Annotated in this window: 110 protein-coding genes, 1 tRNA gene and 1 pseudogene (2 of these 112 running past the window's edge); 49 read left to right on the forward strand and 63 right to left on the reverse strand. The window is 67.1% G+C overall.

Translation table 11 applies throughout. The annotated features are described in order from the left end of the window. Positions 1–617 carry the 5' portion of a tyrosine--tRNA ligase gene (gene tyrS, locus BKE09_RS09395; protein WP_075675561.1) on the reverse strand. The gene continues 595 nt to the left of window position 1, outside the view, so only the first 617 of its 1212 coding nucleotides appear in the window; its start codon is at positions 615–617; its stop codon lies beyond the left edge, outside the window. A 167-nt stretch (positions 618–784) separates the two neighbouring features. Here tyrS and BKE09_RS09400 point away from each other — a divergent pair, with 167 nt between their 5' ends. Both BKE09_RS09400 and BKE09_RS09405 read left to right on the forward strand, forming a co-directional pair. After that, positions 785–2257, forward strand: coding sequence for a peptidoglycan DD-metalloendopeptidase family protein (locus BKE09_RS09400; RefSeq protein WP_075675562.1), 1473 nt, complete (start codon positions 785–787; stop codon positions 2255–2257). Positions 2258–2322: 65 nt separating this feature from the next. Then, positions 2323–3450 (forward strand): anhydro-N-acetylmuramic acid kinase, encoded by a 1128-nt coding sequence (locus BKE09_RS09405; RefSeq protein WP_083663111.1) that lies wholly within the window; start codon positions 2323–2325, stop codon positions 3448–3450. A gap of 117 nt (positions 3451–3567) precedes the next feature. Here BKE09_RS09405 and BKE09_RS09410 read toward each other — a convergent pair whose 3' ends face one another. From BKE09_RS09410 to BKE09_RS09420, 3 genes are all read right to left on the reverse strand, one after another. Next, on the reverse strand, positions 3568–3798 hold the full coding sequence (locus tag BKE09_RS09410) for a hypothetical protein (protein ID WP_005420465.1): 231 nt from the start codon (positions 3796–3798) through the stop codon (positions 3568–3570). Between the two features lie 78 nt (positions 3799–3876). Further along, on the reverse strand, positions 3877–5181 hold the full coding sequence (locus tag BKE09_RS09415) for an MFS transporter (RefSeq protein ID WP_014035708.1): 1305 nt from the start codon (positions 5179–5181) through the stop codon (positions 3877–3879). Further along, positions 5178–5978: an exodeoxyribonuclease III gene (locus BKE09_RS09420; RefSeq protein WP_014035707.1), complete on the reverse strand. Its 801-nt coding sequence runs from the start codon at positions 5976–5978 to the stop codon at positions 5178–5180. The genes BKE09_RS09415 and BKE09_RS09420 overlap by 4 nt, the downstream gene beginning before the upstream one ends. 162 nt (positions 5979–6140) lie before the next feature. On the opposite strand from BKE09_RS09420, the gene pyrE reads away from it, so the two are divergent. From pyrE to BKE09_RS09460, 8 genes are all read left to right on the forward strand, one after another. After that, positions 6141–6800: an orotate phosphoribosyltransferase gene (pyrE, locus tag BKE09_RS09425; protein ID WP_010486876.1), complete on the forward strand. Its 660-nt coding sequence runs from the start codon at positions 6141–6143 to the stop codon at positions 6798–6800. An 18-nt stretch (positions 6801–6818) separates the two neighbouring features. Next, positions 6819–7484: a hypothetical protein gene (locus BKE09_RS09430; RefSeq protein WP_014035706.1), complete on the forward strand. Its 666-nt coding sequence runs from the start codon at positions 6819–6821 to the stop codon at positions 7482–7484. A 174-nt stretch (positions 7485–7658) separates the two neighbouring features. Then, positions 7659–7751 (forward strand): potassium-transporting ATPase subunit F, encoded by a 93-nt coding sequence (locus BKE09_RS09435; RefSeq protein WP_005407770.1) that lies wholly within the window; start codon positions 7659–7661, stop codon positions 7749–7751. Between the two features lie 12 nt (positions 7752–7763). Further along, the gene (kdpA, locus tag BKE09_RS09440; RefSeq protein WP_075675564.1) at positions 7764–9473 is read left to right on the forward strand and encodes a potassium-transporting ATPase subunit KdpA; all 1710 of its coding nucleotides are present in this window, start codon (positions 7764–7766) and stop codon (positions 9471–9473) included. Positions 9474–9483: 10 nt separating this feature from the next. Then, positions 9484–11541, forward strand: a complete 2058-nt coding sequence (kdpB, locus tag BKE09_RS09445) for a potassium-transporting ATPase subunit KdpB (protein WP_075675565.1) — start codon at positions 9484–9486, stop codon at positions 11539–11541. Next, positions 11538–12188, forward strand: coding sequence for a potassium-transporting ATPase subunit KdpC (gene kdpC / locus BKE09_RS09450; protein ID WP_075675566.1), 651 nt, complete (start codon positions 11538–11540; stop codon positions 12186–12188). Before kdpB ends, kdpC begins: the two co-directional genes overlap by 4 nt. Before the next feature lie 51 nt (positions 12189–12239). Continuing rightward, the gene (locus tag BKE09_RS09455; protein WP_075675567.1) at positions 12240–14900 is read left to right on the forward strand and encodes a sensor histidine kinase KdpD; all 2661 of its coding nucleotides are present in this window, start codon (positions 12240–12242) and stop codon (positions 14898–14900) included. Further along, positions 14881–15594: a response regulator transcription factor gene (locus BKE09_RS09460; protein ID WP_075675568.1), complete on the forward strand. Its 714-nt coding sequence runs from the start codon at positions 14881–14883 to the stop codon at positions 15592–15594. The genes BKE09_RS09455 and BKE09_RS09460 overlap by 20 nt, the downstream gene beginning before the upstream one ends. A gap of 95 nt (positions 15595–15689) precedes the next feature. Here BKE09_RS09460 and BKE09_RS09465 read toward each other — a convergent pair whose 3' ends face one another. The 3 genes from BKE09_RS09465 to coaBC are packed head-to-tail and all read right to left on the reverse strand — an operon-like array spanning position 15690 to position 19810. After that, a complete protein-coding gene (locus BKE09_RS09465) occupies positions 15690–18038 on the reverse strand; it encodes a phosphomannomutase/phosphoglucomutase (RefSeq protein ID WP_075675569.1) in 2349 nt (782 codons plus the stop codon). A 12-nt stretch (positions 18039–18050) separates the two neighbouring features. Next, complete coding sequence (dut, locus tag BKE09_RS09470; protein ID WP_014035700.1) at positions 18051–18524, reverse strand: dUTP diphosphatase; 474 nt, start codon at positions 18522–18524, stop codon at positions 18051–18053. Continuing rightward, positions 18521–19810 carry a bifunctional phosphopantothenoylcysteine decarboxylase/phosphopantothenate--cysteine ligase CoaBC gene (gene coaBC, locus BKE09_RS09475; RefSeq protein WP_014645667.1) on the reverse strand — a complete coding sequence of 430 codons (1290 nt, stop codon included), beginning with the start codon at positions 19808–19810 and terminating at the stop codon, positions 18521–18523. Before coaBC ends, dut begins: the two co-directional genes overlap by 4 nt. Before the next feature lie 199 nt (positions 19811–20009). On the opposite strand from coaBC, the gene BKE09_RS09480 reads away from it, so the two are divergent. The 4 genes from BKE09_RS09480 to BKE09_RS09495 all read left to right on the forward strand — a co-directional run bounded on the left by BKE09_RS09480 (position 20010) and on the right by BKE09_RS09495 (position 24134). Beyond that, positions 20010–20636, forward strand: coding sequence for a response regulator transcription factor (locus BKE09_RS09480; RefSeq protein WP_049443446.1), 627 nt, complete (start codon positions 20010–20012; stop codon positions 20634–20636). Between the two features lie 70 nt (positions 20637–20706). Further along, on the forward strand, positions 20707–21411 hold the full coding sequence (gene radC / locus BKE09_RS09485) for a DNA repair protein RadC (RefSeq protein WP_014035697.1): 705 nt from the start codon (positions 20707–20709) through the stop codon (positions 21409–21411). Between the two features lie 113 nt (positions 21412–21524). Further along, positions 21525–23213 carry an arginine--tRNA ligase gene (gene argS / locus BKE09_RS09490; protein ID WP_014035696.1) on the forward strand — a complete coding sequence of 563 codons (1689 nt, stop codon included), beginning with the start codon at positions 21525–21527 and terminating at the stop codon, positions 23211–23213. Between the two features lie 21 nt (positions 23214–23234). Continuing rightward, complete coding sequence (locus tag BKE09_RS09495; RefSeq protein WP_075675570.1) at positions 23235–24134, forward strand: SPOR domain-containing protein; 900 nt, start codon at positions 23235–23237, stop codon at positions 24132–24134. A gap of 118 nt (positions 24135–24252) precedes the next feature. Here BKE09_RS09495 and BKE09_RS09500 read toward each other — a convergent pair whose 3' ends face one another. Further along, on the reverse strand, positions 24253–25005 hold the full coding sequence (locus BKE09_RS09500) for an SDR family NAD(P)-dependent oxidoreductase (RefSeq protein ID WP_075675571.1): 753 nt from the start codon (positions 25003–25005) through the stop codon (positions 24253–24255). A gap of 148 nt (positions 25006–25153) precedes the next feature. Between BKE09_RS09500 and BKE09_RS09505 the strand changes: the two genes are divergently transcribed. Next, positions 25154–25621, forward strand: coding sequence for a DUF1456 family protein (locus tag BKE09_RS09505; RefSeq protein WP_014645662.1), 468 nt, complete (start codon positions 25154–25156; stop codon positions 25619–25621). Here BKE09_RS09505 and BKE09_RS09510 read toward each other — a convergent pair. Further along, on the reverse strand, positions 25590–26477 hold the full coding sequence (locus BKE09_RS09510) for a LysR family transcriptional regulator (RefSeq protein WP_075675572.1): 888 nt from the start codon (positions 26475–26477) through the stop codon (positions 25590–25592). The genes BKE09_RS09505 and BKE09_RS09510 overlap by 32 nt on opposite strands. 144 nt (positions 26478–26621) lie before the next feature. Between BKE09_RS09510 and BKE09_RS09515 the strand changes: the two genes are divergently transcribed. Then, the gene (locus tag BKE09_RS09515) at positions 26622–27770 is read left to right on the forward strand and encodes an MFS transporter (RefSeq protein ID WP_343124478.1); all 1149 of its coding nucleotides are present in this window, start codon (positions 26622–26624) and stop codon (positions 27768–27770) included. On the opposite strand, the gene BKE09_RS09520 is transcribed toward BKE09_RS09515, so the two are convergent. Then, entirely contained in the window at positions 27767–28465 is a 699-nt protein-coding gene (locus BKE09_RS09520) for a TorF family putative porin (protein WP_075676669.1), read from the reverse strand. The genes BKE09_RS09515 and BKE09_RS09520 overlap by 4 nt on opposite strands. A 178-nt stretch (positions 28466–28643) precedes the next feature. On the opposite strand from BKE09_RS09520, the gene BKE09_RS09525 reads away from it, so the two are divergent. Beyond that, positions 28644–29033 carry a DUF6165 family protein gene (locus BKE09_RS09525; RefSeq protein ID WP_010486915.1) on the forward strand — a complete coding sequence of 130 codons (390 nt, stop codon included), beginning with the start codon at positions 28644–28646 and terminating at the stop codon, positions 29031–29033. 6 nt (positions 29034–29039) lie between these two features. Here the strand turns inward: BKE09_RS09525 and BKE09_RS09530 are convergent, their stop codons facing one another. Both BKE09_RS09530 and BKE09_RS09535 read right to left on the reverse strand, forming a co-directional pair. Next, positions 29040–29717, reverse strand: coding sequence for a response regulator transcription factor (locus BKE09_RS09530; RefSeq protein WP_075675574.1), 678 nt, complete (start codon positions 29715–29717; stop codon positions 29040–29042). Between the two features lie 198 nt (positions 29718–29915). Further along, entirely contained in the window at positions 29916–30488 is a 573-nt protein-coding gene (locus BKE09_RS09535) for an Ax21 family protein (RefSeq protein ID WP_075675575.1), read from the reverse strand. Between the two features lie 270 nt (positions 30489–30758). On the opposite strand from BKE09_RS09535, the gene BKE09_RS09540 reads away from it, so the two are divergent. Both BKE09_RS09540 and BKE09_RS09545 read left to right on the forward strand, forming a co-directional pair. Next, positions 30759–33101, forward strand: a complete 2343-nt coding sequence (locus tag BKE09_RS09540) for a DPP IV N-terminal domain-containing protein (protein ID WP_170871736.1) — start codon at positions 30759–30761, stop codon at positions 33099–33101. A 91-nt stretch (positions 33102–33192) separates the two neighbouring features. Further along, on the forward strand, positions 33193–33552 hold the full coding sequence (locus BKE09_RS09545) for a DUF1428 domain-containing protein (RefSeq protein ID WP_049455507.1): 360 nt from the start codon (positions 33193–33195) through the stop codon (positions 33550–33552). A 15-nt stretch (positions 33553–33567) separates the two neighbouring features. Here BKE09_RS09545 and BKE09_RS09550 read toward each other — a convergent pair whose 3' ends face one another. Both BKE09_RS09550 and BKE09_RS09555 read right to left on the reverse strand, forming a co-directional pair. Next, positions 33568–34257 carry a hypothetical protein gene (locus tag BKE09_RS09550; RefSeq protein ID WP_075675577.1) on the reverse strand — a complete coding sequence of 230 codons (690 nt, stop codon included), beginning with the start codon at positions 34255–34257 and terminating at the stop codon, positions 33568–33570. Between the two features lie 95 nt (positions 34258–34352). Then, positions 34353–35231, reverse strand: a complete 879-nt coding sequence (locus BKE09_RS09555; RefSeq protein WP_075675578.1) for a histone — start codon at positions 35229–35231, stop codon at positions 34353–34355. Positions 35232–35722: 491 nt separating this feature from the next. On the opposite strand from BKE09_RS09555, the gene BKE09_RS09560 reads away from it, so the two are divergent. The 9 genes from BKE09_RS09560 to BKE09_RS09600 all read left to right on the forward strand — a co-directional run bounded on the left by BKE09_RS09560 (position 35723) and on the right by BKE09_RS09600 (position 43626). Then, positions 35723–37156 (forward strand): Do family serine endopeptidase, encoded by a 1434-nt coding sequence (locus BKE09_RS09560; protein ID WP_014035682.1) that lies wholly within the window; start codon positions 35723–35725, stop codon positions 37154–37156. A 101-nt stretch (positions 37157–37257) separates the two neighbouring features. After that, entirely contained in the window at positions 37258–37623 is a 366-nt protein-coding gene (locus BKE09_RS09565; RefSeq protein WP_004153835.1) for a hypothetical protein, read from the forward strand. 8 nt (positions 37624–37631) lie between these two features. Continuing rightward, positions 37632–38102 (forward strand): phage holin family protein, encoded by a 471-nt coding sequence (locus tag BKE09_RS09570; RefSeq protein WP_004153834.1) that lies wholly within the window; start codon positions 37632–37634, stop codon positions 38100–38102. Further along, complete coding sequence (locus BKE09_RS09575; protein WP_075675579.1) at positions 38099–38554, forward strand: protein sip-5; 456 nt, start codon at positions 38099–38101, stop codon at positions 38552–38554. The genes BKE09_RS09570 and BKE09_RS09575 overlap by 4 nt, the downstream gene beginning before the upstream one ends. Before the next feature lie 67 nt (positions 38555–38621). Next, on the forward strand, positions 38622–39731 hold the full coding sequence (locus BKE09_RS09580) for an AI-2E family transporter (RefSeq protein ID WP_075675580.1): 1110 nt from the start codon (positions 38622–38624) through the stop codon (positions 39729–39731). A 31-nt stretch (positions 39732–39762) separates the two neighbouring features. Further along, positions 39763–40482 (forward strand): HAD-IA family hydrolase, encoded by a 720-nt coding sequence (locus BKE09_RS09585; RefSeq protein WP_075675581.1) that lies wholly within the window; start codon positions 39763–39765, stop codon positions 40480–40482. A 3-nt stretch (positions 40483–40485) separates the two neighbouring features. Continuing rightward, entirely contained in the window at positions 40486–41853 is a 1368-nt protein-coding gene (locus tag BKE09_RS09590; protein ID WP_075675582.1) for a M17 family metallopeptidase, read from the forward strand. 136 nt (positions 41854–41989) lie between these two features. Next, positions 41990–43093: a catalase family peroxidase gene (locus tag BKE09_RS09595; protein ID WP_075675583.1), complete on the forward strand. Its 1104-nt coding sequence runs from the start codon at positions 41990–41992 to the stop codon at positions 43091–43093. After that, positions 43090–43626, forward strand: a complete 537-nt coding sequence (locus tag BKE09_RS09600; RefSeq protein WP_075675584.1) for a cytochrome b — start codon at positions 43090–43092, stop codon at positions 43624–43626. Before BKE09_RS09595 ends, BKE09_RS09600 begins: the two co-directional genes overlap by 4 nt. Before the next feature lie 559 nt (positions 43627–44185). Here BKE09_RS09600 and BKE09_RS09605 read toward each other — a convergent pair. The 4 genes from BKE09_RS09605 to BKE09_RS09620 are packed head-to-tail and all read right to left on the reverse strand — an operon-like array spanning position 44186 to position 47675. Continuing rightward, the gene (locus tag BKE09_RS09605) at positions 44186–44788 is read right to left on the reverse strand and encodes a response regulator transcription factor (RefSeq protein ID WP_075675585.1); all 603 of its coding nucleotides are present in this window, start codon (positions 44786–44788) and stop codon (positions 44186–44188) included. Continuing rightward, entirely contained in the window at positions 44785–45999 is a 1215-nt protein-coding gene (locus BKE09_RS09610; protein WP_075675586.1) for a sensor histidine kinase, read from the reverse strand. Before BKE09_RS09610 ends, BKE09_RS09605 begins: the two co-directional genes overlap by 4 nt. A gap of 6 nt (positions 46000–46005) precedes the next feature. Beyond that, positions 46006–46782: an ABC transporter permease gene (locus BKE09_RS09615; RefSeq protein ID WP_075675587.1), complete on the reverse strand. Its 777-nt coding sequence runs from the start codon at positions 46780–46782 to the stop codon at positions 46006–46008. Further along, positions 46779–47675, reverse strand: coding sequence for an ABC transporter ATP-binding protein (locus BKE09_RS09620; protein ID WP_075675588.1), 897 nt, complete (start codon positions 47673–47675; stop codon positions 46779–46781). Before BKE09_RS09620 ends, BKE09_RS09615 begins: the two co-directional genes overlap by 4 nt. A gap of 202 nt (positions 47676–47877) precedes the next feature. Here BKE09_RS09620 and BKE09_RS09625 point away from each other — a divergent pair, with 202 nt between their 5' ends. The 5 genes from BKE09_RS09625 to BKE09_RS09645 all read left to right on the forward strand — a co-directional run bounded on the left by BKE09_RS09625 (position 47878) and on the right by BKE09_RS09645 (position 55662). Further along, entirely contained in the window at positions 47878–49125 is a 1248-nt protein-coding gene (locus BKE09_RS09625) for an efflux RND transporter periplasmic adaptor subunit (RefSeq protein ID WP_075675589.1), read from the forward strand. A gap of 102 nt (positions 49126–49227) precedes the next feature. Further along, the gene (locus BKE09_RS09630; protein WP_004137569.1) at positions 49228–49917 is read left to right on the forward strand and encodes an ABC transporter ATP-binding protein; all 690 of its coding nucleotides are present in this window, start codon (positions 49228–49230) and stop codon (positions 49915–49917) included. A 14-nt stretch (positions 49918–49931) separates the two neighbouring features. Further along, positions 49932–51089, forward strand: a complete 1158-nt coding sequence (locus BKE09_RS09635; protein WP_014035671.1) for an ABC transporter permease — start codon at positions 49932–49934, stop codon at positions 51087–51089. Positions 51090–51102: 13 nt separating this feature from the next. Then, positions 51103–52425, forward strand: a complete 1323-nt coding sequence (locus BKE09_RS09640) for an ABC transporter permease (protein WP_075675590.1) — start codon at positions 51103–51105, stop codon at positions 52423–52425. A 411-nt stretch (positions 52426–52836) separates the two neighbouring features. After that, positions 52837–55662, forward strand: coding sequence for a TonB-dependent receptor (locus BKE09_RS09645; RefSeq protein ID WP_075675591.1), 2826 nt, complete (start codon positions 52837–52839; stop codon positions 55660–55662). A 158-nt stretch (positions 55663–55820) separates the two neighbouring features. Here the strand turns inward: BKE09_RS09645 and rarD are convergent, their stop codons facing one another. Both rarD and yedA read right to left on the reverse strand, forming a co-directional pair. Continuing rightward, on the reverse strand, positions 55821–56720 hold the full coding sequence (rarD, locus tag BKE09_RS09650) for an EamA family transporter RarD (protein WP_014035667.1): 900 nt from the start codon (positions 56718–56720) through the stop codon (positions 55821–55823). Continuing rightward, the gene (gene yedA, locus BKE09_RS09655; RefSeq protein WP_014035666.1) at positions 56717–57622 is read right to left on the reverse strand and encodes a drug/metabolite exporter YedA; all 906 of its coding nucleotides are present in this window, start codon (positions 57620–57622) and stop codon (positions 56717–56719) included. Before yedA ends, rarD begins: the two co-directional genes overlap by 4 nt. 223 nt (positions 57623–57845) lie before the next feature. Between yedA and BKE09_RS09660 the strand changes: the two genes are divergently transcribed. Both BKE09_RS09660 and BKE09_RS09665 read left to right on the forward strand, forming a co-directional pair. Continuing rightward, positions 57846–59180: an MFS transporter gene (locus BKE09_RS09660; protein ID WP_043035190.1), complete on the forward strand. Its 1335-nt coding sequence runs from the start codon at positions 57846–57848 to the stop codon at positions 59178–59180. 67 nt (positions 59181–59247) lie between these two features. After that, complete coding sequence (locus tag BKE09_RS09665) at positions 59248–59541, forward strand: hypothetical protein (RefSeq protein WP_075676671.1); 294 nt, start codon at positions 59248–59250, stop codon at positions 59539–59541. Positions 59542–59659: 118 nt separating this feature from the next. Here the strand turns inward: BKE09_RS09665 and BKE09_RS09670 are convergent. The 4 genes and pseudogenes from BKE09_RS09670 to BKE09_RS09685 form a co-directional block, all read right to left on the reverse strand. Then, positions 59660–61310 (reverse strand): annotated as a pseudogene (locus BKE09_RS09670) (M28 family metallopeptidase). A 105-nt stretch (positions 61311–61415) separates the two neighbouring features. Further along, complete coding sequence (locus BKE09_RS09675; RefSeq protein WP_075675592.1) at positions 61416–62348, reverse strand: MBL fold metallo-hydrolase; 933 nt, start codon at positions 62346–62348, stop codon at positions 61416–61418. A gap of 204 nt (positions 62349–62552) precedes the next feature. Then, a complete protein-coding gene (locus BKE09_RS09680) occupies positions 62553–62849 on the reverse strand; it encodes a hypothetical protein (RefSeq protein WP_032956243.1) in 297 nt (98 codons plus the stop codon). A gap of 204 nt (positions 62850–63053) precedes the next feature. Beyond that, positions 63054–64349 (reverse strand): tryptophan--tRNA ligase, encoded by a 1296-nt coding sequence (locus BKE09_RS09685; protein ID WP_075675593.1) that lies wholly within the window; start codon positions 64347–64349, stop codon positions 63054–63056. A 108-nt stretch (positions 64350–64457) separates the two neighbouring features. Between BKE09_RS09685 and BKE09_RS09690 the strand changes: the two genes are divergently transcribed. Then, on the forward strand, positions 64458–65252 hold the full coding sequence (locus tag BKE09_RS09690) for a hypothetical protein (RefSeq protein ID WP_075675594.1): 795 nt from the start codon (positions 64458–64460) through the stop codon (positions 65250–65252). A gap of 73 nt (positions 65253–65325) precedes the next feature. Here the strand turns inward: BKE09_RS09690 and BKE09_RS09695 are convergent, their stop codons facing one another. After that, on the reverse strand, positions 65326–65547 hold the full coding sequence (locus BKE09_RS09695; RefSeq protein WP_004153772.1) for a CsbD family protein: 222 nt from the start codon (positions 65545–65547) through the stop codon (positions 65326–65328). Between BKE09_RS09695 and BKE09_RS09700 the strand changes: the two genes are divergently transcribed. Beyond that, positions 65534–66304 carry a hypothetical protein gene (locus BKE09_RS09700; RefSeq protein ID WP_139319635.1) on the forward strand — a complete coding sequence of 257 codons (771 nt, stop codon included), beginning with the start codon at positions 65534–65536 and terminating at the stop codon, positions 66302–66304. The genes BKE09_RS09695 and BKE09_RS09700 overlap by 14 nt on opposite strands. A gap of 77 nt (positions 66305–66381) precedes the next feature. Here the strand turns inward: BKE09_RS09700 and BKE09_RS09705 are convergent, their stop codons facing one another. Then, the gene (locus tag BKE09_RS09705; protein WP_014035659.1) at positions 66382–66519 is read right to left on the reverse strand and encodes an entericidin A/B family lipoprotein; all 138 of its coding nucleotides are present in this window, start codon (positions 66517–66519) and stop codon (positions 66382–66384) included. A gap of 162 nt (positions 66520–66681) precedes the next feature. Continuing rightward, complete coding sequence (gene rocF / locus BKE09_RS09710) at positions 66682–67602, reverse strand: arginase (RefSeq protein ID WP_049431469.1); 921 nt, start codon at positions 67600–67602, stop codon at positions 66682–66684. A 272-nt stretch (positions 67603–67874) separates the two neighbouring features. Between rocF and BKE09_RS09715 the strand changes: the two genes are divergently transcribed. Continuing rightward, positions 67875–68324, forward strand: a complete 450-nt coding sequence (locus BKE09_RS09715; RefSeq protein ID WP_075675596.1) for a hypothetical protein — start codon at positions 67875–67877, stop codon at positions 68322–68324. A 74-nt stretch (positions 68325–68398) separates the two neighbouring features. Here the strand turns inward: BKE09_RS09715 and BKE09_RS09720 are convergent, their stop codons facing one another. After that, the gene (locus BKE09_RS09720) at positions 68399–69169 is read right to left on the reverse strand and encodes a DUF3011 domain-containing protein (RefSeq protein ID WP_075675597.1); all 771 of its coding nucleotides are present in this window, start codon (positions 69167–69169) and stop codon (positions 68399–68401) included. Between the two features lie 596 nt (positions 69170–69765). Here BKE09_RS09720 and BKE09_RS09725 point away from each other — a divergent pair. Next, positions 69766–70173: a hypothetical protein gene (locus BKE09_RS09725; protein ID WP_075675598.1), complete on the forward strand. Its 408-nt coding sequence runs from the start codon at positions 69766–69768 to the stop codon at positions 70171–70173. 80 nt (positions 70174–70253) lie between these two features. Then, positions 70254–70577 (forward strand): hypothetical protein, encoded by a 324-nt coding sequence (locus BKE09_RS09730; RefSeq protein ID WP_075675599.1) that lies wholly within the window; start codon positions 70254–70256, stop codon positions 70575–70577. Between the two features lie 57 nt (positions 70578–70634). On the opposite strand, the gene BKE09_RS09735 is transcribed toward BKE09_RS09730, so the two are convergent. Next, positions 70635–70937: an addiction module antidote protein gene (locus tag BKE09_RS09735; protein WP_049431463.1), complete on the reverse strand. Its 303-nt coding sequence runs from the start codon at positions 70935–70937 to the stop codon at positions 70635–70637. Between the two features lie 58 nt (positions 70938–70995). Beyond that, positions 70996–71283 (reverse strand): type II toxin-antitoxin system RelE/ParE family toxin, encoded by a 288-nt coding sequence (locus BKE09_RS09740; protein WP_075675600.1) that lies wholly within the window; start codon positions 71281–71283, stop codon positions 70996–70998. Positions 71284–71516: 233 nt separating this feature from the next. Here BKE09_RS09740 and BKE09_RS09745 point away from each other — a divergent pair, with 233 nt between their 5' ends. Together BKE09_RS09745 and BKE09_RS09750 are read left to right on the forward strand one after the other, a co-directional pair. Next, complete coding sequence (locus BKE09_RS09745; RefSeq protein WP_139319636.1) at positions 71517–72116, forward strand: hypothetical protein; 600 nt, start codon at positions 71517–71519, stop codon at positions 72114–72116. 27 nt (positions 72117–72143) lie between these two features. After that, the gene (locus BKE09_RS09750) at positions 72144–73268 is read left to right on the forward strand and encodes an XVIPCD domain-containing protein (protein ID WP_083663077.1); all 1125 of its coding nucleotides are present in this window, start codon (positions 72144–72146) and stop codon (positions 73266–73268) included. A gap of 84 nt (positions 73269–73352) precedes the next feature. Here the strand turns inward: BKE09_RS09750 and BKE09_RS09755 are convergent. The 4 genes from BKE09_RS09755 to birA all read right to left on the reverse strand — a co-directional run bounded on the left by BKE09_RS09755 (position 73353) and on the right by birA (position 76029). Then, positions 73353–73428, reverse strand: a tRNA-Thr gene (locus BKE09_RS09755). Between the two features lie 40 nt (positions 73429–73468). Then, the gene (locus BKE09_RS09760) at positions 73469–74323 is read right to left on the reverse strand and encodes an SPOR domain-containing protein (protein WP_075675602.1); all 855 of its coding nucleotides are present in this window, start codon (positions 74321–74323) and stop codon (positions 73469–73471) included. A 9-nt stretch (positions 74324–74332) separates the two neighbouring features. Beyond that, the gene (locus BKE09_RS09765) at positions 74333–75064 is read right to left on the reverse strand and encodes a type III pantothenate kinase (RefSeq protein ID WP_075675603.1); all 732 of its coding nucleotides are present in this window, start codon (positions 75062–75064) and stop codon (positions 74333–74335) included. Further along, positions 75061–76029, reverse strand: a complete 969-nt coding sequence (gene birA / locus BKE09_RS09770; protein ID WP_075676675.1) for a bifunctional biotin--[acetyl-CoA-carboxylase] ligase/biotin operon repressor BirA — start codon at positions 76027–76029, stop codon at positions 75061–75063. Before birA ends, BKE09_RS09765 begins: the two co-directional genes overlap by 4 nt. A 144-nt stretch (positions 76030–76173) precedes the next feature. Here birA and BKE09_RS09775 point away from each other — a divergent pair, with 144 nt between their 5' ends. Further along, positions 76174–76458 carry a hypothetical protein gene (locus BKE09_RS09775; RefSeq protein WP_014035646.1) on the forward strand — a complete coding sequence of 95 codons (285 nt, stop codon included), beginning with the start codon at positions 76174–76176 and terminating at the stop codon, positions 76456–76458. Beyond that, complete coding sequence (locus BKE09_RS09780; RefSeq protein ID WP_170871737.1) at positions 76425–77216, forward strand: M90 family metallopeptidase; 792 nt, start codon at positions 76425–76427, stop codon at positions 77214–77216. Before BKE09_RS09775 ends, BKE09_RS09780 begins: the two co-directional genes overlap by 34 nt. Before the next feature lie 127 nt (positions 77217–77343). On the opposite strand, the gene BKE09_RS09785 is transcribed toward BKE09_RS09780, so the two are convergent. The 23 genes from BKE09_RS09785 to BKE09_RS09895 all read right to left on the reverse strand — a co-directional run bounded on the left by BKE09_RS09785 (position 77344) and on the right by BKE09_RS09895 (position 99288). Continuing rightward, complete coding sequence (locus BKE09_RS09785; protein WP_075675605.1) at positions 77344–78768, reverse strand: sensor histidine kinase; 1425 nt, start codon at positions 78766–78768, stop codon at positions 77344–77346. 22 nt (positions 78769–78790) lie between these two features. Continuing rightward, complete coding sequence (locus tag BKE09_RS09790) at positions 78791–79474, reverse strand: response regulator transcription factor (RefSeq protein WP_004136763.1); 684 nt, start codon at positions 79472–79474, stop codon at positions 78791–78793. Between the two features lie 73 nt (positions 79475–79547). Next, positions 79548–79922: a hypothetical protein gene (locus BKE09_RS09795; protein ID WP_014035643.1), complete on the reverse strand. Its 375-nt coding sequence runs from the start codon at positions 79920–79922 to the stop codon at positions 79548–79550. Between the two features lie 213 nt (positions 79923–80135). Beyond that, complete coding sequence (gene dusA / locus BKE09_RS09800) at positions 80136–81167, reverse strand: tRNA dihydrouridine(20/20a) synthase DusA (RefSeq protein WP_075675606.1); 1032 nt, start codon at positions 81165–81167, stop codon at positions 80136–80138. Positions 81168–81256: 89 nt separating this feature from the next. Continuing rightward, the gene (locus tag BKE09_RS09805) at positions 81257–83662 is read right to left on the reverse strand and encodes a peptidoglycan-binding protein (protein ID WP_075675607.1); all 2406 of its coding nucleotides are present in this window, start codon (positions 83660–83662) and stop codon (positions 81257–81259) included. Between the two features lie 25 nt (positions 83663–83687). After that, positions 83688–84290, reverse strand: a complete 603-nt coding sequence (locus tag BKE09_RS09810; RefSeq protein WP_240502893.1) for a lysozyme inhibitor LprI family protein — start codon at positions 84288–84290, stop codon at positions 83688–83690. Positions 84291–84631: 341 nt separating this feature from the next. After that, positions 84632–85507 carry a lysozyme inhibitor LprI family protein gene (locus BKE09_RS09815; protein WP_075675609.1) on the reverse strand — a complete coding sequence of 292 codons (876 nt, stop codon included), beginning with the start codon at positions 85505–85507 and terminating at the stop codon, positions 84632–84634. A 156-nt stretch (positions 85508–85663) separates the two neighbouring features. After that, positions 85664–87118: a SulP family inorganic anion transporter gene (locus BKE09_RS09820; protein ID WP_075675610.1), complete on the reverse strand. Its 1455-nt coding sequence runs from the start codon at positions 87116–87118 to the stop codon at positions 85664–85666. A gap of 208 nt (positions 87119–87326) precedes the next feature. After that, the gene (locus tag BKE09_RS09825; RefSeq protein ID WP_075675611.1) at positions 87327–88037 is read right to left on the reverse strand and encodes a hypothetical protein; all 711 of its coding nucleotides are present in this window, start codon (positions 88035–88037) and stop codon (positions 87327–87329) included. Beyond that, entirely contained in the window at positions 88037–88354 is a 318-nt protein-coding gene (locus tag BKE09_RS09830; RefSeq protein WP_075675612.1) for a hypothetical protein, read from the reverse strand. Before BKE09_RS09830 ends, BKE09_RS09825 begins: the two co-directional genes overlap by 1 nt. Next, positions 88354–91842, reverse strand: a complete 3489-nt coding sequence (locus BKE09_RS09835) for a host specificity protein J (protein WP_075675613.1) — start codon at positions 91840–91842, stop codon at positions 88354–88356. The genes BKE09_RS09830 and BKE09_RS09835 overlap by 1 nt, the downstream gene beginning before the upstream one ends. After that, positions 91839–92432, reverse strand: coding sequence for a tail assembly protein (locus BKE09_RS09840; RefSeq protein ID WP_075675614.1), 594 nt, complete (start codon positions 92430–92432; stop codon positions 91839–91841). The genes BKE09_RS09835 and BKE09_RS09840 overlap by 4 nt, the downstream gene beginning before the upstream one ends. After that, on the reverse strand, positions 92425–93165 hold the full coding sequence (locus tag BKE09_RS09845; RefSeq protein ID WP_075675615.1) for a C40 family peptidase: 741 nt from the start codon (positions 93163–93165) through the stop codon (positions 92425–92427). The genes BKE09_RS09840 and BKE09_RS09845 overlap by 8 nt, the downstream gene beginning before the upstream one ends. A gap of 60 nt (positions 93166–93225) precedes the next feature. Beyond that, the gene (locus BKE09_RS09850; protein ID WP_075675616.1) at positions 93226–93921 is read right to left on the reverse strand and encodes a phage minor tail protein L; all 696 of its coding nucleotides are present in this window, start codon (positions 93919–93921) and stop codon (positions 93226–93228) included. Further along, the gene (locus BKE09_RS09855; protein WP_075675617.1) at positions 93918–95135 is read right to left on the reverse strand and encodes a hypothetical protein; all 1218 of its coding nucleotides are present in this window, start codon (positions 95133–95135) and stop codon (positions 93918–93920) included. The genes BKE09_RS09850 and BKE09_RS09855 overlap by 4 nt, the downstream gene beginning before the upstream one ends. An 11-nt stretch (positions 95136–95146) precedes the next feature. Further along, a complete protein-coding gene (locus BKE09_RS09860; RefSeq protein WP_014035630.1) occupies positions 95147–95476 on the reverse strand; it encodes a phage tail protein in 330 nt (109 codons plus the stop codon). After that, the gene (locus BKE09_RS09865) at positions 95473–96621 is read right to left on the reverse strand and encodes a phage tail tape measure protein (protein WP_075675618.1); all 1149 of its coding nucleotides are present in this window, start codon (positions 96619–96621) and stop codon (positions 95473–95475) included. Before BKE09_RS09865 ends, BKE09_RS09860 begins: the two co-directional genes overlap by 4 nt. Positions 96622–96699: 78 nt before the next feature. Further along, a complete protein-coding gene (locus BKE09_RS09870; RefSeq protein WP_075676677.1) occupies positions 96700–96957 on the reverse strand; it encodes a DUF1799 domain-containing protein in 258 nt (85 codons plus the stop codon). Positions 96958–97007: 50 nt separating this feature from the next. Then, complete coding sequence (locus tag BKE09_RS09875; protein ID WP_014035627.1) at positions 97008–97316, reverse strand: phage tail assembly chaperone; 309 nt, start codon at positions 97314–97316, stop codon at positions 97008–97010. After that, positions 97316–97975, reverse strand: coding sequence for a phage tail protein (locus tag BKE09_RS09880; RefSeq protein ID WP_075675619.1), 660 nt, complete (start codon positions 97973–97975; stop codon positions 97316–97318). The genes BKE09_RS09875 and BKE09_RS09880 overlap by 1 nt, the downstream gene beginning before the upstream one ends. A 73-nt stretch (positions 97976–98048) precedes the next feature. Then, complete coding sequence (locus BKE09_RS09885; RefSeq protein WP_075675620.1) at positions 98049–98405, reverse strand: DUF3168 domain-containing protein; 357 nt, start codon at positions 98403–98405, stop codon at positions 98049–98051. Positions 98406–98428: 23 nt separating this feature from the next. Continuing rightward, entirely contained in the window at positions 98429–98779 is a 351-nt protein-coding gene (locus BKE09_RS09890; protein ID WP_075675621.1) for a head-tail adaptor protein, read from the reverse strand. Next, a complete protein-coding gene (locus BKE09_RS09895; RefSeq protein ID WP_075675622.1) occupies positions 98776–99288 on the reverse strand; it encodes a head-tail connector protein in 513 nt (170 codons plus the stop codon). The genes BKE09_RS09890 and BKE09_RS09895 overlap by 4 nt, the downstream gene beginning before the upstream one ends. A gap of 376 nt (positions 99289–99664) precedes the next feature. On the opposite strand from BKE09_RS09895, the gene BKE09_RS09900 reads away from it, so the two are divergent. Further along, complete coding sequence (locus BKE09_RS09900; protein WP_075675623.1) at positions 99665–100621, forward strand: cation transporter; 957 nt, start codon at positions 99665–99667, stop codon at positions 100619–100621. Positions 100622–100732: 111 nt separating this feature from the next. Beyond that, complete coding sequence (locus BKE09_RS09905; RefSeq protein ID WP_049399846.1) at positions 100733–101158, forward strand: organic hydroperoxide resistance protein; 426 nt, start codon at positions 100733–100735, stop codon at positions 101156–101158. Between the two features lie 116 nt (positions 101159–101274). On the opposite strand, the gene mmsB is transcribed toward BKE09_RS09905, so the two are convergent. From mmsB to BKE09_RS09930, 5 genes are read right to left on the reverse strand one after another with little or no spacing between them, the layout of a single operon-like run. Continuing rightward, on the reverse strand, positions 101275–102165 hold the full coding sequence (gene mmsB, locus BKE09_RS09910; protein WP_075675624.1) for a 3-hydroxyisobutyrate dehydrogenase: 891 nt from the start codon (positions 102163–102165) through the stop codon (positions 101275–101277). After that, a complete protein-coding gene (locus BKE09_RS09915) occupies positions 102162–103337 on the reverse strand; it encodes an enoyl-CoA hydratase/isomerase family protein (RefSeq protein ID WP_075675625.1) in 1176 nt (391 codons plus the stop codon). Before BKE09_RS09915 ends, mmsB begins: the two co-directional genes overlap by 4 nt. Then, positions 103334–104131, reverse strand: coding sequence for an enoyl-CoA hydratase (locus BKE09_RS09920; RefSeq protein WP_005407685.1), 798 nt, complete (start codon positions 104129–104131; stop codon positions 103334–103336). Before BKE09_RS09920 ends, BKE09_RS09915 begins: the two co-directional genes overlap by 4 nt. Beyond that, a complete protein-coding gene (locus tag BKE09_RS09925) occupies positions 104128–105294 on the reverse strand; it encodes an acyl-CoA dehydrogenase family protein (protein ID WP_075675626.1) in 1167 nt (388 codons plus the stop codon). Before BKE09_RS09925 ends, BKE09_RS09920 begins: the two co-directional genes overlap by 4 nt. Before the next feature lie 14 nt (positions 105295–105308). Next, positions 105309–106814 (reverse strand): CoA-acylating methylmalonate-semialdehyde dehydrogenase, encoded by a 1506-nt coding sequence (locus BKE09_RS09930; RefSeq protein ID WP_075675627.1) that lies wholly within the window; start codon positions 106812–106814, stop codon positions 105309–105311. Positions 106815–106929: 115 nt separating this feature from the next. Here BKE09_RS09930 and BKE09_RS09935 point away from each other — a divergent pair, with 115 nt between their 5' ends. Both BKE09_RS09935 and BKE09_RS09940 read left to right on the forward strand, forming a co-directional pair. Continuing rightward, entirely contained in the window at positions 106930–108297 is a 1368-nt protein-coding gene (locus BKE09_RS09935) for a short-chain fatty acyl-CoA regulator family protein (protein WP_032128200.1), read from the forward strand. 381 nt (positions 108298–108678) lie between these two features. Then, the gene (locus BKE09_RS09940; protein WP_075675628.1) at positions 108679–109632 is read left to right on the forward strand and encodes a DUF1028 domain-containing protein; all 954 of its coding nucleotides are present in this window, start codon (positions 108679–108681) and stop codon (positions 109630–109632) included. A gap of 97 nt (positions 109633–109729) precedes the next feature. On the opposite strand, the gene BKE09_RS09945 is transcribed toward BKE09_RS09940, so the two are convergent. Beyond that, positions 109730–111622: a patatin-like phospholipase family protein gene (locus tag BKE09_RS09945; protein ID WP_075675629.1), complete on the reverse strand. Its 1893-nt coding sequence runs from the start codon at positions 111620–111622 to the stop codon at positions 109730–109732. A 188-nt stretch (positions 111623–111810) separates the two neighbouring features. Between BKE09_RS09945 and BKE09_RS09950 the strand changes: the two genes are divergently transcribed. Further along, positions 111811–112613: the 5' portion of a bifunctional nicotinamide-nucleotide adenylyltransferase/Nudix hydroxylase gene (locus BKE09_RS09950; RefSeq protein ID WP_086016255.1), read on the forward strand. Its footprint extends 253 nt past the window's final position; 803 of the gene's 1056 nt are visible here — the first part of the coding sequence; the start codon lies at positions 111811–111813; its stop codon lies off the right edge, out of view.

The following is a 112613-nucleotide window of genomic DNA, read 5'->3' on the forward strand; positions in this document are numbered from 1 at the left end:
CCGTGGTGCTCCTGCAGGCCACGGCCCATCAGCAGGTTGAACTTCTGGTCGGTACCGCCAAGCTCGACGTCGGCCTCCAGGGCCACCGAGTCGTAGCCCTGCACAAGCGGGTACAGGAACTCGTGGATGGCGATGGACTGCTGGGCGGCATAGCGCTTGGCGAAGTCGTCGCGCTCGAGCATGCGCGCCACGGTGTGCTGGCCAGCCAGGCGGATCATGTCGGCCGCGCCCATCTTGCCGAACCACTCCGAGTTGAAGCGGACTTCGGTACGGCTGCGGTCCAGCACCTTGAACACCTGTTCCTCATAGGTACGGGCGTTGGCCAGCACGTCGTCGCGGCTGAGCGGCTTGCGGGTCAGGCTCTTGCCGGAGGGGTCGCCGATCATGCCGGTGAAGTCGCCGATCAGGAAAATGACCTGGTGACCGAGGTCCTGGAACTGGCGCATCTTGTTCAGCAGCACCGTATGGCCCAGGTGCAGATCGGGCGCGGTGGGGTCGAAGCCGGCCTTGATCCGCAACGGGCGGCCTTCCTGCAGGCGCGCACGCAGATCCTCGAGCTTGAGGATCTCGTCGGCACCACGGCCGATCAGGGCAAGGGCTTCTTCAATCGAGGACACGTGACTACTCCCGGCAACGCCGATTCTTGTGTGGGGTGTTAAAGCAAAGTTAACCCGATTGGCTTCACAAAAGCCAATGGGCACAAGGGTTTGACGCGGTTTTCTCAGGTGTCTATGGTAACCGGCGATCAGGCCCGCGCTCCCGGGCCGCCAGGAAAAAACCGCCGATGCACAATTCCGAACAAGGGCGCGCACGCAAGCAGCGCTTCCAGGAACGCCTCCACGTCCTGCACGACAACGCCCTGCATCGGAAGCTCAGGCAACACCTTCCCGCCGCCTTCAATGAGCGCTGGACGCGCCGCCATTGGATGCACGCCAGCCTGTTCGCGACCATCGGCGCCCTGGTGGCGACGATCGTCCCCGGCTTCTCGCACACCATCGATGCGCCCTACGCCGACAGCCACACCAGCCTGGCGCTGCCGTTGCCGCCGCTGACCATGGCCCGCCAGCAGCAGGTGCCTGGCGACAGCTGGCAGGTGCTGCGCGTGCAGCGTGGCCAGACCCTGAGCGACCTGTTCGACAAGGCCGGCATTCCGGCCACCACCCTGCACCGGGTACTGGACCATCCCGGTGCGCGCGAAGCACTGACCAAGCTGCGCCCCGGTGCCGAGATCGCCTTCGACATGCCGCTGTCCGGCGACCTGCGCAGCATCCGCTTCGACCGGGATGCCGACAACCGGGTGGAACTGAGCCTGGCCGGCGACGACATCAAGGAAAAGGTGACCAAGCGCGAGACCTCCACGCGCACCGTGGTCACCAGCGGCGAGATCACCAGTTCGCTGTATGCCGCGGCCCGACGGGCCGGGCTGTCGCCGTCGGCGATCGCGACGATGACCGACGACATCTTCAAGTACGACATCGACTTCTCCAAGGACCTGCAGCCGGGCGACCGCTTCAGCGTGGTGATGGATGAAACCTGGCGCGAAGGCGAGAAGGTGGACACCAGCAAGATCCTGGCGGCGACCTTCACCACCGGCGGCAAGACCTACTCCGGCTTCCGCTTCGATCGCAACGGCAAGTCCGAGTACTACGACATCAACGGCCGCTCGCTGAAGAAGAGCTTCATCCGCATGCCGATCCCGTTCGCGCGGCTGAGCTCGACCTTCGGCGCGCGCAAGCACCCGGTGCTGGGCAAGATGCGCATGCACAAGGGCGTGGACTACGCCGCGCGCACCGGTACCCCGATCATGGCCGCCGGCGACGCCCGCGTGCAGTTCGCCGGCGTGCAGAACGGCTACGGCAATGTGGTGATCCTCGACCATGGCCGCGGCCACACCACCCTGTACGGCCACATGTCGCGTTTTGCGAACATCAGGACCGGCCAGCGCGTGGCCCAGGGCACGGTGATCGGCTATGTCGGCTCGACCGGCCTGGCGACCGGCCCGCACCTGCACTACGAATTCCGCGTCAACGGCGAGCACCGCAACCCGCTGACCGTGACCATGCCGCCGCCGGAACCGCTGAAGGGTGCCGAGCTGGTCGCCTTCCGCGCGCAGACCGCGCCGGCCATGGCGCGCATCCAGGGCATGGAGAAGCTGATCTACGCCGATGCCAGCCCGGCACCGACCAGCCGCGACGAGGCCGCCCCCGAGGTGGCCAGCGCCAAGGACAAGCAGGCGACCGGCCGCAAGCGCGGCTGAGCCCCTGCGTTGACGAGGAAGGACACGGCAGCCCAAGCTTGCCGCGTCCTTTTTTTATGCCTGCCATGAACACGACTGCCGACGCTGACGCCCCCCTGTACCTTGGCCTGATGTCGGGCACCAGCGCCGACGGCATCGACGCCGCGCTGGTGCAGTTCCCCGCCGGCGGTGGCTGCCGCTTCGTGCACGGCCTGACCGCCCGCTGGGAGCCGGTGCTGCGCGCGCGGCTGGTGGCGCTGGGCGAAGGTGGCCCGCTGGAGTCGCTGGAGGAACTGGGCGAGCTGGACGCGCGGATCGCGATCAACTTTGCCGGGGCCGCCAACCAGCTGCTGGCCGAGGCCGGCGTGGATCGCAGCCAGGTGCGCGCGATCGGCTCGCATGGCCAGACCGTGCGCCACCGCCCGCTGGCCGAGCCGGCGTTCACCGTGCAGCTGGGCGACGGCAACCGCATTGCCGAACTGACCGGGATCACCACGGTGTCCGACTTCCGCCGCCGCGACGTGGCGGCCGGGGGCCACGGTGCGCCGCTGATGCCAGCCTTCCACCTGGGCATGCTGGGCACCGCCGATGAAGACCGCGCGGTGCTCAACCTGGGCGGCATCGCCAACCTGACCCTGATCCCGCGCGAAGGCGCGGTGCGTGGCTTCGATACCGGCCCGGCCAATGCGCTGATGGATGCCTGGTGCCAGCGCCACACCGGCCGCACCTTCGATGCCGATGGCGCGTATGCCGCCAGTGGCGCGGTGGACGAGGGGCTGTTGGCGGGCTGGCGTTCGGACCCGTGGTTCGCGTTGCCGCCGCCGAAGAGCACCGGGCGCGAGCAGTTCCACCTGGCCTGGGCCGAGGCACACATGGGGGAAGGCGAGTACGCCGCTGCCGATGTGCAGGCCACCCTGCTGGAGCTGACCGTGGCGACTGTGGCCGATGCGCTGCTGGCGCAGCAGCCGCAGACCCGGCGCCTGCTGGTCTGTGGCGGCGGGGTACGCAACCGGCAGCTGATGAAGCGGCTGGCGGCGCGGCTGCCGGAGGTGCAGGTGGAGTCCAGCGCGGTGCATGGGCTGGACCCGGAGTACGTGGAGGCGATGGGCTTCGCCTGGCTGGCGCAGCGGACGATGGACGGGCTGGCGGGCAACCTGCCGAGCGTGACCGGGGCGGCGGGCCCGCGGATCCTGGGTGCGATCCACCTGGCGTGAGCAGAGGCAGTCGAGCATGGCTCGACTCTACAAAAGCACGTGGTAGCGCCGAGCCACGCTCGGCGTCGCGCGGGCCGGCCGAAGAGCAGTCGAGCATGGCTCGACGCTACAAGGGTGCTAATCGAAGCCCTGCCCTGCGGGCAGGGCCTGCAGGGCGGCGATGGCGTCGGAGAGCGCGTCCACTTCGGGATCACCGAAGCCGGAGCGGACCTCCAGTTCACTGCTGAACAGGCCCTGCTCCAGCAAGGCGGCGCAGGTCTGTTCGTGGGTCCAGCCGCGGGCGACCGCGACACGTCGGATACGTTCCAGCAGCAGCGGGTCCAGGTCCCGCAGCACAACGTCGGCCATGCTCACTTCCCCGTTCGCAAGGCACCGCCCCCTCGGCGCGTCGGGGGCGATGATCCCGCAGTCCGGGCGGGCAGGCAATCAGGCGACCGGCGGCGGCCCGCGGTCGGCGATCCGCGGCCACAGCCAGGCCAGCAGCAGCAGGGTCGGCACCACGGTGACCGAGCTGAGGATGAAGAACGTGCTGTAGGACGTGGCTTCGACGATGTAACCGGAGACACCGCCGACGAACTTGCCCGGCAGGTTGGCCAGCGACACCAGCAGCGCGTACTGGGTGGCGGTGAAGTTGCGGTCGGTCAGCGACGACATGAAGGCGACCAGCACGGTGCCGGCAAAGCCCTGGAACAGGTTGTCGGCGCTGAGCGCGGCATAGAACGCCCACAGCTTGCCCGGGTTGTGCGCCATCAGCAGGAAGGCCAGGTTGGACAGCGCCACGCCCAGTGCGGCCACCAGCAGCATGCGGCGGAAGCCGAATGCGGCCACCGCGATGCCGCCCAGGAACGCACCACCGATCCCCATCCACACGCCGAACAGCTTGGAGACGGTGGCGATGTCGGCCTTGTCGAACCCCGAATCGAGATAGAACGGCCCGGCCATCACACCGATCACCTGATCGGGGAACTTGAACAGGCCGACGAAGGCCAGCAGCACCAGTGCCAGCGCCACGCCATTGCGGCTGAAGAAGCTGGAGATGGGTTGGATGAAGGCTTCGGCGATATCAATGCGGCGCTGCACGGCGGTGGCCGGGCGCTCCGGCTCGGCGCACAGCAGGGTGGTGACGATCGGCAGCAGCATCAGCGCGGCCATCGCCAGGTAGGCGACGATCCAGCCTTCGAACTGCGCCAGGTAGAGCGCGCCGGCACCGGCCAGGATCAGGCCGATCCGGTAGCCCAGCGTATAGGTGGCCGCCAGCGCCGCCTGGGCGGCCTGCGGTGCGATCTCGATGCGATAGGCATCGACGGCGGAGTCCTGGGTGGCGCCGGCGAACGACGCCACCAGCACCCACATCACCAGCGGCCAGACACCCTGTTCGGGCCGCACGAAGGCCAGCGCAACCAGGCCGACCAGCACCAGCGCCTGTGACACCAGCAGCCACGAACGGCGGCGACCGAGCCCGCCCAGCAGCGGGAAGGCATAGCGGTCCAGCAGTGGTGCCCACAGGAACTTGAGCAGGTAGAAGAAGCTGGCCAGGCTGATCAGGCCGATGCTGCCCAGGTCCAGGCCGACGTCGCGCAGGCGCGTGGACAGCGTCTGCGAAGCGATCAGCAGGAACGGCAGGCCGCTGCCGAAGCCAAGCATGGCCATGGTCAGCGCCGACGGGGTACCGAAGGCGCGCTTGATTCCTGCCCAGCCCTTGTAGCTGACCGGCGTGGCGGCCTCGGTCACAGGTCGTAGTCCACGATGAACGGGGCGTGGTCGGAGAAGCGCTCGTCGCGATAGATCGAGCAGCTGCGCAGTCGGTCACGCAGGCCCGGGGTGATGAACTGGTAGTCGATGCGCCAACCGACATTGTTGGCACGGGCCGCGCCACGGTTGCTCCACCAGGTGTAGTCCTCGCCGGTGGGGTTGAGCAGGCGGTAAGCGTCAGCCCAGCCACGGCCGGCGGCGACATCGGTGGCCTGGCCGTGGTCGGCGCACAGGGCGTTGAGCCAGTCGCGCTCTTCCGGCAGGCAGCCGGAGTTCTTCTGGTTGGACTTCCAGTTCTTGATGTCCAGCGCCGAACGCACGATGTTCCAGTCGCCGCACAGCACGTAGTCGCGGCCGCTGCGCGCCCATTCCTCGAGGATCGGCCGCAGCCATTCCATCACTTCGAACTTGAAGCCCTGGCGCAGGTCGCCCGAGCTGCCCGACGGGATATAGAAGGAGACCACGCTGAGATTGCCGTAGCGCGCCTCGATGTAGCGGCCTTCGTCGTCGAACGGGGCCCAGCCCAGCGAGGTGATCACCTGGTCCGGCTCGCGCTTGCTGTAGATTGCCACGCCGCTGTAACCCTTCTTGGTGATGGCGTCGCGGTAGAAGCAGTGGTGGCCGTCCGGACGGAACATCGGGTCGGTCAGCTGATCTTCCTGGGCCTTGGTTTCCTGGATGCACAGGACGTCGGCGTCCTGGGCCCGGAACCAGTCGAGGAAGCCCTTGGTCGCGGCGGAACGGATGCCATTGGCGTTGAAACTGATGATGCGCATGCGGGGGACCTGCGGCGGGAAACCGGGCAAGCATACCGGTTGCCCGCAGGGCTGCGCAGTCCGCCAGGCCGGGCCCGGACGGCTTTCACATGGCGCTGGACGAGCGCGAAACGCCCAGCTGGATTAGGATTTGTGCTCCAAATGAAGATGAATCGAGTTTTGATGAGCGACCACCGCCACCGTTTCCTGCAGCTGGCCCTGACCGCCGACGCCCTGCGCTTCGGCCAGTTCACCCTCAAGTCCGGCCGGCTGAGCCCCTATTTCTTCAACGCCGGTCGTTTCGACTCCGGTTCGCTGCTGTCGCAGCTCGGCGCCTGCTACGCCGATGCCATCGATGCCACCGGGATCAAGTACGACGTGGTGTTCGGCCCGGCCTACAAGGGCATTCCGCTGGCCACCGCGATGGCCTGCGAGCTGGCCCAGCGCGGCCGCGACCTGCCGCTGTCGTTCAACCGCAAGGAAGCCAAGGACCATGGCGAAGGCGGCCAGCTGATCGGCGCCGACATGAATGGCAAGCGCGTGCTGATCGTCGATGACGTGATCACCGCCGGTACCGCGATCCGCGAAGCGCTGGGCATCATCCGCGCTGCCGGTGGCACCCCGGCCGGCATCGTGGTGGCACTGGACCGCCAGGAGATCGCCTCGGAAACCGACCGCCGCTCTGCGGCACAGTCGGTGGCCGAAGAGGCCGGCATTCCGGTGATCGCCGTGGCATCGCTGGCCGATCTGCTTGATTTCGCCTCCGGCAACCCGGAACTTGTCGGTTACCGGCAGCCGCTGGAAGCCTACCGGGCCCAGTACGGCGTCCGTTCGATCCGCTGACCGACCAGGGGAAAGGTCATGTCCCGAGTGCCTGCTGTTCTCTTTGCCGGCCTGCTGCTGGCCGTGCCGTTCACCGTGCCGGCGCAGTCGCGCGACGGCGGCAAGGTGGAAAAGAAGCTGTACTGCTGGAACGAGGGCAAGGAGCGGATCTGCAGTGATTCGCTGCCGGCCGATGCGGTCAATCACGCCCGCGAGGAGTTCAACGCGAAGAGCGGCCTGCGCAATGCGCAGGTCCAGCGCGCGTTGACCGACGAGGAGCGCGCCGCAGCCAGCACCGTGGCGCAGCAGCAGCAGCTGGACCTGATGGCCGAGCAGACCCGCCAGCGTACCGAGCAGGCGATGCTGTCCACCTATGGCAGCGAGGACGACCTGCGCCGGGTGTTCGCCGAACGCCAGGAAGTGCTGGACAACAACCTGAAGACCGCCGAGTACAACGTCACCAGCCTGCGCGAATCGCTGGTGGCGCTGCTGTCGGCGGCCGGTGACCGGGAGCTGGCCGGTGGCAAGGTGGCCGACAAGCAGGCCGAGGCGATCCGCCAGCGGCACGTGCAGCTGCAGGCGCAACAGCGCCTGCAGGCCGGGTTCCTGCAGCAGCAGCAGGCGCTGAAGGCCGAGATCGACAGCACCCTGCAGCGCTATCGCGAGCTGAAGGGCGTGGCGCAGGCGGCGGTCCCGGCGGGCTGATCACGTTCCCGCCGCCGGGCATGGCCCGGCGCTACCCGGGGCCTGGTTACGGGTTGGCCCACGGAATTTATGCACTCTTTACGCGTCGGCCCGGTCCGGCGCGTAGTGCGTTTATGGGGGGCAGGACGACGATGGCGGCCTGAGGTGGAGGGGTTCCACCAGGACGCTATTGCAATGTCCCCCTGGCTGTCGTTGTTGTGTGGCGTGCTGGTGCTGGTCGCCGCCGCCTATCTTCTTTATGTCGTGCTGCGGCCCGAGTCGTTCTGAGCGGAGCCGGCCATGACTGAGATGCTTGTGATTCTTGCCGCCAGCCTGCTGCTGGCGTGGCCGCTGGGCCTTTACCTGGCCCGCGTGATGCGTGGCACGCCGATGAAGGTCGACGTGCTGTTCCACTGGATCGAGAAGCCGCTGTACAGGGTGTTCGGCGTCGATCCGTCGCGCTCGATGTCCTGGCGCGGCTACGTGCTGGCCTTCGTACTGAGCAACGTGGTGGTCGCGGTACTGACCCAGGCGGTGTTCATGACCCAGGCCTGGTTGCCGCTGAACCCGGACCAGATCCCGAACATGCGCTGGGACACCGCGCTGCACACGATGATCTCGTTCCTGACCAACACCAACCAGCAGCACTATTCGGGCCAGGCACAGCTGTCCTACCTCTCGCAGATGACCGGCATCACCGGCCTGCAGGTGGTGACGCCGATGATGGGCCTGGCGCTGGCGGTGGCGACGCTGCGCGCGTTGTTCTCGCGTGCGCCGCAGGCCGCGGCGGCCACCGGTAGCGGCGATGACCGCCAGGTGGCGGTGGGCAACTACTACGTGGACGTGGTGCGCCTGTGCGTGCGCTTCCTGCTGCCGCTGTGCCTGGTATGGACCCTGCTGCTGACCAGCCAGGGCGTGCCGTCGACGATGGCCGGTGGCCCTCAGGCCACGCCGATCGACGCCAGCGCCGGCATGGCCGAACAGAAGCTGCCGCTGGGCCCGGTGGCGGCGATGGTCGCGGCCAAGCAGCTGGGTGCCAACGGTGGCGGCTGGTACGGCCCGAACAGCAGCTTCCCGCTGGAGAACCCGACCCCGCTTTCGAACGCGCTGGAAATCGTTGGCATCCTGCTGGTGCCGATGGCGGTGATCTTCATGATCGGCGCGTTCACCGGCCGGCGTCGCTTCGGCGCCCTGGTGTTCAGCTGCATGCTGGGCATGTCGCTGCTGTCCACCGGCGCGATGATGTGGAGCGAAGGACATAGCGCCAGCGCCGCCACCCCGCTGCTGATGGAAGGCAAGGAAGTGCGCTTCGGCGCCGACGGCACGGCGCTGTGGGCGGCGGTGACCACCCAGGTCTCCAACGGTTCGGTGAACGGCATGCACGATTCGCTGGCGCCGCTGAGCGGTGGCATCGCGATGGTCAACATGCTGGTCAGCGCGATCTGGGGCGGCATCGGCTGTGGCCTGCAGCAGTTCATCGTGTACCTGCTGCTAGGTGTGTTCCTGGCCGGGTTGATGACCGGGCGCACGCCGGAACTGTTCGGCCGCAAGCTGGAGACGCCACAGGTGCGCCTGCTGGCCCTGCTGGTGCTGCTGCAGCCGATCACCCTGCTGGTGTTCACCGCGATCACCCTGGCCGTACCCGGCCTGGCAGGGACCTCCAACCCCGGCTTCCATGGCATCAGCCAGGTGTTCTACGAGTACGTCTCGGCCTACGCCAACAACGGTTCGGGCTTCGAAGGGCTGGGCGACGCCACGCTGTGGTGGAACCTGAGCTGCTCGCTGGTACTGCTGCTGGGCCGCTTCCCGCTGTTGATCATTCCGCTGGTGGTGGCCGCACAGCTGGCTGCCAAGCGCCAGGCCCCGGAGTCTGCCGGCAGCCTGCAGATCGAAACCCCGACCTTCGCCCTGACCCTGGTCTCGGTGATCGTCATCCTGACCGTGCTGCAGTTCATGCCGGCGCTGGTACTCGGCCCGATCGCCGACCACCTGAGCCTGGGACTGCACTAAGGACACCCTGATGAGTACCCAAGCAAGTTCAACCCGTAGTACCCATGCAGCGCGCCCTGCCCTGCTCGATGGCGCCGGCCTGCGCCGTGCGCTGGTCGAAGCGGTGCGCAAGCTGTCGCCGATGCATCTGGTGCGCAGCCCGGTGATGGCGGTGGTGATGGCCGGCACGATCGTCGCCGCGATCGTCACCCTGACCGGCAATGCGCCGCTGGGCTTCGGCCTGGCGGTGACCGCGATCCTGCTGGTGACCGTGCTGTTCGGCAACTTCGCCGAAGCCGTGGCCGAAGCGCGTGGCCGTGGCCAGGCCGCCTCGCTGCGCCGTGCCCGCCAGGACCTGGTGGCACGCCGGCTGGCGGCGCCGCAGCCAGGCGCGGCAGAAGCCCAGGTGCCGGCCGCCGAGCTGCGCCCGGGCGACCATGTGATCATCAGTGCCGGTGAGCTGGTGCCGGCCGATGGCGAGATCGTGCAGGGCCTGGCCACCATCAACGAAGCGGCGGTGACCGGCGAATCGGCACCGGTGCTGCGCGAGGCCGGTACCGACCGTTCCGGTGTGATCGGTGGCACCAAGGTGCTGTCCGACCAGATCATCGTGCGGGTGACCGCCGAGCCGGGCCACAGCTTCCTGGACCGGATGATCGCGCTGGTGGAAGGTGCCAACCGCCAGAAGACCCCCAACGAGATCGCGCTGACCCTGCTGCTGGCGGCGATGACGCTGACCTTCCTGGTGGTGGTGGCCACGTTGCCGGCCATTGGCGCCGCGGTCGGTGTCAAGGTCGATCCGCTGCTGCTGATCGCGCTGCTGGTGTGCCTGATCCCGACCACCATCGGCGGCCTGCTGCCGGCGATTGGTATTGCCGGCATGAACCGTGCGCTGGCTGCCAACGTGCTGGCCAAGTCGGGCAAGGCGGTGGAAGTGGCCGGCGACGTCGACGTGCTGCTGCTGGACAAGACCGGCACCATCACCTACGGCGACCGCCAGGCCAGCCACTTCCATCCGCTGGCCGGCATCGACGCCAGCCAGCTGCGCGAGGCGGCACTGCTGTCCTCGCTGGCCGACCCGACCCCGGAAGGCAAGTCGATCGTGCGCCTGGCGCGCGAACAGGGCTGCGCCACCGCCGAACCGGACCATGCCGACTACCTGGCCTTCAGTGCACAGACCCGCATGTCCGGCGTGGATCTGGAACATGGGCGGCAGATCCGCAAGGGCGCCGCCGATGCGATCCGCGCCCACGTGCAGGCGTTGGGCGGCAGTGTGCCGGCTGAACTGGCCGGGCGCGTCGAGCAGGTCGCGCGCAATGGTGCCACCCCGCTGGTGGTGGCCGAGGGCCGCCATGTGCTGGGCGTGATCGAGCTGTCGGACGTGGTCAAGCACGGCATGCGCGAGAAGTTCGCGCAGCTGAGGGCGATGGGTATCCGCACGGTGATGATCACCGGCGACAACCCGCTGACCGCCGCCGCCATCGCTGCCGAGGCCGGTGTCGATGATTACATCGCCGAGGCCCGCCCCGAAGACAAGCTGGCGCGCATCCGCCAGGAGCAGGCGGGTGGCCGCCTGGTGGCGATGGTCGGCGACGGCACCAACGACGCCCCGGCGCTGGCGCAGGCCGACATCGGCCTGGCGATGAACTCCGGCACGCAGGCGGCGAAAGAGGCCGGCAACATGGTCGACCTCGATTCGGACCCGGCCAAGCTGCTGGCAGTGGTGGAAGTGGGCAAGCAGCAGCTGATCACCCGCGGCGCGCTGACCACCTTCTCGCTGGCCAACGACGTCTCCAAGTACTTCGCGATCCTGCCGGCGCTGTTCGCCGCTGCCGTTCCGACCATGGCCGCACTGAACGTGATGCAGCTGTCGAGCCCGCGCAACGCAGTGCTGGCGGCGCTGATCTTCAACGCCCTGGTGATTCCCGCCCTGATCCCGCTCGCCCTGCGTGGCGTGCGCTTCCGCCCGGCCACCGCCACCGCGCTGCTGCGCCGGAACATGCTGGTGTACGGCCTCGGCGGCGTGCTGCTGCCATTCGCGGCGATCAAGGCGATTGACCTCCTTCTTGTCCTGGTATTCGGCGCATGAACCGTTCTGTGTCCACCTCATCTTCCCTTCCGCGCGACGCCAAGGCCGAGGCCCGCGTGACCAGACTGCAGGATGGCGCCAGCTGGCGCCCGGCCATCGGCCTGGGCCTGGCCACCCTGCTGCTGGCCGGCGCGGTCTACGCCGGCATCGCCACGGGCTTTGCCGGCCTGGCCTACCCGACCCAGGCCGAAGGCAGCCTGCTGCGCGATGGCAGTGGCCAGGTGCGCGGCGCGGCATGGCTGTCGCAGCCGTTCACCGGTGACGGCTACTTCCAGGCACGTCCGTCGGCGGCCAACTACGACCCGATGGCCGCGGCCGGTTCCAACATGGCGCGCAGCAACCCGGCGCTGGCCGAACGTGTTGCCGCCAGCACGGCTGCGGTGGCCGCGCGCGAAGGTGTCGCCCCGGCGCAGGTACCGGCGGACCTGGTCACCCAGTCCGCCGGCGGCCTGGATCCGCAGCTGTCGCCGGCGGCGGCGCAGCTGCAGGTGGCACGCGTGGCACGTGCACGCGGCCTGCCGGTGGAGCGCGTGCAGGCCCTGGTGCAGGCGCATACCGAAGGGCGCCAGTGGGGCCTGTTCGGCCAGCCGCGGGTGAACGTGGTGACGCTGAACTTCGCGCTGGACCATGCGGCCAAGGCGCCGTGATGCCGGCCTGCATCGGCTGCGCGCACAATGGCGGCCATGACAGCGGCCCCCATGACTGATGCACGAACCCGCCAGGCCGACGCCCTGGTCGAAGGCCTGCAACGCGAAGCCGGCGGCAAGCTGACTGTATTCCTTGGCGCGGCGCCGGGCGTGGGCAAGACCTACACCATGCTGACCCGCGCGCAGGAACAGCTGCGCCGCGGCGTTGACCTGGTGGTCGGGCTGGTGGAAACCCATGGCCGTGCCGATACCCAGGCGCTGCTGGAGGGCCTGCCGCAGCTGCCGCTGAAGGAAGTGGCCTACCACGGCCACACCCTGCAGGAAATGGACCTGGATGCCGTGCTGGCACGGCATCCGGCGCTGGTGCTGGTGGACGAACTGGCCCATCGCAATGCGCCCGGCAGCCGCCATGAGCGGCGCTGGCAGGATGTGATGGAGCTGCTGGACGCCGGCATCGACGTCTGGACCACGGTCAACATCCAGCATCTGGAAAGCCTCAACGACGTGGTGATGCGGATCACCGGCGTGCGCGTCAGCGAGACCGTGCCGGACGGTGTGCTCGACCGCCTGCATGACATCGTGCTGGTTGATCTGCCGCCGCGCGAACTGATCGCGCGCCTGCAGCAGGGCAAGGTCTATGTGCCGGAACAGGCCGCACAGGCCCTGCAGGCGTTCTTCTCGCCGGCCAACCTGACCGCGCTGCGCGAACTGGCGATGCAGGAAGCCGCCGACCGCGTCGACAGCAGCCTGCGCGAGACCCGCGCCGCGCGTGGCGAAGGCAATCTGCCGCTGCGTCGCGGCGTGCTGGTGGCCATCGATGGGGGTGGCCAGAGCGAATACCTGGTGCGCGTGGCGCGTCGCATCGCCGAACGCCGCGACGCACCGTGGACGGTAGTAACCGTGCAGGGCCGTCGCCAGGATGACGCGACCCGACGCGAAATCGATGCGGCCTTCGCGCTGGCACGGCGCCTGGGTGGCGACGCGGAACTGCTGCACGGATCGAGCATCGCCGATGCCCTGCTCGACCATGCCGCACATAACGGCGTGTCGACCCTGGTACTGGGCCGCACCCGCGAGCGACCGCTGGCACGGATGTTCAACCGCACCCTGACCCAGCAGCTGATCCAGCGCGGCGCGCATTACGAGATCACCATCATCAGCACGCCGCAGGCACGTGCGCGCTCGCGCCGCGAGGGCCTGCTGCCGCCGGTGCGCGGCATCAGCTACGAACCGGCGCAGGCACTGATCGCTACCGCGCTGGCCTGTGCGGTGGCCTGGCTGGCCGAACGCTGGGTGGGCATGGCCGACCTGTCGATGGTGTTCATCGTCGCGGTGGTGCTGGTGGCTGCGCGCACGCGCGCCAGCGTGGCGGTGATGGCGGCGATCCTGTGTTTCCTCGCCTACAACTTCCTATTCATCGCACCCCGCTTCACCTTCGCCATCGGTGCACGCCAGGGCGTGATCACCGTGTTCCTGTTCCTGGCCGCTGCACTGGTGGCCGGGCGCCTGGCCTCGCGCCTGCGCATGCAGGTGATCGCGCTGCGTGCGGCCAACCGCCATGCGCGTGCGCGCCAGCAGCTCGGCCGTCAGCTGGCCAGTGCCGCTGGCAACGGCGAGGTGGCACAGGCGGGTCGACATGCGCTGGAACAGGCCATGGACGTGCCGGCGTGGCTGCGGATCGGCGCGGATACCGCAACCGGTGGCCGCAGCCAGCCGGGCGACACCGACCTGGCCGCCGCCGATTGGGCGCTGCGCCATGGCCAGCCCAGTGGCCGCTTCACCGATACCCTGGCCGGTGCGCAGTGGTGGTTCCTGCCACTGCTGGATGGCGAAGACCGCGCGATCGGCGTGGCCGGCCTGTACCTGCCCGGCGCACAGGCGCGCCTGCTGCCCGAACAGCGGCAGCTGGCCGAAGCAATGGTCGACGACATCGCCCAGGCCGCGCTGCGCACGCGGCTGGTGGCCGAACTGGAGCAGGCGCACGTCAGCAACGAGACCGAGCGACTGCGCTCGGCGCTGCTCTCCTCGGTGTCGCACGACCTGCGCTCGCCACTGGCGGCGATGATCGGTTCGGCCGACAGCCTGGCCAGCTACGGTGCGGCGATGGACACGGCTGATCGCCGCGCCCTGCTGGACACCATCCTGGTGGAAGGCGAACGACTGGACCGCTACATCCAGAACCTGCTGGACATGACCCGGCTCGGCCATGAAGGGCTGAAGATCAACCGTGACTGGATCGGCGTGGATGAGCTGATCGGCTCGGCCGCGCGGCGCCTGCAGCGCTACCAGCCCAAGGTGCGGCTGGAACTGGACATTCCGTCCACGCTGGCGCCGATCTGGGTACACCCGGCACTGGTCGAACAGGCCGTGTTCAACGTGATGGAGAACGCGGCCAAGTTCTCGCCGCCTGACGCCGCCGTGCAGGTACAGGCACGCGAGCTGGACGGCCAGCTGCGCATCGACGTGATCGATGCCGGCCCCGGCATTCCCGACGACGAGCGTGCGCGCATCTTCGACATGTTCTACAGCGTCGAACGCGGAGACCGTGGCCGCCACGGCACCGGCCTGGGCCTGACCATCTGCCAGGGCATGATCGGCGCACATGGCGGCAGCGTGCAGGCGCTGCCCGGACGCGACGGTCGCGGTACCCTGATCCGCATCACCCTGCCCCTGCTCAAGCCAGCCTCCCACGATGAGCCCGACCCCGATTGATGCCAGCGTACCGGCCGCACGCGTGCTGGTGATCGATGATGAAACCCAGATCCGCCGGTTCCTGGACATCAGCCTGCGCGCGCAGGGCTACCAGGTGCGGCAGGCGGCGACCGGCCAGGAAGGCCTGCAACTGGCCGCCAGCGAGGACATGGATCTGGTGATCCTGGATATCGGCCTGCCGGACATGGAAGGCCACGAGGTGCTGGAACAGCTGCGGCAGTGGAGCCAGGTGCCGGTGATCATGCTGACCGTGCGCGCCGGCGAATCCGAGAAGGTGCGCGCACTGGATACCGGTGCCAACGACTACGTGACCAAGCCGTTCGGCACGCAGGAACTGATGGCGCGCGTGCGGGCGCTGCTGCGCACACGCAGCGTGCCCAGTGATGGCACGCCACCGGTGTTCGACGATGGCCACCTGCATGTGGACCTGGTGCGTCGCGAAGTCGCTCTCGAGGGTGAACCGGTGGCGTTGACCCGCAAGGAATACGCGCTGCTGTCGCTGCTGCTGCGCAATGCCGGGCGGGTGGTGACCCAGCCGCAGATCCTGCAGGAGATCTGGGGCCCCACCCACCAGCACGACACCCACTACCTGCGCATCCTGGTCGGCAAGCTGCGGCACAAGCTGGGTGATTCAGCGCTGGATTCGCGCTACCTGTTCACCGAACCGGGCGTGGGACTGCGGTTCAAGGGGTAGTGCCGGCCGCTGGCCGGCAACCTCATGAACCCCAGATCCATCCTGTGGTTGCCGGCCAGCGGCCGGCACTACCCGATCGATCCAATCCCGATCAATCAGAACCCCAGCGGGGTGTCGCCCAGCACCGGCTGCAGCTGGCTGCGGAACAGTGCCTTGATGCGCTCCAGTGCGGCCTCGTCGTTGCCTTCGAACCGCAGCACCAGCACCGGCGTGGTGTTGGAGGCGCGTACCAGGCCCCAGCCATCGGCGAAGTCCACGCGCAGGCCATCGATGGTCGACAGGCGGCCCCCCACATACGGGTTGTCCGGCGACTGCGCCGCCGCCACCAGCATCGCCACCAGCGCATGCGGCGTCCCGTCGGCCACCGGCACCTTCAGCTCCGGCGTGGCGACCATCTCCGGCAGTTCGCCCAGCACTTCGTCCGGGGTTTCCTCGCGCTGGGCCAGGATCTCCAGCAGGCGCGCCGCGGCGTACAGGCCATCGTCGAAACCGAACCAGCGTTCCTTGAAGAAGAAGTGGCCGCTCATCTCTCCGGCCAGCTCGGCATCGGTCTCGCGCATCTTCGCCTTCATCAGCGAATGCCCGGTCTTCCACATCAGCGGGCTGCCACCGTTGCGCAGCACGTGGTCGGACAGCTTGCCGGTGCACTTCACGTCGTAGATCACCATCGCGCCCGGATTGCGCATCAGCACATCGGCAGCGAACAGCATCAGCAGGCGGTCGGCATAGATGATCCTGCCTTCGCCGGTGACCACGCCCAGCCGGTCGCCGTCGCCATCGAAGGCCACGCCGAGGTCGGCGCCGAAGCGCTTGACCGTCTGCACCAGGTCTTCCAGGTTGGCCGGCTCGCTCGGGTCGGGATGATGGTTGGGGAAGGTGCCGTCGACGTCGCAGTACAGCGGAATGACGTCGGCGCCGATCGCCTCCAGCAGCTGCGGTGCCAGTGCGCCGGCCACGCCATTGCCGGCATCGGCCACGACCTTCAGCGGACGGTCCAGCTGCACGTCATCGGCGATGCGCTGGATGTAGTCGGCGCTGACATCGCGCTGCTGGTAGTCACCCGGCTCGGCGGCCTGCACCAGGCGGCCCTCGACGATGCGCTGGTAGAGATCGGTGATGGCATCGCCGGACAGCGTCTCGCCGCCAATGACCACCTTGAAGCCGTTGTATTCCGGCGGATTGTGGCTGCCGGTGACCGCCACGCAGGTACCGGTACGCAGGTGGAAGGCGGCGTAGTACACCAGTGGGGTCGGCGCCAGGCCGATGTCGATCACCGCGCAGCCGGCACGGCGCAGGCCTTCAGCCAGCCCGGCCGTCAGCTCGGGCCCGGACAGGCGGCCATCGCGCCCGATCACGACCTCGCGCAGCCCCTGCTCCAACGCCACGGTGCCGATGGCCTGGCCGATCAGCGCCGCGGTCTTCGGTGTCAGTTCGCTGCCCACCACGCCGCGGATGTCGTAGGCGCGGAAGATACCGGCAGCCAGTTCTTCTGCCGGCACCGGGGGCGGTGGCGGCGGCGTGGCATCGCCACTGCTGGCTACGGCGGCCACCGGTGGCGGCGCCTGCTGCAGGCTCTCGCTCAGGGTCGGGCCATGGTCGGCCTCGGACGCGGCGGCGCGGCGCGGCAACGGCAGCGACTTCGGCAGGCGGCCGCGACCGACCACCAGCAACACGGCAATGAACGCCAGCAGCAACGCAACAATGGCGCTGGCCAGTGCGCCCAGGCCGAGCGGACCGGCTTCGACATTCGGCACCGACGCGACCAGCCGCAGCGGCGTGCCTGCAACCGGGCGCGCCAGGGCTTCCGCACTTTCGGCCAGGCCCGCGTCGCCCTGGGTGACCAGATCGAACCCACCCTGGCGCAGGCCAAGGAAGCCGGCGGACGGCGCACGCACCTGGTCCAGCGGCGAGGTCAGCCGCAGCAGCGGCTGGCGGACATAGATGACGGCCGGCCCCAGGCTGCCAAGCTGCACCGGCGCGGCCAGGCCCAGGCGGTTGCCGCCGCCGTCGCGGACCACGCGCAGGCTTGGCCGGGCCTCGGCCAGCGCGGCTTCCAGCAGCGCCAGGCGGGAATACCCGAAGGTGGCCGGATCGGCATAGGCGTTGGCCAGATCGGCCGCCAGCACCTCGACCTGCTCGACCCCGGTCCAGCTCTCGCGCACGGCCAGCGCCGCCGCAGCGGCATCGCCGGCCTGCAGCGCCTGCTGCACGCGATCGTTCTTCAACTGCTGCTGCAGCTGCTGCAGCTGGCCTGCAGCGGCCTGCTGCAGGCCCTGCACGGCCTGGTCACGCGCCTCTTCCAGCGCCTGCCCGTTGGCCTCCTGCCGCCATTGCTGCACCGCGCTCCATCCGAACCAGCCGGCCAGCAGGATCAGCAGCACCCCCAGTAGTGGTGCACTGCGACCCAACGACCGTCCCCGCTGTCCTTCCCCGATGCCGCTCATCGATGTCCCCTGTCAACGCACCCCGGTATGGCCGAATCCACCCGCGCCCCGCACGCTGTCGGTGAAAGTATCCACCACCTGCAGGCTCACGCGGGCGATCGGAACCACCACCAGCTGGGCGATACGATCGCCCGGCTCGATGGTGAAGGCTTCGCGGCCACGGTTCCAGACGCTGATCAGCAGCGGCCCCTGGTAGTCGGCATCGATCAGGCCGGTGCCGTTGCCCAGCACGATGCCATGCCGATGGCCCAGCCCGGAGCGCGGCAGGATCACTGCGCACAGGTTCGGGTCGGCAATGTGGATGGCCAGGCCGCTGGGCACCAGCGCGGTGTCGCCCGGCTGCAGGGTCAGCGCGGTATCCAGCGCCGCGCGCAGGTCCATGCCAGCGCTGGCCTCGGTGGCGTACGCCGGCAGCGGCCAGCTGTCGCCGAAGCGCGGATCGAGCAGCTTGACCTGCAGCGGGTGGGAAGTGGATGCCTGGGTCATGCCTGGAGTCTCCGCGCGATCAGCGCCAGCAGTTGTTCGGCCAGCTCGCGCTTGGAGGTGGCCGGGAATACCTGTTCACCGTCCTGCCAGAAGGCAGTGGCGGCATTGTTGTCGCTCTCGAAACCGCCGCCACTGATGCCGACCTGGTTGGCGATCACCAGGTCCAGGCGCTTGTCGACCAGCTTGCCGCGTGCGTACTTCTCCACGTCGTGGGTCTCGGCGGCGAAGCCGACCACCAGCTTCAGCGACTGCGTCTGTGCGGCGACTTCGGCAAGGATGTCCGGGGTACGCACCAGCTCGATCACCAGCGACTGGCTGTCGGCGGTCTTCTTCAGCTTCTGCGCGGCGACCTGGCGCGGCGTGTAGTCGGACACCGCTGCGGCACCGATATAGATGTCGGCAGGCAGCGATTTCAGCACGGCATCGCGCATCTGCGCGGCCGAGCGCACGTCGATGCGCTGCACGCCCGGCGGCGTCGGCAGCTGTACCGGGCCGCTGACCAGCACCACCTGCGCACCCAGCGCGGCGGCGGCGGCGGCCAGGGCGAAGCCCATCTTGCCGCTGCTGCGGTTGCCGACGTAGCGCACCGGATCGATGTCTTCGTAGGTCGGGCCGGCACTGATCAGCAGGCGCAGCCCCTGCAGGGCACGGGTTTCCGGCGCGGCAACCGTCGCAGCGGCGCCGCCATTGGCGGCCAGCGCGGCCACGATGTCGCCGGGCTCGGCCAGACGACCCGGACCCGACTCGCCTTCGGCCAGCGGGCCGTCGACCGGGCCGATCACCTGCGCGCCACGCTGGCGCAGCAGGGCGATGTTGGCCTGGGTGGCCGGATGCAGCCACATGCGGTGGTTCATCGCCGGGCAGATCGTCAGCGGTGCGGTGCTGGCCAGGCACAGCGTGCTGACCAGGTCATCGGCATGGCCCTGGGCCAGCCGGGCCAGCAGATCGGCCGTTCCCGGCGCGACCACGATGCGGTCGGCCCAGCGGGCCAGCTCGATGTGGCCCATGGCCTGTTCGGCGGCGCTGTCCCACAGCGTGGTGCGGGTCGGCTGCCCGGACAGGGCCTGGAAGCTGAGGGGGGTGACGAACTGCTGGGCGCCGGCGGTCATCGCCACCTGCACCTGGGCGCCCGCGTCGCGCAGGCGTCGCACCAGTTCCAGGGCCTTGTAGGCCGCGATCCCGCCTCCGACGCACAACAGCAGTTTCTGGCCTTCCAGCGCGCGGCCGGGCGCGGGGGAAGCGTTGGGGGAGTCAGCCACCTGGAATTCCTGTGCAAACGAGGGCATTAGCTTACCCGATGGTCGGTAATGTCCCGGTGCACAGCGCACATAGCGGGCGGCTATCAGCAGATGGGACTTGCACCACAGCGCTTCCGGGGTTCAAGCCACTGCGATTCGGAACTTTCCTATACCTGTAGGCCGGCCACGTTTGCAGAATCGTCAGTGGCCACCGCAGGTGCGCCGCTTCGCTTTTCGAGGATCCCGCGTGCACCCGCGCATCATCATCGCCGACGACCATCCCGTCGTCCTGCACGGCATCCGCATCGTGCTGCAGACCCACCTGATGGAGGTCGTCGGCAGCGCGCGCGACGGCGCCCAGCTGCTGCAGCTGGTCGAGCACCACGGCTGCGACGCGGTGCTGACCGACCTCTCCATGCCGGGCACCGGCCCGGATGGCCCGGAACTGATCGCTGAGCTGCGCGCACGCCACCCGGGCATGCCCGTGGTGGTGCTTACCGGCGCCCGCCATCCCGGCCTGCTCGATGGCCTGCTGCGCGAGGGTGTCAGCGGCCTGGTCGACAAGTGCGCCGATTTCGGCGAGCTGCCACAGGCCTTGAACGCGGCCATGGCAGGGCAGGTGTTCGTCTCGCAGCAGCTGCGCCACCACCTGCAGGCGCGCGACCTGATGTTCGCGCGCGAACCGGCGGCGCTGTCGGCACGCGAACAGGAAGTGCTGGACCTGCTGGCCGCGGGCCTGAAGGTGAACGCCATCGCCGTGCACTGCGGCCGCAGCCCGAAGACGATCAGCCGGCAGAAGGCCGAGGCCAAGCGCAAGCTGGGGCTGCAGAACAACCAGGAGCTGTTCGCCTATCTGCAGTCGCGACGCGACTGAGGCAACAACCTACCCCGGCGCGCGCCCTGCCCTGATGGGACGCATCAACGGCGCTGGCGATGATGCAGGCATGCCCATCCATGACTGGCCCGAACAGGAACGTCCCCGCGAGAAGCTGATCGCACGCGGCCCCGCCACGCTGTCCGACGCAGAGCTGCTGGCGCTGTTCCTCGGCTCCGGCTTCGGTGGCCGCGACGCGGTGCAGACCGCGCGCGACCTGCTGCAGGCGCATGGTCCCCTGCGCGTGCTGCTGGACCGCCCGGCCCGCGAGCTGGCCCGGTTGCCGGGGCTGGGCCCGGCGCGCAGCTGTGCACTGGCCGCCGGGCTGGAGCTGGCCCATCGCTATCTGGCCGCCGAACTGCAGCAGGGCGAGGCAGTCGGCAACAACCCGGCCGCGGTCGGCCGCTACCTGCAGCACCGCCTGCGCGGCCAGGCCCGCGAGATCTTCATGGCGCTGTTCCTGGACAACCGCCACCGCCTGATCGCCTGCGAGGAGCTGTTCCAGGGCACCATCAATGCCGCCCCGGTCTATCCCCGCGAGGTGGTGCGGCGAGCCCTGCTGCACAATGCGGCAGCGGTGATCCTCAGCCACAATCACCCTTCCGGCGACCCCGAGCCCTCCGGCGCCGACACCCGCATCACCGATGAACTGCAGCAGGCGCTGGCGCTGGTGGACGTGCGCCTGCTGGACCACTTCGTGGTCGGCGAGGGCCGTCCCGTTTCGTTTGCTGAACGGGGCCTGCTGTCCCCGCCCCAGCCGCGCCTGTTCGGCTGAACGGCCCTGGCCAGGGGCGGGCGGGCGCCCCCGCAGGCATGTTCTGGTCAGCGTGGGCGCGGGTATCTGCGCTAAAATGGGCGATTCCGCCGCTCATTCTCACAGCAGGCCTCGTGAAAAATCTCCTCCGCGCCCTGATCAGCCAAGGCATCGAAGCCTTGCGCGCCAATGGCACCCTGCCCGCCGACTCCCTGCCGCCGGACTTCGTGGTCGAGCGCCCGAAGACCCGTGACCACGGCGACTTCGCCACCAACGCCGCGATGCTGCTGGCCAAGGCCGCGCGCAGCAATCCGCGCGCACTGGCACAGGCGCTGGTCGAGGCGCTGCCGCGCAGCGAGGACGTCAGCAAGGTCGAGATCGCCGGCCCCGGCTTCATCAACTTCCATCTGGCCCCGGCCGCGTACCAGCGCGAAACCGCCTCGGTCATCAAGGAAGCCCACGACTACGGCCGCAACCTGTCCGGCAATGGCCGCACGGTGGGCGTGGAATACGTGTCGGCCAACCCGACCGGCCCGCTGCATGTCGGCCATGGCCGCGCGGCGGCGATCGGCGACTGCGTGGCCCGCGTGCTCGATGCCAACGGCTGGAACGCCAAGCGCGAGTTCTACTACAACGACGCCGGCGTGCAGATCGAGAACCTGGCGCTGTCCACCCAGGCGCGGATCAAGGGCATCGCACCCGACCAGGACGGCTGGCCGGAAGGCGGCTACCGCGGTGAATACATCGCCGATGTCGCCCGCGCCTACATGGCCGGCGCCAGCGTCGATCTTGAAGGCAGCATCGTGGTCGGCGCCAAGGACCCGGACGACATGCAGGCGATCCGCCGTTTCGCGGTGGCTTACCTGCGCAACGAGCAGAACCTGGACCTGGCTGCGTTCGGTGTCGACTTCGACATCTACTTCCTGGAAAGCTCGCTGTACGCCGACGGCAAGGTCGCCGAAGCGGTGGCCAAGCTGCAGGCCTCCGGCCACACCTACGAGGAAGGCGGCGCGCTGTGGCTGCGCAGCACCGACTTCGGTGACGACAAGGACCGCGTGATGCGCAAGTCCGACGGCACCTTCACCTACTTCGTGCCGGACGTGGCCTACCACCTGTCCAAGTGGCAGCGCGGCTACGAGCGCGCGATCACAGAACTGGGCGCCGATCACCATGGCTCGCTGGCGCGCGTGCGCGCCGGCCTGCAGGCGATGGAAGTGGGCATCCCGCAGGGCTGGCCGGAATACGTGCTGCACCAGATGGTCACGGTCATGCGCGGTGGCGAGGAAGTGAAGCTGTCCAAGCGTGCCGGCAGTTACTTCACCCTGCGCGACCTGATCGAGGAAGCCGGCCGCGATGCGACCCGCTGGTTCCTGATCGCACGCAAGCCCGATTCGCAGCTGACCTTCGACATCGACCTGGCCCGCCAGCAGAGCAACGACAACCCGGTGTTCTACGTGCAGTATGCGCACGCCCGTGTCTGCAGCCTGCTGCGCCAGGCGCAGGAAAAGGGCCTGGTGTACGAGCAGGGCAATGGCCTGGCCAATCTGGGCCGCCTGGCCGACGATGCCTCGCTGGTGTTGATGAACGAGATCTCGCGGTATCCGGAAGTGGTGGAAGCGGCCGGCGTGGCGCTGGAGCCGCACCTGGTGGCGCAGTACCTGCGTGAATTGGCGCATGCCTTCCACACGTGGTATCACGGGACGCCGGTGCTGGTGGACGACGCTACCGATCGCAACGCCAAGCTGACCCTGGCCTGCGCGGCGCGCCAGGTGCTGGCCAACGGCCTCGAACTCCTGGGCGTGAGCGCCCCGGAAAAAATGTAAGCATCAGGAGACGCAGTACACATGGCAGCACGACGCGGCAAAACCCAGGCACGACGCAACAGCAGCAGCCAGGGCACACCCGGATGGGTGTGGCTGGTGGCCGGTGTGGCGATCGCCGCTGTGGTGTTCCTGGCGGCGCCGAACCTGTTCAAGGGCGAAGGCGACGGCTTCCTGCGCGCCGGTCCGCAGCCGAACCCGAACGCGCAGCCGGCCCCGGTTGCTGATGCCGACAGCGATGTCGGCAGCCAGCCAGCCGCGCAGCCGGCCACGCCGAAGCCGGCCGAACCGGAGAAGCCCGCCGCGACGCAGTACGACTTCTACACCCTGCTGCCGGGCAAGGAAGTGGAAATGTCCGACGCCGAACTGGCCGCCAGCGCGCGCGCCGAGGACCAGCGCCGGGCCAAGGCCGAAGCGTCGCGCGCGCAGGCCGCGCTGGAAGGCAAGCCGGTGCCGCCGGCGAGCACGGCCACGCCGGCACCGACCGCAACGGCCAGCGTCGCCAGCACCGCACCGGTGACCGCAACCAACCGTCCGCTGCCGGCACCGCTGAGCGAACGCCCGGCTGCGGCAACCCCGCCGGCCAGCACCGCACCGGCGTCGACCAGCACGGCCGCCGCCACCCCGGCGCCGCGCGCGGAAACCGCGCCCACCGCGCCGGCGACCACGGCCGCACCGGCGCCCGCCGACAACGCCCGCTACATCCTGCAGGCAGGAGCCTTCGGTGCGTCCGGCGACGCCGAAGCCACCAAGGCCAAGCTGGCCATGATGGGCCTGGCGGCACGCGTGGAGTCGGCGCAGATCAACGGCAAGACCGTGTACCGCGTGCGCATGGGGCCGTACGGCAGCGCCGGCGAACTGTCTGAAGCGAAGCAGAAGCTGGACGGCACCGGCCTGCAGGCGATGGCGATCAAGGCGCAGTGAGTCTGTCGATGTGAATGAAAAAGCCGGGCATTGCCCGGCTTTTTTGTTTCTGTAGAGTCGAGCCATGCTCGACTGCCGTTCAAAGCAGTCGAGCATGGCTCGACTCTACAGACGGCCATCAGCCCTCTCGGGCGACCTGGAAACCGGCGAACGACTGGCTGACCGGCATCAGCTCCAGGCGATTGATGTTCAGGTGCGGCGGCAGCGTGGCCACCCAGAAGATCTGTTCGGCGATGTCTTCAGCGGTCATCGGGTTGGCGCCGGTATAGAGCTTGTCCGATGCAGCCTGGTCGCCATGGGTACGCACCACGGTGAACTCGGTTTCGGCCATGCCCGGCTCGATCGTGGTCACGCGCACACCGGTGCCGTGCAGATCCGAGCGCAGGCCCAGCGAGAACTGGCTGACGAAAGCCTTGGTGCCACCGTAGGCGTTGCCGCCCGGGTACGGATAGACGCCGGCCACCGACGAAATGTTGATGATCGCGCCCTTGCGCTCCACCAGCTGCGGCAACAGGCGATGGGTCAGGGTCACCAGCGCGGTGATGTTGGTGTCGATCATCGTGGTCCAGTCCGACAACCTGGCGCTCTGCGCCGGCGCGGTGCCCTGCGCCAGGCCAGCGTTGTTGACCAGCAGATCGATCTCGCCGAAGGCCGGCGGCAGCGCCAGCAGGGCCGCCTCCATCGCCACCGGATCGCGGATGTCGAAGGCGGCGGCGTGCACCACGTCCTTGCCGTAGCGCTCGACCAGCGGCTGCAGGCGTTCGCCGCGGCGGCCGGTAGCAATCACCTTCCAGCCGGCCTGGGCGAAGCGGTGAACGGCGGCGGCGCCGAAGCCGGACGTGGCGCCGGTAATCAGGACAGTGCGGGTCATCAGGCAACTCCAGGGGGAAAACCAGACCCCCATTCTGGCACCGTCCGGCAGCACCCGTGTTGCCGGATCGGCCAGATCCGGGGTCAGATCCCTTTGCGGAGCAAAGGGATCTGACCCCACCTGTCGGGGTGACCGGTACAATTGCGCCATGATCAACAATGATGTCCTGCGCAGCGTGCGCTACTCCCTGGACCTGGGTGACCAGCACGTGGTCACCCTGTGCCAGATGGCCGACCCGGCCTTCGCCGTGGATACCGAGCAGGTGAAAGCCTGGCTGCGTCGCGAGGACGAAGCCGGTTTCGAGGCGATGAACGACAGCGCGCTGGCCCACTTCCTCGACGGCCTGATCGTGCACCTGCGCGGTCGCGACGAGAGCCAGCCGCAGCGTGCGGTGGAAACCCGCATCGACAACAACCTGGTGCTGAAGAAGCTGCGCGTGGCCTTCCAGCTGCGCGACGTCGATCTGATGGAGATCTTTGCCAGCGCAGGTTTCAACGTGTCCAAGTCTGAAGTCGGTGCGTTGTTCCGCCAGCCCGGCCACACCAATTACCGGCGTTGCCTGGACCAGATGCTGCGCAATTTCCTCAAGGGCCTGAGCCTGCGCCTGCGCGGCTGAGCACGGCCGCGACGAACGCCCGCGCCGCCGGTGTCGGCAGCCGCTGCCAGACCAGGTGCACGCGCCGGGTCGGGGTCGGCTGCAGTGGAATCTGCACCACGCCCCGGAAACCTTCGGCGATCAACGCCGGCACGATGCCGACCGCCAACCCATGGCGGACGAAGCGCTCGACCAGTTCCATCAGGTTGACCTCGAAACGCACCGTGTGCGGCAGCCCCGCGGCGGCGAAGGCATCATCGGTCTGCCGGCGCGCACCGGTACCACGCGGGAAGTCGACCAGCGCTTCAGCCTGCAGCGCGGTCAAGGGCAACCGTTCGCACCCGGCCAGCGGGTGCGATGGCGCCAGCACCGCCACCAGATCCTCCTCCTGCAGCATGCGGTGACAGACACCGTCCAGCGCTGCCGACGGCGCCAGACCGACCAGCGCCACGTCCAGCGCACGTGACTGCACCTGCGCGATCAGGTCCTCGCTCTTGTCCACCCGCAACTGGAACTCCACCTGCGGGTGCGCCTGCTGGAAGGCCGCCAGCATCGCCACCACATCAATGTCGGTCAGCGAGGAGATCTGCCCGATGGCCAGCAACCCGCGCACCTCGCCACTGACGGCAGCCACGTCGGCGCGCAGATGGCGCAGGCTGGCCAGCACCTGGCGTGCGTGCACCAGCAACGCCTCGCCGGCGGCGGTGGCCCGCACCTGGCGCGGCAGGCGCTCGAACAGCGTTGTGCCCAGTTCCTGTTCAAGATGGGCGATCTGGTGGCTGAGCGCGGACTGCACCACGTGGCAGCGCTCGGCGGCACGGGTGAAATTGCCCTCTTCGGCCAGCGCCACGGCGAATTCGAGCTGCTTGAGATTCACGCAACCATCTCATTTTCAGATGACAGGGATGATGATGATTCATTTCCATCATGATCGCAGCAGGCGGACACTGTGCACCCCCGCTTCCTGGAACACCGCGTGAGCCCGTCCCTCCCCCCTCTGCACCGCTGGCAGGTGCTGCTGATGTCGGTCGCCACCGGCGTGGCCGTGGCCAGCAACTACTATGCGCAACCGCTGCTGCACACCATCGCCGATGCCTTCGGCGTGCCGTTCGGCCAGGTCGGCATGGTGGTCACCGCCGCGCAGCTGAGCTATGCCGCCGGGCTGATCCTGCTGGTGCCTCTGGGTGACCTGTTCGAACGCCGCCGCCTGATCGTGGTGATGAGCCTGCTGTCGGCCGGCGGCCTGGTGATCAGTGCGTGCGCGCCGTCGCTGGCCTGGTTGCTGGTGGGCACCGCGATCACCGGCCTGTTTTCGGTGGTGGCACAGGTACTGGTGCCATTCGCCGCCACGCTGGCCGCGCCGGAACATCGCGGCCGTGTGGTCGGCACATTGATGAGTGGCCTGCTGCTGGGCATCCTGCTGGCGCGTACCGTAGCCGGCCTGCTTTCCAGCCTGGGTGACTGGCGCCTGGTGTATGCGATCGCTGCCGGCACCCTGGTGCTGACCGCACTGGCATTGCAGCGCGGCCTGCCGCGATTCCACCACAGTGCCGGCCTCGGCTACTTCGCATTGCTGCGCTCGATCGGCGTGCTGTTCGTGCAGGAGCCGGTGCTGCGCCAGCGCACCCTGCTGGGTGCCTGCAGCTTCGCCATGTTCGCGATCTTCTGGACCCCGCTCGCGTTCCTGCTGGCGCAGCCACCCTACGCCTACAGCGATGCCACCATCGGCCTGTTCGGGCTGGTCGGTGCCGCCGGCACGCTGGCTGCGGGCCTGGCCGGGCGCATGTCCGACCGTGGCCAGACCGGTCGTGCCACCGCCATCGCGCTGGTGCTGTTGCTGCTGTCGTGGCTGCCGCTGGGGCTGTCGGCCCACTCGCTGCTGGCGCTGCTGGTGGGCGTGGTGGTGCTGGACCTGGCCGCACAGCTGCTGCACGTCAGCAACCAGAACCTGATCTACGCGCTGCAGCCTGCGGCACGCAACCGCCTCAATGCCGGCTACATGACCGGCTACTTCATCGGCGGCTCGCTGGGCTCGCTGCTGTCGGCACAGGTCTACCAGCGCTACGGTTGGACCGGCGTCTGCGTGGCCGGTGCCACGGTGGCCGTGCTGGCCCTGCTGCTGTGGCTGCCTGGCGCGCTGCGTGCGCGCCAAGCGGTGTCGTCGAACTAGAAGCTGCCCTGCAGCGCCAGCTCCCACCGTCCACCGGCATTGCCGGGGAACAGGCGCTTGGCCGCGTTGTCGGTGTCATGCACGGTGGCGCGCAGCTCCCATGCCGGAGTCAGCGTGGCAATGGCACTGAGCTGGCCATGCAGGTAGTCCGGGCCCTGTGCGGTGGCCAGCCAGTACTGGCCCACCGCTGCTTCCAGGCGGAAGCGCTCGTGCAGCGGCACGCGCACGCCCAGCTGGGCGTAGGTGCCACGATGACCGCCGGCCAGTGCGTCGCTGGAATGGGCGACCTGCAGCCAGGCGCGCTGCTTCCAGGTCAACGTGGTGTTGAGCTCGGTCCAGTCCAGCGCGCGGCCGGTACCCGGGTACACGTAACGGGTCAGGTTGGCATCCAGTGTCCAGTCGGGTGCCAGCGCGCCGGACCAGCCCGCCACCAGGTCGAACTCGCTGCGTGCGCCGTTGTCCGGCTTGAACGAGACGTTGGATCCCCACACGCTGGCGTACCAGCCCGACGGAATCGAGATCTTCGCGCCGGCCTGCACCGCCGGGTCGCCATCGCTCTGCGAGCTGCCGCGCCACACGTAGTCGCTGGTCAATGCAGCACTGCCACTGACCTGCACCTGTGCCTGCGCGCTGCCTATGCCAAGCAGCCCCGCCAGTGCGGCCACCACCGCCGCCATCATCCCCTTGCTGTTCACTGCACTGTGTTCCTCGTCGAAGGCGGTCACGCCGCCGGGACGGCAGTGTCGGGCGCGTGCCCGTAACGGATCGAGGGCGCTGCCCGGCCCGCAGCGCAAATTCGGCGTAAATCCCGAGGATGGAGGCCACACGCCAGCGGCGCGGTATCATGGCGCCTTGTTTCCAGGAACCAACCGCGTGGACGCCATCCTGACCCCGGTATCGATCGGCGAGCTGATCGACAAGATCACCATTCTCCAGATCAAGGCCGAGCGCATCGACGATGCCGCCAAGCTGGCCAACGTGCGCACCGAGCTGGACGGCCTGCTGCCCCTGTTGCAGCAGCAGCTGCAGGCACAGCCGGCGCTGGCCGCGCTGCAGCAGCAGCTGAAGGCGATCAACGAGCGCATGTGGGACATCCAGGACCAGCTGCGCGACAAGGAAGCGGCCCAGGTGTTCGACGATGCCTTCATCCAGCTGGCACGCGGTGTCTATGGCACCAATGGCGAGCGCGTGCAGGTGAAGAACGAGATCAACCGCGTGGCTGGTTCGGCACTGGTGGAAGAGAAGCAGTACCAGGGCGAGTAACGCCGCTCATCCGCATTCCAGCAGGTGGCGGAAGCGGAACAGGTCACCGTCTCCGCGGATGCCAAGCTTGCGGTAGGCCGAGGTTTTCTGCGAGCTGATCGTGCTGGCCGAGCGGCCTGATCGCAGAGCCATTTCACTGGTACTGACGCCCTTCAGCACCAGCCCGAGCACTTCACGTTCACGCTGGCTCAATGGCGCCAGCACGGGTGCCGGCGTCCGGCGTGTCCAGGGCATATTCAGTTCTGCACGCAGCTCCGGTGGCACGAAGCGGCCGCCGCGGGCAACCACGTCGATTGCACGCAGCAGCAGGTCCGGCGGCGTCGACTTGGACAGGAAGCCACGCGCGCCAGCTCGCATCGCGGTGGTCACCGTGCTGGCATTGCAGTGCGCCGAGAGCACCAGCACCGGCAGCACCGGCCAGCGCTGTGACAGCACACGCAGCAAGGCCAATCCATCGCCCAGATCGCCCATCGGCAACGCGTCGATCAGCAGCAGGTCGACGCACGTCGGGCTGCGCTGCAGCAGCTGCAGCAGGTGCGCCTCGCTGGACAGGCTCACCCGTACCTGCACGCCCGCGTGCTGGCGCAGCAGCACTTCCACGCCCAACCGCAGTACCGGGTGCGGATCCAGCAGCGCCAGGCGTCGTGGCCGATCAGGCAGCAGAGGCGGGAGGGTTGGTGGCATCGCGGCATGTCCAGGCAACATGGGACACCCAACGTAGGTCGGTGCCCGCAGCGACGGAATCCAATTCCTTGCAATGCTCGGCCCGTGCGCGCCACCAGTCAGATGGCATTCGGTTTTGCACCCTTGCAAACGCAACAGGCCCGGCAAGAGCCGGGCCTGTCGAAGCTTTTCCAGCGCGTAATCGCGCCGAGGCAGCAATTACCAGCTGAAGCGCGGGCCGACGGTGTATTCCTTGTCGCCATGGCGGTTCATCTTCAGCTCGCCATTCAGGCCCCAGTTCTGGTTCAGCTTGACCTGCCCACCCAGGCGGCCGTACCACTGGCCATCCGGATTGACGCCGTGCTTCTTGGCGTAGTCTTCGTAGCCGACCAGGCCGTAGACTTCGGCGTGGGCACCGAAGGCGGTGCGGATACCGGCTTCAGCGCTGTAGCCGTTGAAGTCCAGACCGTGCTTCTGGTCGAGCTTCTGGTAGGCAACGCGGGCAACGAAGTCGGTGCTCGGGGCGATTTCAACGTTGTAGCCGGCACCGATCTTCCACTGGTCCAGCTTGACGTTGGTGTGGTCGAATTCCTGACGGCTGTACTCACCGAAAGCGTGGAAGTTCGGCAGGAAGCCGTACGAACCCTTCACACCCCAACCGTCGGACTTGAACGCGTCGTTGTCGGTCTTGGCGTAGTTGGCTTCGGCGTAGTTGTAGGACAGGTTCTCAGCAGCCGAGGCGGTGAACGGCAGGGCAGCGGCCAGGGCCAGAGCAATCAGCGAATTCTTCATGGGGGTACACCTTTACTTTCTTATGGTGTGCAGCAGCGCCAGGGCGCCATCGCATCGGGAATGTAAATTCTCCGTTATTCGCCACAACGCTCCCTGAAAACAGCGGTCTTCGCATTGCTGAATTTTTTGCCTTGATTCAGGCTGCGTCTGGCATACGCGCGCGGCGCGCGTGCATTCGAATTCCGCTGACCCTTGCAACAGGAGGTTGCCTTGCACGTGCCTGCCCCGCTGCGGTTCCGGTTCTGCGCTGCCGTCCTCGCCTTCATCGGCATGTCTTCCACTGTATCGGCGCAGCCGCTGCAGCCTTCCGACTACCAGCGCGCCGAGCGCGTGCACGACAGTCACCTGCGCGGTGCGCTGCGCAATGCCTCGCTCCTGCCGAACTGGCTGGCCGATGGCCGCTTCTGGTACGAACGCGAAGACGACCAGGGTCGGCGCGAGGGCGTGCTGGTCGATCCGGCGCAGGCCACCCGGCAGATCCTGTTCGATTCCACCGCGCTGGACAGCGCTGCGGGGCCCCTGGGGGTGAACGGGCAACAGTTGCGGTTGGTCAATGTGCAGGTGCTGGCCGATGGCCTGCGCCTGCGCTTCAGCGGGGAAGCCGGCATCGACTGCCAGTGGCCACGTTGGCAGTGCACGCAGGCTCAGGATGCCGCGCCCCCTGCCGATGCACTGCCTGCACCCGACGGCAAGGCGTGGCTGCAGGTACGCGACCACAATCTATGGCTGCAGCAACGCCGACAGGCACCGCGGGCGCTGACCACCGGCGGTGTCGCTGGTCATGGCTATGGCGTACTGCCGGACTTCACCCTGCGCGGTATTCCACGCCGTCAGGGCCGGATGCCGGTGCGCCCGTTCGCCGTCGGCTGGTCGCCCGATGGGCGCTATGTTGCCGGCGTCCGCTACGACGAACGTGCACTGCAGGACTACCCCTATCTGGAAAGCGCCCCGGCCAGCGGCGCGCGGCCCCGCGTGCACACGGTGAAACTGGGATTGCTGGGCGATGCACAGCAGGTGCGTGACAGCCTGTATATCGTCGATGTACGCAGCGGCCGGCAACGGGACATCACCCTGCCCGAGGGCTGGAACACCCTCAGCGAAGCCGGCGTGCTGGGATGGGATGGCCACCGGCTGTATGCCGCGATCGCGCACTTCGGCGTGCCACGACGATTGCGCCTGGTGGAGATCGATGCCGGCAGCGGTGCGCTGCGCACCGTGCTGGAAGAAGCCGGCGACGCGCGCCTGCAGCTCAGCCTGTATTCCTACAACCGTGCCTCGGTTGCAATCCTGCCTGGCCAGGACACGGCCGTGTGGTTCTCGCAGCGTGATGGCTGGGGCCATCTGTACCGGGTACGCCTGTCCGACGGCAAGGTGATGCGCCAGCTGACCCGTGGCCGTTGGGCGGTACGTGACCTGGTTGGCGTGGACAGCGCAGGCGATTGGGCGTACTTCAGTGCCGGTGGTGTCGAGGGCGGCGATCCCTACGTGCGAGGCCTGTACCGGGTATCGCTGCAGGGTGGAGCGGTGCAGCGCCTGGCCGCCGATGGCAACGACCACCTGGCCGATGCGGGCACCGGCATGCTGTTCGGTGGACGCGCACCGCAGGCGCTGTCGCCCGACGGCAGCTACCTGGTGGATACGGTGTCCAGCCTCGCTCAGCCGCCACGTACGGTGCTGCGTGCCAGCGACGATGGCCGCGAAGTGATGGTGCTGGAGGCCGCGGATACGCAGGCGGTCATTGCTGCTGGCTGGCGGCCGCCGCGGCGCGAACGCCTGCTGGCCGCCGACGGGCGCACGCCGATCTTCGCCACCGTCTACCTGCCTCGCGACTATCACGATGACGGCAGCTTCCCGGTGATCGACGCGATGTACGGCGGTGCGTTCATCAGCAATGCGCCGGTGACCTATGCCGAAGCGGTTTCGGCGCAGAACCCGGTATCCCGCGCCAGCCTGGCCGAACTGGGCTTCGTGGTGGTCAGCATCGATGCGCGCGGCACCGGCGGCCGCGACAAGGCGTTCCATGACAGCAGCTTCCTGCACGCTGCCGATGTGCAGCTGGATGACCACGTCGCTGCACTGCGCCAGCTGGGTGAACGCTACCGGGGCATCGATCTGCAGCGGGTGGGCATCTACGGGCATTCGTTCGGCGGCTACAGTGCGGCGCGCGCCCTGCTGCGCTACCCGGCGTTCTACAAGGTGGGCGTGGCTTCGGCCGGCAGCCACAACTTCCAGGGCATGTACGGTGGCGCGCTGCACGGCATGGACCGGCTGTTCGGGGGCGTGCTGCCGGCCACGGCCATGGCCGATGGCGTGCCGGTGCCCTTTGCCGGGCTCGACAATGCCGCGCTGGCCGGCAACCTGCGCGGGCATCTGCTGCTGGTCTACGGCGAACTGGACGAGAACGCACCACCGGCACTGACCCTGAAGCTGGCAGCGGCCCTGAACACGGCCCAGCGCCGCTACGACCTGCTGTACCTGGCCCGGCAGGACCACGAGCTGTTCCGCAACGACGCCACCTACACGCACCGCATGTGGGACTACTTCGTGCGTCACCTGGCCGGCCGGGAGCCACCGGAGACGGTGCTGGCGCCGCTGCCCGGTGGCCCGGGCTGAACAGGCGTGCGCGGGATGTCGATCCACGACGCCCGGGTTCGTCGGGTACTTGAAGGCCGTGCATGCGGCACGGTCCATCCGGAGGCAGGCAATGAGCTACATCGATGGTTTCGTCCTGGCGGTACCCACCGCCAACAAGGAGAAGTTCCTCGCCCACGCACGCACTGGGGATCCCGTTTTCATCGAGTACGGCGCGCTGCGCGTGGTCGAGTGCTGGGGCGATGACGTGCCGCACGGCAAGACCACCGATTTCTTCGGCGCGGTGAAAGCCACGCCGGATGAGACGGTGGTGTTTTCCTGGATCGAATGGCCGGACAAGCCGACCCGCGACGCCGGCATGAAGAAGATGATGGAGGACCCGCGGTTTGATCCAGCGAAGAATCCGATGCCGTTCGACGGCGCGCGGATGATCTACGGCGGCTTCGTGCCGCTCTACGAGCTGACGCGCTGAACCCGGCGGACGCGCTCAGCGCGCGTCCGTGTCATCGCTGGCAGACGCATGGCCGGCGCCCAGTGCGGCGCCGGCCCCCAGGCCCATGCCGCCCATGCCGGCACCCATTCCGCCGCCACCGCCGCCTCCACCACTACGGGCGCCCTTGGCATCGCCGTCGTTGCGGCCCTTGCCGCCACCGCTGGCACCGGGCCGGGTCGGCCCCTGCGGAGGAATCTGCAGGTCGGCCGGAATCGGGGCGAGATCCAGCGCTTCGCGCACGAAATCGCGCAGCGAGACCACCAGGTCGTGGGTGTGTACCGGTCGCCCCTGTGCCAGTTCGTTGGCCGCGCGCGCGGCCAGCCGTACCTGTTCGTCGGTGCCCAGCAGCAGGATGTCCGACAGCGCAGCCTCGACCGCATCACGGATGCGCCGCGCACGGTCCGAGCGCGGCTCGGCGATGCCTTCGGCATCTTCGCGCTGGCGCAGGTCACGGCGATGGCTGGGATCCACGCCCAGTTCGCCAGTGAACGAACCGCCCAGCGTCTTGTAGGCGGCCATCAGCGTGCGCAGCCGTTCATTGATCTGCCGGTTCTCGCGCTCGCGGCGCTGCTGCAGGGTCTGCATCACCAGCAGGCGGATGCCCACGCCCAGCAGGGTGATCAGAACCAGGCCGGCCAACGTGGACAGCACACCCTGCCAGGAACTGAAGTCGATACCGCGCATGCCGGGGCTCCTGCAGGAAGAACCTGCATCTTGCCCCAGAAACGCGAAAGGCCCCACCACCCGGTGGGGTGGCAGGGCCTTCGGTCACGGCGCGATTACTTGCGCTTGGCGACCTTGCGCACGGCCTTCTTGGCCGGAGCCTTCTTGGCGGCGACCTTCTTCAGCGGCGCAGCCTTCTTGGCGACCGTCTTGCGGGTGGCGGCAACTTTCTTGCCCACCGCCTTCTTGGCGACGGCGGCCTTCTTGCCGACAACCTTCTTGGCAGCGGCGGTCTTCTTGCCGACGGCCTTCTTGGCAACAGCAGCCTTCTTGCCGACCACCTTCTTGGCGGCCGCAGTCTTCTTGGTGGCGATCTTCTTGGTGGCGGCAACCTTCTTGCCGACAACCTTCTTCGCAGCCACGGCCTTCTTGCCAGCGACGGTCTTCTTGGCCACGGCCTTCTTGGCGGTAGCGACCTTCTTGCCGACCACCTTCTTGGCGGCCGCAGTCTTCTTGGCAACGGTCTTCTTCGCGACGGCGGCCTTCTTGGTGGCGGCCTTCTTCACGGTGGCGACCTTCTTGCCGGCAGCCTTGGTGGCGGCCTTGGTGGTCTTCTTGGCGGCAGCGGCCTTCTTGGTCACAGCCTTGCCGGCAGCGGCCTTCTTCTTGGCCACTTCCTTCTTCAGGGCAGCGGCTTCGGCCTTGGCGTTCTTCTTGGCCGCTTCCAGCTTCTTCTTGGCGTTGGCAACGGTCTTGCCGACCGACTTGGCGGCCTTCTCGGCCTTCTTGGCAACGGTCTTCTCGACCTTGGCCACAGCCTTCTTGGCCTTGGCAACGCGGGTACCGGCAGCCTTGGTGGCGCGCTTGACGGTCTTCTTGACCGACTTCACGGCGTCTTCGGCGGCGTGGGCGATGGTCTCGCCAACGTTGGTGGCGGCTTCTTTGACGTTCTCGACGGCGTCGGTCACGACCGACACACCATTACCGTTGCTCATGTTGCCCTCCTGGGGGCCTTAAGTATCAAAACGGGGCGATGCTATACCGACATTGACGATCGTGGAACGGGGCACGCGCAAGCAATCGCATCTGATGCGACGGCCATGGTGTAGCCCACCACTGCCGCAGGAGCGGCGGGTTCACAGGAAACCCCTTTTTTTAAGGACTACGCCACATCCACCGCGTGGTCGAAGATGGCCGTTGCGTGCCGTTGCATGGATGCGGCATCCGATGCGTGTTGTGGCGCATTGCGGCGCCCGGTTGCGCGGAACTGCGCAAGTATCGGTCTGTGTCCGCGCGCCCAGCGATCGTCTTCGGTGATGCAGGCGTCGCCTGTGCGGGTGTCGCCACAGCCTTGCTGCCAGCCTCCGCACCCGCCTTCTTCGGCCTGCGGTTTTCATGGCGCATTTATCCAGATCGCGACACACTCATTCAGCTTGTTTTACCGTAGGGCCGAACCGCCCCCACCCACGCCAGCGAACCGACTCCCATGCGACCGCTTCCCACCCTGCTCACGCTCGCAATCGCCGCCGCCTTCGGTGGCTTCGTTGCCACCGGCATCAATGCCCACCTGGACAACCGTGCCGACGCAGCACCGCTGCCAGCGGTGCTGCCGACCACGGCCGCGTTGCCGGCCGCGGTGGCCGGGCAGGCGGTGCCGTCGCTGGCGCCGATGCTGGAAAAGGCGATGCCAGCAGTGGTCAGCGTCAACACCAAGCAGGTGGTGCGCGTACGCAATCCCTTCTTCAACGACCCGTTCTTCCGCCGCCTGTTCCCGGACATTCCGCAGGAACGCATCAACGAATCGCTCGGCTCGGGCGTGATCATCGACGCCAAGGAAGGCCTGGTGCTGACCAACCACCATGTCATCGAGAACGCCGATGACGTGCAGGTGACACTGGCCGATGGGCGCACGGTGAAGGCCGAGTTCCTCGGTTCGGACCGTGATACCGACATCGCGCTGATCCGCATCCCGGCGCAGAACCTGACCGACATCAAGCTCGGCAACAGCGACCAGCTGCGGGTGGGCGACTTCGTGGTGGCCATCGGCAACCCGTTCGGCTTCAGCCAGACGGTCACCTCGGGCATCGTCTCGGCGGTGGGCCGCAGCGGCATCCGTGGCCTGGGCTACCAGAACTTCATCCAGACCGATGCATCGATCAACCCGGGCAACTCCGGTGGTGCGCTGGTCGACCTGCAGGGCCAGCTGGTCGGCATCAATACCGCCAGCTTCAACCCGCAGGGCAGCATGGCCGGCAACATCGGCCTGGGCCTGGCGATTCCGTCCAACCTGGCGCGCAGCGTGGTCGACCAGCTGGTCAAGCACGGCGTGGTGGTGCGCGGCACGCTGGGCGTGGAGAGCCAGAACCTGACCGCGCAGATCGCGCAGGGGCTGGGCCTGGGCGAAACGCGCGGTGCCCTGATCACCCGCGTGCTGGCCGGTTCGGCCGCTGCTGCGGCCGGACTGAAGCCGGGCGATGTGGTGGTCTCGGCCAACGGCCAACGCGTGGACAGCGCCGAAGCCCTGCACAACGTGGAAGGCCTGGCCGCGGTCGGCAGCCCGCTGGCGCTGGACGTGCGCCGCGAAGGCAAGCCGCTGCAGATCAAGGCCACGCTGAAGGAACAGGCGCGTGCGGTCACCGGCGAGAGCCTGGACCCGCGGCTGACCGGTGCCACCTTCGTCGACCTGCCCGAGTCGCTGCGGCAGTCGGGTGTCGGCGGCGTGCTGGTCAGCGAGGTCAAGCGCGGCAGCCGCGCGGCGACCAACGGCCTGCAGCAGGGCGACATCATCACCGACGCCACCGTGGGTGAATTCGCCGACCTGGCCAGCTGGCGAGCCAATTTCCAGCAACGCCCGCCGACCCTGGTGGTACGCGTGCTGCGCAACAATGGCCAGCAGCAGGGCCAGCTCGTGATGCGCTGATCGCCCTGCCGTAACACCCCCTATACCCCGGCAATGCTATTGCTGTCAGTCCAGGTCGGCACCGCCGACACCCGTTCCCCCATCGCAACAGGAGTGATTCGATGAGCCCCACCAATACCGAGAACCTGAAGGAACACCTGGGTGAAGCCGGTTCCCACCTGAAGCAGGCCGCCACGGCCGCCGGCGGTGCGATCAAGGGCGCAACCGGTGCCGCGACCGACGAACTGCGCATCGGCAAGGCCAACGTCAAGGCCGAACTGTCCGACAGCGCACTGTCTGGCCTGGCCGCCGCCGAATTCGGTGGTGCCGCTGCCAAGGAACAGGTCGACGCGTTGATGGACAAGGGCAAGGACCTGATCGACAGCGCCGCCGAGCTGATCCGTGAGCGTCCGCTGGCCTCGTTCGGCGTCGCCTTCGCTGCCGGCTGGATCATTGCCAAGCTGGCCCGCGGCAGCAGCGACAAGTAAGCCGCGGCGTGAGCGAAGACAACGCGCAAGCCCCTGATCCGGCGGCCACCCCGCCGCTGGATGAGAGCATCCGCCAGGTCGGCGCGGCCGGTCGTGCCGCCGCCGATTCGGCCAAGCATTCACTGCGTTCGCTGCGCCGCCTGGCCTCGGCCGACTTCGCGCTGGCACGCAGCGCGTTCGGTCGTGCGCTGGCCTGGGCCGGCGTGGCGATCGTGTTCGGTGCGTCGGCGTGGTTGCTGATGGCCGCCACCCTCATCGCCCTGCTGCAGAGCTGGGGCCTGAGCTGGCTGCAGGCGCTGCTGATCACCTCGTTGCTGAGCCTGGCCGTCACCGGCTATGCGATCTGGCGGGTGTCCTACTTCTTCCACCACACCGGCATGCACGCCACCCGGCGCCAGCTGTCACGCCTGGGCCTGTTCGACGAGCCCAGCGAAGACGACCCCGATGCCGATGTGCAGTTGCCGGAGGGCAAGCCATGAAGTTCGGTGCGCTGCAGCGGCGGGTGAGACGCTGCGAACAGGTGGTGACCGTGCGCCTGGTTGAAACCCAGGACCACTGGTCCACGCTCAGCCAGGTCTGGCGACAGGGCTGGTCGCCGCTGCGCATCGTGGTGGTCGGCCTGGCCGGTGGCTTCATTGCCGGCAAGCTGGAAGTGCCGGGCAAGGTCAACGGTGCCCGCTGGCTGCAGATGGTGGGTTCGGTCTCGAACCTGTTCGCCAGCGCGCAGGCCGCGTTCGCCACGGCGATGGCGGCGCAGGCGGCAGCCAGCGCCGACGACGCGGCCGAAGAAGCCGACGATGCCAGCGAACAGGCCTCAGCGGCGGCCTCCGCCGCGGAAGCACGGCCCACACCGGCAGCGCGCCCGGAACCCGAACCGGAACTGCGCGAACCGCGCCCGGCCGAAGCGGCCACCGAGCTGTCCGAACGTTGATCCACGGAATCCGCCGCGCCGATCGCGGCCGGCGGATAATGCGCTCCCCTTCCCGGTTGGTGCGTCGATGAGCGAGTCCCTCCTGTCCCCGTCACCGGCCGATCCGCAGGATGAGCAGGCGCCGCTGCCGCCGCCCTCGCGGCCGCGCGGGCCGATGTCGCTGGTGGTGCTGGCAACCCTGGCGGTGGGCTACACGCTGTGGGCCGCGCAGGACATCATCCTGCCGGTGCTGCTGGCGATGTTCTTCGCGCTGGTCGGCAACCCGATCCTGCGCTTGCTGCAGAAGCTGTGGATTCCGCGCGCGCTGGGCGCCCTGCTGATCCTCGGTGCGGGCCTGGGCGTGACCGGTTCGCTGGCCGTGCAACTGATCGGCCCGGCGATGGAATGGGCGCAGGAAGCGCCGCAGCAGCTGCGCAAAGTGGCCCGCCAGGTCCAGGACCTGACCAAGCCGGTGCAGCAGGCCAACCAGGCCGCGGAAAACTTCGCCCGCGTGGCCGGCGGTGACAGCAACCACAAGGTGCAGGTGATCCGCACCCAGCTGGACGATCCGTACCGCATGCTGACCCGCGCGCCGCGGTTGGCCGCGTCGGTGCTGGCGGTGGTGCTGCTGACCCTGTTCTTCATGATCTACGGGCAGAGCCTGCAGCGCGCAGCGATCGCCCTGTTCCCGAACCGCCAGCAGCAGCGTTTCACCACCGACATCCTGCGGTCGATCGAGCGGGAGGTCTCGCGCTATGTGCTGACCATCAGCGTCATCAACACCCTGGTCGGGCTGGTGTTCGCCGGCGTGCTGATGCTGTTCGGCATCGGCCTGCAGGAAGCCTTGCTGTGGGGCACGGTGGCGGCCCTGCTGAATTTTGCCCCGTACGTGGGCCCACTGATCGGCGTGGCATTGATGCTGTTGATGGGCTTCGTGGAATTCCGCGACCCGCTGCAGGCCCTGCTGCCGGCCGCTGCCTACCTGGCCCTGCACACCCTGGAAGGGCAGATGGTGACCCCGATCGTGCTGGGCCGGCGGATGAAGCTGTCGCCGCTGGTGCTGATCCTGGCGCTGATGGTGTTCGGCTGGGCCTGGGGCATGATCGGCCTGCTGCTGGCAGTACCGCTGCTGGTCTGCATCAAGCTGGTGCTGGCACGGCTGGACGGCATGCAGGGCTGGGCACGCCTGCTGGAATGAAAGCCCGCGCGGGCAGGCGTAGAATGGCGGGGTGAATTTCCCCGTCCAAGCCATCACTCTCGACCTTGACGACACGCTGTGGCCGTTCGCTCCGATCGGCGCCCGCATCGACCTGGTCCTGCACGAGTGGATGCGTGAACACAGCCCCGCCACCGCTGCGATGTATCCGGTGGCGGCGATGCGCGAACTGCGCGAGCGCCTGTACCACGCCCATCCGCACCTCCACCACGACCTGAGCGCGCTGCGCCGGCTGACCCTGCACGAAGCGCTGCACACCAGTGGTGCCAGCCTGGAGTTGCTGGAGCCGGCGTACGAAGTGTTCTTCGCCGCGCGCAACCAGGTCGAGTGCTATCCCGATGCGATCGAAGCGCTGGCGCGGATTGCCGCGCGGGTGCCGGTGGCAGCGCTGAGCAACGGCAATGCCGATCTGGAGCGGATCGGCCTGGCCCATCATTTCGCCTTCCAGCTGGGCGCGCGCGAGCACGGCGCGGCCAAGCCCGAGGCAAGCATCTTCCACGCCGCCTGCACCCGCCTGGGTGTGGCGCCGGCACAGGTACTGCATGTCGGCGACCATGCCGAGATGGACGTGGCCGGGGCGATCGCCGCCGGCCTGCGCGGGTGCTGGATCAACCGCGAAGCAGCCACCTGGACCCATCCGCACCTGCAGCCGGACCTGCAGTTCGACACCCTCACCGGCCTGGCCGACTGGTTGGACGCCAACCTCGACGCCGCCACACCCCGGAGTACCTGACGCATGAGCGAGATCACTGGTTTCACCGCCGACACCGCCGCAGCGCTGCCGCTGTACGTGCTGGACCGCGAACAGTTCGCGGCCTGGAAGGACGGCCAGCCGGCCGCCACCCAGGCCTGGCTGGCGTCGCAGGGGTTCACCGCCGGCGCGCACAGCGTGGCCTTGCTGCCCGGCACCGATGGCCTGGCCGGTGCGGTGATGGGTGTGGGTGATCGTGGTGATGCCTACAGCTATGCGCATGCCCCGCACGCGCTGCCGGAAGGCAGCGTGTGGCAGCTGGCCAGCGAACTGCCGGCCGCCGAACTGGCCCTGCTGCAGCTGGGCTGGGGCCTGGGCAGCTACCGCTTCGACCGCTACCGCAAGCGCAACCGCGCGCCGGCCCGGCTGGTGGCGGCACCGTCCGGCGAGGTGGCTGACCTGATCGCCGCCAGCCTGCGCGTGCGCGACTGGGTCAACACGCCGACCGAAGACATGGGCCCGCAGCAGCTGGAAGACGCCGCACGCGCCCTGGCCAATGCACATGGCGCGCAGGTCGAAGCGATCACCGGCGATGAGCTGCTGAAGCAGAACTTCCCGGCGATCCACGCCGTGGGCCGTGCATCGCACCGCGCGCCGCGGCTGGTGGTGCTGCGCTGGGGCAAGGACACTGATCCGGCGCTGGTGCTGGTCGGCAAGGGCGTGTGCTTCGATACCGGCGGCCTGGACATCAAGCCGGCCGACGGCATGCGCAACATGAAAAAGGACATGGGCGGCGCCGCGCATGCACTGGCCCTGGCCGGCCTGGTGATGGCACGCGGGCTGCCGGTTCGCCTGACCCTGCTGGTGCCGGCGGTGGAAAACGCCATCGGTCCGGATGCCTTCCGCCCGGGCGAAGTGATCGCCACCCGCAAGGGCCTGAGCGTGGAGATCGACAACACCGATGCCGAAGGCCGCGTGATCCTGTGCGATGCGCTGACCTTCGCCGGTGAGCAGAAGCCGGACCTGGTGCTGGACTTCGCCACCCTCACCGGTGCCGCACGCATCGCACTGGGCCCGGATCTGCCGGCGCTCTTCAGCAATGACGACAGCGTGGCCCAGCAGTGGCTGCAGGCCGGCGACGCGACCCGCGACCCGGTCTGGCGCATGCCGCTGTGGCGCCCCTACCTGCGTTACCTGAGCAGCGGCATCGCCGACCTGGCCAACGCCGGTTCGCGCATGGCCGGCTCGGTGACGGCCGCGCTGTACCTGGAGCGTTTCCTGGAAGACGGCCAGCGCTGGGCGCACCTGGACGTGTACGCCTGGAACGACGGCGAACGCCCGGGCCGTCCGGCCGGTGGCGAAGCGCTGGCGCTGCGTTCGGCGTGGGCGATGCTGAAGCAGCGCTACAGCTGATCGGGCGGGTGCCGACCGTTGGTCGGCACGTCGTCCCCGGCAAATCTGACGAAAAATTGAATTTCGGCCCCGGCCGGGTTCTGCGAGGATGTGTGGGTCGACCACCCACACGCTCCGTGAAGGCAGGACTCCGACCATGTCGCTCTTCCGCTACACCCGTGCCGGCCAGACGGCGGGCGCACCGCGCAGGCATTCGCCGCTGCTCTGGATCGCACTGATCGCGCTCATTCTGGGCGCCGTCGCACTGGCCTTTGCCTGGCTGGCCGGCTGGATTGGCGACCGCCTCACCGCGCAGCGCTTCACCGACACCATCGAGGCCACCGGCCCGGCCCATCCCGGCTTCCGCCGTGCGCACAGCAAGGGCATCTGCGTGAGCGGCTGGTTCGAACCCAGCGCGCAGGCCCCCACCCTGTCCAGCGCACGGGTGTTCTCGCAGCGCCGCGTGCCGGTGATGGGCCGCTTGTCGATCGGCGGCGGCGATCCCTACGGCGCCGACAACACCGCACGCGTGCGCAGCCTCGCGGTGCAGATGGTCAGCGATGATGGCCAGGAATGGCGGATGGCGATGAACAGCTTCCCGTTCTTCGCCGTGCCCAACGCCGAGGCGTTCTACGAGCAGACGCGCGCCTCCATTCCCGACCCGGCCACCGGCAAGCCCGACCCGAAGAAGATGGCCGCAGTTATGGCCAAGTACCCCAGCGCGCAGGCCTTCCAGCAATGGGCCAAGACGGCGCCGTGGACCAGCAGCTGGGCCGACACCACCTTCAACAGCGTCAACAGCTTCTGGTTCACCAACGCGCAGGGCCAGAAACGCGCGGTGCGCTGGCGCTGGCAACCGCAGGCGCCGGTGGTGGAGATGGATGCGGAGACGCGCAAGCAGGCCAGCGTCGATTTCCTCAGCCAGGAACTGCAGCAGCGCCTGGCCAGCGGCCCGGTGCGCTGGAACCTGGTCGTGACCACCGCCGAGCCCGGCGATGCCATCGATGATCCGTCGGTACCGTGGCCCGAGTCGCGTGATCAGGTCGTGGCCGGCGTGCTCAGCCTGGACCGCATGCAGTCGCAGGAACAGGGCGCCTGCGGGCAGATCAACTTCGATCCGCTGATCCTGCCCAGCGGCGTGCGCGGCAGTGACGATCCGATCCTGGCGGCCCGCTCGGCGGTGTATTCGCAGTCCTTCAACCGCCGCGAACGCGAGCGCGCCACCGGCAACGTCGAGCAACCGAAGGAGGCCGCACGATGAGCACCGGCAACGGCCACTTCAACCTGCTCGCGCGCGTGCTGCACTGGTCCATGGCGCTGATGATCATCGCCATGCTGTTCATCGGTGTGACCATGGTCGCCTCGCTGCACCTGCGGCCGATGCTGATCGACCTGCACCGCCCATTGGGCATCGCCATCGGCGTACTGGTGCTGTTGCGCCTGTACAACCGGCTGCGCCATCGCCCGCCACCGCTGCCTTCCGACCTGCCCGCCTGGCAGGTGCTGGCAGCGAAGGCCTCGCATTGGATGCTGTACGCGCTGATGCTGGCGATGCCGCTGATCGGCTGGGCGATGCTGTCGGCCGGCGGTTACCCGATCGTGCTGTGGGGCGGCCTGCACCTACCGCCGATCGTGCCGCACACCCCGGCGCTGTATGCCGCGCTGCGTAACGCGCACAGCCTGCTGGCGTATGTGTTGTTCGCCACGGTACTGATGCATGTGGGTGCGGCGCTGTTCCACCTGTGGGTGCGCCGTGATGGCGTGTTCCAGGCGATGGCGCGCGGGAAGGATTGAGCGGGTTCCACCTGCGCCCACGCATGGGTAGCGCCGCGCCATGCCCGGCGGATCATTTCCGCGCCTGCGGAGATGTGTCACTTTCTTTGCGCGCAAAGAAAGTAACCAAAGAAACGCTCCGCCGGCCGCGAGCCGGCGCGCTTCGCACGCCGGTGCCCTGCGCTCCTCGGTCCGTCGAGGGACGGTGCGGGAACTCGCTGCGCTCAGACACCCGCACCTCTTCGCCCTCGCCGGACCTGCGGTGCTCGGCTCGCTTGAAGGCGGACTGGAAGGTCAAGGTCAACGGCAACGGCATCCACGCATGGCGTGGATCTACTGGGTGCAGCCGTGGCATTTGACCTTGGGTCCGCCTTGAGCGAGCCGAGCATCGCAGGGGAATCAGGGGCGAAGAGGCGCCGGTGTTTGAGCGCAGCGAGTTCGGCGCCGTCCCCTGATTTGCCGAGAAGCACAGGGCACCGGTGCGCAGCACCGGCTCGCGACCTGGCGGCGTGTTTCTTTGGTTACTTTCTTTGCACGAGCAAAGAAAGTGACACCTCTCCGCAGGCGCGGAAATGATCCGCTACAACCACCCCTTCTGCCGCGCCAGCCGATACGCCTCGATCCGATTGGCCACGCCCAGCTTGCCGATGCACTCGGACAGGTAATTGCGCACCGTACCGTGCGACAACCCCAGCTGCTCGGCGATCTCACTGGCGGTGCGGCCCTCGCCCGCCAGCCGCAGCACGCGGCGCTCACGGTCGGTGAGCGGGTCGGCCTGCGACCACGCATCCAGTGCCAGCTGCGGGTCGATCGCGCGGATGCCCTGTTTCACCTTGCGCAGGGCTTCGGCCAGGTTCTCGGCCGGTGCGTCCTTCAGCAGGTAGCCCAGCACGCCCGCCTCCAGCGCGCGGCGCAGGAAGCCGGCACGGGCGAAGGTGGTCACGATCACCACCTTGATCGGCAGTTCCTGGCGGGCGATGCGCTGCGCCAGTTCCAGACCGGACAGGCCGGGCATCTCGATGTCGGTGACCAGGATGTCCGGTTGCAGCTGCTGCAGCATCCGCCACGCGGTTTCGCCATCGGCGGCGCTGCCCAGCACCTCGATATCCGGCTCCAGGCCCAGCAGCGCCGACAGTGCGCCGCGCACCATGGCCTGGTCTTCGGCCAGCAGGATGCGGATCATGCGGCACCGTCCTGCGCCAACGACGTGGACGACAGCGGCGTGGTCGCGGCCATCAACGGCACGCGCACCGTCAGCACGGTGCCCGCCCCGCGCGGCGACTGCAGCGTCAGCTGGCCCCCCAGTGCTGCGGCCCGCTCACGCATGCCGCACAGTCCATTGCCCTCGGCCTGCACGCCGCCACGGCCGTCATCGCGTATCTGCATCGCCAACTGTCGTTCCTCAAGCATGAAATCCACCTGTACCCGGGTCGCCTGCGCATGGCGCACGATGTTGGTTGCCGCCTCGCGCAGCACCAGCGCCAGGCCACGTTCGACGTCCACCGGCATGGCAGGTGGCGTCGTGTACTGCAGATGCACCTGCTGGCATTCCAGCAGCAGGCGTGCCGATGCCAGCTCGCCCGCCAGGTCACTGGCGCGGATGCCGGTCACCGCACTGCGCACCTGTGCCAGCGCTTCGCGGGCGATGTCCTCGGCCTCGCCAATCTCCTGCCGCGCGCGTGCATCACCGCGGTCGTGCAGCTTGCGCGCCAGTTCCAGCTTCAGCGTGATCAGCGACAGGGTATGGCCCAGCAGGTCGTGCAGGTCGCGGCCGATACGCTCGCGCTCGGCGGTGGTCGCCAGCCGCCGCACCTCGTCCTGGGACAGCTGCAGTGCGACGTCGCGCTGCTGGCTCAGGGCCTCCACGTTCACCACCAGCCCGACGATGAACGAGACCGCCGGCATCCACACCATGGCCTGCCACGGATAACCGAAGTACAGCGCGGTGCCGCAGAACAGAAGGTTCAGCCCGGTGAGCTGCAGCAGGTACTGCCACCAGCCGCCGCGGCTGCTCATGCGGATCATCACGCAGCCGAACACGAAATAGCTCAGTCCCGAGGGATACCACGGCAGCAGTACCAGAGCCATCACGATCATGCCCAGCGCATAGCGCCATGCATGGTGCCGTGGCGCCAGCATCACCTTGGCGTAGAACAGCAGGAACAGCGGATAGCTGACCAGGGTCAGCAACACCCAGCGCAGGGTGAAGCCGTTCCCCAACACCGGGGTGAGGAAGATCCATACCGACCACAGCAGGTGGATCGCACCGCTCCAGGGCGATTTGCCACGTCGCAGCAGCTCGGCCACCGCCGAATCCGGCGCGGGGCGCAGCAGGGAGGCAAGCCAGCTCGGCGGCACGGGAGGATCCAGGCGGGGACGATCGCTGCCGATCATGCCAGTTCAGCCGATCCGGCGCAGGCGGCGCCGTGCCAGCAGCAGCGCCCCCACCGTGACCGCCAGCAGCACCAGCAGATGGCCGGCGAGACTGCCGATGGATGGCAGCCCGACCACCGGCAATGCCAGCTGCGCCAGATGCCAGGTCGGCCACAGCGGTGCCATCGTCGAGAACACCGTGGGCAGCGCCGACAGCGGCAGCCACAGGCCCGACAGCAGGGCCAGCGGCAGGTAGACCAGGTTGACCATCGCTGGCGCCGCACTGGCACTGACATGGCTGCCGATCAGCAGGCCGATCGCCCCCAGCGGCAGCGCCGCCAGTCCTGCCACCGCCAGCAGCTGCAGCACCTGCAGCGCGTGCAGCTGTACGCCACCGAACACATGTGCCACGCCAATCAACAACGACGCCACCAGCAGCGCGAACATCACCGCCATGGCCAGCCGTGCCAGCAGCGGTGCCGCCGCCGGCATCGGCAGCGCGCGCTTGAGAGTCAGCAGGCCGCCTTCGCGGTCCAGCGCCAGCTGCACGCCGAAGCCGAACAGGGCCGGGGCCATCGCACCGAATACACAGTAGGTGGCCAGCAGGTACAGCGGTGCGTGACCGCGCCCGAGCAGCACGCCGAACAGCAGGTAGAACAGCACCGGGAACAGCAGCGAGGGCACCGCGAACGCCGGCGTGCGCCAGGCGCGGCGCAGTTCGGCCACCAGTTCGGCACGGTAGGGGCGCAGTACCTGCCGCCACACAGGTAGCGGTTGCCCGGCGGTGCGGATCAGGGTGTTCATGCGGCCTCCCGGGTCATGTCGAGGAAGGCGTCGGCCAGCGCCGCGCCCTGTACTTCCAGTTCGCGCAGCTGCGCATCGGCGGCCAACAGGCGCGCCACCACCGGCTCGGCCGGGCTCGCCAGCAGCTGCAGATGCTCGCCGTCGCGCTGCACCTCCTGTACGCCCGGCCACTGCTGCACGTCCTCAATGGGCAACCCGCTGCGGCAACGAATCCGACGCGGCCGGTCGGCCAGGCGCAGCTCGCTCAGCGGGGCATCGGCCAATACCCGGCCCTGCTCCAGCACCACCACCTGCTGTGCCAGCGCTTCAGCTTCTTCCAGATAGTGGGTGGTCAGCAGCACGCCGCAGCCTTCGGCCACCAGCTGCCGGATCGCCTGCCACATCGCCTGCCGCGCCTGGATGTCCAGGCCGGTGGTGGGCTCATCCAGGAACAGCACGCGCGGGCGGCCACACAGGGCGATGGCGAACTGCACGGCACGCTGCTGGCCGCCGGACAGCTGGCCATAGCGGCGGCCTGCAAGCGCCTGCAGGCCGGCGCGCTGCAGCACCTCCTGCAGCGGCATCGGGTCGGGATAGCAGGCGCTGGCCTGCGCCACCAGTTCGTCCACCTGCAGCATCGGCGGCAGGCTGGTGCTCTGCAGCATCACGCCCAGGCCGATACGGCTGGCGCGCTGCTGCGGGTCGCCGCCGAGCAGTTCGACCTGGCCGGCGTCGGCCCGGCGCAGGCCCAACAGCACGCTGATCGCGGTACTCTTGCCGGCACCGTTGCGGCCCAGCAATGCCAGTACCTGGCCAGCGCGGACCTGCAGGTCGATGCCATGCAGGGCGGTATGGTCGCGGTAGCGCACCTGCACCTGCTGCAGGCGGGCCAGCGACGGAGCGATCGGATCCATGGGCGGTACCGGTAGCGGGGACGTTGCCATCCTGTGCCGCCGTGGTCACGTTTCGCAGTTGCCGCCGTCAGTGTCATCGGGTGACAGCTGTCACTGCCGTCATCGCTGTGCCTGCCTTCATGCTGTGCCGCACGCTCCACCGCCGGAACCGCCGCCGTCCGCTCTTCCGGCCACACCCGCCCGAACGCCTGTGATGGAACGAATGAACGCTTCTGCCGAGCTGTTGAAGGAACTCCGTATCGACCGCAAATCGCCGCCGCCCGCCTCCGGTGGCAGTGGCGGCGGCCGCCGCTGGCTGTGGATCGCGATCATCGTGGTCGTGTTGCTGCTGGCTGCTGTCGCCTTCGCCCTGTTCGGCCGTGCGCCGGCGGTGGACGTGGAAACCGCCCCCGCCGTGGCCATCCAGCAGGGCAGCGCCAGCAGTTCGGTGCTCGACGCCAGCGGCTACGTGGTCGCCCGGCGCATGGCCACGGTCTCGGCCAAGATCACCGGCAAGGTGCGCGAGGTGATGATCGAGGAAGGCATGCGCGTGGAACAGGGCCAGATCATGGCCACCCTGGACCCGATCGATGCCGACGCGCAGCGCAGCCTGTATGCCTCGCAGCTGCAGGCCGCACGCAGCCAGGTCGCCGGGCTGGAAGCACAGCAGAAGCAGGCCGCCGCCGAGGCCAGCCGCCTGCAGGCGCTGGTCGGCCAGCAGCTGGTGTCGCGCTCGCAGTACGACCAGGCCGTGGCCCAGCGCGACAGCCTGCGTGCCCAGCTGGATACCGCACAGCGCAACGTCAAGGTCGCCCACGACCAGCTGGCCATCGCCGATCTGGGCGTGGACAACAACGTGGTGCGCGCGCCGTTCTCCGGCGTGGTCACCGCCAAGGCCGCGCAACCGGGTGAAATCGTCTCGCCGCTGTCGGCCGGCGGCGGCTTCACCCGTACCGGCATCGGCACCATCGTCGACATGGACTCGCTGGAGATCGAAGTCGAGGTCGGCGAGGCCTTCATCGGCCGCGTGCAGCCGAAGATGCCGGTGGAAGCCACGCTCAACGCCTATCCGGAATGGAAGATTCCCGGCGAGGTGATCGCCATCATCCCCACCGCCGACCGCGGCAAGGCCACGGTGAAGGTGCGCGTGGCGCTGAAGGTGAAGGACCCGCGCATCGTGCCGGAGATGGGCGTGCGGGTCAGCTTCCTGGAGCAGGCGCAGCCGCAGGCGGTCGCCAAACCGCAGGGCGTGCGCGTGCCGGCGGGCGCCGTGGTCCAGCGCGAGGGCGCCTCGGTGGCCTTCGTGCTGGGCGACCAGAACCGCGTGCAGCAGCGCACGGTCGAGGCCGGCCAGGCGATGGGCAAGGACCGCCAGATCCTCAAGGGCGTGAGCGCAGGTGAATCGGTGGTGGTGAACCCGCCGGACACCCTGCGCGATGGCGCCAAGGTGCAACAGAAACAAGCGCAGTAACGGCCTGGCGCCCACGGGCGCCGCCGGCAGCACCGCTCGACGCACGCCTGCGGCCCCCGCCGTGGCGCTTCCCCGTTTCCCGCCTTCCGTGGAGAACCACCCATGTCGACCCTGGTTTCACTGCGCAACATCACCAAGACCTACCAGCGTGGCCCCGAGAAAGTGCAGGTGCTGCACGGCATCGACCTGGACATCGCCAGCGGCGACTTCGTCGCGCTGATGGGGCCGTCCGGCTCGGGCAAGACCACCCTGCTCAACCTGATCGGTGGCCTGGACAACCCCAGCGGCGGCGAGATCAGCATCGAAGGCGAGCGCATCGACCAGATGAGCGGCGGCCAGCTGTCGACCTGGCGCAGCCACCACGTTGGCTTCGTGTTCCAGTTCTACAACCTGATGCCGATGCTGACCGCGCAGAAGAACGTGGAACTACCGCTGCTGCTGACCCACCTCAATGCCGCGCAGCGCCGCCGCAACGCGGAAATCGCGCTGACCCTGGTCGGCCTGGCCGACCGCCGCAGCCACCGTCCGAATGAACTGTCCGGCGGCCAGCAGCAGCGCGTGGCGATCGCCCGGGCGATCGTCTCCGACCCGACCTTCCTGATCTGCGACGAACCCACCGGCGACCTCGACCGCCAGTCCGCCGAAGAGATCCTCGGCCTGCTGCAGCAGCTCAACCGCGAGCACGGCAAGACCATCATCATGGTCACCCATGACCCGAAGGCCGCCGAGTACGCCACGCATACGGTGCACCTGGACAAGGGCGAGCTGGCCGACGCGCCGCTGGCCCACTGACGGAGGCCACGGCGATGAAATACTTCTCGTTGGTGTGGGCGCAGCTGTTCCGCAGCCGAACCCGCACGTTGTTGACCCTGCTCTCCGTGGTGGCCGCGTTCCTGCTGTTCGGCATGCTCGATTCGGTGCGCGTGGCATTCACCTCCGGCGGCAGCGTGGAAGGCGCCAACCGGCTGGTCGTGGCTTCGCGGCTGTCCATCACCCAATCGCTGCCGATCCGCCTGGAAGCCCAGGTGCGGCAGGTGGCCGGCGTGCGCGACGTGGCCTATGGCATGTGGTTCGGCGGCATCTACCAGGACCCGAAGAACTTCTTCCCGAACTTCTCGGTGTCACCCAACTACTTCGATGTCTACCGCGAACTGCAGATCGACCCGGCACAGCTGGAAGACTGGAAGCAGACCCGCACCGGTGCCATCGTCGGCGAAACCCTGGCCAAGCAGTTCGGCTGGAAGATCGGCGACACCATCCCGCTGCAGGCAACGATCTTCCCGCGTGGCGGCAGCAACGACTGGCCGCTGGTGCTCAAGGGCATCTACCGCTCCAAGGACCGTGCACTGGCCGCCAATGAAGAACGCCAGTTGATGATGAACTGGAAGTACTTCGATGAATCCAACGACTACATCAAGAACCAGGTGAGCTGGTACACGGTAACGCTGGACAACCCGGACCACTCCTCGCGGGTGGCGCAGGCAATCGATGCGATTTCGGCCAACTCGGACCACGAGACCAAGACCCAGACCGAATCGGCGTTCCAGCAGGCCTTCGTCAAGCAGTTCGCGGATATCGGCATGATCGTCACCTCGATCATGGGCGCGGTGTTCTTCACCCTGCTGCTGTTGACCGGCAACACCATGGCGCAGGCCGTGCGCGAGCGCGTGCCGGAGCTGGCCACGCTGAAGACGCTGGGCTTCAAGGACAGCACCGTGCTGACACTGGTGATGGTGGAGTCGGTGCTGCTGATTGGCCTGGGCGGCCTGATCGGCATGGGCCTGGCCGCCCTGATCCTGCCGGCCATCGGCCCGAAGAGCATGGGCATGCTGCCGCCACACGTGCCGACGCCGACCTGGCTGATGGGGCTGGGCCTGATCGTGGTGATCGGCATCATCGTCGGCCTGTTGCCGGCGCTGCGTGCCAAGCGCCTGAAGATCGTCGACGCACTGGCCGGCCGCTGAGGAGAATGCAGACATGTTCAAGAGCAAACTCAAGAAGTGGCTGGGCAACGGCGTGACGGTGCTGCTGCTGGTGATCGGCCTGGTGCTGTGGATCAGCCTGCCGTGGATCGGCGTGCTGGCCGTGGCCGTGCTGGTGGCACTGTGGCTGCTGCTGACCCGCGGTGGGCGACTGGCGCTGGCCGCCACCCGCATCGGCGTGGCCAGCCTGCCGCAGCGCTGGGGCGCATCCTCGGTGATCGTGGTCGGCATCGCCGGCGTGGTCGGCGTGCTGGTGGCGATGCTGGCGATGGGCGAAGGCTTCCAGGCCACGCTCAACAACACCGGCGATGACACCACCGCCATCGTGCTGCGCGGTGGCTCGCAGGCCGAGACCAACTCGGTGATCACCCGCGAGCAGGTACCGATGCTGTCCACCCTGCCCGGCATCAGCCGCGATGCGCAGGGCCGGCCGCTGCTCTCGCCGGAGCTGTCGCAGGTGGTCAACCTGGTGTCCAAGTCCGATGGCACCGACGTCAACGCGCAGTTCCGTGGCGTCGGCCCGCAGGCGTGGGCGGTGCATGACAAGGTCAAGATCGTTGAGGGCCGCAAGTTCGCCACCGGCCTGCGCGAGATCGTGGTCGGCCAGGGCGCCAAGGGCCAGTTCCGCGACATGGAGGTCGGCAGGACGCTGACCCTGGGCAACCAGACCTGGACCGTGGTGGGTGTGTTCGCCACCGGCGATGCGCATGATTCGGAACTGTGGACCGACGCCGATACGCTGGCCACCACCTACCAGCGCAGTGCCTGGCAGTCGATCAGCGTGCGCACCGATGGCAAGGCCGGCTTCGAGCAGTTCAAGACGGCCGTCGCCGCCGACCCGCGCCTGAAACTGGACGTGGAAACCACCCGCGTCTACTACAGCAAGCAGGGCGGCGGCCTCACCAAGCTGATCGACATCCTCGGCAAGGTGATCGGCACCATCATGGCGGTCGGTGCGGTGTTCGGCGCCCTCAACACCATGTACGCGGCGGTGGCCACGCGTGCGCGTGAGATCGCCACCATGCGTGCGATCGGCTTCCGCGGCCTGCCGGTGGTGACGGCGGTGATGCTGGAGACGATGCTGCTGGCCCTGCTCGGCGGCCTGCTCGGTTGCGCAGTGGCGTGGCTGCTGTTCAATGGCTACAGCGTGTCCACCATCGGGAGTAACTTCAGCGCAGTGGTGTTCAAGTTCCATGTGTCGCCGGAACTGCTGTGGACCGGACTGAAATGGGCATTGGGCATCGGCCTGGTCGGCGGCCTGTTCCCGGCGCTGCGCGCGGCACGTTTGCCGATCACCACGGCGTTGCGCGAAACCTGAGCATCACGCAGCGACAGACTGCGCATCACACAGGGGGACGGAGCGAAAGCTCCGTCCCTTTTTCGTTGGCGGGGTCAGATCCCTTCGCTACGCGAAGGGATCTGACCGCGATCTGGGTGCAGTAGATCCACGCCATGCGTGGATGGATGCGTGCACACATGCGCTGCTACAGATTGCAGGAATCCCGCCGCTATCGATGCCTCTGCCCATCGCAAACGCAGCGCGCGTGACGCTGCGCACAGCGCGTCTGTGGATTGTTGGTTGCGATTCATTTTCGCGCACATCGCACAGCGCGGAGACAAACAGTTACGAATGGAAACATTCTAGAATCGCGCCCCCCACGTTGGTTTGCAGCACCCCACGCGCCCATAGAACGGGCGCTTGTTTTTACTGAAACACGAGATTTCACGGATGTCCCTGAAAACCAATCCGCTGCGCAACGCGATCGTCATCGCGCTGGCCGCCAGCTGCACCACCCCCGCCTTCGCACAGAGCGCCGGCGATACCCCGACCAACCTCGACCGCATCGAAATCACCGGCTCGCGCATCCGCCAGGCCAGTGTCGAAACCGCACAGCCGGTGGTCGCGCTCAACCGCGCCGAGATCGAGAAGAAGGGCTACGTCAACGTCGCCGACATCCTGCAGGACATTCCTGCCGCCGGTGCGCCGAGCATGAGCCGCGCGTCTTCGCTGACCTCCTCGCGCGACTTCGGCGGCATGTACGTCAGCCTGCGCAACCTGGGCCCGGAACGCAGCCTGGTGCTGATCGACGGCCGCCGCATGGGCGTCAGCGCCGGCGGTTACTCCGACCTGGCCTCGATCCCGTCGTCCATCGTCGAGCGCGTGGAAGTGCTGACCGACGGCGCCTCCGCGCTGTACGGCTCCGATGCCATCGCCGGTGTGGTCAACATCATCACCCGCAAGAATTTCGATGGTGGCGAAGCCAGCGTCTATGTCGGCCAGTACGGCCAGGGTGACGGCCAGAAGCGCGCCTACAGCGCGACCTTCGGCAAGACCTTCGAGCGCGGCTGGTTCAGCGTGGGTGCCGAGCGCACCAAGGAAGACGAGGTGCTGGGCAAGGACCGCGAGTTCAGCCGTTACACCAACGGCCCGCGCCACCCCAACGATGGCCTCAACGGCAACACCCCGTGGGGCTACGTCACCGTCGGTGGCAGGAACCTGACCGTGGGCCCGGGCGGCGACCCGAGCAAGGCCGGCAACTTCCATGCGCCGGATCCGGCCGATGGTGCCAACACCAAGTCGAACATGAGCCTGCTGACCGGCCTGGAACGCACCTCGGTGTTCGCCAACGGTGGCTTCTCGATCACCGACAACCTGCGCATCGTCGCCGACGCGCTGTACAGCAAGCGCGAATCGACCAAGCACCTGGCCGGTTACCCGTACTCGGTCAGCGCCGCACAGGCCCGCAATGGCAGCCGTGCCGCCCTGTCCAAGGACAGCGCGTTCAACCTGTGGGGCCAGGACGCGCTGTTCGCGCACCGCACCGAGGAACTGCCGCGCGGCACTGAGAACAACCTGGAAACCAAGCGCGCCAGCATCGGCCTGGAAGGCAGCTTCGAAACCGGTTCGCGGTACTGGGACTGGAACGTCAACTACATGTACAACCGCAACGAAGGCGAGCGCATCGGTACCGGCAGCATGTACCAGCCGCACGTCAACCTGGCCGTCGGCCCGTCCTTCATGGACGGCAACGTTGCCCGCTGCGGTGCGCCGGGCGCAGTGATCACCGGCTGCGTGCCGTGGAACCCGGCCGCCCCGATGGGTTACACCGGCCCGGGCTCGCTGAGCAACCAGGACGTGCAGGACTACCTGTTCACCCGCTTCGTCGACAAGATGCAGAGCACCACCAAGGTCGCCAGCGGCAACATCTCCGGTTCGCTGTTCACCCTGCCGGCCGGCGACATCCTGGCCGCGATGGGCTTCGAGCATCGCAGCGAAGAAGCCAGCTACACCCCGGACACGATGGTGCAGAAGGGCGAGATCGCCGGCACCAGCGGCCAGCCGACCCGCGGCAACTACTCGCTCAACGAGGTCTACCTGGAGCTGCAGGTGCCGCTGCTGGCCGACCTGCCGTTCGCCCGCGAACTGTCGCTGGACATGGCCGGTCGCTACTCGGACTACAACAACTTCGGTTCGACCACCAACAGCAAGTTCGGCCTGAAGTGGAAGCCGATCGACAGCCTGCTGGTGCGCGCCACCTACGGCACCGGCTTCCGTGCGCCGACCGTGGATGACCTGTACGGCGGCACCGTCAGCAGCCGCGACTCGTTCACCGACCCGTGCGATACCTCCTTCGGTACCGCCGCCAGCAGCCCGACCGTTGCTGCCCGTTGCCAGGCGCTGAAGGTGCCGGCCAACTTCCGCCAGCTCAACAGCGATGGCAGCGTGGCCACCAAGCCCGGCCAGCAGGCCACCACCGATTTCAGCTCGGGTTCCAACCCGGACCTGAAGCCGGAAACCGCCAAGACCTGGACCGTGGGCCTGGTCTACAGCCCGGACTTCGTGCAGGGCCTGGACGTCAGCCTGGACTGGTGGAAGATCCGCATCGACAACGCCATCGTCGGTGAGTCGGCGACCAACATCCTGGAACAGTGCTACGTGCAGGGTTCGGATGCCGCCTGCGGCCGCTTCACCCGTGGCAGCAACGGCCAGGTCAACGCGCTGGACCGCTCGCTGGTCAATGCGGGCTACCGCGAAACCGCCGGCTATGACATCAACGTGCGCTACCGCCTGCCGGACACCGCGTTCGGCAAGTTCGCCGTCAACTGGAACACCACCTACACCGACTACCTGGAGCAGCGCAACGACAGCGCCGCCACCACCCCGGTGGAACAGCGTACCGGTTGGGCCGGCGACTTCCGCGTGCGCTCCACCTTCAACCTGGATTGGCAGTACGGCGACCTCGGCATCGGCTGGACCGCGCGCTACTACTCCAGCATGAAGGAGAAGTGCTCGTACATGGACGAGTGCAACATGCCGGACTTCAGCTCGTCGTACACCAGCGCGTCGCCGACCAACAAGGTGGGCTCCAATACCTTCCACGACCTGCAGGTGCGTTACAGCCTGCCGTGGGATGGCACCGTGTCGCTGGGCGTGAACAACGTGTTCAACCACCAGGGTCCGATCATGTACAGCCAGCCGAACAGCAGCTTCACCTACTACGGTGGCTTCGACATCGGCCGCTTCATGTACATGAAGTACCAGCAGCGCTTCTAAGCCTGCAACCGCGTTCCCGCCACGGCCATCCCTCTCTCCTGGCCGTGGATGGAAGCAGAACGGCGCCCCTCGGGGCGCCGTTCTTTTTTCGGGAAGCGGAGTCGGATCCCTTCGCCCCGCGAAGGGCCCTGACCCCGCTCCATGCGACCCCGCCCCGGTCAGCGCCTCGCGGCGCGCATCGTGCGGATGTTGTCGCCGACGAACAGCACCAGGCCGGCCCAGATCGCGGCAAAGCCGATCGCTTTGGCGGTGTCGAACGCTTCGTGGAAGAAGAACACGCCCAGCAGCAGCTGCAGGCTCGGCGCGATGTACTGCAGGATGCCGACCAGCGACAGCGGAATGCGCTTCACGCCGTAGGCGAAGCCGATCAGCGGCACTGCAGTCACTGCGCCGCCGAAGATCAGCAGCAGGTCATTGCGCCAGCCCCAGCCATGGAAGAACGCACCGCCATGGCCGTTCTCGGCCCAGATCGCGAAGGCCAGTGCCGGCAGGAACAGGTACATGCTCTCCACGCCCAGGCCGGCCACCGGGTCGACCGAAACCAGCTTGCGCAGCAGGCCATACAGGCCGAACGAACAGGCCAGGCCCAGCGCGATCCACGGCGGTGTGCCGGCATCGATGGTCAGCCAGGCCACGCCCACCGCCGCCATCGCCACCGCCACCCACTGCAGCCGGCGCAGGCGTTCCTTCAGCACCAGCACGCCCAGCAGCACGTTCACCAGCGGGTTGATGAAGTAGCCCAGGCTGGTCTCGATGACATGGCCGGCGTTGACCGCCCAGATGTACAGGCCCCAGTTGAAGGCGATGGTCAGGCTCGACACCAGCAGGATCGGCAGCGCGCGCGGCTGCGCCGCGATCTTCTGCCACCAGCCCAGGCGCGAGCTGATCAGCAGCCAGCCCAGCACCAGCACGGTGCTCCAGATGATGCGGTGGGCGATGATCTGGAACGAAGGCACCTCGTTGAGCAGGTGCCAGTACACCGGCACCAGGCCCCAGATCACGAAGGTGGACGCGGTGACCAGCAGGCCCCGGCGTTGTTCTTTCTCGTCCATGCTCATTTCTTTCGCGTCCTTGCCATCGTCAGTACCACCACACCCAGAAGAATCACCGCCATCGCCAGCAGGTCGCGCCAGCCGAAGCGTTCACCGTTGAGCAGCGCGCCGAGCAGCACCGCGATCACCGGATTGACATATGCGTAGCTGCCCGCGAGCGCCGGGCGCACGTTCTGCAGCAGCCACACGTAGGCAGTGAACGCGACGATGGAGCCGAACACGCACAGGTAGGCCATCGCCAGCAGGCCACCGGTATCGGGCAGCGTGGTCGGGCGCTCGCCCACCGCCAGGCCGATCAGCACCAGCAGCACGCCGCCGCAGACCATCTGCCCGGCCGCGGTCATGAACGGGCCCGGCAGGTCCAGCCCACGTGCCCACACCGAACCGAAGGCCCAGCCGATCGGCGCGATCAGCAGCAGCACCAGCCCCGTCGGCGAGGCCGTCAGACTGCTGCCGGCATTGAGCCAGACCACGCCGAGGAAGCCGATGGCGATGCCCAGCCACTCACCGCGGCTGGCATGCTGGCCGCGCAGCGCCGAAAACAGCGCCATCCACAGCGGCACCGAGGCCACCGCCGTGGCGGCCAGGCCCGAGGACACCTCGCGCTCGGCCAGCACCACCATGCCGTTGCCCAGCACCAGCATGGTCACGCCCATGATGACCAGGTTGCGCCATTGCCGCAGGGTTGGGTTCGGCAGCTTCCAGAACAGGCGCAGCGCAAGGAACATCAGGCCGCCGGCAATGATGAAGCGGCTGCCGGAGACCATCGTCAGCGGCAGTGCGCCGCCGTGCAGGGCCTTGGCGATGCCCAGGTAGGTCGAGCCCCAGACCACGTAGACCAGCAGCAGTGCCAGCGCGACAAGGCCACCCCGGGGGGCAGCCGCAGACGAAGAGGGGGGAGCCGACATGACACACCAGGGAGCCGGGGGAAGGCGGATTCTAGGACGTTTTGAGTATGGTCCGGGACCCCATACGGTGGCACGCTGTCATCCATCCATGCACCCTGCTCTGGTCTGCTACCCCGTGTTGACGGTCGATGCAGTACCAAGAGGGCTGCCCGGCCGCGCCGCCCCAAGGCCGGGCGCCGTTTTCCCTGCGCACGGACGCGCCGCATCGAGGATTCCCACCCAGATGAGCACCACGTCCCAACCTGCTGTCCCCGCGAACGACCGCGCCGCCCTGCGGCGGTCGATCTCCAACACCCTCAAAGGCTCCGCCGGCAACCTGGTGGAGTGGTACGACGTCTACGTGTACTCGGTGTTCGCCGTGTACTTCGAATCGCAGTTCTTCTCGCCCGACGACAAGAACTCCACGATGTACGTGTGGGCGATCTTCGCGGCGACCTTCCTGATGCGCCCGATCGGCGCCTGGTTCTTCGGCCGCTTCGCCGACCGCCACGGCCGCCGCCTGGCGCTGACCGTCTCGGTCACGCTGATGGCGCTGTGTTCGTTCCTGATCGCCATCACCCCCACCGCCGCCAGCATCGGCATCTGGGCCGCGGTCATCCTTCTGTTCGCGCGCCTGCTGCAGGGCTTCGCCACCGGTGGCGAGTACGGTGCCAGCGCCACCTACATGTCCGAGGCCGCCATTCCCGGCCGCCGCGGCTTCCTGTCCTCCTTCCACTACGTCACCCTGGTCGGCGGCCATGTGCTGGCCCAGCTGACCCTGCTGCTGATGCTGACCTTCTGGGGCAAGCCGGAGATCTCCGAGTGGGGCTGGCGCATCGCCTTCGGCATCGGCGGCATCGCCGCGGTGGTGGTGTTCTGGCTGCGCCGGGGCATGGACGAGTCGCTGTCGGAGTCGTCCATCGAGGCCGCGCGCGAAGGCAAGGCACAGAAGTCCGGCTCGATGTACGAACTGTTCGTGCACCAGTGGCGGCCGCTGCTGCTGTGCTTCCTGATCACCGCCGGCGGCACCGTGGCCTTCTACACCTACTCGGTGAACGGCCCGAAGATGATCCAGAGCGCCTTCGCCGGCAACGACCCGATGACCGGCACCCTGATCAACCTTGGCGTGCTGGCGTTCCTGATGGTGCTGCAGCCGGTCGGTGGCTGGCTGTCGGACATCATCGGCCGCAAGACCCTGCTGGTGTTCTTCGGCGTCGGTGGCGTGCTGTACAGCTGGTACCTGATCACCCAGCTGCCGCACCAGCATGACGCCACCCTGGCGTTCCTGACCCTGGCGCTGGCGTTCGTCATCCTCACCGGCTACACCTCCATCAACGCGGTGGTGAAGGCCGAACTGTTCCCCACCCACGTGCGTGCACTGGGCGTGGGCCTGGGTTACGCGCTGGCCAACTCGCTGTTCGGCGGCACCGCCCCGCTGCTGTACCAGGGCGCGCTGAAGACCGGCCATGTCGACTGGTTCGCCATCTACGTGACCGCGACGATCGCGGTATCGTTGGTGGTCTATGTGTTCTTCCTCACCAACAAGGGCCCGAACTGGCTCGACGGCACCCGCAAGTAAGCGCGTTGCCGTGATCGCGGCCACCGGTGCACTGCCGGTGGCCGCTGCGTCTCCCGCCACGCCACTGATGTGGATCGCGGCGACGCTGGCCGCAGCCACGGCATTGGCCTGGCTGCTGCGCCGCCCCAACGCGCAGGCCGCGTGGCCGCGCATCGGATTCGGGATCGCCCTGTTGGTGTTCTGCGCCGCGCTGGCGCTGCAGCTGGCGGTGGACCTGGGCAGCGGCCACAGCTCGCTGCAGCTGCGCCTGCATCGCGGCATCAATGCAGGGTCGCCGGTTGGACTGCGCACGATGGTGGCGTGCTATCTGGCAGCGCTCGCCGCCAGTGGCTGGGGCGCGTGGAAGCTGCTGCGCCGTTGAGGTAGTGCCGGCCGCTGGCCGGCAACTCCACCTTCTTTCGGTAGTGCCGGCCGCTGGCCGGCAACCTCATGAACCTTCGGAAAGAGCCGGGCGTTGCCGGCCAGCGGCCGGCACTACCTCAACGGCGGGCCGCTTCGCTCTTGTCGCGCGCCGCGGAACTCCGATTCCTTTTCCCACGTCGGCCAGCGGCGGCTGTTGGCCAGCTCGGCGCCCAGATCGTAGACCAGCAGGGTGTCGGCGGCGTGGCCGCTCGGGTCCCAGCTCGGGGTCCAGGCATCGCAGGCCTGGTGGTAGCAGTCAGCGAAGTACTTCTCGCGCAGCGCGCGGCCGGCTTCAACGCCGCCGTCCAGCTTGTCCAGGCCCGGGCCGATGGTGATCGCCGGCACGCCCAGGCGGGCGAAGGCGAAGTGGTCGGCACGGTAGAAGAAGCCGGCTTCCAGGTTCGGGTCCGGGCTGTAGCTGCGACCGCGGGCCTTGGCCACGCGTTCCAGGTCGCCTTCCAGCGAGACCCGGCCCTTGCCCCACGAGGCGATGTCACGGGTCGCGCCATCCGGGCTGAACATCTCGATGTTCAGCACCGCAGCGGTTTTGTCCAGCGGCGCCAGCGGGTGCGCGGCGTAGTAGCTGGCACCCAGCAGGCCCTTCTCTTCGGCGGTCAGCGCCACGAAGTACAGCGTGCGCTGCGGTTGCGGGCCGGCAGCGAATACGCGGCCCAGTTCCAGCACCGTGGCCACGCCGGTGGCATTGTCGATCGCGCCGCGGCGGATGCGGTCACCCTTGGCGTCGGGCTGGCCGATGCCGAAGGCGTCCCAGTGCGCGGAGAAGATCACCGCCTCGTCGCCATGCTCGCCACCGGGCAGCTTGGCCACCACGTTGCGGGTCACCACCTGCTCGCGCTTGAGTGCGAAGTCCACGCTCAGCTTGGCGTTGTCCAGCGCCACCGGGCGGAAGTCGGCGCGCATCGCCTTGCGCTTCTCCGCATCGAAGTCGAGGCCGGCGTCGGCGAAGATCGCCTCGGCCAGCTCGCGCTGCATCCAGCCACGCAGCGGGGTGTGCTGGGCCATCGCCTCGGCCTGGCCGCGCTCGATGTCGAACAGCGGCGAGGTGCCCGAGCTCTTCACCGTGGCCCAGCCATAGGCGGCCGGCGCGGTCTCGTGCACGATCAGCACGCCTTCGGCGCCACGGCGTGCGGCTTCCTCGAACTTGTAGGTCCAGCGGCCGTAGTAGGTCACCGCCTTGCCGTCGAACGCGCCCGGTGCATCGGCTTCGAAATCGGCATCGTTGATCAGCACCACGGCGATCTTGCCGTGCAGGTCCACGTCCTTGTAGTCGTTCCAGTGGCGTTCCGGCGCGTCGATGCCGTAGCCGACGAACACCAGCGGCGCGTCCTTGATCTGCACGCGCTTGCGCGGCTGCAGGCTCTGCAGGGTCACGTCCACGCCATTGGCCAGCGCACGCTTGCCCTGCTTCAGCGACAGGCTGGCCTTGGCAGTGCCGTCCAGCTGCGCGCGCACCAGCGGCACCGGCTGCACCCAGCTGCCGTCCACGCCGCCCGGCTGCAGGCCATAGCTGCGGAACTGCTCGATCAGGTACTGCACCGTGCGCTCTTCGCCCTCGGTGGCCGGCGCGCGGCCCTCGAATTCATCCGACGCCAGCACGCGCACATGGCGCGACAGTGCCTGCGGATCGATGCCGCCGCCCGGCAGGTCGTTGGCCGCATGGGCCAGGCCACCGACGAACAGGCAGGACGACAGCAGCAACACGCGCATCGGATTCACGGCAGTACCACGGCTAGCTTGGAAGTCACCAGAGTGTAACGTGGTCGTGACATCACGGCGCGGCTTGGGCCTGCGTCATCCGCGCATGGCGTGGATCTACCTGCTGATGCGGTCCAGCCAACAGGCCAGGCCCTGTGCGTTGAGCTCGATGTCCATCGCCAGCACGGCGGTCACTGCCGCCTCGTCCAGCGCACAGCCATGCAGCTGTGCACGTTCCAGGTACAGCGCCTGCAGCGCTGCCAGCAAGCAGCGGTGGCGGTCCGGCCGGCCGTCGCACTGGCGGCCGATGGTCGCCATCGCATCGATCTGCTCGAACAGGTCTCCTGCCAGTTTTTCCACCTGCTGCACGCGCCCATAGTGGGTCAGGTACATCGCCTGCGGCGCGTAATCGAGCATGCGCCGGATCGAGGCCTTCATCGCCTCCGGATCGAACTGCACCGGCGATGAGGTCGGGAAGATGAAAGCGCCCTGCGCGCTGTCCAGCTCGCGGTAGGAGATGCCGAACGTATCGCCAGTGAACCAGCTGCGGCTGCGCGCATCCCATACGCAGTAGTGGTGCAGCGCATGGCCTGGCGTGTGCAGCAGCACCAGCTCGCGACCAGCCAGATCGATGCGGTGGCCGTCTTCGGCCACCACCACGCGCTGTTCGGGAATCGGTTCGATGCGGCCATAGCTGCGCGTGATCTCTTCGGCGCCATACACCGCCGTCGCACCGGCGATCAGCCGGGTCGGGTCGATCATGTGCGGCGCACCGCGCGGGTGCAGCACCGCCTTCGCATTCGGCAACTGCTGCATCAGCAGGCCTGCACCGCCCGCATGATCCAGATGCACGTGGGTGAGCAGCAGCCAGTCCACCGCCTCCACGCCCAGGCCGGCGTCGGCCAGCGCCTGCAGCATCGCCGGCACCGACAGGCCGGTGCCGCAGTCGACGAACGCGGCGCGGCCGTTTTCAACGATCAGGTAGGCCGCGTCGAAATCCGGGCGCTGGAAGCCGGTATCGATGGTGTGGATGCTGGGGTCGGCGGTCATCGGCACGCACCTGGCAGGATCGGGAACAGACCCCCATGGTAGGCGCGCAGGCGGCCCGGATTCGATGCGGCTTTGGTCGGAGTCCAGATTCCGTAGAGCCGAGCCCATGCTCGGCTGCCTTTCTGTCAGACATCAGCCGAGCATGGGCTCGGCTCTACAGAGGGCGCGTGCAGTCGAGCATGGCTCGACTCTACAAAGGCGGGGTTACCGGTCCAGCCAGCGCGGTCGCAGCAGCAACGCCAGCACCAGCACTGCCAGGAACGCGCCGTAGGCGTACAGCACCGCCAGCACCTGCGGCCAGATCGGGCCGGCGCCGGGCTGCACCACGCCGATGCGGTAGCCCCACAGCATCGACACGATGCTCAGCGCAAACGCCAGCACCAGGGTGGTGCCATCGAACAGCCGCCGCCGCGCGGTGCGCGGCTGGCGCGGGAACAGCCAGTACAGGCTGCCCAGCAGCAGGAACCAGGGCAGAAACAGCAGCAGCGACAACCAGGCCATCGCAGACTCCATGTCATCGCGCCGGAGGCGCGCGGACATCATGCCATGGGCGCTGTGCCGCGGTCGTGCCGGCGGGGGGCTTCCCTGTAGAGCCGAGCCCATGCTCGGCTGCTTTGCTACCCAGCCGAGCACGGGCTCGGCTCTACAGAGGCGGAGCAAAGTCGAGCATGGCTCGACTCTACAAAGGGCAGGCAGGCCCGGCGATCAGGCCGCTTCGCGCAGCGCCGCCAGCGCGGCCAGCACTACATCCACTTCGGCGTCCAGCTTGAACAGCTCGCTCTGCAGCTGGTCGCCCTGCTCGGCCTGCTTGATCACCGCGATCAGCTGGCCCGCATCGCGCGGCGAATCGAAGCCTTCGCTCTGGATCAGCAGCGTGCCGTCACCGGCGGTCAGCTTGAAGTAGAAGCGGCCATCCTTTTCACGGTACTGCTTGAACAGCGGCGGTGCCACGCGGGCCACGCCGGCGTCCTCGCTGGCGATGTCGCCCGCAGTGGACAGGTCACGCAGACCCACCGCATGGCGCAGCTCGTCCAGCAGCGGTGCCGCCAGCTGCTCGCGCAGCTGCTGGCCACGGCGCTTGAGCAGCGCTTCGATCTTCTCCGGCTCGGCCATCAGCGCGTTGTAGCGCTCGCGCAGCGGCGAAAGCTCGCTGTCGATGCGCTCGAACAGCTGCTGCTTGGCATCGCCCCAGCTGATGCCGGCCGCGAACGCCTTGGCGAATTCCGCGGTCTGTTCCGGCGTGGCGAACGCCTGGTACATCTGGAAAAGCGCCGAGCCTTCGGTGTCCTTCGGCTCGCCCGGTGCGCGCGAATCGGTCAGGATCGAGAACACCAGCTTCTTCAGCTCCTCGCGCGGCACGAACAGCGGAATGGTGTTGTGGTAGCTCTTGCTCATCTTGCGGCCATCCAGGCCCGCCAGCGTCGCCACCTGCTCGTCGATCACCACGTCCGGCAGCGGGAAGTACTCCTTGCCGTACACGTGGTTGAAGCGCTGGGCGAAATCGCGCGCCATCTCGATGTGCTGGATCTGGTCACGGCCCACCGGTACCTGGTTGGCCTTGAAGATCAGGATGTCGGCGGCCATCAGCACCGGGTACATGAACAGGCCGGCGCTGACGCCTGCGTCCTCGTCCACGCCTTCCTCGCGGTTCTTGTCCACCGCCGCCTTGTAGGCGTGCGCGCGGTTGAGGATGCCCTTGCTGGCGATGGCGGTCAGGAACCACATCAGCTCGGTGGTTTCGCGGATGTCGCTCTGGCGGTAGAACCACACGTGTTCCGGGTCCAGGCCACAGGCCAGCCAGCTGGCCGCGATCTCCAGGGTCGCGCGCTGGGTGCGCTGCGGGTCCTGCGACTTGATCAGGCTGTGCAGGTCGGCCAGGAAGAAGAAGCTCTCGATCCCCGGCGCGCGGCTGGCCGCGATGGCCGGACGGATGGCGCCAACGTAGTTGCCCAGGTGGGGCGTGCCGGAGGGGGTGATGCCGGTAAGGACTCGGGTCGTCATGACTGCGTGGGGTAACCTTCGATGAACGGGGCCAGTTTACCTTGCACGCCACCAACCCCGTCAGGGCCTGCGGCGCGTTCATTCACGCAACCCCGCTGGAGACGCCCGATGAAACGCCTGCTGCCCCTGCTGCTGATCCTGCCCCTGGCCGGCTTCCGCCCGGCTCCCGTGCCGCCGCCGGTGTACGAGGGCGGCCCCGTGCGCATGGCCCTGGTCGACCGCGACCGCGGCACCGAACTGCGCAGCTACCCGGCCGAAGGCCAGCGCTGGGTGGCCGGCGAGCGCGGCCACCGCTACGCCGTGCGCCTGTACAACGACAGCCCGCGCCGAGTGCTGGTGGTGCTGTCGGTGGACGGCGTCAACGCGATCTCCGGCGAGGATGCCGATCCCTCGCAGACCGGCTACGTGCTCAATCCCGGCCAGCGCGCCGACATCACCGGCTGGCGCAAGAGCCAGGACGAAGTGGCGCAGTTCGTGTTCAGCAGCCCCAGCGGCAGCTATGCCAGCCGCACCGGCCGCCCGGACAACATCGGCGTGGTCGGCGTGGCCGTGTTCGAGGAAGCGCGTCGCTGGCGCCCCGAGCCGATCCTGCGCCGTGGCCTGCCGCTTCCGGCACCGGCGGCCGAAGCTGCGGCCGATGCCAGTGCGAGCCGCATCGAGGGTTACGCCAGCAAGTCGCAGGCGCCGGCGCTGGGTACCGGCCATGGCGCGCGCGAGCAGTCCTCGGTACGCGACACCGACTTCGAGCGCGCCAGCCGCAGCCCCGCACAGGTCTTGCAGCTGCGCTACGACAGCGCCCGCAACCTGCGTGCGCGCGGCATCCTGGTGGATTCGCCCTCGCGCCTGCCGCGTGAACCGCAGGCCTTCCCCAACCGCTACGTGCCAGACCCGCCGGCGCGCTGATCGCCCCGCCCAGACAGCACGACGCCCGCAACCTCACGGTGCGGGCGTCGTGCTGTGGGGGAAACCGAAGCGCTTACTTGTAGTCCGGGTAGTCCTTGCTCACCGCGTCCTGGAACTCACGTACTTCCTTCTCGGCGCGGTCCTTGGCCCAGCCATAACGTTCCTGCAGGCGGCCGGCCAGGTACTCGGCATTGCCTTCGGCCACATCGAAGTCGTCGTTGGTCAGATCGCCCCACTTGGCCTGGGCCTTGCCCTTCAGCTGCGACCACTTGCCGGAAATGATGTCTTTGTTCATTGCTGGGAGTCCTTGGTTGCAACGGCGTTCTTACCGTGGCTCCAGCTTCGCGTGGCGGCTGTTGAATGCCGGTCAACCGGCAATGAAATACATGCTCACCTGCTTGAATGGTTCACTGACCCTACAACTGCATGAACTTTCATGTAAATTCATGCTGCTGTGCTCAGATGACTATCACAACAAGGAAAGGTTGATGCGAAGCAGTACCGAAAAGGAATTTGCTGCCCTGAGGGCATTCAACGACGAACTTGCGGAGATGGTGCGTGCCAATCCGCTGCAACAGGTAGATGAGACATCCAGGCCTTTGCTTCAGGTCATCGCATATCATCTGATCTTTGAATTCCTCATCGAGAAGTGGATTGATCACGCGATCAATGAAGGAAATTCGACGTTCCGTGGAATAGAAAAGATTGGCTTCCACAACAAGCTCTATCTCGCCAAGAATTTGGGATTTCCCATGGATCTTTTCCATGTCCTGGATCAGATCAACAACGAGCGCAATCAGCTTGCGCACAAGATCGACAAGAAGCCGTGGAGCAGAAAGGAATTGATGAAGCTGGGCGAAAGTGCTGACAAACTTGGCCACAATGGATCAAGTCTTGCCGAACTTCGTCTCTCGAACGGAAAGACAACTGCTTCCGGCGCGGAATTGACCGAAGGAGAACTGCTTTATCTTGTTCTCACTGCGATCTATGGAAAGCTTCACAACTTCGTCTTTACGGATGTCCACAATCGACTGTCATCTCCGCTTCGCTGAACACATCGGAAATCGTGCTCGCAAAAAAAAAGGCCGGGGCTATTCCCGGCCTTTTTCTGTTGCGTTCCGCGCCGGGCTTACTTGCCCTTGGCGGCGTCCTCAACCTTTTCACCGGCCTTCTGCACGTCCTTGCCAGCACCGGCAACGGTGTTGCAACCGGCCAGCAGGGCCACCGAGAACATCGACAACAGCATCAGGGCAACTACGCGCTTCATGGGCTTCTCCTTGGGTTCGCCGCTATACCGCTTCATTCGCGGATGGGATTCTTTCGCTCGGCGGGAGGGCACCAATGCCCACTGCCGCCGCGTGAAGTGCAATCTGGCGGCAGGGGCGTGGAGCGGGTGTGAACGGATCGACGATCCGTTCAGGCCCGGCGCTCAGTCGCGCATCAGCGTGGACTTGCCGAACAGGCTTTCCACCAGGTCCACGGCCAGCTCGGCGGTGGCATTCTGCTTGTCCAGCAAGGGGTTGAGCTCGACGATGTCCAGCGAACCCATGCGCCCGGTGTCGGCAATCATCTCCATCACCAGCTGCGCCTCGCGGTAGTTCACCCCGCCCGGCACGGTGGTGCCCACGCCCGGCGCGATGCTCGGGTCGAGGAAATCCACATCGAAGCTGACATGCAGGTGGGTGTTCTCATCGATGCCGGCCAGCGCTGCTTCCACCGCGCGCTTCATGCCGTTCTCGTCGATGTAGCGCATGTCGTACACATCGACCTTGTGGGTCTTGATCAGGCGCTTCTCTTCCGGGTCCACCGAACGGATGCCGATCTGGTGCATCTGCGCCGGGGTGATCGCCGGTGCGCTGCCGCCCAGGCGGGTCAGCGCGTCCGGGCCGAGGCCGCACAGGCAGGCCACCGGCATGCCGTGGATGTTGCCCGACGGCGTGACATCGCTGGTGTTGAAATCCGAATGCGCATCCAGCCACAGCACGCGCAGGGTCTTGCCCTGCTCGCGGCACCAGCGCGCGACGGCGGTGATCGAGCCGATGCCCAGGCAATGGTCGCCACCGAGCATGATCGGCATGCGCCCGGCCTGCAGTTCGGCGTAGCTGGCTTCCATCAGCGCGTGGTTCCAGGCCACCACCTCATCCAGGTGGCGGTAGCCCTCCACGGGGGCGGTCCACGGGTTGCGCGGGCCATCCAGGTTGCCCAGGTCGCGCACGTCCACGCCGCGCGCCTCCAGCGCCTCCGGCAGGCCCGCCACGCGCAGCGCTTCCGGCCCCAGCCGTGCACCGCGATGGCCCGCACCCACATCGGTGGGAACGCCAATCAGGGATACGGAGATGGGATGGGCCATGGGTGCCTCCTGCGCGGAAAAAGAAGCACAGTCTAGCCAGAGCTGTGTGACACCACTCGCGGCGGTGCAGCAGGCGATGATCCAGATCACCGGGGCCACGCTGGCGTTCCCGGTCAGACATCCCAGCGCTGGACCGTAAGGAATACGACCTTTCTTGACCGACCGCACAGCCAGGTCGGTATCGCCTCTTATCCACGGCGGCCATTGTCTCCACGCTGCGTCGGCACCCCAACGGTGCCCTTTCAATTCCCCAACAAAGGAGAACGACGCGCATGAAACATGCACTCACTGGATGTGCGGTACTGGCGATTGCCCTGGGCGGACTGGTTGCGCCAGATGCCCGTGCGTCTTCGCAGCGCATCACGCATACGGTGACCTCCGATGCGTTTGCAATGCACACGCAAGGCTCACGCCAGGTGCTCGACTGGGTGGCGCAGCGTGTAAAGCCGACGTTCGCCCCGCAGGGCTACGGCAACGTGCAGGTGGAACGGCGGGCGTTCTCCGTAGGGGGCGCATCTGCACGCTCGGACGGATCGATTCCCGGAAAGCTGCCGGAGCAGGGCATTCCCGGTGAGATCTACCGGGTGGAAAACCTGCTTCCCGACGGCTCCCTGCAGACGTGGGAATTCACCTGGGTGGAACCCTCGTCCGGCCATGGCGGTGGCTGGGACGTCACCGGCTACACCTACAAGAAGGGAAATGACCCGGTAAACCAGCAGTAACGGGACGGGGGCAACGCTTGCTGCATTGCCCCCTTCAGACACGCGGCCGACGGCGGGTTCGCCGGCGCGGTATCTCAACCGCCGCGGCGGCGAACCGGTGTCAGGCTCTGCACCTGGCCGTTGTTGCGCATCATGCACAGGAAGCGGCCGTCGGGATAATCGATGATCAGCTCCTGGTAATCGCTGCCCACCGGCATCTGGGTCACCAGCGTGCCCTGCGCGCCCTTGCGCATATTGCAGGAGCCCAGCGCGTTATCACCCGCCGGCGCGCTGTACGCCACCTTGGACACATTGCGGAACACCGCACGGCAACCGCCGTTCACCCATACCGAGTGCCGCGACAGGCCCCAGTTCTGCCCTTGTTCGCAGCGGGTGTGGCTCAGCTGGCGCACCACCTCCACGTTGCCGCGCGTATCCATGTTGCACGACACCTGCTGCTGGTCGGTGGATTCGCAGGTCACCTCGCGCGGCAGCGCCGCATCGTTGTCGTCATCGTGGTGGCGGCGGTCGCGATGCTCTGCCGGCGCGGGCGTTCCGCTGGCACTGACCTGGCAGATGCCATTGGCGCCGCCATGGCCGGTGTAGCTGATCTGCGGCGTGTCGTCGTCGCTGCGGCTGATCGACAACGTGATGCCACTGCTGGCATCGCGCGCTTCGAAGTAGCGGTCGTTGAAGCGTTTCAGCGCCGCCTCGCGGCCCTGCACGTAGACGGGGCCGCCTTCATCGGCGTGCACGTCGATCCCGCCCGGGCAGCTGGCGTTGAAGAACGGCACCGCGGCCATGGCTGGGGCTGCGAACGCGGTGGAAAGCAGGGCGACGGTGAGCGGCAGGGCGTGACGGTGCATGGGCGGATCCCGAAGTGCCTTGGGTGGGCGTGTGCCGGGAGTATGCGGTGGGGCGCTGCGCCCTGTCCGTGAGGAATATCAAGATCCGGGCGGCGCACGTGGGGTTTCACGTCTGGTAGGGTGTTCTAGAAGCCCTGCCGTGGAAGTTAAGCCAGCTTTACTTCCTGGGCCAGGAAGGGCCGTGCGACAGTAATGGCACAGCCGGATGTATCGTGGGCTGCGGCGCCGCGCGAACTGTCGCTTCTGGCATTGCGCTGCTCGAAACAGGCCAAACGCGATAATTCATTTTTCCTTTCAGATCACCCGATGCCATCGAAACAAACGACTGGCAGGCGGTGATTTCGCGTGCGCATGATGAATCGCCACCTTCAGCGGGGTGGCCGGGATTTCCAACCCGAAGACTGAAAGCTGTTTACGCTTGCCAGCCGGCGTCGTCCTCTGAGGAACGGCGCCGGCTGGCAATCCGTTCGCCGATCGACGGCGGGCGGTGCGTGGGGGCCTTGTGCCCACCGGCTCATTCAGTCCCGGGATTGGAAACCACGTATCGCCCGCCACCCTCTTCGGGTGGCACCTCTGTTCCCGACGAGGACGCCCACATGCCCAAGACCCATCACCCATACCTGACCGCCACCCTGGGCGAGGCTGCCCTGCGACTGCCGCCCGAACTGGCGCAGCCGTTGGAAGCTGCGTTCGCTGCCGCGAACGAGGCGCCCGCGCCGATCAACCTTCCCGGATGCCTGCAGCGCATCCAGGCCGGTGACGCCGCCGATGGACAGCCGTGGCAGGGACCGGCAGGCACACCTGGCGACGCCGTGGCTGCTGCACGCAGGGACCGCGCCGCAGTGGGCCTGGTGTCGCTGCTGGAGCTGTATCACGCCGCCGAGCGTGTGCGCGTGGACGGAGAAGAGAAAGACGATATCGGCGACGGCACGCGCGAAGGGCTGATGCTGGCGTGCCGGGGGTTGGCGGAGTATGTGGCGTTGCAGATGGGCGGGGCTCAATAATGCGGAACGTTGGCATCCCCATCGCACAGGTTCAACACATCGCAACCCCGGCCAACGAATCAGGCAGACCCGCTGCTGGAATGAGCACACCCTACCCACACCTGAAACCTGTCCTCGTTGAGCTGCGGCTGGACGAAGTGGATTCGCGCGGCGGCGCTGTTGCCGAGATGATCGCCTCCACCGCGCGCCCCATGGCGCTTTCCATAAGCCCTGAACTCATGTGGTACAGCTTCGTCCTGAATGACAGAGCCATCACCCGGATCCGTCCTGGAACACGGACGAACTGCACGATCTCATTCATCAATTACGAAGGTGCGAAGGAGGCGTTCCCCTGTGGCACATTGGCCGCCTTCGGAGACGGATCGTCGACAAGAGGGTTGATCCGCATCATCCGGTTTGATTGAACCTGTTCGCGCCAGACGTTCCGAGATCGCCGAGCTTGAGCGAAATGCCCTGATGCCTTACACAGCGCTGGCGTGCAATCGCACACCCAGGGCCCGGGTCACCTTCAGGATGGTCGCGAAATCCGGGCTGCGCTCGCCCGACAGTGCGCGATACAGACTCTCGCGCGACAGGCCCGCCGCACGCGCAACCTTGCTCATGCCCTGAGCGCGAGCGATATCGCCGAGCGCCTTGGCGATGAATGCAGAATCACCGTCGCTTTCTTCGATGCAGGCGTCGAGATAAGCCGCCATCTCCTCCGGCGTCCGAAGATGCTCGGCCACATCAAATGATTTGAGTTCGACTTTTCTCTTGATGGCCATGATGGGACAGCTCCGGTACTTCGATATTGAGTCGTTTCGCCTACAGCCAGTTCGATGCTCACAGGGCACGCGCAATCTCCCTGGCCTTCTCTATATCGCGCCGCTGTGAACCCTTGTCGCCTCCAACCAGAAGCATCACCCACTGCCTGCCGCGCTGGGTGTAGTGCACGCGGTAACCCAGTCCTGCATCGATACGCAATTCAGAAACACCATCCACCAGATAGCGGCGATCACCGGGATGGCCTTCAGCGAGCCGACCGATACGGGCCAGGATGCGAGCGCGTGCGGTTACGTCCTTGAGAGCGTCAATCCATGTCGCGAACTGACGGGTACGCTGGATCTTCATGGAGGACTGTAGCCTACTGGCTACAGTCTTTCAACCATCGGTAATGCACACATGGAGCTGTGCTCGGCCTTCCGTCTGGTGCTCCTTCCCTCGCAGCCGACGCCCCCTCTTCTCAAATTGGAAGATGGAATCGGGTGCGTTTTCAGTAGCTCATTGTTCACGCGGACCCGATCCGCCCTCACAAAATGCTGTGCTAGATTCAAGAGTGTGACATTAGCGCGCGAGATGCTTTCATGAATGCATGGGTCGAAAAATGCGCTTCTTCATCAAAACGCGGACTTCAGCGCCGCCTCTGGATCACAGCGCGTCGTCGCCTCGCGATCGCTATTCCGGCACTTGTGCTGGCAGCATGTTCAACCGCCGTGCCGCCACACCCATCAGATCATCTGAATCAAAGACAGGCCATCAGATCAGGGAGTGAAATTGGTATGGAGCGATTCAAGAACGACATCGAGCGATTGTCTAGTGTGCGCTTTGATGATGTCGATGCATTGAGTGAACTTCTCCACACCCGCCTGGGAGAACCGGCGCGTCAGGACCTCATGGACGAGCGGATCGCAGAACGCGGAATGCTGGGCGACCTTGAGGTGCGGAACATCAGGCTGAGAAGTGCCGCTGACAACCCCGCCCTCGCGAACCTGATTTTTGATATCGCGCCACCGAGCATTGCGCTCGAGGAAATGATCTGGGAGAACTCCACCAAACATCCACCTCGACCCGATGCGCCGGGCTCCCGCCCTTACTGGACCGCGCAGGTGAACGATGCACAGGTCGTACTCGGGCTCGCCGCCGATAGCGTGACGCTGGCCTACATATCGATCCGTCAGCGCTGATCCCTGTAATTGCGAAGGAGCCGCCGCATGGAGCGTACTGAAGACGCTGGACTGCCACAGCCGCAGGAGGGAGGCCGCCCAGGAGCCGCACGGCGTCCTGCATCGCCGTTGGATGATCCTTCCTTGGCCCCGCTTCTGGCAAAATCCCCAACACTTCAGGCGGGCCTCGCCCAGGCGAGACGCGAAGGTATCGTTGTTCAATGGGGCACAGCCGGTGAAGGCACCTACCTTGTTCCCGGCGTGAAGATCGTCATAGACGAGAATGCAATCGGGCAAGGCACCAGAATCGCACGTTCTCTTTCTCACGAAGTTGGGCACCATCTCTTCACCGAACCCTCAAACCGGGCTTCTAAACAAGCCTATGTGGACAGCGAGTTGCGAGGAGAAGCCGCCGCAACTCTCAGCAATGTCCAGGTCCAGCGTGAGATCGTTGCGGGTGGCGGCCCAGATATTGGCGTTTCCGGCACGGGGAGCCGGCCACAACAATATGGAACCATTGCGGCAGAACTCCAGGCGGGACGAATCAACCGTAGCCAAGCACTGGGTCAGATCGCTGAGGTGTTTAAGACGGAGGCTCCGTCCGTTGGTCCTCATGCGACATACGAGCTTTACTATGGCGACTTCTACGACCGGGAAATAGCACCCTCGCAACGGCGGCGTAGGCCAGATCCAGAATTTGACGCCGAGCGCACGGCGCTTGCGGCCAGCGTCAGCTCGGCCACCGACGACTCACTCTCGCTGCAACGAGCTACTTTCTCAGTAGCTGAACTCGGCGATGCTGACCGTTCTCTCTATAGGCAGATAAGAGCGGGTGTGGAACGCCTGAACGCCGAGAGCGGGAAGCAGTGGGATGAGTCGAGCCAGCGCATGTCTGCGATTTTGTTGGTACTCGCGAAGGAGCAAGGGCTTTCAAGAGTTGACCACGTTGCATTGAACAGCCCGACAGAGTCCCTTGCACGTGGCGAGAAAGTATTCGTCGTCGAGGGAGCGATGGACGATCCTGCCCAACGCCGCGGAGCCATGAATACGATGGACGCGCTCCGCACACCTGAAGCAGAGTCCCTTCATCGCGCTGAAGCGTTGGCAGCAAATCTTGAACAGCCGCCAGCGCAGCAGGTTCATGCGCAAGACGGGCCATCGTTCTCAAGGTAAGGCTGTCGAGAAAACAGCTCTGCCGCCCTTCGAACTACCGGGCAGGTACCTGGAGCAGCGCAAAGAGGCGCTGAATCATGGGGATGGTGCCGCTTATCCGAATCGAACGGATGACCTACTGTTTACAAGACAGTTGCTCTACCAACTGAGCTAAAGCGGCATGGGTGGTGCACCGGCGGCAGCGCCGCGGTCCGGGGATTCTAGCGCAACCGCGTGCATTCCAGCGACCGGCTCTGTGCCGCCCCGCTGCGCTGCTGGGCCTGGGCCGGCTGCGTGCCCGCCACCAGCTGCCCTTCCAGCCACCATTGGCCGGCGTCGCCGCTGGCGACCAGGCGCGGCTGGAAGCCGGCGGCCTGCACCGCCGCCATGCGTCGTTCGGCGCCTTCGCGGTTGCGGTACTGGCCCAGCGCCACGGCGTTGGCTTCCTCGCCCTGGCTGATGATGTAGTAGTCGCTCAGGCCGGCGGCGACGATGCGCTTCACGGTGGCCTGCGCTTCGTCACGGTTGGCGGCGGCCGGCAGCATCACCCGGTAGCGGGCACTGCCGCTGGCAGCGGGCTGTTCGCGCAGGCGTACCTGGCTGAGCAGCGTGCCGGCCTTGCCTTGCGCACTGTTCGCGGCGGCGCGGTCGGCGAACGGGCCCAGCGCGACGCAGCGCGGCGGCTCGGCGGCCGCGGGCGGGGTTGTGGGTTTTTCCGGTGCCGGTACGGGTGCTGGTGGTGCTACCGGCTTGGCAGCAGCAGCAACCGCCGCAGCGTCAGCCGTCTGCGGCTTGGGAATGTCCGGCTTGGCCGGCACGGCCGGCACCGGCGCGGGCGTCGCAGCCACAGCCGTCTTCGCCGCCGGTTCGCGTTCCACCAGCGGCGCGGTCGGGGCTGCAGCAGTCGCTTCGGCGGCTGCAGCGGCATCCACGCCACCTGGCACCCAGCGCAGCTCGGCCACGCCGGCCGGTTGCGGCGGCGGCGCGGGCGGTTGCGGTGCATCGCGCAGCAGCCACCAGCAGGCGACGCCAAGATTGAGGATGGCCAGTACGACGATCAGGGCACGGGTCAGCATGCGCGGATACTAGCCTGCGGGCTGGTGCACCGCCCAGCGGGCGAGGCCATCCAGCACCAGCGATGGGTGGTAGTCGGCGCCGGGCAGCAGCGGCATCAGCGCCGGTGCGCCGCCACCATGCACCAGCAGCGACGGCGCCACGTCCAGCAGCGTGTGCGCCTGCTGTGCGCTGCGTTCGATCAGCGCCACGGCCGCGCCGTCGCAGCCAGAGGCCAGCGCGTCGGCGGTGTCGTTGGCGAACTCGCTGTAGTCGCCGCCGGTCGCCGGCAGCTGCACTGCACGCGCGTGTAGTGCTTCGCGCATGGTGGTGGGCGATGCGGAAATGCGGCCACCGTGGTGCTGGCCATCGGCGTCGAGCAGGTCAATGGTCAGTGCGGTGCCCACGCCGACCACCAGCACCGGGCGCTGCGCCTTGGCCGCAGCCAGCAGGGCCAGGAAGCGGTCGACACCGAACTTTTCCGGCTTGGCATAGGCAATGCGCACGCCCGCACATTCGGCGCTGGTGCGCACGACATGCACGTGTTCAAAGCGGCGCTGCAGCTGGTCCAGCATGGCGCTGGTCAGCGAGGGGGCGGCCACGCTGGCCACGAACGCGGTGCGGCCGCTGGGCAGGCTGTGCGGCGGCTGCCCGGCCATGCCTTCGGCGCCATGCGCCCAGGCCTGCACGTCACCGGCGCGGTCGCCCTGCAACGGCGCGAATTTGAAGCGCGAGTTGCCCAGGTCGAACAACCAATCGCTCATGCCGCCCTCACGCTGACTTCGCCGGCGTGCAGCAGGCGTTCCTGGCCATCGATGCGCACGCGCAATGCGCCGTCATCGGCCAGGCCAAGCGCGGTACCGTGCTGCCACTGCCCGTCCAGCTCCACGCGTACTTCGCGGCCAGCCAGCATGTCGAAGGCGGCGTAGCGCGGCAGGAACGGAGCGAGGCCTTCGCGATCGAATTCTTCCAGCGCCGGCAGCAGGCGCGTCAGCACGGCAGCAACGACCACGTTGCGGTCCACCGGCGTGCCGGCCAGCGTGTCCAGGTCCACCCACGGCTGGGTGATCTGCTCGGCGAACGACGGCGGCATGTGCGTGTTGATGCCGATGCCGATCACCGCGCGCGCCGGGCCAGCGTATTCGCCACCGCCTTCCGCGAGCAGGCCAACCAGCTTGCGCTTGCCATCGACAATCAGGTCGTTCGGCCACTTCAGCTGCGCCTGGGTGTAGCCCAGGTCGTGCAGCGCTTCGGCCACGGCGATGCCGGCCACCAGGCTCAGCCCAGCCAGGCGGCCGAGGCCGCCGGAGTACAGGCGCAGCACCGACAGGTAGATATGCGCGGCCAGCGGCGAGGCCCAGGTGCGGCCACGACGGCCACGACCACCGGTCTGGCGCTCGGCCAGCAGGACGCTGACCCCGCGCTGGGACGCGCTGCATCGCAGCAATTCGGCGTTGGTCGAATCCACCGTCCAGGCCACCTGCAGGTCGTGCAGCAGCGGCAGAACCCCGGCCGGCAGGCCGGCGCGGATCGCGTCCGGGTCCAGCAGATCGACCGGGCGGGTCAGGCCGTAGCCTTCGCCAGCGCGGCCCTCCACGTCCACACCGGCGGCCCTAAGCCCTTGAATGCGCTTCCAAATTGCCGCCCGGGTCTGGCCCAGCTCACGGGCCAGGGCGTCGCCGGACAGGCGACCGGCAGCGAGTTTGGCCAGCAATTGGCGATCGTCCACGGCAGCTTCCACGAAGTCAGGAAGGAATTATGCGGGAAAGCCGCCAGCGACGCCCGCCACGCTGGGTTCCGCGGGGGCTTCCAACGGGGCGGCGAGTTCGGGCTAGAATCGGGAACTCACCTTCCCTTAACGTGGATGTCGTCAATGCGCCGTTATGCCCATTGCCTGATCCTGCTGATGATGCCCTTCGCGGCGTCTGCGACAGCAGCGCTGGACGACAGCCGCGGCGCCTGCGTGTCGTCCAACGGTGATGCCGCCTCGCAGCGCGCACCGACCGCGACCGCCTCGGCCGCCACCACCAAGCCGGCGGCGGTACGCCCGGCCGCCAGCAGTGCCACCAGCACCGGCGGCGGTGGCAGCGACGATGACGTGCTGCAACGCATCCGTGCGCCGAAGTGGCACAGCTACCTGCCGGGAATGTTCCGCTGATCAAGTCGTTGCTGCAGTGGCTGCGGCCTGCGCCGCGGCCGATCGACGATGCACTGTGGGAAGACGCCTGCCGCCGCGCGGCCTGGCTGCACGGCCTGGACGACGAACGCCGCGCACGCCTGCGCGTACTGACCACGCGCTTCCTGCACGAGAAGACCATTACCCCGATCGGCGAGCTGCAGCTGCAGGCCGGTGACGGCGTGCTGCTGGCCGCACTGTGCTGCCTGCCGCTGCTGGAGTTCGGTGAAGTGGGGCTGGAAGGCTGGTCGCAGCTGATCGTCTACCCCGATGCGTTCCGCGTGCACCGCAGCCACATGGATGCGGCCGGCGTGCTGCACGAGTGGGATGACGAGCTGATCGGCGAGTCGTGGGACAGCGGTCCGTTGATCCTGTCCTGGGCCGACGTGCAGGCCGACCTGGCCGCCCCCCACGAGGGTTACTGCGTGGCGGTGCACGAGATGGTGCACAAGCTGGATGCGCTGGATGGCGCGATGGACGGCACCCCGCCGCTGCCACGCGAATGGCAGCGCGAATGGGCAGCCACGTTCCAGCGCGCCTACGACGCCTTCTGTGCGCAGGTGGACGCAGGCGAAGAAACGCTGATCGATCCGTATGCGTCCGAGGCGCCGGAAGAGTTCTTCGCGGTGGCCAGCGAGTACCACTTCTCGGCGCCGGATCTGCTGCAGCAGGCGTTGCCGGAGGTGGCCGCACAGCTGCGGCGGTTCTATGGCGAGCCGCCGACGATCGAAATACGGTAGTGCCGGCCGCTGGCCGGCAACCTCATGATCTTCGGTAGCCTTGCCTGGTTGCCGGCCAGCGGCCGGCACTACCGGAATACCCTGCGTTGTTGCGCCAGGCAATGCCCGGCGGACGGGAATGCGCGGCTTACGGCCCCGGCGGCAGGCGTACTTCGAAGCGGGCGCCGCCCAGTTCGGCGGAACGGCCCACGGTCAGTTCGCCGCGGTAATCCTTGATCAGGTCCTGCACGATCGACAGGCCGATGCCATGGCCCTGCACGCGCTCGTCGCCACGCACGCCACGCTGCAGCACCTTGCCGATGTCGTCCGGGGCAATGCCCGGGCCATCGTCATCCACCGCCAGCAGCAGGCCGGCACGGCGTGCGTTCGGAGCCGGCAGCGGCTGCGCGGTCAGCAGCACGCGGCGGTTGGCCCACTTGAAGGCGTTCTCCAGCAGGTTGCCGAGCAGTTCCTGCAGGTCGCCCGGTTCGCCGTGGAAGCGCGCCGCCGGGTCGATGTCGAATTCGCACAGCACGCCCTTGGAGGCGTAGACCTTTTCCAGGCCACGCACGATTTCCTCGGCATTGGACTCGATCGGCAGCGGCGCGGAGAACAGCTTGTGGCCCGACGACGCCGCGCGTGCCAACTGGTACGAGACCAGGTTGTTCATGCGCTGCAGCTGCACGTCCAGTTCCTCGCGCAGCGCGGTGTCGCCGGCACCGCTGTCCATCTGCGTGCGCAGCACCGCGATCGGCGTCTTCAGGCTGTGCGCCAGGTCGGCCAGGGTGTTGCGCTGGCGCTCGAGGTTCTCGCGCTCGCTTTCGATGAAGGCGTTGATGCTGTCGGTCAGCGGTTCCAGCTCGCGCGGGTGGCGCTCGCTCATGCGCTCGGTCTCGCCGCGCTGCACCTTGGTCAGTTCAGTGATCACGCGGCGCAGCGGGCGCAGGCTCCACTGCAGGATGACGGTCTGCAGCAGCAGCAGGATCAGGCCGATGCCGCCCAGGTAGAACCAGACGCGGCCACGGAACACGCGCAGCTGCGCTCCCAGCGCGCGCGAGTCTTCCATCACGTAGATGGTGTACGGGAATTCGGTGGCGGGGTCGGCGTCGGCGCCCCACACCAGGCCCAGGCCATAGCGGTAGACCGAGCCCTGGCTGCCATCGATCTGGATCATCGGCAGCGGGCCTTCGAACACTTCCTGGCGCGGCGCCAGCAGGCCGCCGCCCACGGTGGGCAACATCGGGCCTTCGGCAGACATCGAATTGCCCTTGCCGTGCGGCATCACCACCTGCAGGTACAGGCCGCTGCCGGGCACATCGAAGCGCGAATCCGGCGGCTGCTCGCGGATGTACAGCGAGCGGTCGCGGGTGAAGTCGATGCCGGCCGCGTAGGACGTGGCGTAGTTCTTCAGGCGCTCACGCAGGTTCGCCTTCGCCGTATCGGCGAAGGCGGCATCGAGCGCGTAACCGGCCAGGGCCAGGAACGCGACCAGGCCCACGGACGCGGCGAGCATCTGGCGCGCCTGCAGTGAGCGCGGCCGCCAGCGTCGGAAGAACCACAGACGGCCGGACATCGTTTATCGCCTGCTGAAGGCCTCAGCCCTCGTTGCGCGGGATCGCGAAACGGTAACCGCGGCCGCGTACGGTCTCGATCGGCTTCAGTTCGCCATCCGGGTCCAGCTTCTTGCGCAGGCGGCCGATGAACACTTCCAGCACGTTCGAGTCGCGGTCGAAGTCCTGCTGGTAGATGTGCTCGGTGAGGTCGGCCTTGGAGACCAGTTCACCGGCATGCATCATCAGGTACTCCAGCACCTTGTACTCGTAGCTGGTCAGGTCGACATTGCTGCCGGCCACGCTGACGGTCTGGGCAGCCAGGTCCAGGGCGACCGGGCCGCATTCCAGGGTCGGCTTGCTCCAGCCGGCGGCGCGGCGCAGCAGCGCGTTGACGCGGGCCAGCAGCTCTTCGACGTGGAACGGCTTGACCAGGTAATCGTCGGCGCCCTGCTTCAGGCCCTCGACCTTGTCCTGCCAGCTCGAACGCGCGGTCAGGATCAGCACCGGGAACTTCTTGCCTTCGTCACGCAGGGCCTTGATCAGCTCCATGCCCGACATCTTGGGCAGGCCGAGGTCGATGATGCCGACATCGAACGGAACTTCGCGCCCCATGTAGAGGCCTTCCTCGCCGTCCTGCGCAGCATCGACGGCAAAGCCTTCGCGCTTGAGCCGGGCTGCCAGGGTCTCACGCAGCGGGGCTTCGTCTTCGACCAGAAGGATACGCATGAACTCTCCCTAGTGTCCTGGGTGTGGCCCGGAGGCCTGTGGGGTACGGGTTGATAGCGACAACTATCCCTGTTCAGGGGTTATCGCCGCGTAGTGATGACATATCCGACCGCGGCGTGCGCGGCTGTGAACGCGACGGGGCAGGGTCGTCCATGTAGCGGACCCGGCCCCGGTCGTCCATGTACTTCACCCGGTTGATATCACGACCATCGAACGGCACACGCTCGGCGCCGAGGATGTGGCCGCCGGTGGTGCGCTGCACGCGGCGCACGGCATCGGACAGCGAACGCTCGTCGCCACGGTTGCCGCGCTCGCCCCGCTCCATCATCTCCGCACGCCCCTGCTCACCGCGCGGCGGCTGCTGTGCCAGCGCCGACGACAGCGGCGCAGCCGCCAGCACAACGCAGGTGGCCAGGGCAATGCGGCAATGGAGGGAAGCGGAAGACATCGATGCGATCCTAGCCGAGCACGGCGATTCGTTCAAAAGTCGTAAATCCGGATGCCGGGTTTCGGGCCCGGCGCTTTACAAATCCTTTGCAAATTCTTGGTTTGGGGCAGTGAATCCGGTCTGAACTTTTCCGGCCGCGACCCCGCGATGTTCAGCTAGGTGAACATTCGGGACGAATCGCCGCCCCTTGTCAAGTCGGGAATGTGACGGAGGTCACGCTGCGACGCGATCAGCATCGCGTTCGGTAACCGCCAGGGCCTGTTCGACCAGGCTCCAGTCTGCGCCCGGGCGGTGTGCGCCCTCGCTCAGCACCTGACGGAATGCGCGGCCACCGGGCTGGCCATGGAACAGGCCGAGCAGGTGGCGGGTGATGTGCTTCAGCGCCAGGCCTTCGTCCAGGCGCGCTTCCACGTAGGGGCGCAGCGCGCGCAGCAGGTCGCCGCGGGCCTGCAGCGGGGCGCCGGTGTGCAGCGCCTCCAACTGATGCAGCAGGTAGGGGTCGTGGTAGGCCGCGCGGCCCAGCATCACGCCATCGACGTGCGCGGCCTGCGCCTGCACCGCCTCGAGGCTGGCCAGGCCGCCGTTGAGCACCACCGGCAGCGCCGGGCGCTCCTGCTTCAGGCGGTAGGCCCAGTCGTACTTCAGCGGCGGAACCTCGCGGTTCTCCTTCGGCGACAGGCCCTTCAGCCACGCGTTGCGCGCATGCACCACCACCATTGCGGCACCGGCGGCGACCTGGCGGTCGACGAAGGCGGCGAACACGTCGTAGTCGTTGTCCTCGTCCACGCCCAGGCGGCACTTCACCGTCACCGGGATCTCGACAGCGTCGGCCATCGCCGCCACGCACTCGGCCACCAGCACCGGCTCGCGCATCAGGCAGGCGCCGAAGCGCCCGGCCTGCACGCGGTCGGACGGGCAGCCACAGTTGAGGTTGACCTCGTCGTAGCCCCACTCGGCGGCGATGCGCGCAGCCTGCGCCAGCAGCGCGGGATCGCTGCCCCCCAGCTGCAGCGCCAGCGGCTGCTCGCTGTGGTCGAAGCCGAGCAGGCGCTCGCGATCACCGTGGATGACCGCATTGGCGTGCACCATTTCCGTGTACAGGCGCACACCCGGCGCCAGCACGCGATGGAACACGCGGCAATGGCGGTCGGTCCAGTCCATCATCGGGGCGACGGACAGGCGCAGGGAATCGGCGTAACGGGCGGTGGCGGACGTCATCGGGGTGTTGATCGCGGAGACTGGCATTGCCAGTGAGATCAATAGTTTACACCGGACGGCTGAATGGCGGCGGGTGGCTCCGGGGCCGCTCGACCGGCCCCGGGACGCCGCGTGGCTTACAACCCGCGGTTGCGCACCTGTTCCTGCTGCTGTTCCTGCGCACGCTGGTTGAACTGGCTGTCCAGCGCTTCACTCTGCCGGCTGCTGGCCTCGACCGAGTGCGATACCGCCTGCTGGCGGTCGACGAAGGTCCGCTGCGCCGCCGGATCGCCCAGCTCGCCCTGCACCGCGAACAGGCCGGTACCGTCGGGGCGGGCTACGACGTGGTCGATCTGGCGCATGCCGGACACCTTGCTTTCGTACGCCAGCTGGCCGGCCGCACGCTCGGCTTCCTGCGGGTTGGCGAACAACGGCTTCAGGCCGGCCTGGGCGCGCTGCTGTTCGAGCGCCTGCAGCTTGTCCAGGGCCTGGCCGAAGCGCGCGTTGTCGGCATGCCCGGGGTCGCGCATGCTGGCCGGCGCTGCCGGCTCGGCCCGAGCCGGAGCCGCCGGCGCGGTACCGGCCTTCACCGCGTTGGGGGCATCGACCTGCGCCAGGGTCTTGCGGCCTGCCTTGCCATCGTCGTCCAGGCCGTTGTTGGCCTGGAACTGCTTGACCGCCGCAAAGGTGTCCTTGCCATACACGCCATCGGCGTGCAGCGGCTTGCCATCGGCCCCGGCATAGCCCAGCGCCGCCAGCTTGCCCTGCAAGGCCTTGACCTCATCGCCCCGCTCGCCCTGCTTCAGCACGCCATCGGCCATCGGCGCCTGCTGCGCACTGCGTGCGGCCTGCGCGGCCTCGGGGCCCTGCGCGTGGACCTTGCCGCCCAGGGTAATGCGGTCGTTGAGCATGTCACCCAGGAACCTGCGGTACTGATCGGGCTCGAGCTCGATATGCGCGTGCACGGCACCCGGGGTACCGGCATCGGACTGGCGGATCAACGGCGCACCGTACTCGACGAAATCACCGGTCTTGTAGGGGGTGGTTCCACGCGCACCGTGCAGCACCTGCCCGACCAGTTCACGCTGCGGATGCCCGGCCGGATGGCTCCAGATGCTGATGGAGTTCCACTTGTCGTTGTTGACCTGCACGTACCCCGCGACGGGATTGGGAATCATCACTTCACGGTCGCCGCGGGGATTGCTCAGGATCAGATCCTTGTGCACCAACGGAATGCCGTTGCGATCGCCGCGGGTCCGTACCGTTTCCAGCTCGCCCTCGACCATGGCCGACGGGCGGTCAGCCTTGGCGGCATTGCCGGTGCGCACGGCTTCGGCATTGGTGTTGGGGTGATGGATCTTCAGTTCGCGATAGGCATCCTCGCCACTGGTGCCATGACGCAGTGTGCGGTTGCTGCTGCCGTTGCCAAAGGGTTCGACCACGACGATGCGCTGGCCACCGGGCGCGGCGGCGGCATCGGGTTCCCGCGCTGTCGCGGGTGCGGGTGCCGCAGCAGGCGTGGCCGGTGCAGGCGCAGCCGGCGCCACAGGCTGCGCCGGCGTGTGCTCGCGTACCGCCGTATCCAGGGCCTGCAGGGTCTGCCGGCCGGCCTTGCCATCGACGGTCAGCCCATGCGCCTGCTGGAACTCGCGCACCGCATGCTCGGTATTGGCACCGTAGTGGCTATCGGCCGTCAGAGGTTGCCCGTTGCGGCCGGTATGGCCGGCCTGGATCAGCTTGGCCTGCAGGGCCTGGACCTCGGTACCGCGCTCGCCGGGTGCCAGCACGCCGTCGGCCATCGCCGATGCGGCCGCACGCTGGCCACGCTGGCTGGGCTCAGGTTCACCGAACGCCTGCTGGTAATCCTTGCCCCGGTAAGCCTCGGGGTTGTGGTTGACCTGGTCGTAGCGCGCCAGCCCGACCAGTGCGGTCTTCTCGGTGAGCGCACGATCACGCAGCGAATCCCACAGGGTGGGCGAGCTCTGGAAGTGCACCTGCACATTGGCGTGCTTGTAGTCCTGCACCGCGCGGACAATCTGCTCGTCACTCAGCTCAGTCAGCTTGAAGTCTTCGCCATAGGCCTGCTGCAGGCCCTTCTGGAACACCGACCGGGTCATGCCGCGGTACTGCACCGAGGTACTCCATAGCGCATCCTGCACGGCCGCACCACGGCTGGAGAGATCGATGCCCACATCCTTCAGGCGGCCCATCTGCACGTCGTAGTACTTGTGCTGGATGAAGTCGTGCTGGTCCCTGGCAAACCCTGCCGGATCGGCGGCCGCCACTTCCTTCCAGCGTTCGGTGAAGGCCGGGGTTCCTGCCTGCAGGCCGTTGAAGCGGTTGCCATAGCGCGAGGCGGCGACGTACTCGTCCACGCCGCCAACGTTGGTGGCGTACTGGTAACTGCCATACGACACGCCGCCATGGTCGCCCCTGCCGGTGGAAACGTGGCCGGGGCCGCGACCTCCGGTTTCGAAATGCGCCGACGTCTGGCCGCGATGCCAGTTGTCCATTGCCTGCTTTGCCTGGGTCACAACATCCATTTTCCTGCACTCCTTCGCGGGGGAATTACTTCGAGGTCAGTGCCTGCAGCACATCGGCACGGTTAGCGGTGCGATTGATCCGGCAGGACTGCGCGTCCAGCATCTGCCCCTGCCCGTCTTCGGCAGGGTTCCAGCTGCAGTAGCGATTGGTATCGGACATGTAGGCGGCCTGCTCGTCCATCAGCCTGTCCTTGTCCTTGCTGTCGGGACCGTCGACGATCCGCATGAACGCCTGCTCGAGTCGCTGCTCCTGCCAGGCAAGTTCGTCATCACCACACGCCTGCAATGCCGGTGTCTCGCCGCCGCTGGATTTCACGCATGTGGCGTACTGCGGCCGCAGCGTGGCTTTGTTGTAGGAATCATCCGGGCGCTGCGGCGGCATGTCCTGGTCATCGGCATCGGCCGCTGTCATGGCAGGTGCGGCGCGTGCAGGCTCTGCAGTGGCGGGCGGCGATGCAGTGGCGGGCGCGGCGGCCGCGGGGGCAACTGCCGTATCCGCCTCCGGGCTCTTGGCCTGGCACGCTGCCAGGCTGAGGCCCAGGGCCAACGCAAGCGCGATGGCCCCGGCCCTGCCGAACGTTTCGCGGGGGGCCGCTGGAAGGTAGTTTGTTCCCTGCATTGCTTGCATCTCCTTGGCATCCAGGCGCGGGGCCCGTCAACGCGGGGCCGTCCATCGGCCCCATCGGGAATTGCATGCTACGCCAGCGTGGATTTCAGATGCCTGACTGGATTCAGAATGTGTGCACCTTGTCCCAACTGCAATCTGCACGGCGCAACGTCCTCGCGATCGCGTTCGCGAATTCGTATGTTGAGGTCGCTCACATGATGCAGAATGCCCACGAACCTCAACGAAACTGCCGTTTCAAGAACATCTTGAAGACTTGACCGCAGTCAATTCCATTGCGCTGCCAGCAGACGGGTTTTCGGATCGGCGTCGAGGCCCCCCTGCAATGCCGGCATCGAGGCTCATCATCGCGCCAGCACGCCCTTCTGCAGTTCCGCCACACGGTTGGCATAACGATTGATGAGGCACGACTGTGCATCCAACGCCGGGCCCACGCTGTCAGTGGCCTGGCTGCACTGTTTGTTCGTGTCTGCAGCCCAGTTGGCCTGCTCGTCCATCCAGCGGTCCTTGGCCGGGCCGTCGGGGCCGTCCATCAGTCGCGCGACCTGTGCTTCCAGCAGCGCCTTGTGGTGGGCGAGCTCGGCCGTATCGCAGGCTTCCAGCTGGTCGTCCATGCCGCGGGCGTCCTGCACGCAACGGGTGTATTCCGGACGCAGCGTTGCCTGGGTATACGAGGTATCCGGCGGCGCGCTCTGCGCCAGCAGCTGGTCGGCACGGTTGGCGACACGGTACAGGCGGCATTCCTGCGCGCGCTGCAGCTGCTGCACGCTGCCGTTGGGGACAACGCGGCAATAACGGTCTGTATCGCTGCGCCAGCTCGCCTGGGTGGCCTGGAATGCCGTCCGGGCAGCGGCGTCGAGTCCGGCCAGCGCCTTGCTGGCCGCCGCTTCGAGGCGCGCTTCCTGGTAGGCGAGTTCGTCCTTGCCGCAGGCCTGGAGCTTGCCTGCATCTTCCACCCCATCCACACACCAGCCATAGGCCGGGCGCAGGCGACCCTCGGTATAGGACGCATCCGGGTAGTGGGGGGAATCTGCCGATGCCTGGCCGGAAGGGGCTGTCGGCGATGCCGCAGCAATCGACGCGGGGGCCGCCGTTTCGGTCGATGCCTGGGAAGAAGGCGCCTGGCATGCGGTGAGCGCCAGGCACAGGGCCAGCACCTTCCAACACCCACGGCCGATGCCGACCCGTTCGCTGCGCCCAAGCGCGTCCATTGCCTGCATTGCCTGTTTCTTCCTTGCGTGTCGCCAGCGGGTGCCGGCAGGGAGGGGCCGTCCATCGACCCCCATCACGCGGGCAATGCTACGACAGCGCCGGTTTCAACTGCCTGACTGGATTCAGAATGCGTGCACGCCGTCTCAGACGCGGACGCTGGAACCTCAGTGCCCGCCCCCGCGCCCGCCCACCTGTTCGATCAACGTCTGGCTAGCCGCATTCAGGCCCACCACCGTCACCTCCGCCCCATGCGCGGCCAGCTTTTCCTGCGCGCGTTCCAGCGCGGCCACCGCGGTCAGGTCCCACAGGTGGGCGTCACGCAGGTCGATCTGCACCTTCGGCGCCACGTGCTGATAGTCGAACGCGGCCCCCAGCTGGCCGGCCGAGGCAAAGAACACCTGCCCACGTACGCGGTAGACCTGCGTGTCCCCTGCATCCTGGCGCTGCACATCCAGCATGCGGCCGACCTTGCGCGCGAAGAACAGCGCCGACAGCAGCACGCCACTGAGCACGCCCTTGGCCAGGTCGTGTGTCGCCACGGTGACCACCACGGTCAGCAGCATCACGGCCGAGGAGCTGCGCGGATGCGTGCGCAGGTCGCGCAGCGAGCGCCAGCTGAAGGTGCCGATGCTGACCATGATCATCACCGCCACCAGCGCGGCCATCGGGATCTGCCGCACCAGGTCACTGCCGTACACCACCAGCACCAACAGCAGCACGCCGGCCACCAGGCAGGACAGGCGGCCGCGTCCACCCGACGTCACGTTGATGACCGACTGGCCGATCATCGCGCAGCCGGCCATGCCACCGAGGAAGCCGGTGATCGTATTCGCCACGCCCTGGCCGACGCATTCGCGGTTGCGCTCGCTGGGCGTCTCGGTGATGTCCTCGACGATCTGCAGCGTCATCATCGATTCGAGCAGGCCGACCACCGCCAGCGTGGCCGACACCGGCAGCAGGATGCGCAGCGTTTCCCAGCTGAGCGGCACATCGGGGATGAGGAACTGCGGCAGGCTGTCGGGCAGCTGGCCCATGTCGCCGACGCTGCGCACGTCCACACCAAACCCGATGACCACGGCAGTAAGCACGACGATCGCCACCAGCGGCGAAGGCACCGCGCGGGTGAGGCGCGGCAGCAGGTAGATGATCGCCAGTGCGGCGGCACACAGTACGTAGACGGTCGGGCCGCGGCCGATCAACTCGGGCATCTGCGCCAGGAAGATCAGGATCGCCAACGCGTTGACGAAGCCGGTGATGACCGAGCGCGAGACGAATCGCATCAGCGAGCCAAGCTTGAACACGCCGGCCAGCACCTGCAGCAGGCCAGCCAGGATGCTGGCGGCGAACAGGTACTGAAGGCCGTGGTCCTTGACCAGGTCGACCATCACCAGCGCCATCGCGCCGGTGGCGGCGGAGATCATGCCAGGCCGGCCACCCGCGATGGCGGTGACCACCGCGATGGAGAACGCGGCATACAGGCCCACCTTGGGGTCGACGCCGGCGATGAGCGAGAAGGCGATGGCCTCGGGAATCAGGGCCAGGGCGACGACCATGCCGGACAGCAGATCACCGCGGATGTTGCCGAGCCATTGCTGGCGCAGGGGGTAGGACGTTTGCATGGAAAAACTCCGCGCGCACGCGGGCGTAGCCGCATGGCGCTGCAGTGGAAAGACACGGGTTCCTGAGCCGGCGGGCCGGCTGCCGATGTGCGGCAAGGGTCAGGGTGGCGTGATCACTGCAGTGCGTCGTCGGGGAGCGTGGGAGGGGCGCAGTCTACGGGAAGGGCCCGGGCGGCTCAAATGGCCGCCCGGGCCGTTCTTATTCAGCCTAGTAGGTGTGTGCGGCAATCAGGAAGTTCGGCAACTGCCCCGTGAAACTCTGGTAGGACGCGCCGCTCAACGAACGTTGACGGTTCTCTCTACGCCTGCAGTAGTTCAATCGCACCTGCGAAGCATTTGGAGTATTGATGTACGGCTGATAGCGCATGTTGCCGCGAATGGTCGGGCCACTTCCGTAGTAGGCGTAGATGTCATGGCACAGTCCAATGTCGGACATCAGATAGGCGAGATTCTCACCAGGACCGTTGAAGAGTGGCCCTTGCCTCACATTGTCGGTTGACATCTCGGTAAAGCTTGGCACGCTTCCACCCGATTTATCGACCAAACCAGCAATACGCAGTGGACGGTTTGACATGTCCCACTGGATCGATCCGTCGGCGTTGTAGACCTGCATGCCGGTATTTCCGCTGTTGACTGCCCGCCCCCAGGCCCACCACTCGAAGCTGGTGGTTCCTTGTCCCATGCTCCAGTAAAAGCCATTCAGCGAGGACATCACCTGGGCGGCCCCGCCATTGCAGCGGATGAACACCAGGTACGGCACGCTCTGTGCTGGAAGGCTTACAAACCCGCTCGCGCCATAGGCGGACGTATTGCTTGCAATGGACTGCGTGCCCTTGGCTATCGAAAAGAAAACAAAGGAATGCGCGCTCACAAGAACCGGAACGCCGCTGTCATTTGTGACTTCAAGACCAACGGACATCAGAAGACTCCGTAGTAGATGGAAGCGGACGGGTTGGCGATCGGCGAGAACGTAAACTGCATTCGCAATGTATTGCCGCCGTCGGCAAACGACATGTAGCCCAGCGCGGGTGCGGAAAACTGATTGCCATTCTGGTCCTGCCAACTGTCGGAGCCTGGACTGGGCAGAATGGCAAATGGCTCACCCATACCTGCCAGGCCCACGCTGCTGGACGAGCTTCCAACGACTGAAAGTGTACCCATGATCTTGCCGGCACGATCATTGGTGTCGAACCACATCTGCCCGTCCGGGCCGAATATCTGCATACCGGTTGCCATTACCAGATCCCCATACGGACGCGGACACGGCCGTTGTTGTCGTAAACGTGGATGACGCTGTCGTTGATGGTCAGGCGGCCGCCATTCTCGGGGCCGTTCATCGTCAACGTGCCGTTCTTGTCGAGCCTCCATCGCGGTTGCCCGCCGGCGCCGACTGCGTTGGACTGGATCACGTCGCCGATCATGGCGTTCTGGATCCAGCCGTTGCCGATCAGTGCCTGGCTGATGAAGGTCTGCCCGCCCTGCACCACGAAGGGCGCACTGACCTGGCCGCTGTTGGTGTTGAACAACGCGAAGCGATCGGCCTGCATCAGGATCTGGCTCTGGTAGCTGCCATCCGGCTGCTGCTCGACGCCCAGCCCCATGCCGGCCATGTAGATCTGCCCGGCGCTGGTGATCTGCGCCTTGACCGTATACGTCGCGCTGACCTTGCCATCCAGGTTCACCACGGCCTGCGAGACCTGTTGGACCGCGGCGCTGACACCCTCGATCTTGCCGGGAACACCGTCGATGGAGGCTTCGACCGTATCCACACGCTTGGCCAGTGCGAGGTCACCCTCGGCGATAACTGTCTGCAGGCTTGTGGAACCCGCGAACACGGAGTCGTCACCGGCTCCCCAATTTCCGTCGCCAGATGCCCGGACATCCAACTGCGCGAACAGACCATCGACCTTCTGCCCCTGCGCGGCCACCTTGCCATCGACATCGGTGACGTCCAGTTCCAGCTGGTCGACGCGGCCGACGATGGCGCCCGCCTCGGCGATGGCGTCGCCGATGTTCTTCCAGTGGCTGCCCGGCGGCGTTTCATTGCCTGCAGCAGTGCCCTGCCAGCTCCAGATCCGACCGTCGTGGATGACAGTCTGACCCGGGGTGTAGGTTGCCGCGGCATCCCAGACCAGCGGCAGCACTTCGGTGACGCGCTCGATCTTGCCCTTCAGCTGTTGGCCCAGCGCGCTTTCGTTGATGCGGCCGGCGAAGTAGGCATCGTAGTCCGACGGGTTGCTGCTGGACTCGCCCAGAACCCCCGACTCCACCGGATGCCACGGACCCACGTTGCCGCTGCGATCGACCAGGCGCCCCCAGAACCAGAAGCGTGCTCCCGCCGCGAGACCGTTCATCTGGTGCCGCGCTTGAGGATAGGCGAAGTCGCCGAGCTTGATGGCGGCCGCGCGATCAGGGCTTGTGCTGTACCAGAGTTCAGTGCGCTCGGTATCCGTGGCCCCCGCTGGGAACTGCCAGGCCAGTTCGATGCCGAACACCCGGCTGCGGGCGGTCAGTGCGGTCAGTGCCGGGGGTGGCGTTGTCTTGCCTTCAATGGTGGTGAGCATGCTGAGCGTCGGCTGCGACACCGCGCCCAGCGCATTGACCGCGCGTACGCGGGCCAGATACTCGCCCGCGTAGACGCCCCGCACTTCCAGGCTCTGCGTCCCGACGCGACCGGCGCGGACCCAGTTGAGATCACCACGGCGCCATTCCACGTCATAGCCGATCGCCTTGTCCGCCGCATCCCACTCGATGGTGAGCACGGACGTTGCGATGCCCTGGTCCACCACCACATGCGAGGCCATCCGCACATTGGCCGGTGCCGGCTGCACGCTGGGCGGAATGATGCTGATCGGCGGCTGCTCCAGGCGCGTGCCATCGTCGATGGCGGCGTACTTGCCCGGCACGTGCTTGAGCGCCGTGATCTGATAGGTCAGCGCTTCGCCTTCGCTGATCGACAGCACGCGATAGTGCTGCAGGGCCAGCTCCGGCGATTCCAGCGCCCAGACCGACTGCGCCACCGGCACTGCCGACCACGGCGCAGTGACGGTCACCGTCTGGCCGTCCACCGATTGCACGGTGCGTGCTTCGGTCTGCCCGCTGGGCAGGGTGGCGCGCAGGGTGTCACCGGCAGCGACCTGTTCCGGCACGCGATCCAGCACCAGGCTGCGCGTACCCGCACTGCGGATGCGTCCCGCGTTGCGGCGGCCGGCGCGGTTCGGGTCGGCCACCTGGATCACATCGCCAGGCATGCAGCCCAGCGCGTCCAGGCCCACCGAGAAGCTGATGGTTTCGGTTTCCAGCATTTCGGTATGCAGGATGTGGTTGCCCACGCGCTGCGCCTGCGAACGCGAGTGGCAACCCACCGCCGTCACTTCGGTCTGGTTGATGCCGTAGCGGGCCACGCCGGGCAGGTGCTGTACCACTTCGACCTTCTGCCTGCCGAAATCATCCGGATCGATCCACGACACCAGCGCCACCGTGTGCCGCGCCGTGCGGCTGCTGCCGGCATAGTGGAAGCGCCCTTCGATGACGTTGGCCTGGCTGTAGGTCAGCACCGGGTCCTTGGGCATGTCGGCCGAGGCCATCACCTGCCCCGCCGCATAGAAGCTGATGCCGCGGAACATGGTGGCGATGTCCTGCAGCACGCGATAGGCCTCGGCGCGGGTCTGCAGATACAGGCTGCAGGTGAAGCGCGGTTCCTTGCCGCCCTGGCCATCGCTGACCAGTTCATCGCAGTAGCGCGCGATCTGGTACAGCCGCCACTTGTCCACCCAGTCCAGCGGAACACGATGGCCCAGGCCGAAGCGATCGTTGGTGACGATGTCGAAGAACACCCAGGCCGGGTTGTTGGTCCACCCGCTCTTGAAGGTACCGTCCCACACGCCGCTGTAGAGACGGCTGAGCGGATCGTAGTTGGAGGGGATGCGTACGATGCGCCCCCACAGCTGGTAGGACCGGGTGGGGATGTTCTGGAACTGGCTGGCATCAACCTGTACCGCCGCCAGCGCGCAGTTCGGATAGCGCAGCTTGGCATCGATGATCTCGGTCATCGACAGCACGTTGATGGTATCGGCGATGGTGCTGCTGTTGGCGTTGGCGGTCAGCCGGCGGATGCGCACCTGCCACTGGCTGCCGGCAGGCAGATCGATGCGGCGGCTGCGCTCGTACTGGCTGGTGGTCTTGCCACTGAATGCATCGGTCAGCACCGTGCTGAACGGGCCACCATCGGTGGAAAGATCCACCGCATACATGATCCGGTAGCCCTCGGTGTCACCGTTCTCGGTGTTGGTCTTCTGCAACGCAGGCACCGCGAAGCGGATACGGACGGCCGACAGGTCGGCACCCGATACGGTGCGTACCACCGGCGCGTCGCTGCGCAGCTCGACGTTGACACCGACTTCGTTCTCGATGGAGGGGAAGCCGCTGATGTGCTCCTGGTCCTGGGTGCCGGAACGCGTCTGCACGTCCACGCCGGAGAAGTTCAGCGTGCCGTCCGGATTCTCGATCGGCACCTGGTCCAGGTAGATCGACTGCTTGCCGGCGACCAGGCCGCGGATCTCGCCTTCGCTGGCGAGGTCGATGATGCGGGCCACCGCCATCGAGTGCAGGCTGTCGGCGGTTTCGACCGGGGTTCGGGCGTTGCTCGCGCCCTTCTTGGCGCCCGCCAGCAGGGGAGCCGCTGCACCGCGTGCACGCGATGCGGAATGAGTAATCGGGTTCAAAACTGGTCCTCCGCCAGGATGCCGCCGCTGATCACGGCCGAGCCGATGAACATGCCCTTGCTGTCATGGCCGCCATAGGCGACCGGAACGGGGTTGCCCTGCGCCTGCGTGTTGACGGTGCCGTTCATGCTGTAGCTGGGCGCGTTTTCGGGTGTGTCTTTGGCGCCCAGGCCTTTTGGCTGGGGGGAGAGCATCTGGGTGATCCCGCCAACCACCATGCTGACGCCGGTTGATACCAGTGCAGCCCCACCAGCCCAAGATGTGTAGCTCCCCACAACGATCAGCACGATGCCAATGATGGTTTGCAGTACGCCCCCCCGCTTGCTACCCACCATCACCGGTGCGATGCGGATGTCACCCTGCCCCGGCGGGTCGTGCAGCTGATCCCGCGACAGATTCTGCCGGCCAGCGAACACAGCAAACTCCATGCCCTTGGCTTTGGCACCCATCAGGTACTGCTGGAATCCCGGCAGCATCGTGCACAGCGCATGCACCGCCTCGGCCGGGCTGTTCACCGCCAGCCGGAACCTGCGCCCAAAGCGCGCCCCCAGCTTGCCGTACAGGCGGATCGTGCGAAGACGGTCAGTCATGGCGCACCTCGCGATGGCGGACGATGCAACGGGTGCGCTCGGCCCACATGCCGCCGTAGGGCACGGTCTCGGACAGGCGGCCATGCAGGTGGTGCAGCATCTGCCCGTCGCCGAGGTAGATGCCTGCATGGTTGGTGACCGGCGAGCGGATCTGCATCAGGATCATGTCGCCCCGCTGCGGTTCGCCCTCGATCAGGTCGAAGCCCTCCGCATGCAGCCGTTCAAGGCTGTACAGGTCCTGGCCGCGGCTCCACCAGTCATCCTGGCGTTCGTACTCGGACAGCCGGATGTCCAGTTCGCGTGCGTGGAAATCGCGGACCAGGCTGTAGCAGTCCAGCACGCCGTGGGCGAACTGGCGACCGACCAGCGGTGCCATGTAACCCGAGGGATGCAGGGTCTGCAAATCAGCGCACAGCGGTGGCTCGCCGGTTACCTGGCCGACGCTGACAATGTGCCAGGTCAGCCCGCTGCGCTCGCACATGACCCGATCGGCATCGGACGGCGTCGCGGCGGCATCGGGGTGGCTGTGCACCAGGGCCAGCACCTCGCCCTTGTCCTCGGCCACGGCATAGTCCTCGGCCGGCAGACGGAAATGCTCGCTGGGCGTGGCGGCCACGTTGCGGCAGGGAAGATAGCGTTCGTGGCCTTCAATGGCCACGATCAGCCCGCAGCATTCGCGCGGGTACTCGGCCACGGCGTGCGCCTGGATGGCCTGCAGGGTTGTCGGTTGCATGTTTCACCCATGAAAAAGGCCCGCGCGGGCGGGCCTGGAAAGTGGAAGCGGGAGTTTCGATCAGGAGCGCAACAGGCCCGCGGCGGGGAAGCCGCCATAGGGCAGCGGCTTGTCCTGGCCGAAGCGCAGCTTGCAGCTGCGTACCCGACCGCCGCACTGGTCGCGTGCCGGATCGTCGGTGGCGACGTCGTCGCTGTCCGCTACCGCCGGACCGTTGTAGCCGCAGTACGCGCCGCGATAGCCACCACGCACCAGCCAGCCACACATGCCGGCGATGATCTGCCTGCCCGGCAACTGCTGGCCATTGAGATCAATCGCGGTGGTCAGCTCGAACTCGACCATCTGCTTGTCTTCGCCGATCTTGCGCTCGATGAACCAGACTTCGTCGGGGAAATGCTCGGCAGGATCCGCACTGGGATTGCCTTCCTCGAAGTTGGTGGCATCCAGGTACTTGGCCAGCGTCTGCCGGCGGATGATGCGGGCACCGACCAGGTCATCGAACAGCAGGCACATGGCGGTGATGCGGCCATCGATGTTGCTCACGCGCAGGCGTGGGTTCGGTGGCTGGTCACTGGTGCGTTCGAAGCCGCTGGCCTCGATCGGCCAGGGGCCATATTCCTGGCCCTGCCACCAGATGAGGCCACTCTGCAGGTGTGCGTGGAAGAAGAGCTTGTCGGCGCCGAAACTGCTGGCGTCGAGCTCGTAGACGGTGATGCGGCCACCCGGCTCAAGCTGCTGGGCATCGGCGGTGATCATGGCCTACCCTCAATGGCTTCTACCAACCGTTCAAGTGCCAGTTCCAACGCGACGATGCGCCGTTCCTGCTCTTGAAGCCGGCGTGACTTCTGCTGGTGCGCACGGACGTTGAGCGCCAGAATCTGCATCATGTCGATGCCCATTGGGACGAAGTCATCGTGCGTTTCAAAGATGGTGTTCCCTTCACTGTCGACCAGCGTCGAGCCATCCTCGGGATTGACCAATGGCACCTTGATGCCGCCCTTGCGACCTCCACTCGTAGCCTCTGGACGCACGTCATGCACGTTCTCTGCGAGTAGGCCTACAAAGGTCTTGTCACTCTCGCAGAACTCAGGCCGATAGCGGTAGGTGATGACCACCATGCGATCCAGATCGGAGTCGGCGTCGCCCGCGTAGCCTTCCAGATAGTCCTTTACATCTGCAGATGAGGTTGGGTTGAATGCGGTGGCATTGAGCACACCATCCTCGCTGAGCCTCATCCGAGAACTTATCGACGTTCCGGTTTGAGTCACCCCCCAGTTCATATCGCCGAATGTCATCCACCATCCGCCCTGCTTCCCCCCATCCGTCATGGCGTAGCCACCCCCAAAGCTTCCCTGTGTATGGAAACCAAAGGTGCCGACACCACCGCCTGGGTTTGGCTGGACCGGATAGCAATCGATGCTACCGCCTTCGCGGATACGCGCCGTTCTGCGCTGGGATACGTTTGCAACGCATGCGTAGAAGAGATGCCCACCCGTTCCACCTCCGCGGAAATTCAGATACTCCGAGCAGCCATACCCATTCTCCGCCGCCAAGCCGTTCCAGAGAATTTCCGTACCCGCGGCGTTGTGCGGAACGGCCAGCGCGGAGGCCGTCACGCGGGCCGCGGTGTTGATGTCGCTCGCCTCGATAGTAAGCGGAGCGACATTGGGCAGAGAGTAGTTGTAGGAAGTAATAAACGCCCCATCAGAGGTAACACTCTGCAGGAGGTATTTTCCGGTGGTCGGTACTGCTCCGACTGAACCCTCCGCAATCAACGCGCGTCCCGTCGCAGTTATGGTAGACGTTGTAGTCAGCGGACCGCTGAGGGTTCCACCGACCTTGGGCAGTGCTGCCTTCGCCAGCTGCTCAAGGTAGGCGTCATTCTCGTTGAGCTTTACGAAGGCAACCTTGGCGGGATCTCCCTTGTAGTTGCCGTGGTCAGTGAGGGTATCGACTGGATTCAGAGTCATGATGATTTTCCTTAGGGCTGGTACGTCTGTTCGAATGTCGCGGCAATACTGGATACCTGGCCACCGAGATGGCTGTCGGTGTAGGAATCACACATGTACAGCCCCTGCCCCAGTGGCCCCTTCCACAGGAAGCTGCGGCCGGCATGACCATCCAGGAAGGCAACGATTTCGTTGATGGTCCTGCGGTTGCCGACAAACTGCAGCTGGTAGCTGCGCGAGGTGGCATTCAAGCCATCGGCAGCGGCCTGCGCATAGCCATCACCGAACTTCGCGCGCTTCACGGCGGCGGTGGTGGTTCCGGTGCTCTGGCTGGTTGCCGGCCAGGTGAATGTGTCGGTCATTGCATGGCACTCCTGCTGAGCACACCACCTGCCTTCAGGTCACGACTCTGCAGCTCGCGGTACTTGCGTTCCACAAATTGGCCGATCTCGTTGCCGAACTGCTGCAGCATGCTTTCGTTGGTGGTGACTTCCTTGCCACCGTTGTTGTCGATGCGGATGCTTACCCCCACTCCGCCGCCACCGCCTCCGCCGCCATGTGCGGCCACGCCCAGACGGCCGTCCGGCCCGCGCTGCAGCGGCATGATCGCTTCCGGTCCCGCTTCGCCGAATACACCGGCGCCCTTGGCGAAGGCGAACAGCTGCGGGGTGTTGTAGACACCGCCGGAGTAGGCGGAGAGGCTGGGCGAGGCATAGACGCCCCCCTGGGCATGAGGCGTCATGTTGCCGCTGGTCAGCCAGCCGGTGTTGTTGCCGAAGCCGCTGGCGAAGCCGGAACTGGGCGCTGCGCTTGCGCCACCAAAGAAGCTGGCAATGGTTTTCACCCCCCATACGATCGCCTGCTGCAGGGCGATGCGTTCGAGGTCGGCAATGATGGCCTTGGTGAGCTCGCGGAAGCCGGACTTTCCTGTGGTCACGAACTTGTAGAGTGCTGTTTCGGCGCCGGCGAAAGCCTTGTCGAAGGCCACTTTCGTCGTTGTCGCAGTGTCTTCAGCCTTGCTGAGATAGCTGTCAAAGGCGGCCTCCACGCCTTTTCCTGCACCGGCAAAGCCCGTCTTCTTGTCTTCTTTTTCAGTTGTTTCTTTCTTCTCGGGCGGAAACAGGGGCACGCCGTTGAGCATTCCACTACCGTACTTCCGCTGCTTTTCAACGAAGTCGGGTACATTGATCGAAGCAAACGGTGCAACACCCAGCGCACCGGTGCCCAGAGGGTTTTCCTGTCGGCTCTCGATGGCTGCCTGCGTGGCAGCCGCTTTCATTGCCGTGGCGGTCAGTTGCTGCACCAGTGTGTTCATCATGGAAACACTGCTGCTCATGACAGTGTTCAGTGCCTGGTGCAGCACAGTGGCTTGAGTGAGCTGGACGGGCAGCTGCTGTGCAGCACTGGCGAGCTGGCTCACGCTCTGCGTTGCCGCTTGTGCGGCGGAGGCGACGATCGCGCTGACTTTGACAGCGGCAGCCGAGTCACTGAGCGTTGAATCGCTCATGAAGTTCTCCTGGCATGAAGAATGGCCCCGCGCAGTGGCGGAGCCATGATGGAGCCATCGACCGGTGTCGATGGCGGCTTAGTGCTGCTGCATGTAGTCCAGCGCCGCACGCTCGATGATGCGGATTCCCGCCATCACCTCATCGTGCTTGTCCGGTGCGAGCGCTTCGCGCTGCAGCTCGTGGTAGACCACGTTGTAATCCAGCCCGATCGGGCCACCTGCGCCGACGCGCCACTGGGTGGCAACCCGCGAGAAAAGTTCGATGGGAAGCACGCACTCCGGCCACAGCTCAACCTGCGGCGGCGGAAAGTGCTTTGCCTTCAATCCAAGCTGCATCAGCTCGGACTCGGTGGGGGCCCGCCAGTACAGGGCCCCCACCGCCTCGATCAGTTTCCCTTGCGTGCGACCTGCAGCGCCTGGGTGTAGCCACCGATGATGGCGCCATCCAGGCCGGCCTGCTGCTGCAGCGCGAGCTCGACGCCGGCGGTGTCCAGCGCCACATCGGCATCCCAATCCACCACGATGTCGAGGATTGCCTGGGCCACGCTCAACGTGTCATCACCCAGACGCTCCAGCAGGCTGGCGTAATCGGGCACCGACAGATGCCGGTAGGTCAGGTTGAGCTTCTGCTCGCGACCGTGACCGACGATGGTCAGGGTGCTCTTGAAGCTCTCCGGCGCCTTGACCTGGAACATCAGGCGCCCTCGACCAGGATGGAGTCTGCCAGCGCAGTGAAGGTTGCGGTGGTACCCATCGGAGTGTTGGCGGCCATGGTCGGGTCGCCGTTGTAGCTCAGGTAGCCGTACCAGTACAGCACGTCACCGCCGACCAGCTTTGCCCGCAGGATCACCGGTTCGCCCTTGGCATCAGCCTTCTTCAGTGCCGGGTACCACGGCTTCTTCGGGTCGTAGAACAGCGGCAGGGTGATGGTCTTGGCGTTCTTGAAGGTCGGCAGCTGCACCTGGCGGCCGGTCGGATCCTCCAGCAGCGTGCCGCTCCAGTACTGCTGCTCGCCACCGGCGGTGGTCGGGTCGCCCTGCTGGTCCAGGTCGACGAAGGCGCCGGCCTTGCGCAGTACGCCCGCACCGCTGGTGCCCGGGAACAGCACGGTGTCGGTGGTATCGATGCCCAGCAGTTCAACGCTGCCGGTGGTTTCAGCGCCGGCGCGGGTGGCGCGGTTGTTCAGGGCCGGCCAGCCCGGCAGTTCGATGACCACCACATCGCCGGTGTCGACACTGTTGGCCGCGACGCTGGCCAGGGCCGGCGCGGCCTTGGAGATCGCGGTGGTGGCGATGGCGGTGGAGATGACCGGTGCGAAGCCGAACTGGGTGCCCTTGGGAAGCTTGAGTGCCATGGTGTATTTCCTCGTTGGATGAAAAAAAAGGCCCGGCGGTTGCCGGGCTGGGGTGTTGCGCGGGTGATGCGGTTTACGGGTCGACGTACCACAGGCCGAAATCGAGCCGCGCGCCGTGCTTGTGCAGCACCGGCTCATGCACGGCGATTGCAGCGCCGAACGACTCGGCGCTCGGCAGTCCTGCGCAGACCTGGTCCTCAATGGTGCGAATCAGGGTGTTGGCCTGGGCACGACTGTCTGCCCAGACGGTCAGCTGCACGCGAGCGTGCTTCTGTTCGGGAGTGGAACCTTCGTTGAACCACACGGACTGCCCACCCACCTGCTGGTAGACGGCACACGGGTAGATGACCGGTTCCGGTGGAACGTCGGGATACAGCCGGCCCTGCAGCAGCGGGGCCAGCAGCGCGTACAGCTGTGCTTCGTAACTCATCGCGGTGTCCTGGTTGGCGTCGCTCAGGCAATGCCTGAAGACTGTTCGGTGAACAGCACGGTGCTCTGGCGCCGGCTGAAGTCGGGAGCAACGCCGGTGATGTCGAAGACGCGACCGTCATGCACGATGCGCATGCCGACGTGGATACCGGCCTGTCGTGCGGCCGCCAGACGGACATGGAACCGCTGGCGCCGGATCGTTGCCGGCAGTCGGCTTTCCAGCGTCAGCCGCTGCATGCTGTCGGCTGCATCGGCGGTGATGGCGGCCCACAGTTCGGCCACCGGCTGCCAGGCGTCCAGCGGCTGCCCCCAGGCATCGAGCTGGCCGTCCTGGCGCTCGATACGGATGCGACGATTGAGGTGGCCGGCGTTCATGGCGTTGCGGCCGGCCGGTACGGATCAAGCAGTGCGGCCACGCCGAACGGCAGTTCCATTGCGATGGCAGTGGCGCCTGCCGGTGCATCGAGCGTCTGCGCAGAGACAACCACGGCTTCGCGGTGGGCGTACAGGTGGCCCAGCAGCAGGCGGACTGCTGCGCGGATGCTGTCGTTGGCCGGCATGCCCAACAGCAGGCGTGCACTGCGCGCGGTGGCCACGGCCAGGCGGCGATCGGCCACATCACGCATGGCCTTGGCCTTGGCCGCGTTGGTCTCGGCGTTGGCGGCGGCAACCGCGGCTTCATGCCCGGTCACCGCCGCCGCCATGCCCTGCGGCAGCTGGTCCAGCGCCTGGTCCAGCGCGGCCTGGTCGGCGTACAGTTCGCGGCCCAGGTAGGCTGCGGCCGCGTCGCTGGCTGCTGCCAGCAGGTCACCCAGGATGGCGTCGTCAAAGTCGCCGTCGATACGGCAGTGCGCGCGGCACTGCTCAAGGGTCAGCAGGGGCATCGAATCCTCCTTCGTTGATGGATGTGGAGTGCCCCGACCCTGCGCGCACGGCGGCGCCCCACGCGGTCACCAGGACGGCGCGGGAAAAGCAGGATCGGGGCGGAAAACAGAACGGCCGCGACGCGAGCGTCAGGGCCGGTGGCGATGGCATCGCAGCGCGATGGCGCAAACGAAAGAAGCCCCCGGGGTCACCGGAGGCTTCTATGTCATCGTGGTACAAACGATACGCTTCGGGTGTGCACCCGTCAATCCGCAAACGGTTACCAGTCTGGTGACTCTTCCAGGCGCTGTGCAGCTGCGGTCACGGCGACATGCTGCAGGCTGGATAGAATGGCGACGCGCTGCTCCCGCAGCCCATTTCCCGCTGGATTCCCGCATGCCTGCCACCCCCGAACGCTTCTTCGATGCGCGTACCGAACAAGGCGTGCTGCGCCTGTCCATCGCAGGCTCACTGCTGCTGGCCGCGGCAGCGGTGGTGTTCGGCCTGCTGGCCAATTCCTCGCTGATCATCTTCGATGGCATCTACGGCCTGATCGATGTGGTGATGACCTGGCTGTCATTGCTGGTCGCGCGGCTGATCGCTCTATCCACCAGCAGCGATGCGCTGCAGTCGCGGCTCAACCAGCGCTTCACAATGGGCTTCTGGCACCTGGAGCCGATCGTGCTGGGGGTGAGCGGCACGCTGATGATCGGCGCGGCGCTGTATGCACTGGTCAATGCGGTGGACGCGTTGATGTCCGGCGGCCGCCATATCGCGCTTGGCCCGGCCATCGCCTTCGCCGGGTTGTCGATCGTCGGCGAAGGTGCGCTGGCCTGGTTCGTGCTGCGTGCCAACCGTCGCATCGGTTCGGAGTTCATCGCGCTGGACGCGAAGAACTGGGTGATCGCCGCCAGCATGTCGGCCTGCTATCTGCTGGCCTTCCTCGGCGGTGTGCTGGTGCGTGGCACCTCGCTGGCCTGGGTCGGGCCGTACATCGACCCGGCCATCCTCGCCTTCGTCTGCGTGCTGGTGATGATCGCCCCGCTGGGCACCGTGCGCCGTGCGCTGGCCGGCATCCTGCTGGTCACCCCGCCGGAACTGCAGGCGCACGTGGACGCGGTGGCACGCGCGATCGTCGCCAGGCACGGCTTCGTCGAGCATCGCAGCTATGTCGCGCAGGTGGGGCGTGGCGAGCAGATCGAGCTGTTCTTCGTGGTACGCGAGGACGACCCGCCGCGGCCCCTGCTGGAATGGGACCAGCTGCGCGACGAGATCGGCGATGCGCTGGGCGAGGCCTCGCCGGACCGCTGGCTGACCATCATGTTCACCACCGACCGCGAGTGGACGATCTAGGCCAGCAGGACGATCAATCAAGTTTTTCGTACGAACTGCAACCCAACGTACGCAGAAACCGGGCAAAGTAGGCTCCAACGCAACACCCACCCACTGACCAGGAGCATCACGATGTCCATCGAAAAGGTTCTGTATACCGCCCAGGCCACCTCCACCGGCGGCCGTGAAGGCCGTTCCGTCTCGTCCGACAACGTGCTGGACATCCAGCTGTCGACCCCGCGCGAGCTGGGTGGCGCCGGCGGCCCGGGCACCAACCCGGAACAGCTGTTCGCCGCTGGCTACTCGGCCTGCTTCCTCGGTGCGCTGAAGTTCGTGGCCGGCCAGGCCAAGGTCGCGCTGCCGGCCGACACCACCGTCACCGGCAAGGTCGGCATCGGCCAGATCCCGACCGGCTTCGGCATCGAGGCCGAGCTGACCATCAGCGCTCCGGGCGTGCCGCGCGAGCAGCTGGAAGAGCTGGTCCAGAAGGCGCACATCGTGTGCCCGTACTCCAACGCTACCCGCGGCAACATCGACGTGACGCTGGTCGTTGCCTGATCCGACCCCTCAAAAAAAATGGGCGGATGCCGGTCGAAACCGAACATCCGCCCATCCCACCTTCGTTGTCCCACATGGGGGCATGAGGTTGCCGGCCAGCGGCCGGCACTACCAGGTCACTTCTCGCTCGTGATGAGCTGCACGACGCTGGAGAAATCCAGCTTGCCGCGACCGGCCTGGTGGTTCATCGAGTACAGGTTGCGGGCCACTTCGCCCAGTGGAATCGAAGCGCCAACACTCATCGCCGCTTCCACCGCCAGGCCCATGTCCTTGAGCATCAGATCGCTGCCGAAACCGCCACTGTAACCGCGCGAGGCAGGCGCGTTTTCCAGCACGCCCGGCCACGGGTTGCACACTTCGGTGGCCCAGCTGCGGCCGGTGCTGACCGCCATCATCTGCGACAGCACCTTCGGGTCCAGCCCATGCGCCACGCCGAGTGCGATGGCTTCGCCGGTGACGGCCATGATCACGCCCAGCGCCATGTTGTTGCACAGCTTGGCGACCTGGCCGGCACCGCTGGCGCCGACATGGAAGATGTTCTTGCCCATCGCCTGCAGCACCGGGCGCGCGCGTTCCAGCGCGTCCTCTTCGCCACCGACGATGAAGGTCAGGGTGCCGGCCTGGGCACCGGCGGTACCGCCGGATACCGGCGCGTCGATCATCTGCAGGCCACGTGCGGCGGCGGCTTCAGAAACCTTGCGGGCGCTGGCCGGGGCGATCGTGCTGCAGTCGATGACCAGCGCACCGGCCGGGATCGCGGCGAGGATGCCGTCGTCGCCCAGGTACACGCCTTCGACGTGGCGGCTGGCCGGCAGCATCGAGATCACCACTTCAGCACCGGCCAGGGTGTCGCGGGCCGACGATGCGGCGCTGGCACCGGCATCGACGGCGGCCTGCACCGCGGCCGGAACCAGATCGAACACGCGTACGCTGTGGCCGTTCTTGACCAGATTGGCGGCCATCGGGCCACCCATGTTGCCCAACCCGATGAATGCAATGTGGCTCATGCAAGGCTCCTTTCAACAAGGGGAGTGCCCAGGTCGGCCAGCGGATGCGCGGCATCGGCCCAGGGGGAAGCGAAGAAGGTGTCGGCCCACGCGGCGGTGGCCTCGGCCAGGGTGACCGGGCTCCACTGCGGATTGCGGTCCTTGTCGATCAGCAGTGCGCGGATGCCTTCGGCGAAATCACCATGGGCGGCGCAATGCAGGGCGACGATGTACTCCAGGCGATAGATCGCGGCGAGGTCCTGGCCGGCACCGCGGCGCTGCAGTTCGTACGACAGCCGTGCCGAGCCCGGTGCACCGGCGGCGAGGGTCTTCTGTGCCGCCTGCAGCCAGGCATCGTCGGTCTGCAGGCCGGCAATGCGCGCAACGATCACTTCAAGGTCATCGCCTTCGCACAGCGCATCGACCTGCGCCGCATTGGCCAGCAGCGGACCGGTCGCGGCATCGCTGGCATGCGATTGCAGCAGATGGCTGAGCCGCTCATGGTTGTGCGCGGCATCGCCCGACCAGGCCACCTGCAGCAGCGCATCGAACACCGCGCTGCGGCGTTCTTCGGCCACATGCACATCGGCCAGGCCGGCGTAGATGGCATCGCCCGAGTTCAACAGTGCGCCGGTCAGGGCCAGGAACAGGCCGCCCTTGCCCGGCACACGCGGCAACAGCCAGCTGCCACCCACATCGGGGAACAGGCCGACGGTGATTTCCGGGAAGGCCAGCTTGGAGCGCTCGCTGACCACGCGGTGGCTGGCGCCGGACATCAGGCCGATGCCGCCGCCCATCACGATGCCGTGGCCCCAGCACAGGATCGGCTTGGCGTAGGTGTGGATGAGGTAATCAACGCGGTATTCAACGTCGAAGAACTCAGCAGCGTAGTCGTTCTCGCGGATGTCGCTGCGGCCAGCCTCGCGGAAGGCGACCATGCTCTTGTACAGGCTGTGCAGGTCGCCGCCGGCACAGAACGCCTTTTCGCCGGCGCCCTGCAGCACCACCATGGCGATGCCATCGTCGTCGGCCCAGGCATTCAGCTGCTTCAGCAGCAGGTGCGCCATCGGCAGCGAGAAACCGTTGAGCGTACGCGGCGCATTGAGCGTGGCGATGCCGATGCGCGTGCCGTTGGCGGCCACACGCTCTTCGAACAGCACCGGTGCGTCGTCGGCAGCGGTGTCGGTGCTCATGCGTTCTTCCACTGCGCGGCGCGCTTTTCCAGGAAGGCGGTCACGCCCTCAACCTGGTCGGCAGTATCGAACAGGTCGACGAAGGCTTCGCGCTCTGCCACCAGCGCCGAGGCGTGGGTGCCGGTGCGGGTGGACTGCACCAGGGTCTTGCAGGCGGCGATGCTGGTCGGGCTCTGCTTGCCGGCCTTCTTCGCCCATTCCAGCGCCAGCGCCTTGGCTTCGCCCTTGCCGACCTTTTCTTCGGCCAGGCCAATGCGCAGTGCGGTCTCGGCATTGATGCGCTCGCCCAGCAGGATCATGCGCTTGGCCCAGCCCTCGCCGACCAGGCGCGGCAGGTTCTGGGTGCCACCGGCGCACGGCAGCAGGCCGACGGTGGCCTCCGGCAACGCGACCTGGGCGTGGTCTTCAATGATGCGCAGGTCGCAGGCCAGCGCGCATTCCAGGCCGCCGCCCATGGCGTAGCCGTTGATCGCAGCGATCGACACGCCACGGAACCCGGACAGCGCTTCGAAGGCTTCACCAAAGCGGCGCGCGGCTTCACGTGCAGCGGCCTTGTCGCCGGAGGCGAACTGGTTGAGGTCGGCACCGGCGGAGAAGAATTTCTCGCCGTCACCGGTGATCACCAGCGCGTAGATGTCGCGGTCTGCGTTGAGCGCGCCCACCAGGTCGCGCAGCGCCGACAGGCTGTGCACGGTCCAGGTATGCGCCGGCGGGTTGTTCAGGGTGACCACGGCGGTGTGGCCATCCACCTCCACCTTCAGGCCCACGTGCTCCTGGGTACGCCAATCCTTCATCGCAGTTCCTCTTCGGTGTTGAGCAGGTGACGGGCAACGATCACCCGCATGATCTCGTTGGTGCCTTCCAGGATCTGGTGCACGCGGCAGTCACGCAGCAGGCGCTCGATCGGGTATTCGCGGATGTAGCCGTAGCCACCGTGGATCTGCAGTGCTTCGTTGCAGACGCTGAAACCGGCATCGGTGGCGAAGCGCTTGGCCATCGCGCACCACACGTTGGCGTCGCTGGCACCGGCATCGAGCTTGCGCGCGGCGGTGTGCACCATCTGCCGTGCAGCCACCAGCTGGGTGACCATGTCGGCCAGCTTGAACTGCAGTGCCTGGAACTCGGCCAGCGCCTTGCCGAACTGGCGGCGCTCGCCCATGTAGCGGCGTGCAGCGTCCAGCGCACCCTGCGCGGCGCCCAGCGAGCAGGCGGCGATGTTGATGCGGCCGCCATCCAGCCCCTTCATCGCCAGCTTGAAGCCGCCGCCTTCCTCTCCCAGAAGGTGGCTGACCGGTACGCGGACGTTTTCGAAGGTGATGCCACGGGTGGGCTGGCTGTTCCAGCCCATCTTCTCTTCCTTGCGGCCGAAGCTGATGCCCGGCAGGTCCGCCGGCACCGCAATGGCGCTGACACCGCCGGCACCGGCACCACCGGTACGTGCCATCACCACCAGCAGCTCGGTGGCACCGGCGCCGGAAATGAAGGCCTTCGAGCCGTTCAGCACATAGAAGTCGCCATCGCGCACGGCGGTGGTCTTCAGCGACGCCGCATCGGAACCGGCGCCCGGTTCGGTCAGGCAGTACGAAGCCAGCTTGTTGCCCGAAGACAGGTCGGTGCCCCACGCATCGCGCAGTGCCGGCTGGCCCCACTTGGACACCATCCACGAGGCCATGTTGTGGATGCTGATGTACGCCGCCGTCGACGGATCGACGCTGGCGAGCTCCTCGATGACGACGGCGGCGTCCAGTCGGCTCAGGCCGCTGCCGCCCACTTCCGGGTCCATGTACAGACCGCAGAAGCCCAGTTCACCGGCCTTGGCGATCGCCTCGCGCGGAAAGATGCCCTCCGCATCCCATCGCGCGGCGTGCGGCGCCAGTTCGGCCTGTGCGAAGTCGCGCGCCGCCTCGCGGTACGCCTGCTGCGCTTCTTCCAGTTCCGTCGTCATCGAGTGGCTCATGGCTGCTCCTGCCGTTACTTCAGGCTGATCGTGGTGTTGACGCCATGGCTGAGCGTCTCGTCATCGAACCAGCGCGCGGTGACCGTCTTGGTCTGGGTATAGAACAGCACCACCTGCTTGCCGTACGGGCCCAGGTCGCCCAGCTTGGACGCGCGCGAACCGGTGAACGAGAACAGCGGCACCGGCACCGGGATCGGCACGTTGATGCCGACCTGGCCGACGTCGATGTCTTCCTGGAACTTGCGCGCGGCGGCGCCGGACTGGGTGAACAGTGCCGTGCCGTTGCCGTTCGGGTTGCTGTTGACCATCGCGATGGCTTCTTCCAGCGTCTCTGCTTCGAGGATGACCAGCACCGGCCCGAAGATTTCTTCCTGGTAGATGCGCATGTCGGTGGTGACACCGGCAAAGATGGTCGGGCCGACGAAGTTGCCCTTCTCGAAACCATCGACCTGCGGCTTGCGGCCATCCAGCACCAGCTTGGCGCCCTGCTCCACGCCCGAGGCGATCAGGCCTTCCACGCGCTCGCGGGCGCTGCAGGAAATGACCGGGCCGACGTCGGTGCCGGACACGGTGCCGGCGCTGACCTTCAGGGTCTGGGCCTTGGCCACCAGGTCCTGCACCCAGTTACGCGCTTCACCGACCAGCACCAGGGTGGAAGCGGCCATGCAGCGCTGGCCAGCGGCACCGAAGGCGGCACCGACCATCGCGTTGAGGGTCTGTTCCTTGTTGGCGTCCGGCAGCACCACGGCGTGGTTCTTGGCGCCCATCATGCACTGCACGCGCTTGCCGGCCAGCGAGGCGCGGTTGTAGACGTGGGTGCCGACGCGGGTGGAACCGACGAACGACACGGCCTTGATGTCCGGATGGTCGCAGATCGCGTTGACCACTTCCTCGCCGCCGTGGACGACGTTCAGCACGCCCTTCGGAATGCCGGCTTCCAGGGCAAGCTCAACCAGGCGCATGGTGACCATCGGGTCCTGCTCGGACGGCTTGAGGATGAAGGTGTTGCCCGTTGCAATCGCCATCGGGAACATCCACAGCGGGATCATCGCCGGGAAGTTGAACGGGGTGATGCCGGCGCACACGCCCAGCGGCTGCATGATCGTGTAGGTGTCCACGCCATTGGCAACGTTGTTGGCCAGCTCGCCCAGCTGCAGGTTGCCGATGGCGGCGGCGTGCTCGACCACTTCCAGGCCACGGAACACATCGCCTTCGGCGTCCGGCAGGGTCTTGCCCTGTTCGGCGGTGAGGATGTGGGCCAGCTCGCTCATGTTCTCGCGGATCAGCTGCTGGTACTTCAGGAAGATGCGCGCACGGGTGCCGATCGGGGTCTTGCGCCAGGTCTTGAAGGCTTCCTTGGCGGCGGCGACGGCGGCGTCCACTTCGCCGGTGGTGGCGAACGGCACCTTGGCCAGCACGTCCTGGGTGGCCGGATTGATCACGTCCTGCCAGTGGGAGGTGGCCGATTCAACGAACTGGCCATCGATCAGCATGCGGATACGGGGCGCTGCAACAGTCATGACGACAATCCCACAGGGTGCGAAAGATGCTTGGCATTATTCACAGCACCCACCTCGATTTCCGGGCTGAATCCGCTTAATCTGGCCAACACGCCAGACGATTCATGTTAATTCTGTGAATTATTCAGCCCCCCAGCGACAACTTGGCCTGCGCCTGCTGCGGCTGCGCGAACAGCGCGGCTACAGCCAGGCGGATCTGGCACGGGCGCTGGGGCTGTCGGCCAGCTACCTGAACCAGATCGAGCGCAACAAGCGCCCACTCACGCCAGCGGTGCAGAAGAAGCTGGGCGAGGTATTGGGCGACGTTTCCGCACTGTTCGACGAGGATGAGCCCGCCGCGCTGCAGGAAGCGCTGGGCGAGACCCTGCGCGACCTGGGCCTTGCCGAAGTCAGTGCCACCGAACTGCGCGCGCTGGCCGGCAACCTGCCGCAGGTCAGCCGCGCGCTGCTGGACCTGCACCGCCGCCACCTGGCGCTGCGCGAGCATGCCGCCGCGCTGGAGTTCCAGCTGGGCGAGCCTGGTGCTGGCAGCACCCTGCCGGCCGGCGACCAGGTCCGCGAATTCTTCAACCGCATGCACAACCACATTCCCGAGCTGGACGAGCTGGCCGAGCAGCTGTTCGCCGAATGGGGGCTGTCGCCCGGGCATGTGGCGCCGCGGCTGCGCCAGCTGCTGGCCGACCGCCATGGCGTGCTGGTGGAAGTGGCCGCACTGCAGGCCGGGCGCGAGAAGCGGCAATACGATGCCGGTGCGCGGCGGCTGTGGCTGCCCGATTACCTGGAGCCCGGCCAGCAGGCGTTCCAGATGGCGGCCGAACTGGCCCTTCACGGCTACCTGCCGCAGATCGATGCGGTGGTGGCGCGCGCCGGGTTCACCGATGAGGCACGCATCGCGCAGGCGCGGATCGGTCTCTCCAACTATTTCGCCGGCGCGTTGGTGATGCCGTACATGCGCTTCCTGCGTGCGGCCGAAACCAGCAGCTACGACATCGAACTGCTGGCGCATCAGTTCGGCGTCGGCTTCGAAGCGGTCTGCCACCGGCTGAGCACGTTGGCGCGGCGCAGTGCGCCCGGGCTACCGTTCTTCTTCATCCGCGTGGACCGCGCGGGCAACGTATCCAAGCGCCATTCGGCCACCGATTTCCACTTCTCGCAGGTGGGTGGTTCGTGCCCGCTGTGGATCGTGTACGAGGCGTTCAACCAGCCCGGCCGCATCCTTACGCAGACGGCGCGCATGCCCGACGGGCGCCGCCATTTCTGGCTGGCGCGGCAGGTCAGCAGCGGCCCGGTCGGCCATGGCCAGCCGCGCAAGACGTTTGCGGTGGCGCTGGGCTGCGATCTGCAGCATGCCGAGCGGCTGGTGTATTCACTGGGACTGGATGTGCAGAGCCCGGGCAACTCGGTATCGATCGGCCCGGGGTGCCGGGTGTGCCCGCGCGAGGACTGCATGCAGCGTGCGTTCGCGCAGTTGCCGGGGCGGTAGGGGGTCGGCAGGGCTGCGCCCTGCACCTGCCGAAGCCGAAGCCGAAGCCGAAGCAACGGCAACGGCAACAGCGGGCTTTCCGTGGGATGGCGGGGTGGGTCCGGTTGCGGGGGCCGCTGCAAGTACGTCCATGTAAGCTCGGTCGCCGCATCCATGCGGCTCACGCCCCCGCAACCGGACCCACCCCGCCTTCGACAGGTTCCCGCTGCTGTGGGTGGGTGTCGACCTTGGTCGACACGGTAGATCCACGCCATGCGTGGATGCTCTTCGATGTTCGAAATATTCGATCTCGATCGGATTCCATCCACGCATGGCGTGGATCTGCTAAACCTTTCGTGCGTAGGCTGCATCCCATTGCAATGCCCGCCCTGGAGACACCCAATGTCCTTGCTGCGCACTTGCCTGGTCCTGCTGCTCGCTGCCGTCGCGGCGCCGGCGTGGGCGACCTTTTCCATTGCTGCCTGCAACGCGGCCGGCGACTGCGGGGTGGCGGTGGCCACGCACAACCTGGCGGTCGGCGGTGTGGGCGTGCCATGGGCACAGGCGAAGGTGGGCGCGGTCGCCAGCCAGTTCGAGACCAACCCGACCTATGGCTCGAAAGGCCTGGAGCTGCTGGCCAAGGGACGCACGCCTGCGCAGGTGCTGAAGCAGCTGTTGGATGAAGATGGCAACTTCGATGGCACCACGCTTGCCGAGCGCCAGGTGGGGCTGGTCAGCGCGCGCGGTGGCAATGCGCAGTACACCGGCGCTACCGCGCAGCAGGCGGATTGGGCCGGTGCGCAGGGCGAAGGCATGCTGAGCGTGCAGGGCAATGGCCTGGCTGGGCCGCAGGTGCTGGCTGCGATGCAGCGCGCCTTCGCCGCATCGCAAGGTGAATTGGCGGCGCGCCTGCTGGCGGCGCTGGAAGCTGGCCAGGCCGCGGGTGGCCAGCGCAGCGGGCAGTGGTCGGCGGCGCTGCTGGTGCGTACGCCCGGCGGCGACTGGCAGGACACCGACCTGCGTGTGGATGCCGATCCACGCGCCGTGGCGAGACTGCGCGAGCTGTACGACATGCGCCTGTCGAACGAAGCGATCATCCGCGCCGAGCAGCGCTGGGAGAAAGGCGATGTGGCAGGAGCGCGTGCAGCACTGGCGATCTCGTTGTCGCTGGCACACGGCTGGGACCGCACCTGGGCGCGCGCTGCGCGCCTGGCGATGCGGCAGGGCGATATGGCGCTGGCCCGCGAGTACCTGGCAGGCCTGCGTGCACTCAATCCGGGCTGGGTGAAACAGGAGCTGGCATTGCCCTTGTATGCGCCATTGCAGGGTGATGCGGTGGTGGCGCCGTGGCGATGAGGCACCGCAGGGGGTCAGATCCGTTTTCCTGCGGAAAACGGATCTGACCCCCATTCGAGATGCATCCATGCATGGCATGGATCTACCGAGGACCGGCTCAGTAGATCGGCGTCACCTTCATCTGCGGCAACGGACGCGGTGCGCCGTCAGTAAGGTCCGGGCCGAGGTCTTCCCAGGTACGCCCCTGCTCGACCATCAAGCCCCACAGCTGCTGCGAGCCGAGCCGCTTGTCTTCCGAACCCAGCTTGTATGACGGTGGCGTCGGTTCACCGCGGGCAACCATCGCGTATGCCGCGCGATAAGCCAGCACCTGCTGTGCCGGGTCATCGGTGCGCGCCACTTCCAGCGTGTAACGCTGGTAGGCCGAGGCCAGGTTGCGCCAGCGGATCCAGTAGTGGTTCTCGAACGAGAACGAACAGAAGCGCGCACCGGCGAGGCTGCCCTTGTCGGCGATGCGGGTCAGCACCTCCTGTGGCATGTCCAGGTTCATGCCGCCTTCGTCGCCCTGCAGGCTGACGTGCACGATGCGGTCGCGGTAGCCCGGCGCACGCGCCTGCAGCAGATCGCGCCAGTTCTGCATGGTCGCCACCACCGCGAACAGGAAACGACCCAGCTCCGCAGCGGCCAACGGCGTGGCGATCGACTGATAGGTGCGCTGCCAGCCATGGCGGTTCTCGGTCGGCAGGAACACGGCATGTTCCAGCGCCTGGCGGCCACTGCTGCCGTGGCTCACATCTTCGGCATGCTGCGGGTAGACCAGATTGATGGCGAACGTCGGCCAGCGCGGCAGGGCGGCGTCGAACAGGTGAATCGGGAAGTTGCTGCTGATGCCACCATCGGAGAACCAGCAGATGCGGAACGCGGTGATCACCGGGCCGCAGGTCTGGCCGGCACTGGTCAGCCCTTCCATGCTGTCGGCAACGTTGTGCTCCTGGTCGGCTGCTGGCGCGGTCGGTTCACAGCGGCGCTCGCGGCGCGAGGGCTCATGCAGCGGCACCGCGCTGATCAGCAGCGGGAAGCTCAGGCTCATGCGCGTGGCCACCAGCACCGGCAGCTTCGGGCCCTGCGGCAGGTGGTAGTACTGCCGCCCTTCCACCTCCAGCGGCGGGCCGGCCTGCTTCACCAGCCACTGCACCACGCTGGCGGGGAACAGCTGCTCGAACTCCTCGCGCAGGAACCAGAACTGCGCGCCGCCCAGCGGCAGTGTGCGTGGTTCGTTGTGCGACACGCAGGTGGTGATCATCTGCAGGCTGATCGCATGCGGGCAGTCAGGCTCACCGGCATAGCGCGGCGCATCGTGCAGGTCGGCGAATGTGAGCGGTGCATCCAGCGGCTTGCCGGACAACTGCTGCAGGCACGCGTGCAGCCACTCGGTCAACGCCGGCGTGCGTGCATCGCGGCCGAGGCCGCTGCACAGGCCCAGCAGATTGCGCCGCGCCACCCGCGCCACCCGCAGCGCGGCACCGGCCACGCCGGCACCGTACGCGCACAGCAGCGACGGCAGCAGCGTGGCGGCCACGCCACTCCAGCCACCGCCCCACCAGCCCAGGCCGAGCAGCAGCGCCAGCGACACCAGTACTTCCAGCGGCGCGATCTCGAATACGGCAACGGCCAGGCACAGCAGCTTGTGCGGCAGGCCGGCATTGCCGGTCAGCACCACCAGCAGCCGGTAGGCGGCGCGCGCGCCACGGGCCGGCTGGAACAGGCTGTAGATGAAGCCGCGCCGCGACAGCTGCGCCGACACCGCCGACAACCCGCCGTAGCCGGCATCGCCGGGCAGGTGTTCGCCCGCCTGCTGGCGGCGATCACCGCACGCCGCCGCAGCCGCCACCGCCGCGGCGATGGCACCGGCCGAGGTGCCGCCGATGCTCTTGAAGCGATACTCGCGCGCCAGCGCCAGTACCGCATTGGGGTACACGATGCCGCTGGTGATGCCGCCTTTCATGACCAGATCGCAGTACTTGTCCGCCACTGTCTTGCCCCCGAGCATGCCGTCCGCCGCGTGGGTGCCAGTATGGCGCAGAGGCTTCTCAGGGCCTGAGAACAGCAGCGCAGTCCCGCCAGGAATCTTCGGTGTTCAGCGGAAGGCATGCCTGCAGGCTTGACCCGCCCCGCCATCGGCGTAGCATCTGCAGCAAGCCAAGGGACAGACCCGCGGCTACCACAACGACATGAGGGATTCTCATGGAATTCGACTATCTCGTCTTCATCGGGCGATTCGAGCCCTTCCACAACGGCCACGCCGCCGTTGCCCGCCTGGCCCTGAGCCGGGCCCGCAAGCTGATCTTCCTGGTCGGCTCTGCCGATACCCCCCGCAGCCTGCGCAATCCGTGGACCGTGGCCGAACGCGCCGTGATGATCCAGGCCGCCCTCGATGGCCACACCGACCGCCTGCTGATCCGCCCGCTGCGCGACCACCTGTACAACGAAGCGCAGTGGATCGCCAACGTGCAGCGACAGGTGGCCGAAGCGCTGCGTAACGACGGTGCCGCCGCCGATGCGAAGGTTGGCCTGATCGGCATGGACAAGGATGCCTCCAGCTACTACCTGCGCGAATTCCCGCAGTGGCCGCTGGTGGACGTGCAGCACACCGCCACCCTGTCGGCCACCGAACTGCGGCGCTATCTGTTCGAGGCCGGCGACGTCGACTTCCACGGCGCGCTGCTGATGCTGCGTGGCAACGTGCCGGCGCCGGTATACGACATGCTCGAAGCGTTCCGCAAGAGCGCGCCTGCCTATGGCCAGCTGGTGGCCGAGTACCGCTTCATCGAACAGTACAAGGCGGCCTGGAAGGACGCGCCCTACGCGCCTACCTTCGTCACCACCGATGCGGTGGTGGTGCATTCGGGCCACGTGCTGCTGGTGCGGCGCCGTTCGGAACCCGGCAAGGGCCTGTGGGCGCTGCCCGGCGGCTTCGTCGGCCAGGAACAGAGCCTGCTCGACAGCTGCCTGCGCGAACTGCGCGAGGAAACCCGGCTGAA

The organism is Stenotrophomonas sp. TD3 (genome assembly GCF_001939825.1).
In the GTDB taxonomy this organism is placed as follows: domain Bacteria; phylum Pseudomonadota; class Gammaproteobacteria; order Xanthomonadales; family Xanthomonadaceae; genus Stenotrophomonas.

Excerpts from the sequence above, each read along its gene's own strand:
- kdpC (WP_075675566.1), top strand. The coding sequence starts at position 11,538 with ATGAACCGTTCTGTGTCCACCTCATCTTCCCTTCCGCGCGACGCCAAG.
- radC (WP_014035697.1), top strand. The coding sequence starts at position 20,707 with ATGCCCATCCATGACTGGCCCGAACAGGAACGTCCCCGCGAGAAGCTG.
- BKE09_RS09515 (WP_343124478.1), top strand. The coding sequence starts at position 26,622 with ATGTCGGTCGCCACCGGCGTGGCCGTGGCCAGCAACTACTATGCGCAA.
- BKE09_RS09940 (WP_075675628.1), top strand. The coding sequence starts at position 108,679 with ATGTCCTTGCTGCGCACTTGCCTGGTCCTGCTGCTCGCTGCCGTCGCG.
- BKE09_RS09690 (WP_075675594.1), top strand. The coding sequence starts at position 64,458 with ATGAAACGCCTGCTGCCCCTGCTGCTGATCCTGCCCCTGGCCGGCTTC.
- BKE09_RS09430 (WP_014035706.1), top strand. The coding sequence starts at position 6,819 with ATGTCCCGAGTGCCTGCTGTTCTCTTTGCCGGCCTGCTGCTGGCCGTG.
- BKE09_RS09720 (WP_075675597.1), bottom strand. The coding sequence starts at position 69,169 with ATGCACCGTCACGCCCTGCCGCTCACCGTCGCCCTGCTTTCCACCGCG.
- BKE09_RS09745 (WP_139319636.1), top strand. The coding sequence starts at position 71,517 with ATGAATGCATGGGTCGAAAAATGCGCTTCTTCATCAAAACGCGGACTT.
- BKE09_RS09545 (WP_049455507.1), top strand. The coding sequence starts at position 33,193 with ATGAGCTACATCGATGGTTTCGTCCTGGCGGTACCCACCGCCAACAAG.
- BKE09_RS09590 (WP_075675582.1), top strand. The coding sequence starts at position 40,486 with ATGAGCGAGATCACTGGTTTCACCGCCGACACCGCCGCAGCGCTGCCG.
- BKE09_RS09820 (WP_075675610.1), bottom strand. The coding sequence starts at position 87,118 with ATGCAAACGTCCTACCCCCTGCGCCAGCAATGGCTCGGCAACATCCGC.
- BKE09_RS09765 (WP_075675603.1), bottom strand. The coding sequence starts at position 75,064 with ATGAGCGATTGGTTGTTCGACCTGGGCAACTCGCGCTTCAAATTCGCG.
- BKE09_RS09580 (WP_075675580.1), top strand. The coding sequence starts at position 38,622 with ATGAGCGAGTCCCTCCTGTCCCCGTCACCGGCCGATCCGCAGGATGAG.
- BKE09_RS09920 (WP_005407685.1), bottom strand. The coding sequence starts at position 104,131 with ATGAAGGATTGGCGTACCCAGGAGCACGTGGGCCTGAAGGTGGAGGTG.
- BKE09_RS09505 (WP_014645662.1), top strand. The coding sequence starts at position 25,154 with ATGATCAACAATGATGTCCTGCGCAGCGTGCGCTACTCCCTGGACCTG.
- BKE09_RS09455 (WP_075675567.1), top strand. The coding sequence starts at position 12,240 with ATGACTGATGCACGAACCCGCCAGGCCGACGCCCTGGTCGAAGGCCTG.
- BKE09_RS09845 (WP_075675615.1), bottom strand. The coding sequence starts at position 93,165 with ATGCAACCGACAACCCTGCAGGCCATCCAGGCGCACGCCGTGGCCGAG.
- BKE09_RS09620 (WP_075675588.1), bottom strand. The coding sequence starts at position 47,675 with ATGGATCCGATCGCTCCGTCGCTGGCCCGCCTGCAGCAGGTGCAGGTG.
- BKE09_RS09900 (WP_075675623.1), top strand. The coding sequence starts at position 99,665 with ATGCCTGCCACCCCCGAACGCTTCTTCGATGCGCGTACCGAACAAGGC.
- BKE09_RS09675 (WP_075675592.1), bottom strand. The coding sequence starts at position 62,348 with ATGACCGCCGACCCCAGCATCCACACCATCGATACCGGCTTCCAGCGC.
- BKE09_RS09850 (WP_075675616.1), bottom strand. The coding sequence starts at position 93,921 with ATGATCACCGCCGATGCCCAGCAGCTTGAGCCGGGTGGCCGCATCACC.
- dusA (WP_075675606.1), bottom strand. The coding sequence starts at position 81,167 with ATGCCAGTCTCCGCGATCAACACCCCGATGACGTCCGCCACCGCCCGT.
- BKE09_RS09740 (WP_075675600.1), bottom strand. The coding sequence starts at position 71,283 with ATGAAGATCCAGCGTACCCGTCAGTTCGCGACATGGATTGACGCTCTC.
- BKE09_RS09600 (WP_075675584.1), top strand. The coding sequence starts at position 43,090 with ATGAGCACCGGCAACGGCCACTTCAACCTGCTCGCGCGCGTGCTGCAC.
- BKE09_RS09605 (WP_075675585.1), bottom strand. The coding sequence starts at position 44,788 with ATGATCCGCATCCTGCTGGCCGAAGACCAGGCCATGGTGCGCGGCGCA.
- BKE09_RS09895 (WP_075675622.1), bottom strand. The coding sequence starts at position 99,288 with ATGCCCCTGCTGACCCTTGAGCAGTGCCGCGCGCACTGCCGTATCGAC.
- BKE09_RS09410 (WP_005420465.1), bottom strand. The coding sequence starts at position 3,798 with ATGGCCGACGTTGTGCTGCGGGACCTGGACCCGCTGCTGCTGGAACGT.
- BKE09_RS09535 (WP_075675575.1), bottom strand. The coding sequence starts at position 30,488 with ATGAAGAATTCGCTGATTGCTCTGGCCCTGGCCGCTGCCCTGCCGTTC.
- BKE09_RS09890 (WP_075675621.1), bottom strand. The coding sequence starts at position 98,779 with ATGAACGCCGGCCACCTCAATCGTCGCATCCGTATCGAGCGCCAGGAC.
- BKE09_RS09855 (WP_075675617.1), bottom strand. The coding sequence starts at position 95,135 with ATGACTCTGAATCCAGTCGATACCCTCACTGACCACGGCAACTACAAG.
- mmsB (WP_075675624.1), bottom strand. The coding sequence starts at position 102,165 with ATGAGCCACATTGCATTCATCGGGTTGGGCAACATGGGTGGCCCGATG.
- BKE09_RS09825 (WP_075675611.1), bottom strand. The coding sequence starts at position 88,037 with ATGTCCGTTGGTCTTGAAGTCACAAATGACAGCGGCGTTCCGGTTCTT.
- BKE09_RS09945 (WP_075675629.1), bottom strand. The coding sequence starts at position 111,622 with ATGCTCGGGGGCAAGACAGTGGCGGACAAGTACTGCGATCTGGTCATG.
- BKE09_RS09790 (WP_004136763.1), bottom strand. The coding sequence starts at position 79,474 with ATGCGTATCCTTCTGGTCGAAGACGAAGCCCCGCTGCGTGAGACCCTG.
- BKE09_RS09705 (WP_014035659.1), bottom strand. The coding sequence starts at position 66,519 with ATGAAGCGCGTAGTTGCCCTGATGCTGTTGTCGATGTTCTCGGTGGCC.
- BKE09_RS09460 (WP_075675568.1), top strand. The coding sequence starts at position 14,881 with ATGAGCCCGACCCCGATTGATGCCAGCGTACCGGCCGCACGCGTGCTG.
- BKE09_RS09830 (WP_075675612.1), bottom strand. The coding sequence starts at position 88,354 with ATGGCAACCGGTATGCAGATATTCGGCCCGGACGGGCAGATGTGGTTC.
- coaBC (WP_014645667.1), bottom strand. The coding sequence starts at position 19,810 with ATGCCCTCGTTTGCACAGGAATTCCAGGTGGCTGACTCCCCCAACGCT.
- rarD (WP_014035667.1), bottom strand. The coding sequence starts at position 56,720 with ATGAGCATGGACGAGAAAGAACAACGCCGGGGCCTGCTGGTCACCGCG.
- BKE09_RS09630 (WP_004137569.1), top strand. The coding sequence starts at position 49,228 with ATGTCGACCCTGGTTTCACTGCGCAACATCACCAAGACCTACCAGCGT.
- BKE09_RS09680 (WP_032956243.1), bottom strand. The coding sequence starts at position 62,849 with ATGGCCTGGTTGTCGCTGCTGCTGTTTCTGCCCTGGTTCCTGCTGCTG.
- BKE09_RS09530 (WP_075675574.1), bottom strand. The coding sequence starts at position 29,717 with ATGCCACCAACCCTCCCGCCTCTGCTGCCTGATCGGCCACGACGCCTG.
- pyrE (WP_010486876.1), top strand. The coding sequence starts at position 6,141 with ATGAGCGACCACCGCCACCGTTTCCTGCAGCTGGCCCTGACCGCCGAC.
- BKE09_RS09560 (WP_014035682.1), top strand. The coding sequence starts at position 35,723 with ATGCGACCGCTTCCCACCCTGCTCACGCTCGCAATCGCCGCCGCCTTC.
- BKE09_RS09540 (WP_170871736.1), top strand. The coding sequence starts at position 30,759 with ATGTCTTCCACTGTATCGGCGCAGCCGCTGCAGCCTTCCGACTACCAG.
- BKE09_RS09885 (WP_075675620.1), bottom strand. The coding sequence starts at position 98,405 with ATGAGTTACGAAGCACAGCTGTACGCGCTGCTGGCCCCGCTGCTGCAG.
- BKE09_RS09725 (WP_075675598.1), top strand. The coding sequence starts at position 69,766 with ATGCCCAAGACCCATCACCCATACCTGACCGCCACCCTGGGCGAGGCT.
- BKE09_RS09840 (WP_075675614.1), bottom strand. The coding sequence starts at position 92,432 with ATGACTGACCGTCTTCGCACGATCCGCCTGTACGGCAAGCTGGGGGCG.
- BKE09_RS09610 (WP_075675586.1), bottom strand. The coding sequence starts at position 45,999 with ATGATCGGCAGCGATCGTCCCCGCCTGGATCCTCCCGTGCCGCCGAGC.
- kdpA (WP_075675564.1), top strand. The coding sequence starts at position 7,764 with ATGACTGAGATGCTTGTGATTCTTGCCGCCAGCCTGCTGCTGGCGTGG.
- BKE09_RS09860 (WP_014035630.1), bottom strand. The coding sequence starts at position 95,476 with ATGACCGACACATTCACCTGGCCGGCAACCAGCCAGAGCACCGGAACC.
- BKE09_RS09795 (WP_014035643.1), bottom strand. The coding sequence starts at position 79,922 with ATGTCTTCCGCTTCCCTCCATTGCCGCATTGCCCTGGCCACCTGCGTT.
- dut (WP_014035700.1), bottom strand. The coding sequence starts at position 18,524 with ATGACCCAGGCATCCACTTCCCACCCGCTGCAGGTCAAGCTGCTCGAT.
- BKE09_RS09625 (WP_075675589.1), top strand. The coding sequence starts at position 47,878 with ATGAACGCTTCTGCCGAGCTGTTGAAGGAACTCCGTATCGACCGCAAA.
- BKE09_RS09405 (WP_083663111.1), top strand. The coding sequence starts at position 2,323 with ATGAACACGACTGCCGACGCTGACGCCCCCCTGTACCTTGGCCTGATG.
- BKE09_RS09750 (WP_083663077.1), top strand. The coding sequence starts at position 72,144 with ATGGAGCGTACTGAAGACGCTGGACTGCCACAGCCGCAGGAGGGAGGC.
- BKE09_RS09640 (WP_075675590.1), top strand. The coding sequence starts at position 51,103 with ATGTTCAAGAGCAAACTCAAGAAGTGGCTGGGCAACGGCGTGACGGTG.
- BKE09_RS09805 (WP_075675607.1), bottom strand. The coding sequence starts at position 83,662 with ATGGATGTTGTGACCCAGGCAAAGCAGGCAATGGACAACTGGCATCGC.
- BKE09_RS09555 (WP_075675578.1), bottom strand. The coding sequence starts at position 35,231 with ATGAGCAACGGTAATGGTGTGTCGGTCGTGACCGACGCCGTCGAGAAC.
- BKE09_RS09565 (WP_004153835.1), top strand. The coding sequence starts at position 37,258 with ATGAGCCCCACCAATACCGAGAACCTGAAGGAACACCTGGGTGAAGCC.
- BKE09_RS09595 (WP_075675583.1), top strand. The coding sequence starts at position 41,990 with ATGTCGCTCTTCCGCTACACCCGTGCCGGCCAGACGGCGGGCGCACCG.
- BKE09_RS09925 (WP_075675626.1), bottom strand. The coding sequence starts at position 105,294 with ATGAGCCACTCGATGACGACGGAACTGGAAGAAGCGCAGCAGGCGTAC.
- BKE09_RS09715 (WP_075675596.1), top strand. The coding sequence starts at position 67,875 with ATGAAACATGCACTCACTGGATGTGCGGTACTGGCGATTGCCCTGGGC.
- BKE09_RS09875 (WP_014035627.1), bottom strand. The coding sequence starts at position 97,316 with ATGTTCCAGGTCAAGGCGCCGGAGAGCTTCAAGAGCACCCTGACCATC.
- BKE09_RS09905 (WP_049399846.1), top strand. The coding sequence starts at position 100,733 with ATGTCCATCGAAAAGGTTCTGTATACCGCCCAGGCCACCTCCACCGGC.
- yedA (WP_014035666.1), bottom strand. The coding sequence starts at position 57,622 with ATGTCGGCTCCCCCCTCTTCGTCTGCGGCTGCCCCCCGGGGTGGCCTT.
- BKE09_RS09615 (WP_075675587.1), bottom strand. The coding sequence starts at position 46,782 with ATGAACACCCTGATCCGCACCGCCGGGCAACCGCTACCTGTGTGGCGG.
- rocF (WP_049431469.1), bottom strand. The coding sequence starts at position 67,602 with ATGGCCCATCCCATCTCCGTATCCCTGATTGGCGTTCCCACCGATGTG.
- BKE09_RS09575 (WP_075675579.1), top strand. The coding sequence starts at position 38,099 with ATGAAGTTCGGTGCGCTGCAGCGGCGGGTGAGACGCTGCGAACAGGTG.
- BKE09_RS09495 (WP_075675570.1), top strand. The coding sequence starts at position 23,235 with ATGGCAGCACGACGCGGCAAAACCCAGGCACGACGCAACAGCAGCAGC.
- kdpB (WP_075675565.1), top strand. The coding sequence starts at position 9,484 with ATGAGTACCCAAGCAAGTTCAACCCGTAGTACCCATGCAGCGCGCCCT.
- BKE09_RS09785 (WP_075675605.1), bottom strand. The coding sequence starts at position 78,768 with ATGTCCGGCCGTCTGTGGTTCTTCCGACGCTGGCGGCCGCGCTCACTG.
- BKE09_RS09465 (WP_075675569.1), bottom strand. The coding sequence starts at position 18,038 with ATGAGCGGCATCGGGGAAGGACAGCGGGGACGGTCGTTGGGTCGCAGT.
- BKE09_RS09760 (WP_075675602.1), bottom strand. The coding sequence starts at position 74,323 with ATGCTGACCCGTGCCCTGATCGTCGTACTGGCCATCCTCAATCTTGGC.
- BKE09_RS09635 (WP_014035671.1), top strand. The coding sequence starts at position 49,932 with ATGAAATACTTCTCGTTGGTGTGGGCGCAGCTGTTCCGCAGCCGAACC.
- BKE09_RS09420 (WP_014035707.1), bottom strand. The coding sequence starts at position 5,978 with ATGCGCATCATCAGTTTCAACGCCAATGGCATCCGTTCCGCCGCGACC.
- BKE09_RS09775 (WP_014035646.1), top strand. The coding sequence starts at position 76,174 with ATGCGCCGTTATGCCCATTGCCTGATCCTGCTGATGATGCCCTTCGCG.
- BKE09_RS09810 (WP_240502893.1), bottom strand. The coding sequence starts at position 84,290 with ATGCAAGCAATGCAGGGAACAAACTACCTTCCAGCGGCCCCCCGCGAA.
- BKE09_RS09865 (WP_075675618.1), bottom strand. The coding sequence starts at position 96,621 with ATGAGCGATTCAACGCTCAGTGACTCGGCTGCCGCTGTCAAAGTCAGC.
- BKE09_RS09685 (WP_075675593.1), bottom strand. The coding sequence starts at position 64,349 with ATGACGACCCGAGTCCTTACCGGCATCACCCCCTCCGGCACGCCCCAC.
- BKE09_RS09880 (WP_075675619.1), bottom strand. The coding sequence starts at position 97,975 with ATGGCACTCAAGCTTCCCAAGGGCACCCAGTTCGGCTTCGCACCGGTC.
- BKE09_RS09870 (WP_075676677.1), bottom strand. The coding sequence starts at position 96,957 with ATGCAGCTTGGATTGAAGGCAAAGCACTTTCCGCCGCCGCAGGTTGAG.
- BKE09_RS09400 (WP_075675562.1), top strand. The coding sequence starts at position 785 with ATGCACAATTCCGAACAAGGGCGCGCACGCAAGCAGCGCTTCCAGGAA.
- BKE09_RS09645 (WP_075675591.1), top strand. The coding sequence starts at position 52,837 with ATGTCCCTGAAAACCAATCCGCTGCGCAACGCGATCGTCATCGCGCTG.
- BKE09_RS09695 (WP_004153772.1), bottom strand. The coding sequence starts at position 65,547 with ATGAACAAAGACATCATTTCCGGCAAGTGGTCGCAGCTGAAGGGCAAG.
- BKE09_RS09915 (WP_075675625.1), bottom strand. The coding sequence starts at position 103,337 with ATGAGCACCGACACCGCTGCCGACGACGCACCGGTGCTGTTCGAAGAG.
- BKE09_RS09930 (WP_075675627.1), bottom strand. The coding sequence starts at position 106,814 with ATGACTGTTGCAGCGCCCCGTATCCGCATGCTGATCGATGGCCAGTTC.
- BKE09_RS09500 (WP_075675571.1), bottom strand. The coding sequence starts at position 25,005 with ATGACCCGCACTGTCCTGATTACCGGCGCCACGTCCGGCTTCGGCGCC.
- BKE09_RS09735 (WP_049431463.1), bottom strand. The coding sequence starts at position 70,937 with ATGGCCATCAAGAGAAAAGTCGAACTCAAATCATTTGATGTGGCCGAG.
- BKE09_RS09665 (WP_075676671.1), top strand. The coding sequence starts at position 59,248 with ATGTGGATCGCGGCGACGCTGGCCGCAGCCACGGCATTGGCCTGGCTG.
- BKE09_RS09730 (WP_075675599.1), top strand. The coding sequence starts at position 70,254 with ATGAGCACACCCTACCCACACCTGAAACCTGTCCTCGTTGAGCTGCGG.
- BKE09_RS09700 (WP_139319635.1), top strand. The coding sequence starts at position 65,534 with ATGTCTTTGTTCATTGCTGGGAGTCCTTGGTTGCAACGGCGTTCTTAC.
- BKE09_RS09435 (WP_005407770.1), top strand. The coding sequence starts at position 7,659 with ATGTCCCCCTGGCTGTCGTTGTTGTGTGGCGTGCTGGTGCTGGTCGCC.
- BKE09_RS09550 (WP_075675577.1), bottom strand. The coding sequence starts at position 34,257 with ATGCGCGGTATCGACTTCAGTTCCTGGCAGGGTGTGCTGTCCACGTTG.
- BKE09_RS09660 (WP_043035190.1), top strand. The coding sequence starts at position 57,846 with ATGAGCACCACGTCCCAACCTGCTGTCCCCGCGAACGACCGCGCCGCC.
- BKE09_RS09815 (WP_075675609.1), bottom strand. The coding sequence starts at position 85,507 with ATGCAGGCAATGGACGCGCTTGGGCGCAGCGAACGGGTCGGCATCGGC.